This is a genomic window from Lacihabitans sp. CCS-44 (assembly GCF_024343735.1).
Lineage (GTDB): Bacteria > Bacteroidota > Bacteroidia > Cytophagales > Spirosomataceae > Leadbetterella.
The window spans coordinates 1-115,343 of the sequence record NZ_RJUE01000061.1; the positions used below are offsets into that span (position 1 = coordinate 1).

Annotated in this window: 97 protein-coding genes, 1 tRNA gene and 1 pseudogene (1 of these 99 running past the window's edge); 63 read left to right on the forward strand and 36 right to left on the reverse strand. The window is 36.9% G+C overall.

Translation table 11 applies throughout. The features are described from left to right. The 4 genes and pseudogenes from EGI26_RS16375 to EGI26_RS16390 form a co-directional block, all read left to right on the forward strand. Positions 1-288: pseudogene (locus EGI26_RS16375) on the forward strand (hypothetical protein); the annotation flags it as partial. Next, complete coding sequence (locus EGI26_RS16380; protein WP_255080121.1) at positions 264-3,965, forward strand: hypothetical protein; 3,702 nt, start codon at positions 264-266, stop codon at positions 3,963-3,965. The pseudogene EGI26_RS16375 and the gene EGI26_RS16380, both read left to right, overlap by 25 nt. Positions 3,966-3,969: 4 nt before the next feature. Continuing rightward, entirely contained in the window at positions 3,970-5,574 is a 1,605-nt protein-coding gene (locus tag EGI26_RS16385) for a hypothetical protein (RefSeq protein ID WP_255080122.1), read from the forward strand. Positions 5,575-5,602: 28 nt separating this feature from the next. Beyond that, complete coding sequence (locus EGI26_RS16390) at positions 5,603-6,355, forward strand: GW dipeptide domain-containing protein (RefSeq protein WP_255080123.1); 753 nt, start codon at positions 5,603-5,605, stop codon at positions 6,353-6,355. 99 nt (positions 6,356-6,454) lie between these two features. Here the strand turns inward: EGI26_RS16390 and EGI26_RS16395 are convergent, their stop codons facing one another. The 11 genes from EGI26_RS16395 to EGI26_RS16445 form a co-directional block, all read right to left on the reverse strand. Further along, positions 6,455-7,690 (reverse strand): hypothetical protein, encoded by a 1,236-nt coding sequence (locus EGI26_RS16395; protein WP_255080124.1) that lies wholly within the window; start codon positions 7,688-7,690, stop codon positions 6,455-6,457. 6 nt (positions 7,691-7,696) lie between these two features. Next, complete coding sequence (locus tag EGI26_RS16400; RefSeq protein WP_255080125.1) at positions 7,697-8,266, reverse strand: sigma-70 family RNA polymerase sigma factor; 570 nt, start codon at positions 8,264-8,266, stop codon at positions 7,697-7,699. Positions 8,267-8,557: 291 nt separating this feature from the next. Continuing rightward, positions 8,558-9,691 carry a Na+/H+ antiporter NhaA gene (nhaA, locus tag EGI26_RS16405; RefSeq protein WP_255080126.1) on the reverse strand — a complete coding sequence of 378 codons (1,134 nt, stop codon included), beginning with the start codon at positions 9,689-9,691 and terminating at the stop codon, positions 8,558-8,560. Between the two features lie 277 nt (positions 9,692-9,968). Further along, on the reverse strand, positions 9,969-10,478 hold the full coding sequence (locus EGI26_RS16410; RefSeq protein WP_255080127.1) for a YeeE/YedE family protein: 510 nt from the start codon (positions 10,476-10,478) through the stop codon (positions 9,969-9,971). A gap of 23 nt (positions 10,479-10,501) precedes the next feature. Beyond that, complete coding sequence (locus tag EGI26_RS16415) at positions 10,502-11,077, reverse strand: YeeE/YedE family protein (protein ID WP_255080128.1); 576 nt, start codon at positions 11,075-11,077, stop codon at positions 10,502-10,504. Between the two features lie 11 nt (positions 11,078-11,088). Continuing rightward, on the reverse strand, positions 11,089-12,486 hold the full coding sequence (locus EGI26_RS16420) for an OprD family outer membrane porin (protein WP_255080129.1): 1,398 nt from the start codon (positions 12,484-12,486) through the stop codon (positions 11,089-11,091). Between the two features lie 186 nt (positions 12,487-12,672). After that, the gene (locus tag EGI26_RS16425) at positions 12,673-14,349 is read right to left on the reverse strand and encodes a bifunctional UDP-sugar hydrolase/5'-nucleotidase (RefSeq protein ID WP_255080130.1); all 1,677 of its coding nucleotides are present in this window, start codon (positions 14,347-14,349) and stop codon (positions 12,673-12,675) included. Between the two features lie 77 nt (positions 14,350-14,426). Next, positions 14,427-15,494 (reverse strand): c-type cytochrome, encoded by a 1,068-nt coding sequence (locus EGI26_RS16430; RefSeq protein WP_255080131.1) that lies wholly within the window; start codon positions 15,492-15,494, stop codon positions 14,427-14,429. A 262-nt stretch (positions 15,495-15,756) separates the two neighbouring features. Next, on the reverse strand, positions 15,757-17,172 hold the full coding sequence (locus EGI26_RS16435) for a rhodanese-like domain-containing protein (protein ID WP_255080132.1): 1,416 nt from the start codon (positions 17,170-17,172) through the stop codon (positions 15,757-15,759). Positions 17,173-17,643: 471 nt separating this feature from the next. After that, a complete protein-coding gene (locus EGI26_RS16440) occupies positions 17,644-19,059 on the reverse strand; it encodes a rhodanese-like domain-containing protein (RefSeq protein WP_255080133.1) in 1,416 nt (471 codons plus the stop codon). Between the two features lie 59 nt (positions 19,060-19,118). After that, positions 19,119-19,931: a sulfite exporter TauE/SafE family protein gene (locus EGI26_RS16445; RefSeq protein ID WP_255080135.1), complete on the reverse strand. Its 813-nt coding sequence runs from the start codon at positions 19,929-19,931 to the stop codon at positions 19,119-19,121. A gap of 484 nt (positions 19,932-20,415) precedes the next feature. Between EGI26_RS16445 and EGI26_RS16450 the strand changes: the two genes are divergently transcribed. From EGI26_RS16450 to EGI26_RS16460, 3 genes are read left to right on the forward strand one after another with little or no spacing between them, the layout of a single operon-like run. Next, positions 20,416-21,195, forward strand: coding sequence for a YHYH protein (locus EGI26_RS16450; RefSeq protein ID WP_255080137.1), 780 nt, complete (start codon positions 20,416-20,418; stop codon positions 21,193-21,195). Beyond that, positions 21,195-21,791: a toxin-antitoxin system YwqK family antitoxin gene (locus EGI26_RS16455; protein WP_255080138.1), complete on the forward strand. Its 597-nt coding sequence runs from the start codon at positions 21,195-21,197 to the stop codon at positions 21,789-21,791. The genes EGI26_RS16450 and EGI26_RS16455 overlap by 1 nt, the downstream gene beginning before the upstream one ends. Next, positions 21,760-22,407, forward strand: coding sequence for an SCO family protein (locus EGI26_RS16460; protein ID WP_255080139.1), 648 nt, complete (start codon positions 21,760-21,762; stop codon positions 22,405-22,407). Before EGI26_RS16455 ends, EGI26_RS16460 begins: the two co-directional genes overlap by 32 nt. 126 nt (positions 22,408-22,533) lie before the next feature. On the opposite strand, the gene EGI26_RS16465 is transcribed toward EGI26_RS16460, so the two are convergent. Next, positions 22,534-22,607, reverse strand: a tRNA-Ile gene (locus EGI26_RS16465). Positions 22,608-22,797: 190 nt separating this feature from the next. Between EGI26_RS16465 and EGI26_RS16470 the strand changes: the two genes are divergently transcribed. From EGI26_RS16470 to EGI26_RS16485, 4 genes are all read left to right on the forward strand, one after another. Then, complete coding sequence (locus tag EGI26_RS16470) at positions 22,798-23,190, forward strand: hypothetical protein (protein ID WP_255080140.1); 393 nt, start codon at positions 22,798-22,800, stop codon at positions 23,188-23,190. Positions 23,191-23,348: 158 nt separating this feature from the next. Beyond that, on the forward strand, positions 23,349-26,462 hold the full coding sequence (locus EGI26_RS16475) for an efflux RND transporter permease subunit (RefSeq protein ID WP_255080141.1): 3,114 nt from the start codon (positions 23,349-23,351) through the stop codon (positions 26,460-26,462). Further along, on the forward strand, positions 26,459-27,628 hold the full coding sequence (locus EGI26_RS16480) for a TolC family protein (protein ID WP_255080142.1): 1,170 nt from the start codon (positions 26,459-26,461) through the stop codon (positions 27,626-27,628). Before EGI26_RS16475 ends, EGI26_RS16480 begins: the two co-directional genes overlap by 4 nt. Continuing rightward, positions 27,621-28,754: an efflux RND transporter periplasmic adaptor subunit gene (locus EGI26_RS16485; RefSeq protein WP_255080143.1), complete on the forward strand. Its 1,134-nt coding sequence runs from the start codon at positions 27,621-27,623 to the stop codon at positions 28,752-28,754. Before EGI26_RS16480 ends, EGI26_RS16485 begins: the two co-directional genes overlap by 8 nt. A gap of 15 nt (positions 28,755-28,769) precedes the next feature. Here EGI26_RS16485 and EGI26_RS16490 read toward each other — a convergent pair whose 3' ends face one another. Further along, on the reverse strand, positions 28,770-29,639 hold the full coding sequence (locus EGI26_RS16490; RefSeq protein ID WP_255080145.1) for a cation diffusion facilitator family transporter: 870 nt from the start codon (positions 29,637-29,639) through the stop codon (positions 28,770-28,772). Between the two features lie 171 nt (positions 29,640-29,810). After that, entirely contained in the window at positions 29,811-29,981 is a 171-nt protein-coding gene (locus tag EGI26_RS16495) for a hypothetical protein (RefSeq protein WP_255080146.1), read from the reverse strand. Between the two features lie 393 nt (positions 29,982-30,374). On the opposite strand from EGI26_RS16495, the gene EGI26_RS16500 reads away from it, so the two are divergent. Further along, the gene (locus EGI26_RS16500) at positions 30,375-30,866 is read left to right on the forward strand and encodes an energy transducer TonB (protein WP_255080147.1); all 492 of its coding nucleotides are present in this window, start codon (positions 30,375-30,377) and stop codon (positions 30,864-30,866) included. Between the two features lie 7 nt (positions 30,867-30,873). On the opposite strand, the gene EGI26_RS16505 is transcribed toward EGI26_RS16500, so the two are convergent. The 4 genes from EGI26_RS16505 to EGI26_RS16520 all read right to left on the reverse strand — a co-directional run bounded on the left by EGI26_RS16505 (position 30,874) and on the right by EGI26_RS16520 (position 34,999). Then, entirely contained in the window at positions 30,874-31,713 is an 840-nt protein-coding gene (locus tag EGI26_RS16505; RefSeq protein ID WP_255080148.1) for a maleylpyruvate isomerase N-terminal domain-containing protein, read from the reverse strand. 51 nt (positions 31,714-31,764) lie between these two features. Beyond that, positions 31,765-32,736: a nitronate monooxygenase family protein gene (locus EGI26_RS16510; RefSeq protein WP_255080149.1), complete on the reverse strand. Its 972-nt coding sequence runs from the start codon at positions 32,734-32,736 to the stop codon at positions 31,765-31,767. Between the two features lie 79 nt (positions 32,737-32,815). Further along, positions 32,816-33,673 (reverse strand): acyl-CoA thioesterase II, encoded by an 858-nt coding sequence (locus EGI26_RS16515; RefSeq protein ID WP_255080150.1) that lies wholly within the window; start codon positions 33,671-33,673, stop codon positions 32,816-32,818. Between the two features lie 87 nt (positions 33,674-33,760). After that, the gene (locus tag EGI26_RS16520; RefSeq protein ID WP_255080151.1) at positions 33,761-34,999 is read right to left on the reverse strand and encodes a DUF481 domain-containing protein; all 1,239 of its coding nucleotides are present in this window, start codon (positions 34,997-34,999) and stop codon (positions 33,761-33,763) included. Positions 35,000-35,305: 306 nt separating this feature from the next. Between EGI26_RS16520 and EGI26_RS16525 the strand changes: the two genes are divergently transcribed. After that, complete coding sequence (locus EGI26_RS16525; RefSeq protein WP_255080152.1) at positions 35,306-35,764, forward strand: hypothetical protein; 459 nt, start codon at positions 35,306-35,308, stop codon at positions 35,762-35,764. A 62-nt stretch (positions 35,765-35,826) separates the two neighbouring features. On the opposite strand, the gene EGI26_RS16530 is transcribed toward EGI26_RS16525, so the two are convergent. Beyond that, complete coding sequence (locus EGI26_RS16530) at positions 35,827-36,537, reverse strand: pseudouridine synthase (RefSeq protein ID WP_255080153.1); 711 nt, start codon at positions 36,535-36,537, stop codon at positions 35,827-35,829. Positions 36,538-36,681: 144 nt separating this feature from the next. Between EGI26_RS16530 and EGI26_RS16535 the strand changes: the two genes are divergently transcribed. Both EGI26_RS16535 and EGI26_RS16540 read left to right on the forward strand, forming a co-directional pair. Continuing rightward, positions 36,682-37,323 carry a SatD family protein gene (locus EGI26_RS16535; protein WP_255080154.1) on the forward strand — a complete coding sequence of 214 codons (642 nt, stop codon included), beginning with the start codon at positions 36,682-36,684 and terminating at the stop codon, positions 37,321-37,323. Between the two features lie 2 nt (positions 37,324-37,325). Then, entirely contained in the window at positions 37,326-37,637 is a 312-nt protein-coding gene (locus tag EGI26_RS16540) for a hypothetical protein (RefSeq protein WP_255080155.1), read from the forward strand. A 17-nt stretch (positions 37,638-37,654) separates the two neighbouring features. On the opposite strand, the gene EGI26_RS16545 is transcribed toward EGI26_RS16540, so the two are convergent. Together EGI26_RS16545 and EGI26_RS16550 are read right to left on the reverse strand one after the other, a co-directional pair. After that, on the reverse strand, positions 37,655-38,287 hold the full coding sequence (locus tag EGI26_RS16545) for a response regulator transcription factor (protein ID WP_255080156.1): 633 nt from the start codon (positions 38,285-38,287) through the stop codon (positions 37,655-37,657). Positions 38,288-38,341: 54 nt separating this feature from the next. Then, a complete protein-coding gene (locus EGI26_RS16550) occupies positions 38,342-42,028 on the reverse strand; it encodes a 7TM diverse intracellular signaling domain-containing protein (protein ID WP_255080157.1) in 3,687 nt (1,228 codons plus the stop codon). A gap of 97 nt (positions 42,029-42,125) precedes the next feature. On the opposite strand from EGI26_RS16550, the gene EGI26_RS16555 reads away from it, so the two are divergent. Together EGI26_RS16555 and dnaJ are read left to right on the forward strand one after the other, a co-directional pair. Continuing rightward, the gene (locus EGI26_RS16555) at positions 42,126-42,674 is read left to right on the forward strand and encodes a nucleotide exchange factor GrpE (RefSeq protein ID WP_255080158.1); all 549 of its coding nucleotides are present in this window, start codon (positions 42,126-42,128) and stop codon (positions 42,672-42,674) included. A gap of 201 nt (positions 42,675-42,875) precedes the next feature. Further along, complete coding sequence (dnaJ, locus tag EGI26_RS16560) at positions 42,876-44,033, forward strand: molecular chaperone DnaJ (RefSeq protein ID WP_255080159.1); 1,158 nt, start codon at positions 42,876-42,878, stop codon at positions 44,031-44,033. Between the two features lie 75 nt (positions 44,034-44,108). Here dnaJ and EGI26_RS16565 read toward each other — a convergent pair whose 3' ends face one another. The 5 genes from EGI26_RS16565 to EGI26_RS16585 all read right to left on the reverse strand — a co-directional run bounded on the left by EGI26_RS16565 (position 44,109) and on the right by EGI26_RS16585 (position 47,552). Then, positions 44,109-44,369, reverse strand: coding sequence for a hypothetical protein (locus tag EGI26_RS16565; protein ID WP_255080160.1), 261 nt, complete (start codon positions 44,367-44,369; stop codon positions 44,109-44,111). Beyond that, positions 44,366-45,109: a hypothetical protein gene (locus EGI26_RS16570; RefSeq protein WP_255080161.1), complete on the reverse strand. Its 744-nt coding sequence runs from the start codon at positions 45,107-45,109 to the stop codon at positions 44,366-44,368. The genes EGI26_RS16565 and EGI26_RS16570 overlap by 4 nt, the downstream gene beginning before the upstream one ends. Next, positions 45,109-45,834: a hypothetical protein gene (locus tag EGI26_RS16575; protein WP_255080163.1), complete on the reverse strand. Its 726-nt coding sequence runs from the start codon at positions 45,832-45,834 to the stop codon at positions 45,109-45,111. The genes EGI26_RS16570 and EGI26_RS16575 overlap by 1 nt, the downstream gene beginning before the upstream one ends. 1 nt (position 45,835) lies before the next feature. Continuing rightward, positions 45,836-46,423 (reverse strand): hypothetical protein, encoded by a 588-nt coding sequence (locus tag EGI26_RS16580; protein ID WP_255080164.1) that lies wholly within the window; start codon positions 46,421-46,423, stop codon positions 45,836-45,838. Between the two features lie 292 nt (positions 46,424-46,715). Beyond that, positions 46,716-47,552, reverse strand: a complete 837-nt coding sequence (locus tag EGI26_RS16585; RefSeq protein WP_255080165.1) for a M48 family metallopeptidase — start codon at positions 47,550-47,552, stop codon at positions 46,716-46,718. A gap of 98 nt (positions 47,553-47,650) precedes the next feature. On the opposite strand from EGI26_RS16585, the gene EGI26_RS16590 reads away from it, so the two are divergent. The 3 genes from EGI26_RS16590 to bcp all read left to right on the forward strand — a co-directional run bounded on the left by EGI26_RS16590 (position 47,651) and on the right by bcp (position 50,660). Continuing rightward, on the forward strand, positions 47,651-48,259 hold the full coding sequence (locus EGI26_RS16590) for a fumarylacetoacetate hydrolase family protein (protein ID WP_255080166.1): 609 nt from the start codon (positions 47,651-47,653) through the stop codon (positions 48,257-48,259). Then, on the forward strand, positions 48,260-50,128 hold the full coding sequence (locus tag EGI26_RS16595) for a M23 family metallopeptidase (RefSeq protein WP_255080167.1): 1,869 nt from the start codon (positions 48,260-48,262) through the stop codon (positions 50,126-50,128). A gap of 82 nt (positions 50,129-50,210) precedes the next feature. Next, positions 50,211-50,660 carry a thioredoxin-dependent thiol peroxidase gene (bcp, locus tag EGI26_RS16600; protein ID WP_255080168.1) on the forward strand — a complete coding sequence of 150 codons (450 nt, stop codon included), beginning with the start codon at positions 50,211-50,213 and terminating at the stop codon, positions 50,658-50,660. Here bcp and EGI26_RS16605 read toward each other — a convergent pair. Next, entirely contained in the window at positions 50,657-51,073 is a 417-nt protein-coding gene (locus tag EGI26_RS16605; protein WP_255080169.1) for a hypothetical protein, read from the reverse strand. The two genes, bcp and EGI26_RS16605, sit on opposite strands and share 4 nt — an antisense overlap. A 254-nt stretch (positions 51,074-51,327) precedes the next feature. On the opposite strand from EGI26_RS16605, the gene EGI26_RS16610 reads away from it, so the two are divergent. The 14 genes from EGI26_RS16610 (at position 51,328) to EGI26_RS16675 (ending at position 61,970) form a co-directional block, all read left to right on the forward strand. Further along, positions 51,328-52,194 (forward strand): transketolase, encoded by an 867-nt coding sequence (locus EGI26_RS16610; RefSeq protein WP_255080170.1) that lies wholly within the window; start codon positions 51,328-51,330, stop codon positions 52,192-52,194. Positions 52,195-52,313: 119 nt separating this feature from the next. Beyond that, the gene (locus EGI26_RS16615; RefSeq protein ID WP_255080171.1) at positions 52,314-53,297 is read left to right on the forward strand and encodes an AAA family ATPase; all 984 of its coding nucleotides are present in this window, start codon (positions 52,314-52,316) and stop codon (positions 53,295-53,297) included. After that, entirely contained in the window at positions 53,291-53,848 is a 558-nt protein-coding gene (locus EGI26_RS16620) for a DUF4276 family protein (protein WP_255080172.1), read from the forward strand. Before EGI26_RS16615 ends, EGI26_RS16620 begins: the two co-directional genes overlap by 7 nt. Positions 53,849-53,860: 12 nt before the next feature. Next, positions 53,861-54,814 carry a transketolase family protein gene (locus EGI26_RS16625; RefSeq protein WP_255080173.1) on the forward strand — a complete coding sequence of 318 codons (954 nt, stop codon included), beginning with the start codon at positions 53,861-53,863 and terminating at the stop codon, positions 54,812-54,814. 142 nt (positions 54,815-54,956) lie between these two features. Further along, positions 54,957-55,502, forward strand: a complete 546-nt coding sequence (locus EGI26_RS16630) for an RNA polymerase sigma factor (RefSeq protein WP_255080175.1) — start codon at positions 54,957-54,959, stop codon at positions 55,500-55,502. A gap of 44 nt (positions 55,503-55,546) precedes the next feature. After that, entirely contained in the window at positions 55,547-56,362 is an 816-nt protein-coding gene (locus EGI26_RS16635; RefSeq protein ID WP_255080176.1) for a hypothetical protein, read from the forward strand. A 1-nt stretch (position 56,363) separates the two neighbouring features. After that, entirely contained in the window at positions 56,364-56,804 is a 441-nt protein-coding gene (locus tag EGI26_RS16640; protein WP_255080177.1) for a Spy/CpxP family protein refolding chaperone, read from the forward strand. Between the two features lie 215 nt (positions 56,805-57,019). Beyond that, positions 57,020-58,132, forward strand: a complete 1,113-nt coding sequence (locus tag EGI26_RS21245; RefSeq protein ID WP_255080178.1) for a THUMP-like domain-containing protein — start codon at positions 57,020-57,022, stop codon at positions 58,130-58,132. A 1-nt stretch (position 58,133) separates the two neighbouring features. Beyond that, positions 58,134-58,976 carry a hypothetical protein gene (locus tag EGI26_RS16650; protein ID WP_255080180.1) on the forward strand — a complete coding sequence of 281 codons (843 nt, stop codon included), beginning with the start codon at positions 58,134-58,136 and terminating at the stop codon, positions 58,974-58,976. Between the two features lie 81 nt (positions 58,977-59,057). After that, positions 59,058-59,588 (forward strand): DinB family protein, encoded by a 531-nt coding sequence (locus EGI26_RS16655; protein ID WP_255080182.1) that lies wholly within the window; start codon positions 59,058-59,060, stop codon positions 59,586-59,588. After that, a complete protein-coding gene (locus EGI26_RS16660) occupies positions 59,585-60,178 on the forward strand; it encodes a Crp/Fnr family transcriptional regulator (RefSeq protein ID WP_255080183.1) in 594 nt (197 codons plus the stop codon). Before EGI26_RS16655 ends, EGI26_RS16660 begins: the two co-directional genes overlap by 4 nt. A 71-nt stretch (positions 60,179-60,249) precedes the next feature. Next, entirely contained in the window at positions 60,250-60,678 is a 429-nt protein-coding gene (locus EGI26_RS16665) for a DUF2141 domain-containing protein (protein ID WP_255080184.1), read from the forward strand. A 1-nt stretch (position 60,679) separates the two neighbouring features. Next, entirely contained in the window at positions 60,680-61,105 is a 426-nt protein-coding gene (locus EGI26_RS16670; protein WP_255080185.1) for an ABA4-like family protein, read from the forward strand. Positions 61,106-61,187: 82 nt separating this feature from the next. Then, on the forward strand, positions 61,188-61,970 hold the full coding sequence (locus EGI26_RS16675) for a hypothetical protein (RefSeq protein WP_255080186.1): 783 nt from the start codon (positions 61,188-61,190) through the stop codon (positions 61,968-61,970). 40 nt (positions 61,971-62,010) lie between these two features. Here EGI26_RS16675 and EGI26_RS16680 read toward each other — a convergent pair whose 3' ends face one another. After that, positions 62,011-62,436, reverse strand: a complete 426-nt coding sequence (locus EGI26_RS16680; RefSeq protein ID WP_255080187.1) for an SRPBCC family protein — start codon at positions 62,434-62,436, stop codon at positions 62,011-62,013. A 121-nt stretch (positions 62,437-62,557) separates the two neighbouring features. Here EGI26_RS16680 and EGI26_RS16685 point away from each other — a divergent pair, with 121 nt between their 5' ends. The 10 genes from EGI26_RS16685 (at position 62,558) to EGI26_RS16730 (ending at position 75,154) form a co-directional block, all read left to right on the forward strand. Continuing rightward, positions 62,558-63,529, forward strand: coding sequence for a GlxA family transcriptional regulator (locus EGI26_RS16685; protein WP_255080188.1), 972 nt, complete (start codon positions 62,558-62,560; stop codon positions 63,527-63,529). A gap of 74 nt (positions 63,530-63,603) precedes the next feature. Beyond that, positions 63,604-65,082, forward strand: coding sequence for a hypothetical protein (locus tag EGI26_RS16690; RefSeq protein WP_255080189.1), 1,479 nt, complete (start codon positions 63,604-63,606; stop codon positions 65,080-65,082). Positions 65,083-65,109: 27 nt separating this feature from the next. Further along, on the forward strand, positions 65,110-65,478 hold the full coding sequence (locus tag EGI26_RS16695) for a LytTR family DNA-binding domain-containing protein (RefSeq protein WP_255080190.1): 369 nt from the start codon (positions 65,110-65,112) through the stop codon (positions 65,476-65,478). Positions 65,479-65,483: 5 nt separating this feature from the next. Next, the gene (locus EGI26_RS16700) at positions 65,484-66,485 is read left to right on the forward strand and encodes a hypothetical protein (protein ID WP_255080191.1); all 1,002 of its coding nucleotides are present in this window, start codon (positions 65,484-65,486) and stop codon (positions 66,483-66,485) included. Between the two features lie 6 nt (positions 66,486-66,491). Continuing rightward, complete coding sequence (locus EGI26_RS16705; RefSeq protein ID WP_255080192.1) at positions 66,492-70,256, forward strand: hypothetical protein; 3,765 nt, start codon at positions 66,492-66,494, stop codon at positions 70,254-70,256. Positions 70,257-70,266: 10 nt separating this feature from the next. Next, complete coding sequence (locus tag EGI26_RS16710) at positions 70,267-71,772, forward strand: tail fiber domain-containing protein (RefSeq protein WP_255080193.1); 1,506 nt, start codon at positions 70,267-70,269, stop codon at positions 71,770-71,772. A gap of 69 nt (positions 71,773-71,841) precedes the next feature. Continuing rightward, entirely contained in the window at positions 71,842-72,390 is a 549-nt protein-coding gene (locus EGI26_RS16715; RefSeq protein ID WP_255080194.1) for a hypothetical protein, read from the forward strand. A gap of 207 nt (positions 72,391-72,597) precedes the next feature. Beyond that, on the forward strand, positions 72,598-73,185 hold the full coding sequence (locus EGI26_RS16720) for a hypothetical protein (protein ID WP_255080195.1): 588 nt from the start codon (positions 72,598-72,600) through the stop codon (positions 73,183-73,185). After that, entirely contained in the window at positions 73,182-74,234 is a 1,053-nt protein-coding gene (locus tag EGI26_RS16725; RefSeq protein ID WP_255080196.1) for a DGQHR domain-containing protein, read from the forward strand. Before EGI26_RS16720 ends, EGI26_RS16725 begins: the two co-directional genes overlap by 4 nt. A 209-nt stretch (positions 74,235-74,443) precedes the next feature. Continuing rightward, the gene (locus EGI26_RS16730) at positions 74,444-75,154 is read left to right on the forward strand and encodes a hypothetical protein (protein WP_255080197.1); all 711 of its coding nucleotides are present in this window, start codon (positions 74,444-74,446) and stop codon (positions 75,152-75,154) included. A 419-nt stretch (positions 75,155-75,573) separates the two neighbouring features. On the opposite strand, the gene EGI26_RS16735 is transcribed toward EGI26_RS16730, so the two are convergent. Further along, on the reverse strand, positions 75,574-75,777 hold the full coding sequence (locus EGI26_RS16735) for a hypothetical protein (protein ID WP_255080199.1): 204 nt from the start codon (positions 75,775-75,777) through the stop codon (positions 75,574-75,576). A gap of 24 nt (positions 75,778-75,801) precedes the next feature. On the opposite strand from EGI26_RS16735, the gene EGI26_RS16740 reads away from it, so the two are divergent. From EGI26_RS16740 to EGI26_RS16755, 4 genes are all read left to right on the forward strand, one after another. Then, a complete protein-coding gene (locus EGI26_RS16740) occupies positions 75,802-76,353 on the forward strand; it encodes a hypothetical protein (RefSeq protein WP_255080201.1) in 552 nt (183 codons plus the stop codon). Positions 76,354-76,673: 320 nt separating this feature from the next. Beyond that, the gene (locus tag EGI26_RS16745; protein WP_255080202.1) at positions 76,674-77,123 is read left to right on the forward strand and encodes an SRPBCC family protein; all 450 of its coding nucleotides are present in this window, start codon (positions 76,674-76,676) and stop codon (positions 77,121-77,123) included. Positions 77,124-77,157: 34 nt separating this feature from the next. Next, positions 77,158-77,565, forward strand: coding sequence for a VOC family protein (locus tag EGI26_RS16750; RefSeq protein WP_255080203.1), 408 nt, complete (start codon positions 77,158-77,160; stop codon positions 77,563-77,565). Between the two features lie 98 nt (positions 77,566-77,663). Continuing rightward, entirely contained in the window at positions 77,664-77,921 is a 258-nt protein-coding gene (locus EGI26_RS16755) for a hypothetical protein (protein WP_255080204.1), read from the forward strand. A 62-nt stretch (positions 77,922-77,983) separates the two neighbouring features. Here EGI26_RS16755 and EGI26_RS16760 read toward each other — a convergent pair whose 3' ends face one another. The 3 genes from EGI26_RS16760 to EGI26_RS16770 are packed head-to-tail and all read right to left on the reverse strand — an operon-like array spanning position 77,984 to position 80,973. Continuing rightward, positions 77,984-78,232 carry a hypothetical protein gene (locus tag EGI26_RS16760; RefSeq protein WP_255080205.1) on the reverse strand — a complete coding sequence of 83 codons (249 nt, stop codon included), beginning with the start codon at positions 78,230-78,232 and terminating at the stop codon, positions 77,984-77,986. Positions 78,233-78,248: 16 nt separating this feature from the next. Continuing rightward, positions 78,249-79,865 carry a hypothetical protein gene (locus tag EGI26_RS16765; protein WP_255080206.1) on the reverse strand — a complete coding sequence of 539 codons (1,617 nt, stop codon included), beginning with the start codon at positions 79,863-79,865 and terminating at the stop codon, positions 78,249-78,251. Between the two features lies 1 nt (position 79,866). After that, positions 79,867-80,973: a hypothetical protein gene (locus EGI26_RS16770; protein WP_255080207.1), complete on the reverse strand. Its 1,107-nt coding sequence runs from the start codon at positions 80,971-80,973 to the stop codon at positions 79,867-79,869. A gap of 735 nt (positions 80,974-81,708) precedes the next feature. Here EGI26_RS16770 and EGI26_RS16775 point away from each other — a divergent pair. The 10 genes from EGI26_RS16775 to EGI26_RS16820 all read left to right on the forward strand — a co-directional run bounded on the left by EGI26_RS16775 (position 81,709) and on the right by EGI26_RS16820 (position 100,564). After that, positions 81,709-88,416, forward strand: coding sequence for a 3-coathanger stack domain-containing protein (locus EGI26_RS16775; protein ID WP_255080208.1), 6,708 nt, complete (start codon positions 81,709-81,711; stop codon positions 88,414-88,416). 279 nt (positions 88,417-88,695) lie between these two features. Continuing rightward, complete coding sequence (locus tag EGI26_RS16780; RefSeq protein WP_255080209.1) at positions 88,696-90,846, forward strand: hypothetical protein; 2,151 nt, start codon at positions 88,696-88,698, stop codon at positions 90,844-90,846. Positions 90,847-91,069: 223 nt separating this feature from the next. After that, positions 91,070-94,573, forward strand: coding sequence for a hypothetical protein (locus EGI26_RS16785; RefSeq protein WP_255080211.1), 3,504 nt, complete (start codon positions 91,070-91,072; stop codon positions 94,571-94,573). After that, positions 94,570-95,016, forward strand: a complete 447-nt coding sequence (locus EGI26_RS16790; RefSeq protein WP_255080212.1) for a response regulator — start codon at positions 94,570-94,572, stop codon at positions 95,014-95,016. The genes EGI26_RS16785 and EGI26_RS16790 overlap by 4 nt, the downstream gene beginning before the upstream one ends. Before the next feature lies 1 nt (position 95,017). After that, the gene (locus EGI26_RS16795) at positions 95,018-96,250 is read left to right on the forward strand and encodes a hypothetical protein (RefSeq protein WP_255080214.1); all 1,233 of its coding nucleotides are present in this window, start codon (positions 95,018-95,020) and stop codon (positions 96,248-96,250) included. A 258-nt stretch (positions 96,251-96,508) separates the two neighbouring features. Beyond that, positions 96,509-97,114, forward strand: coding sequence for a hypothetical protein (locus EGI26_RS16800; RefSeq protein WP_255080216.1), 606 nt, complete (start codon positions 96,509-96,511; stop codon positions 97,112-97,114). A gap of 120 nt (positions 97,115-97,234) precedes the next feature. Further along, positions 97,235-97,696, forward strand: a complete 462-nt coding sequence (locus EGI26_RS16805) for a GNAT family N-acetyltransferase (RefSeq protein ID WP_255080218.1) — start codon at positions 97,235-97,237, stop codon at positions 97,694-97,696. A gap of 141 nt (positions 97,697-97,837) precedes the next feature. Further along, a complete protein-coding gene (locus EGI26_RS16810; RefSeq protein WP_255080219.1) occupies positions 97,838-98,149 on the forward strand; it encodes a helix-turn-helix transcriptional regulator in 312 nt (103 codons plus the stop codon). Beyond that, positions 98,142-99,326 carry an aminotransferase class V-fold PLP-dependent enzyme gene (locus tag EGI26_RS16815; protein WP_255080221.1) on the forward strand — a complete coding sequence of 395 codons (1,185 nt, stop codon included), beginning with the start codon at positions 98,142-98,144 and terminating at the stop codon, positions 99,324-99,326. The genes EGI26_RS16810 and EGI26_RS16815 overlap by 8 nt, the downstream gene beginning before the upstream one ends. Positions 99,327-99,523: 197 nt before the next feature. Further along, the gene (locus EGI26_RS16820; protein WP_255080222.1) at positions 99,524-100,564 is read left to right on the forward strand and encodes a winged helix DNA-binding domain-containing protein; all 1,041 of its coding nucleotides are present in this window, start codon (positions 99,524-99,526) and stop codon (positions 100,562-100,564) included. A 262-nt stretch (positions 100,565-100,826) separates the two neighbouring features. On the opposite strand, the gene EGI26_RS16825 is transcribed toward EGI26_RS16820, so the two are convergent. Next, positions 100,827-101,807, reverse strand: coding sequence for an exo-alpha-sialidase (locus tag EGI26_RS16825; RefSeq protein WP_255080223.1), 981 nt, complete (start codon positions 101,805-101,807; stop codon positions 100,827-100,829). Between the two features lie 519 nt (positions 101,808-102,326). Continuing rightward, a complete protein-coding gene (locus tag EGI26_RS16830) occupies positions 102,327-102,902 on the reverse strand; it encodes a hypothetical protein (protein ID WP_255080224.1) in 576 nt (191 codons plus the stop codon). Between the two features lie 161 nt (positions 102,903-103,063). Here EGI26_RS16830 and EGI26_RS16835 point away from each other — a divergent pair, with 161 nt between their 5' ends. From EGI26_RS16835 to EGI26_RS16845, 3 genes are all read left to right on the forward strand, one after another. Beyond that, on the forward strand, positions 103,064-104,143 hold the full coding sequence (locus tag EGI26_RS16835) for a serine hydrolase (protein WP_255080225.1): 1,080 nt from the start codon (positions 103,064-103,066) through the stop codon (positions 104,141-104,143). Between the two features lie 158 nt (positions 104,144-104,301). Further along, positions 104,302-104,826 (forward strand): hypothetical protein, encoded by a 525-nt coding sequence (locus EGI26_RS16840; RefSeq protein WP_255080226.1) that lies wholly within the window; start codon positions 104,302-104,304, stop codon positions 104,824-104,826. A gap of 62 nt (positions 104,827-104,888) precedes the next feature. Then, entirely contained in the window at positions 104,889-105,650 is a 762-nt protein-coding gene (locus EGI26_RS16845) for a hypothetical protein (RefSeq protein WP_255080227.1), read from the forward strand. A gap of 147 nt (positions 105,651-105,797) precedes the next feature. Here the strand turns inward: EGI26_RS16845 and EGI26_RS16850 are convergent, their stop codons facing one another. Both EGI26_RS16850 and polA read right to left on the reverse strand, forming a co-directional pair. Further along, the gene (locus EGI26_RS16850) at positions 105,798-108,890 is read right to left on the reverse strand and encodes an ELWxxDGT repeat protein (protein ID WP_255080228.1); all 3,093 of its coding nucleotides are present in this window, start codon (positions 108,888-108,890) and stop codon (positions 105,798-105,800) included. 223 nt (positions 108,891-109,113) lie between these two features. Then, positions 109,114-111,921 carry a DNA polymerase I gene (gene polA, locus EGI26_RS16855; protein WP_255080229.1) on the reverse strand — a complete coding sequence of 936 codons (2,808 nt, stop codon included), beginning with the start codon at positions 111,919-111,921 and terminating at the stop codon, positions 109,114-109,116. Between the two features lie 63 nt (positions 111,922-111,984). On the opposite strand from polA, the gene EGI26_RS16860 reads away from it, so the two are divergent. After that, the gene (locus EGI26_RS16860; protein WP_255080230.1) at positions 111,985-113,382 is read left to right on the forward strand and encodes a vanadium-dependent haloperoxidase; all 1,398 of its coding nucleotides are present in this window, start codon (positions 111,985-111,987) and stop codon (positions 113,380-113,382) included. A gap of 17 nt (positions 113,383-113,399) precedes the next feature. Next, positions 113,400-115,343: the 5' portion of a carboxypeptidase-like regulatory domain-containing protein gene (locus tag EGI26_RS16865; RefSeq protein ID WP_255080231.1), read on the forward strand. Its footprint extends 837 nt past the window's final position; the window shows 1,944 of its 2,781 coding nt (coding positions 1-1,944); the start codon lies at positions 113,400-113,402; the stop codon falls past the right edge of the window.

Here is a 115,343-nt window from a genome sequence, read left to right on the forward strand (position 1 = left end):
ATTCTAAAACAAACATTTAAAGGGTTAACTCAAAAGTGTGCAGACTGCCACAAAGACGTGCATGGAGGGCAATTTGCCAAAAATGGAGTTACGGACTGTGCTACTTGTCATGGAGTAGAGGCTTGGGATTCGAAAAGCTTCAACCACGATAACACCAAATACAAATTAGACGGTGAACACAAAAACGTAGCTTGTGCCAAGTGCCATAAAGCTACTATGAGAGATAATAAAAGTATTAAACTATTTAAAATTGAAAAGTACAAATGTATAGACTGTCATTTAAAATAGCTTTATTGGTGATGATTGCATTTGGCCTTCAGGCCCAATCGCCACATGGAAAGGGTTTCAAGATGGATTGTGCAAAATGTCACGATTCAGGTAGTTGGACTTTTAGTGAAAAAAGCAAGTTTGAGCATTCCTCAACTGGCTTTACATTAGAAGGACAACATAAAAATATAGATTGTAATGCCTGCCATACCAAATTAGATTTTAAAAGCACTTCTTCAAATTGTGTATCCTGCCACAGCGACATGCATAATCAAACGGTGGGTAACGATTGTGCCAGATGCCACTCTACGCAGTCTTGGATTGTAGAAAACATCAGTGCCATGCACGACCAGACTTCTTTTCCGTTGGTCGGGGTCCACAAAACCGTAGATTGTAAACAGTGCCATCAGTCTGAAACCAACGTGCGGTTTAATCCCACCGGTCAGACTTGTATAGATTGCCACACCAAAGATTTTGCATCTACTAAAAACCCGAGTCATACGAAACTCAATCTTTCTACCGATTGCTCCACCTGTCATTCTACTACCGTTACTGAGTGGAAAAGTACGACTTTTCCTGACCACGATAGTTTTTATCCGCTCACTGGAGCTCATGCGGCTATTGCCAAAGATTGTGAAAAATGTCATATCGGAGGAAATTATAACAACACACCGAAGGAATGCGTCGGTTGTCACAATACAGATTTTGCAAAAACTGCAAATCCCAATCATGCAAAGCTTAATTTATCAACTGATTGTGCATCTTGCCACACCACAGCCCCAGGTTGGGCACCGGCAACATTTCCGGTGCATGATGAGTTTTATCCATTAACAGGAGCACATAGAGTAGTAGCAAACAACTGTGCTGCATGCCACAAATCAGGAAATTATTCATCTACACCAAACGATTGTAATTCATGCCACAATGCCGATTATAAGGCTTCCATTAATCCCAATCACAATACTTTAAATCTTTCTACAGATTGTGCGTCTTGCCATACCACCAATACGGGTTGGGCTCCAGCACAGTTTACTGCCCATGATGAGTTTTATCCTTTGACTGGTGCACATAAGAACTTGAGTTGTAATGAATGCCACAAAGGTGGAAACTATAACAATACGCCTAAGGATTGTAATGCTTGTCACTCTGACGCCTTTACAAAATCAAAAGATCCCAACCATGTGGCCATGGGATTTTCAACAGACTGTTCGTCGTGTCATTCAACGGCTCCGGGGTGGGCACCTACAACGTTTAATCACAATACATTTTATCCTTTAACAGGGGCTCACGAAGCCATAAAGGGTGATTGTAATAAATGTCATACAGGTACAAACTATAAAAACCCATCTACAGATTGTAATTCTTGTCATAATGCGGCTTACGCCGGCACAAAGAATCCAAGTCATGTTACATTTGGATTATCAACTGATTGTGCATCTTGTCACACTACCAATCCGGGATGGAGGCCTTCTACTTTTGACCACTCAAAATATTATCCGCTTACTGGGGCTCATGCCTCTATAGCTTCGGAATGCGTAAAATGCCATGCAAATGGAGTCAGCAATACCTCCTCTGAGTGTGTATCTTGTCATGCGGAGGCTTACAATTCTGCTAAAGACCCAAATCATGCCCTGATGGGTATGTCTAAAGATTGTGCTTCTTGCCATACCACCAATCCTGGCTGGTCACCCTCCACTTTCGACCACAACAAGTTTTTCGCATTGACTGGAGGACATGCTGCTATAGCACGAGATTGTAATAAATGCCACAATGGTGCGAATTATAAAAATCCACCAACTGACTGCAATGCTTGTCACAATGGAGCGTATAAGTCGGCGGCAAATCCAAACCATGCTGCTCTAGGCTTGTCAACAGATTGTGCCTCCTGCCATACCACTAACCCAGGTTGGAAGCCTTCAAGCTTCAACCACAACAATTATTATGCTTTGACAGGTGCCCATGCCAACATAGCCAACGATTGTATAAAATGCCATGCCAATGGAGTTTCTAATACACCAACGGATTGTAATGCTTGTCATAATGCAGCCTACAAAGCTACCAATAGTCCAAACCACGCCGCATTAAGTATATCAACAGATTGTGCTTCATGTCATACGACTAACCCTGGCTGGCGACCATCGACTTTTAATCATGGTCAATATTATCAGCTTACAGGAGCTCATGCCAACATAGCCAATGACTGTATAAAATGCCATGCCAATGGAGTGGCTAACACACCGACGGATTGCAATGCCTGCCACAATGGTGCCTACAAAGCAACCAAAAATCCTGACCACGCTGCACTGAGTATATCAACAGATTGTGCTTCTTGTCATACCACCAACCCTGGTTGGCGACCATCTACTTTTAATCATGGTCAATATTATCAGCTTACGGGAGCTCATGCCAATATTGCCAATAATTGTACTCAATGTCATAAAAATGGAGTGAGCAATACACCGACCGATTGTAATGGTTGTCATAACAATGCTTACAAGTCTGCGGCAAATCCTAACCACGCAGTATTGGGGCTATCTACAGATTGTGCATCGTGCCATACTACCAACCCTGGCTGGAGGCCCACAAGTTTTAACCATAACAATTATTATCAGCTTACTGGAGCTCATGCCAACATTGCCAATAACTGCGTGCAATGCCATGCCAGTGGCGTAAACAATACCTCTACAGATTGTAATTCTTGTCATAATGGAGCATACCAAGCTGCCAAAAATCCTAACCACGCTGGCTCAGGGTTTTCTACAGATTGTGCCTCTTGTCATAGTACCAATCCAGGTTGGCGGCCGTCTACTTTTAACCACAATAACGTATATCCGCTAACAGGAGCACATGCCAATATAGCGAGTAATTGTACACAATGCCATGTGGGAGGAAACTTTAACAATACCCCAACAGATTGCAATTCTTGCCACAGTGGAGCGTACAATGGAGCTAGTAATCCAAACCACGCTGCTTCGGGCTTTTCGAGAGACTGTGCGTCTTGTCATACCACCAATCCGGGCTGGAGACCATCTACTTTTAATCACAATAATTTCTATCCACTAACGGGTGCTCATGCCAATATTGCAAGCAATTGTACGCAATGTCACGTAGGCGGAAACTTTAACAATACACCAACAGATTGTAATTCGTGCCACAGTGGTGCTTACAATTCTGCGAGTAATCCTAACCATGCGGCCTCAGGTTTCTCACGCGACTGTGCCTCGTGTCACACCACTAATCCGGGTTGGAGACCATCGACATTTAATCATAATAATTTTTATCCTTTGGTAGGTGCCCACGCCAATATTGCAAATAATTGTACCAAATGCCACGCTGGAGGTAATTTTAACAATACACCGAATCAATGTATAGGTTGCCACCAAGGCAATTATGACGGTGCCAGTCCAAATCACCGAAACTCAGGGTTTTCTACTAATTGTTTAGAATGCCACAGTCAGAACGCTTGGAAACCTTCCACCTTCAACCATGATGCTCAATATTTTCCTATTTATAGCGGAAAGCACAAAGGAAAGTGGGATAGTTGTACTGACTGTCATACCACTGCTGGTAACTACAGCATCTTTAGTTGTTTTAGTTGCCATGGAAAATCAGAGACAGACAAAGACCATAAAGAAGTAAAAGGTTATACCCACAATAGCAATGCTTGTTTGTCGTGTCATCCAGATGGAAAAGATTAAGCCTATGAAAAAAATATTGATTTCTTTGATTTTTATATTTTTGGGAAGCCTTAATCTGTTTTCTCAAGAAAAAAATATGGTGACTGGCGAAGTGACTTTTGCGAATTTCAAGAATGTTTATGTAAAGCTCGAGACCAACGGTAATTTGGCCTCTGGCGATACGCTTTTCGTTTTAGTAAAAACAGAATGGAAAAAAGCATTAGTAGTTATTACAGTTTCGTCCAAATCGATTTTAACGACCAATTTTTCTCAAGAAAAAGTTATAATAGGAACCAAAGTGGGCTATTATCCAAAGGATATCTTAGAAAAGCCAAAGCTAAAAGTTTTAGAAAAAATAGAACCTAAGAATGAAGTAGTGACCGAAAAAACCAAAGTACCCGCTCAGCCAGTAAGACAAATCTATAATGGCAGAATTACGGTTTCGACCAACGGCAGCTTTGAGGACTCGGAGAAGAATTATAATAGAATCAGAACCTCTATGAATTTTGATGTAAAAAACATCAATGGTGGTAAATTTTCTTTTGAGAATTATATCAATTATAACCGCCGTTTCGGAGTACCAGATTCACTTCAGAATTTCAAAGAAGACTTTAAAATATACTCTTTATCAGGAACTTATGACCATACAGCTAGAACCAGTTTTTCTTTTGGTCGAAAAATGAATTTTAGAATAGCAAACATGGGAGCTATTGATGGTTTACAGGTAGAACACCGCTACAAATCTATATTCATGGGAGGATTTGCGGGTTCGAGGCCAGATGTTTTGAATTATGGACTTAATTTATCTTTGATGCAATTTGGAGCCTTTTTGGCAAAAGACAAAGACAAAGGAAAAGGCATGATACAAACGAGTTTGGCATTTGCTGAGCAACAAAACCACGGAAGAACCGATAGACGGTTTGTGTACTTTCAACATTCCAATTCTGTCTTAGGCAATTTAAGTCTATTTTATTCCATTGAATTTGACCTTTTTCAGAATATTGACAGCGTAAAATCTAACGGTGTTAACCTAACAAGTACCTACTTATCTGTTCGGTATAAGCCAACTAAAAAACTGAGTATATCTTCCTCTTACGACAACCGACGCAATGTGATTTATTATGAAACATATCGGTCCTACCTCGATCAAATATTAAACCAAGAAACCAGGCAAGGTGTACGGTTACAGATGAATTATAATCCTTCTAAATACGTAAGTTTCAATCTGTCAGGATTTTATAGGTATCAAGAAAGTAAACCACAGCCTACCAAAAACTATGTGGCCAATGTCTTCTTTTCACAAATCCCTGGTGTGAAGTCTTCGTTGAATCTTAATTTTAACAATATGAAGACCTATTATTTCTCGGGAAACATAATAGGAGCGAGGCTAAACAAAGATTTGTTTTCGGGGAAACTTTATACCGAGTTTAGCTACCGAAAAGTGGACTACGACTTTTTTAATGCCGAACAACCCAATCTAAAACAAGATGTTTTGGGAGTTTCGCTTAATATTTATAGCAAAAAGCGTAGTTCTATTATGCTTAATTATGAAGGTACGTTTGAGCCAACAAGGAGCTATAACAGATATTATATTACACTTTCTCAAAGATTTAAAAGTAAAAAAGAATAAAGTATTGATTTCTAAATAATTATAAAATATGAAATATTTAAAAATAACGGCTTTGGCCTTGGCAATGGCCATGAGTGCTTGTAAATCAAAGCCCAAAGTAATAGTAGAAGAAACGGCAGAAAAAAAAGATATGTCAGCCACAGGCACTGCCAATCCAGCGGCCAGCACCTCGTCTGCAAGTAGTGACATGCACCAAGTTACGGCTGTTGAAATTCTGGAAGCAGAGCGTTATACCTATTTGAAGGTAAAAGAAGGCGTAAATACTTTTTGGATTGCCACCGCTAAATTTGACGCCAAAGTTGGGAATGAATATTTTTATATGGGAGGTTTGCTTAAGACTGATTTTGAGAGCTTAGAACACAAAAAAGTATTCGATAAAATCTACTTGGTTTCAGAGATAATAGATGCAGCAGCTCATCCGGGTAGCAATGGTGGCATGGTAAATACGCCACCCGCCGACATGAATTTTAAAGAATCTAAAAACGTGGCGGGAGCAATTAAACTAAGTGAGTTGATTGCTCAAAAAAACAAATATAGCGGTAAGCAAGTGACGGTTTCTGGAGAAGTTGTGAAGGCCAACTATGGCATAATGGGCAAAAACTGGTATCACATACAAGACGGCACAAAGTCGAGTGGAAAAAACTGTGATTTCACTATAACCTCTGCCGAGAATCTTCCCATGGGTGCCAAAGTAGGCTTTGTGGGCAAGTTGGTACTCAACAAAGACTTTGGCTCGGGTTATAAATATGATATATTAATGGAAGATGCCAAATTGAAATAAGAAACATTTCAAAATCAAAACACCCCGAATACTTTAAAATATTCGGGGTGTTTTTTGTATCTAGTGTCTTGAGGTCAGTTTGTTTTTAGAGCTCTTTTTTTACTTTAATTTCAGAAACAATCCGCCGTTTAAAGATAAAACACCTCCTGCTTTTTGAAATTCAATCTCACGGAAATTGTAAGTTAGTGTTGGGTTAAACTGGAATATATACCTATTTCTTCGATATTGCAGTCCTGTTCCTAAAGTCATATTGTGAAAAATCTCCTTGCTACTTTTGGATTGGAGCTTTTGATAAATTTCTTCATCTTGGGTGTCGTATTCCACATTGAGTGATTGGTATGTTTTTACATCCAAGTGTGTGCCAAAGTTAAAAAGCATATCCCAATTTTGTTTTATAGGTACATAGTAATTGACTTTTATGGGCAGTTCAAGTACTGTGTTTTTGATATAAATCTCATGAATTGGTTCGGTAGAATTTAGCTGTGTACCATACGTAAGAATAAAATCCTGACCGGTTTTTAGATTGAAATCTCGGGTATTGTTGTACTCCAACGACGAGTAATTGTTTACATGGATTCCCAGGCTCAAACTCAACGCTCTACTCAAAAAATACTCATAAGTAGGCCCAAAAATAAAGCTGTTTTCAGAACTATAACCTGCCAATAAACCCAACCTTGATTCGATTCTTGGAAGTTCAAAACCTTTCTTCTTGGGAGGGCTAGTCTCTTGGGTAGCAATTTTTCTCTCGGGTATCATCAATGTATCCAACTTTTCGTCCTGCCTTTCTACCAAAGCAGTATTCTCTTCAATAGACTTCAGTACTTTTTGATTGGTATTTTCTATATTTTTAACCAATTCCTCCAGCTTATCATTGTTGTTGGATATTTTTGAAGTTTCCTTCACTTCTTTATCATCTAGTTGTGATAAATAAACTTTCATGTTACTCAAAAGCTCCTCGACCTGGTTTTCAAGGGACGCTATTTTGTTTTCTTTTTTCCTATCTAGGTTTTGAGTTTTGTTGTAAATGGTCTTAACAACATAAACAGTGTCTTTGTGGTAGATTGTTTGAGTTCGGTTTATGGGTTCCTTTATTTCTCCAAACTTAGTGTTTAAATATTCCATATCTTTTCTGACGGTATTATTCTGAACCAAAGAATACCACAGCAATACCGTAGCTAAACTTGCATAAGTTGGCCATCCATATTTTTTTAGAAATATCGTCCACCACGATTTTTCTACATGAGGCTCTATCTTAGACCATAGATTTCCACTTACGGGTTTATCTATTTGGTCAAGCTTCTCTTTAATTTTTTTATTAAATAAATCTTGTTTCATAGGGTGTTATTTAAGCTCTTGTCGATTTATATATTCATTTATCCATCCTTGTAACCTGCTCTTTGCCTTGCTCAGATTGCCCCTAACCCCACTTTCAGTAAGCCCAAGTAAGGCTGCAATTTCTGTATTTTCATAACCCTCAATTACCGAAAGAGAGAAAACGGCTCGGTAAACTGGAGAAAGTTTCCGAACAAATTCTAATATCTCTTCTACGGAAAGTAGGTCCAATTGGTTGGGATTAAAATCTATATTCTCTATGTTTTCTATGTCCGCAAATTCTATTTTAGAGTGATTTTTTCTAAAGTAGTCAATAGCCGAATTGACCATTACCCGATGAAACCACCCTCCAAATTCATATTGGTCATTATATTTTTCAATGTTTTTGAATACTTTCAAAAAACCATCCATAACAATCTCTTCTGTTTCCATATCACTGGAAGCATATTTTGAGCAAATACGCATAGCTTTACTCGAGTAGGTATCAAAAAGTAGCTTTTGAGAAGAAGAGGAACCCTTCCTACAACCTTCTATCAATTCTTTTAAATTTAAAGCCTTGTTATTTTTTTTAAATAGCACAGGTTATTTCGGGATTAGGTTTTATGGTTGGTTAAAGTTAATAAATTCAACCAATATTTGTTGTCTCTCTCACTTCATTACTTCAATCTCAAATCTATCTACGAGTTTTTTATAGATCTGATTCCTGCGAAATTGGAAATTTGAATGTTTGCTTTGAATAAATGCATTGTATTATTAAAATGAGAATGATTATTCTCAAAACTTAACTTTGAGCTAAATCCATTAAGGAAATATCTGTGATTGAAATATGATTCTGCACTATATCAAAAACGCCAAACGGTTTGTTCTCAATTATTTCGCAGAAATTTTCAAGTACAAAAATCCCAATAAACCAGCGATTAAGGAAGACACTAAAATAACAAATTTGGCATTGTTGATAATGTTGGGGTCACTGAAAGCCAATAAGGTTATAAATATGGACATGGTAAAACCTATACCTCCTAAAAAACCTGCTCCTATGATGGATTTCCAGTTGAGGTCTTCTGGCAGTTTACATATTCCCAAAGAAACTGCGGTAAAACTTAATAGAAATATCCCCAATGGCTTGCCTACAATCAAGCCCAAAGCGATGCCAATACTGTAGTTTTGTAATAAAATCTCTCCAACATTGTCGCCGATGGTAAGTGCAGTGTTTGCTAAAGCAAATAGGGGCAAAATAAAAAAGGCTACTGGTTTATGAAGAAAGTGCTGTAGAATATAGGAAGTAGATTTTTCATTTCCGCTGCCAAAAGGTATTGCAAATGCCAATAAAACACCTGTGATGGTAGCATGAACGCCTGAATTTAGCATAAAATACCACATGGCCACACCGCCTAATAAGTATGGAATAAGATTTCTGACTTTTAATCGGTTGAGAATTAACAAAAAGCCAAAGATGCCAATTGCTGCGAAGAGGTTTGTCCAAAGAATGGTTTTGGTGTAGAAAATAGCGATGATAATTATGGCTCCCAAATCATCTATGACGGCCAATGCGGTTAAAAATATTTTTAAAGACAAGGGTACTTTGTTTCCTAAAAGTGATAAAATACCCAGAGCGAATGCAATATCAGTGGCCATTGGAATGCCAGCTCCTGATTGGCCAATTGTGCCGAATGTTAGCAATAGAAAAATACCGGCGGGAAAAATCATGCCACCAAATGCTCCAAATATGGGTAACAAAGCATCCTTTATATTTGAAAGTTCTCCCAAATATATCTCTCGTTCTAATTCTAGACCAATCAACAGGAAAAATATAGTCATCAGACCATCATTTATCCAATGCTCAAGGCTATGGTTGGCAAATTGCGTATGCCAAAATTCTTGATAGGAATTTCCAAAAGCTGAATTGGCAACAATTAATGAAACTATCGTACAAAATATGAGTATTAAACCTCCGGCTTTTTCACTCTCAAAAAAATCTTTAAATAGTTTAGTTGATACATTCATGTTTGTTTGGTTTTCTATCTTTAAATTTATTTCTGTGGAATAAAGTAGAATTAAAATTGGAAAAAGAGTTAGGAGATAATACACAAGAATTTGATTCCAAACCCTCAATTTAGGCTTTTTTTTTATAGGACTTCCAAGAATCAGATTTCTAATTTACCCCAAATTTAGGGGATTTTTTATATGAATACTCTATCGACATTGCTTTCATAAAACAAAAAAACTCTCACTTGATAATAATTATCAGGTAAGAGTTTCGGAATTGTCTTTTGGCTGTAAGTTAGTTCGGCAGTCGGCCTTTGAGCAATCCGTAAGTCCAGGTGCCAGCAATAGCACTCAGAAGGGTGGCTATTACCACCACATATCCACTACCGATTTGGGCAAAAATTGGTCCTGGACATGCTCCCGTGATGGCCCAACCCAATCCAAAAATCAATCCGCCATAAACCTGACCCTTTTGGAATTTTTTAGAGTGAAATTCTACTTTTTCACCAGAAATTGTTTTGATATTGAATCTTTTGATTAAAAAAACTGAAATCATGCCCACTACTACCGCACTTCCAATCACACCATACATGTGGAAACTTTGTAGACGAAACATCTCTTGGATTCGAAACCAAGAAATGATTTCTGCTTTTACGAAAACAATCCCAAACAATATACCCACTATCAGATATTTTATATTGTCGGTCCAGCTTTCTGGTTTTTTCATATCGTTTGGAGCTTCACATACAAATGGCTCTGATAGATTTATGTCATTTTTAGCCTCTATTTCTTTTACAGTATTCATCGCTTTGCTTTTTTTTGAGTTTTTTAAAATAATCTGAAAATGATGGGCATTAATAAGTGGGTCATCGCAAAACCACCCACCATAAAGCAACAAGTAGCTATGAGAGATGGAATTTGTAGGTTAGAAAGTCCCATGATGGCATGTCCAGAGGTACAACCGCCTGCATAACGTGTACCAAAACCTACCAAAAATCCGCCAAGAATAAAGAAAATGAAGCCTTTTGCCGTAAATAAGGTTTCAATAGAGAACAAATCAGCTGGCATTAGGCCGGAGAAGTCTTTAATTCCTAAAGCTTTAAGGTCGGCAATTGTTGCTTCTGAAAGCACAAAGGTGTTCGGATTTTCAAGGAAATTGGTCGCCAAAATTCCTCCAATGAATACCCCAAAAACGAAAACAAGATTCCATATTTCTTTTTTCCAGTCATATTTAAAAAAAGGAATATTGGCAGGAATACAAGCCGCACAAACATGCCGCAACGACGATGAAATGCCGAACGATTTGTTACCAATCAATAGGAGGGTAGGTACTGTAAGGCCGATGAGTGGTCCGGCCACATACCAAGGCCAAGGTTTAAGAATAGCTTCAAAAAAATGTTCCATTTGATTTTAATTTAGTAATGATAATTGATGATTAAGTTTAAATGCGTCATATTTACTTTGTTGAAAACAAACCTATCGTTTTGGTAAGTTTCTCCTATTTCATCCTTTCTAACCACCAACAATAAGGCATTGAGCCCTTTCAGGTATTTGTCAAATTGATAAGTGATTCCGAGGTTAAACTGAGAATAAGTAGGCATTCCATACTTATTTAAAGCGAAGTTTTTTACATCAGGAAGCTGAAAATAACCTCCACTTAGCTCAAGTTTAATATGTTTTTCGGGTTTGAAATAGGTGTTCACTGTAATGGCGGTTAAATCTCCGTAACCTTCGTTTCTTTCTCTGGGCATAAAAGTGTAAAAAGTCTCTCGGCCCCATTCTCTGGGCATCAGGTATCGACCTTTGGCGGTTATTCGGGTTCCATTTAAGAACCAGTCAAATCTGGTGGATTGTTGTCCAATACGACCTGAAAATACGTTTGAACCACTATTTTTTTGAGCATAGGCTTTGGTTGGGTCTTCATTTCCACCGTTTCCGATGGTGTTTTGCTGAATAATTTGCCCACCCAAAAACCAGTTTTTATTACCGCTTGTTTTTGATTTCCACTCTATTTTGGACATACGTGTATTCAGTATGTTTTCTACATAAGTGTTCCAAAATTGTACAGTCCAATTGTTTTTTTGAAAGTTTAAGCCAATAATTCCTATTCCCGCGGATTCTACTTGGCCTTTATAATTAGAAGGTTTTCCATCTACACCCACGCCGACAGGATAAATTCCGATACTTTCTCCTGTTTCAAACCATCTTACCGTAGATCTCGGGGATATTCTCCAAATGTATTCGGCGTGTAGGTTGAGGTGTTTCCACTCTTTTAATTCCAAAACTGCAGCCTCTACCAATGTAGGTCGCATTCTACCGTCTTGAGGATTAATAAAAGGCGTCAAGGGTATTTGTCTACCAAGGGTGAAGTTTGATTTTTTACCCAAATGTGTCTTTACATATAGCTCCTCCAGCCTATCTAAATCCTCATGATTGTTGGGCCTTTCAATATCAAATAATCCAACTTCATAGCGGTTTTGCAAATTCATTTTTTCATCTAATTTTTCTAAGTCGGACGATTTAAGGTTAAACATAAAGAACCCACTCAATCCAACCTGAAAGTGATTAAAAAACTTTGGAGTTTGGTAACCTATGCCCGCTCCAATACCCCATGCATGATAATCGCTCAGATTCCCTTCATTCACTGTGGCCGACATATAGGATCTTGCATGACCATAAAATCTGCCTTTTTTGAAAAAATGATTCAAAGTGTTGGTGTCTTTCTCTAATTCATGGTGTGCATGTATGCCTTGAGCTATAGTGCTTGAGTTAAAAAATGACCAAACAATATAAAAAAATATGATTCTTCTCATAATCTGATTCCACATGGATGCAAAAGTATATGTCAGAGCAGGCTATTTTCGTGATAAATGTTACATTGAGAAGTATTCCCTTACAATTAATTTCGAAGTTTGATCCAATAAAAAACAAAGCTGTATTTCAACCTTTTTTTAGGTCAAATACAGCCCTGAATGCTTGATGATTTTGTTTAATAATTGCTACACAAATTGATAGTCGATACCAGAAACTTGGCTTAAAAGCTCCTGTGGAGCGTCCAAAATCTTGGCGTCTTGTCTAAGAGCGGGCGTCACTGGCGAGAATTTTTGTAAATATTCTTTCATCATACTGTGAAGTGTGTAAGAAGTTATTTTGCTTTCTTTTACGCCTCTCATTCTACAGAGCATATCCTCTGGGTCACCGTCACGGTCACATGCACACAGTGCGTAGGTTTTGTTTAAATCCAAAGGTTGATTGGCAATCGTTACTTTTTGCACCCTTTGCCCAACTCTTTCAAAGGCTTTAAATTCTACTTGCATGCCTTTAAAGCGAATCAACCAACCTCCAAAACGCTTAGAGGCATCTTGGGCGAATACATTTTGAAGTTCTTTTTCTAACCAATCCATTATTTGCTGTCCAGTAGCTTTTGCCGTTTTGATGGTAGCGTCTACAGGTAGCATATCATATAAATATCCTTCGGTAATCACTACTTTGCCATCCGGCCCAAAAGTTCGGGGTGGACAAAACCGGAAGCCATTTGAAAGAACTATATCGGCATTTACTTTCCATTTGAGAGCATCCACAATCATGGTATCTATGGTATTCTCTACTACAAAGTTTCTGTAAAGAGGAACCGTGCTGTACCCGATTACCTTATTTATTTCAGCTTTGTAAGGCTTTTCTAATTCATTTACCAGCTCTAAAATCTCTTTTTTTGCTTGATATTTTTTAGGATCAACCTCTATGAGCTGGTAACTTTCATTTACAATTTTTCCATTTTCCACTTTAAGGTCTAATTTTCCGATAAAAGAGCCAAATGCACCAGGTTCTACTATTTTGGTGTATTCTGCCTGAATGGGTTTTCTTACTCGCTCGTGTGTGTCGGCTCCGAAAATATAATCTACGCCTTTGCAGTCTGGGTGATTTCCAAGTGCTATTTGTTGAGAAAGTCCCAAATGAGAAAGTATAATCACGAAATCACATTGTTCTTGCTCTTTGAGTATAGTTATATATTCTTTTAGATTATCCTCTGGTTTGGTATAAATAATGCCTTTGCTGTAAAGCGGCGACTGACGAAGTGGTACTAAAGGGTCTGTATATCCTAAAAAGCCGATTTTTACACCCAGTTTATGGAAGATTTGGTAAGGTTGAAATATCAATTCGCCACGCTTTCCTTCACCCAAATCGTGATACATGTTGGCACAAACTTTAGGAGCTAAAAGTCCGCCCAAAAGTTTTTGCATGTTTTTTTTGTTGTAGACCACCTCCCAGTTGCCTGGCAAATAGAGGTCATAGTTAAGTGCATTTAAAAGAGGAACAAATGCTTGGCCTGAGGTCTTTACTGAAAGCAAACTCCCCTGAAACATGTCGCCTGTATCAATAGTGATGGTGTTTTCAGGGTTTTCTTTTTTCAAAATATCCAAAGCAGTTGCCATGTGAGCGTATCCACCAGTTTTTCTAAAAGTCAGTTTGTTTTTCTCCCAAAATAATTCATCATGGCTGTGTAACTGGCAATGCACATCCGTGGTTTGTAGGAAAGTAATGGTACCGTTTTTTGCAGCTCCCACATTTTTATTTTCTAAAGATAAATCTTCCGTTTTGGCCATTAATGCTGTTGGTGAGCTTGCGGCAGCAGTAGCCAGTAATCCTGATTGTAAGAATTTTCTTCTTGATTGCATTTTTTAATGTTTATTATCCAGCTATGATATTCGACTTATTGAATAAATTTTGTTGAAATTTCCTCGTCAAACAAGAATCATTTTTTTGATTTCTTGTGAGCTTCTTTCCAATCTTTTATGGGTTTGTATGGCCCGTATTTGTGTTGTTTTTCAGGAAATGGATCTGCATAAGGCCCAAATGGATGGTCGAAAGGCTTGCCAGCTATATTTGGCCAATCTTTGCTCAAGTCTTTGCTGGGCCTAGGTTGCGAGTTTACAAACGCTCCCAAATCCCACACCTCTTCATCTGTTAATTGGGGTTTTTCATAATTTACACCCAATGGCATGTTGTATTTTACATATCCAGCGAAATTAGAAATTCTATACAATCCCGCACCCTGATTATAACTATTTTTTCCCCAAAGCGGTGGATAAGTATAACTTTTGCCATCTGCCGCCATTACGCCTTCGCCATTGGCTTGATGACATGATTGGCACTTGGCCTCGTAGACAATTTGACCTTTTTCTGGATCACTAGGTCTTTTAAGACTTTTTATTTTAAAAATACCAGACCCTTTAGGCGTCGTTTTTGGTGAGACATCTGATCCTAGCCATTTTATATAGGCCAAAATAGCCTTCATTTCACGGCTACTCGAATCAAGTGCTTTGCCGTTTAAACTTCTTTCAAAGCAGTCATTTACTCGTTTTACTTGATTTTCAATGGCTCCGGATCGTTCTCTAAATTTAGGATAATTGGCCTCAACTGCAAAATAATTGTTTCCCCATGGTTGAGTTCCAGCATTTATATGACAGTTTTGACAGTTCATTCCGTTGGAAATGCGGGCTATGCTACCTTTTGGCCCCAAATACTCTGAAGTATGAGCGATCAATTCTTTGCCATATTGGATTAATTTCTTCTCCTCTGGTTCTAATTTCATCATTCTCCATTCAGCTGGAGCAGTCCATAGACTTACAAAATTGGTATCTATTTTAGTTGCAACTTTTTCTGGAGAAGACGCTTTGCTGTTTTGTAAATTAGGAATTTCACTTAGTTTCAGAAAAGCCACTCCCGATAATAGGAAAGCCGTCATTATCAACAATCCGTTGATAATTTTCAGATTTCTGCTTAGTTTTTTGACTGATTTGTTTAATTGTACTTCGGACATTGGTTAGATAGAATCTAAGAATTTGAAATACAAAAATATGAGTCAAGTCATATTTTGTTTGTAACATTTGTTACTTACAAAGAATTAATTGTAGTTATCTAATAATTCTTGGAATTAGATTGAGTCATGGTATTATTAATGTGGATTAAAAATAGTTGAATTTAAATAGAGGAATGGTGAACTGGCATTCAAATAAGATTATGGATCAAACAAAAAGCCAACAAATTCAAATTTGCTGGCTTTTTGTCTAACTGATTATTTTTTATAAAAGCGTAGTCGGACAAACATATTCTGTCACGGGCACATCTGTCTTTGAAATAGCAGTAAATCCTCCTTTTACATCCACAAAATTGCTCCAACCTCTTTGTTTTAGAATGGAAGCTGCTATCATACTTCGGTATCCACCCGCACAATGCAAAATGAAAGGTTGATCTTTAGGTATTTCTGATAAATGCTCATTTATAACATTTAAAGGGATGTTTATAGCATTGATAACATGCTCAGAGCCATATTCAGATTTTTTCCGCACATCAACAACCAGTACGTTTTCTGATTTTAAACGCTCAGCAAAGGTCTCAGAAGAGATTCTATCTACCGTTTCGAAGTCCTTACCGCTTGCTTTCCAAGCTTCAAAACCCCCTTTTAAGAAACCAATGGCATAATCGTATCCAACTCTGGCAAGTCGGGTAATGGTTTCTTCCTCTTTACCTGCGTCGGTTACCAGCAATATTTCTTGTTTGATGTCAGGAATTAGCTCACCTACCCACATGGCAAAGCTGCTGTCTAAGCCAATATTAATACTGTTTGGAATAAATCCGGCTGAAAATGAATCTGTTTGACGACTGTCTAAAATCAAGGCACCAGTTTCGTTGGCCACCAATTCGAATGCTTCAACTGATAAAGCTTTTTCTGCTCTTTCCATAATATCGTCCATGCTTTCGTAGCCTTTGATGTTCATCAAAACGTTTTTAGGGAAATAAGCTGGAGGAGGCGTTAAGCCTGTTAAAACTGCTTTTATGAACTCCTCTTTCGACATATCTGGCCTAAGAGCATAGTTGAAACGCTTTTGGTTTCCGAGCGTGTCGGTGGTTTCTTTACTCATCATTTTGCCACAAGCACTGCCCGCTCCATGGTTGGGATATACTATCAAGTCGTCAGAAAGCGGCATAATCTTATTCCTCAAAGATTCGAAAAGATGCCCTGCGAGTTTTTCTTCGGTCAAATCAGCTATAACATGCTGGGCTAAATCTGGCCTACCCACGTCTCCAATAAACAAGGTGTCACCTGTAATTATGCCATGTTCTTTTCCAGATTCGTCTATGACCAAATAAGTTGTGGATTCCATCGTATGGCCAGGAGTATGAATGGCTTTTACCTGAATATCACCGATTTGGAATATTTGTCCATCCTCTGCAATTAGTGCTTCAAACGCAGGCTTTGCGGTGGGTCCATAAACTATAGTGGCTCCAGTTTTTTTGGCCATGTCGAGGTGTCCACTCACAAAATCGGCATGGAAGTGGGTTTCAAAGACATATTTAATTTTTGCATTATCTTTTTTTGCTCTGGAGATGTACGGATCAACTTCGCGAAGTGGATCAAAAATCGCGGCCTCACCCTTACTTTCAAGATAATAAGCGGCATGTGCCAAACAGCCAGTATATATTTGTTCGAGTTTCATTTTTATGTTCATTTAAGATTTCTATAAAATATTTTGAAGGCGAGATGAAGCTAATCTTCATGGGCATTTGTTGGAGCAGCTTTTTTTCATTTTGATTGAATCGTTTAATATTGATAAACCAAAATTGTAAATATCTATTTTCAAAAAATATGACGACCATCAAGATAGATGATTAGTGCCATAAATAATGTAAAAAATGCTAAGCTATTGAAAATGAATTTGATGAAGGATTTTTGTATGAAATTTACCTAATCCTAGATATAGAAAAGTGTGAAATTTTTCTTAAATAATATTTTAAAATTGATGCTTTTGCTGGAATAATTTGTCTATCAAAAAAAGCGATTCATAGCATAAAAATGAACAAACAGAAGGTTTTTTTTGCACAAAAAATGCGTACCTTATTATTGAAAATAAAGTACGCATTTTGAATTTCTCTCGACCTCAAATTTTAAAAGATGAGGCTGAATGTTTTTAACAAACGGCTTCTTCCATCATGCTGGTTACTACTGGATTACCTTGTTTTACCCAATCCATATAACTCCCAGAATAATTTTTCACGTTTTTGTAACCATGTTTTAACAACAACGAATAGGCTATGGCAGCACGGTCGCCACTTTGGCAATGGATTACGATTTGCATGTCTTTACTGATTTTATCAAGATTTTGCAGGATTGTCCCTACAAAAATATTCTCAACGCCTTCAATATGGCCACTGTTGTATTCTGCAACTCCTCTTATATCAATTACTTGCGAATCTTCTCTGTCGAGATAACTTTTGAATTCATCTATTTCTATGATGTCGCTTTTTTGTAAATCTATTCCCAAAGAATTTACATCAGAAACATATCCAATGACATTGTCTAGGCCAATTCTCATCAATTTTCGCGTCAAGTCCTCGATTTGAGCTTCGCTTGCCACCAACATAAACGATTCTTGATAATCAACAAACCAGCCCATCCAAGTTGCAAATGCGTTATTGCCTTGAATATTTATGCTATCAGGAACAAAACCTGCAGCAAAATCCACTTTATTTCTAGCATCAATTAACTTTATACCTTTTCTCATGGCTTCTTTTACTTCCGCACCTGTTAGTTTTTTCTGAGCCGGTACTTCTGTCAATAAAGGCCTGTCCACTTTGTTGAGGTGTTTCATCATGGCAAAATATTTTGGAGGCTCAGGCTGGTCTGCCAAGAGGTATTTCACAAATCCGTCTTGGTTATTCTCATAGTGGAACGCCCAGTTTCTTATTTTTTCATACCCAACAGTGGAGCTTGGAACCGCTCCAAGGGCTTTGCCACATGCTGAACCTGCACCATGTCCTGGCCAAACTTGTAGGTGGTCAGGAAGTGCTTCGAATTTCTGAATCGAGCCGTACATTTGAATGGCTCCGGCTTCTTTGGTACCGATAATACCAGCGGCTTTTTCCAATAAATCAGGTCGGCCAATATCTCCTACAAATACAAAATCTCCAGTAAATAACATTACTGGCTCCAAGCTGGCGGGTTTGTCAGTCAATAGAAAACTTATGCTTTCTGGCGTGTGACCTGGTGTATGAATCACTTGAAATGTCAAATTTCCTACAGTGATCACACTTCCATCTTTTAAGCCAGTGTGCTTAAATTCATATTGCCAGCCTTCTCCGCCTTCGTCCGAAAGAAACATTTCTGCACCGGTAACTGCGGCCAATTCTCTGGTTCCAGATAGAAAATCTGCATGAATGTGGGTTTCTGTCACATGCGTGATTTTCATATTGTTTGCTTTTGCAATTTCGAGATAAGTGTCAATATCTCTTTTTGGGTCGATTACCAAAGCAACTCCGGCTTTTTGACAACCAATAAAGTAACTCGCTTGAGCTAAACTTTTATCGTAAACGTGTTGAAAGAACATTTTTTATTTGATTTAAAGATTTGAAATTGATTTATTAAATTTTTGAACTAATTGAATTTTTATGCGGCATGAAAAAACACTTCCTTGGTTATGATATAGATTCCCATCACCAAGACAAACCAACCGAAGGCTTTTTTAAGTTTTTCTCCAAGAATAAATTTGGAAATGTAAGAACCTGCAAATATTCCTAGAATGGATAAACCCGTGAATGGAAGCAAAAAGGCCCAGTCAACCGATAAATTGGATAGGTCGCCCAAGAAGCCGATCAACGATTTGGCTGCTATGATTAAGAGCGAAGTGCCAACGGCCATTTTCATAGGTAAACGTGCAAATAAAACCAGGGCTGGAATGATTAAAAAACCGCCTCCGGCTCCAACAATTCCTGTTAGAACACCAACTAAGCCACCTTCAAGGGCTATCATCAGGTAATTGAACTTCAATTCGGTATTGGGGTCTTCTTTCTTTGCTTTATTAGATTTTATCATAGAATAAGAAGCCGCCAACATGATAAATGCAAAGAAAACCATGATTCCGACGTTCTTGGAAACTTCAAACCCAGATAAACTAAATAAAGGGTCTGGAATAGCAGGGACAAGAAATTTTCGTGTTAAAAAAACTGTCGTAAACGATGGAATGGCGAAAACCAAGGCGGCTTTGTAATTCACGAGTCTTTTACGCATAAAACTTACGGAACCAACCAATGAAGTAGTGCCAACCACAAAAAGAGAATATGCGGTGGAAATCACCGGGCTGATGTGCAACAAATAAACCATGACGGGTAAAGTGAGTATACTTCCACCTCCTCCGATTAAGCCCAAGCTGATGCCAATCATTATCGATGCCCCAAAACCTATTATTTCTACTGAATTCATTTGTATTGTTTTTGATTATTGACAGTGCAAAAGTATCCAGCCTGAAAAAGAGTTTTCGTGATAATTGTTACTTACCCTTCAAATTTTATGATTTTTGTCATGTTTGTTTTTTGTAGATTTTAGAAATTAAGAATTTAAACAATGAGATAGTTTAAAAGCACTGTTTTTGCCAATATATGATACTTACAATTATGAGTTTGACTTTTAGTCTTGAATTCGATGTGTTTCAACATCTAATCCGACATACTTTCTGACCCATTTTCAATTGAATTTAGCACAATTTAAATTGTAGAATCTTTATTCTAAAAACCGGAAATCTTTCTTTACGAGCTTAATATTGAAAAATTTCAATGGTTCAATTAAACTAAATGTTTACAAAAAAGTCTAAATAACTATAGTTGTATGAATAGTCAGAAAATACTCTTTAAAACCAGTTTTTGGAAGAGTTAAAAAGAATCAGAATAACAAATAATAAACTAAAATCATGACCAAATTAAAACTAACCATTAAAATAGCCGCAATATGCGTAATGGGCTTGTTCATTGGATGCCAAACGGAAGAAGCAGATGTGAATCCTACAACCAATGGCACTACATCGACAACAGTTCCAGATGTTTACAAAAAAATCTACGGAGCGAGCAGTATTACCACAGATGGTACTTTCCTAATCATAAAAACCAATGGAACACCAGACCATGAAAGTCAGTATTTCCCAACTAACAATGCATTGTATAAAACTTATGCTGGAACCACTTTTGGAGGAACAGAATTTAAGAAAAATCCAAATGTGATAGCTACTCAAACCTTAACTTTTAAAATTCCTTTGAACCCAACTGTTGCCAATAACCATGCAGCTACACCATTGGGAGCTATTGGAGTTGCATTAAACGGGGTAGCATTTTACAATCAATACGCGGGGCCAAACAATCAAGTTCTTACCTCAGAAATAGCCAGTTTTGATAAATATTATGGTCATCCAACCGGTACGAGTCAATATCATTATCACGTAGAACCTTTGTATTTGACCACTGTAAAATCAACTAAATCGGGTCTTATGGGCTTTTTGTTGGATGGTTTTCCAGTTTATGGGCCGACTGAAGAAAGTGGTAAGGCTGTGGCAAATAGCGACTTAGATGTTTATCATGGACATGCACACGTTACGGTGGATTTTCCAAAAGGAATTTATCATTATCATTTTACTTCAGATGCTCCGTATTTGAATGGAAATGGATATTATGGAACTGCTGGAACTGTATCGCAGTAATGAAAATCATTTTATACTTCACATTGATTTTAATGTACTCTTGTGATCCGTCACAAGAAAAGAATTTAGTGGACACAAAAACACGCAAAATTCCAAAGGTTTATGTTTCAATTAAATCAAAAGACCTCTCTTTTAAATCTGATACAGCTTTTTTGAATAATAAACCTTACGCTGGTTTTATTTATGAATTAGATGCTACCACCAATGATTTGATAGCATCTGGTGGTTATTTAAACGGTTTATTATCAGGTGTTAAGAAAAAGTGGTACAAAGGATATGCACTTATGGAGGAACGTTATTATTTGAATGGTGCAAAAAACGGGAAACAAATTGCCTATTGGGAAAATGGCAACAAAAAGTTTGAGTTTGTTGCAAAAAACGATACCTATGAGGGAGAATTAAAAGAATGGAATATAAGTGGAAATTTGATTCACTTGGCAACTTTTGTAAATGGTCAAGAAGAAGGAACGCAGAAAATGTGGTATGATAACGGAAAAATCCGAGCTAACTATGTGATGCGAAAAGGTAAAAGATATGGATTATTGGGAACTAAAAATTGTGTAAATGTATCGGATAGCATATTTGTTGTTAAGTAGTTTATGGTTGTTTTCATGTAATTCAAAATCGAATGATTCATTTGAATTGCCCTATTATAACGAGCCAGATTTTACACCACTTTTTCTTTCTGATGAAAATGAAGTAAACGCAAAAATTACACATCGAATTCAAAACTTTGCTTTTTTGAATCAAGATAGCACCGCCATAAACCAGCAAAACATTGAAGGCAAAGTTCATGTGGCCAATTTCATCTTTACCAAATGTGGCGTAGTTTGTCCAATCTTAACTAAAAATTTAAAAATCGTATCAGATAGTTTAAAATCAGAAAAAGACCTCATTTTTCTGTCCTATTCAGTTACTCCTTGGATGGACTCGCCAAGCATTTTGCGTAGCTACAAAACTAGAAATAATATTCAAAACATTAATTGGCATTTTCTAACTGGTTCAAAGTCAGAAATATATAATTTAGCTCGAAAGTCATATTTTGCAGAAGAAGACATTGGATTTGCCAAAGACAGTTCAGCGTTTTTGCATACAGAACATTTTATTTTAGTAGACAAAAACAAACGAATTAGAGGAGTTTATAACGGAACACTAAGCTTTGATATGCAACAACTGATTGAAGATATAAAGATTTTAAAAGCTGAAGATTAAAGGCTGAGTTACTAATCAGAGACTCCTGGCAAGCCCCAATATAAAACCGATTTAATGTTTTGGAGAAATTATGTATGTGCAAATATCCATAAATAAAAAAAGATTGCCAATGATGACAATCTTTTGTGGGCCCACCTGGGATCGAACCAGGCACCTACTGATTATGAGTCAGTTGCTCTAACCGAATGAGCTATAGGCCCGTTGTTTTCTTTGAAAAAGATTAACCGTTTCTCTGAAAAGCAGTGCAAAGGTACGGGTTTAATAGTAAAAGGCAAATGTTTTTTTGAAAAAATGTGTCAGTTTAAGCTTGCTATTTTGTATCTGTCTAAATATGAAACGCTTATTAGAAATATTTTTTTTCTTTCAATACGAAACCTTACATTTGCATCGATGATAAAACGAAGTTCCATATTTTTGATTGCTGCCGTGATTTTCTTTGAGAGTCTATTGCCGAATGGCTTGGGCATTTCTCAAGTGTCTCGTATTGGAGAGCTTTATCATCATTATTTAGAACACAGGCAAGAAGGTACTAGTCTTGGTACTTTTCTTTGGATGCACTATTCTTCAGATTCAGGTCATAAAACCAATAGGGAGCACAAAAATCTCCCTTCTTTCGAATCTCAAATATCTTTCTTAGCTTTTGTCCCTTTGGTTTCATTAAAAATGGATTCTAACTTCAAAGAAAATGTCGTTTTCAATGAAGTATTTAATTCTTTGGAATATTCAAATCTTTACAGGTTTCAATATTTAAAATCTCTCCTCAATCCTCCCCAGTTGGGCTAATCTACAGTTTTTGTAATTGTTTGAAATTTTTGTTTCAAACTAAATCCTATTTTGAATTATTAGATATGCTATCAATAGCTGATGCAGTCTTCAGTTTAAAAAAAATCAGATATTTCATTGTCGATTTTTAATATCGACCAAAAAAACATTTATACATCATGTTTGATAAACTCGTCAAATATAGTATCCATAACAAACTTGTGGTGGGTATTGCGGTGTCGCTCAGTATGTTGGCAGGCTTATTTTCGCTCAAAAGCCTACCCATAGATGCTGTGCCAGACATCACCAACAACCAAGTGGTTGTGCTTACTTTAGCTCCTACATTGGCAGCTCAAGAAGTTGAACAATACATTACTGCAACCCTAGAGATGCAGTTTGTAAACATTCAAAATTTAGAAGACATTAGATCTGTTTCAAGGCAGGGTTTGTCGGTTATTACTTTGGTATTTTCTGACGAAGTTAACATTCACTTAGCCAGACAGTTGACATCAGATCAAATCAAAATGGCGGCAGATAAAATCCCAAAACAATTCGGAACACCAGAGCTTGCCCCAATTACCACAGGTTTAGGTGAGATTTACCAGTATACTTTAGAAGTTAGCCCAGGCTTCGAGAAAAAGTTTGACCTGACCACACAAAGAACAATTCAGGATTGGATTGTAAAAAAACAATTGGCAGGAATTGACGGGGTAACCGAAATAAGCAGTTTCGGTGGATATGTAAAACAGTACGAAATTTCGATTATCCCCGAAAAATTGCTTCAAATGGGTGTTAGTCTCAAAGAAGTTTATGATGCGGTAAGTGCAAATAACACCAATACAGGAGGAAGTTACATCGAAAAATTTGACCAAACTTACTTTATTCGAGGAGAAGGAACCTCCAGTTCACTCGAGGATTTGGGTAAAATTGTGATAAAAACTTCGAATGGAGTACCCATTTTAGTTAATAACGTAGCAAAGATGCAGTTTGGACATGCCAAACGTTTTGGAGCAATGACAAAAAATGGCAATGGAGAGGCAGTAGGTGGAATTGTGCTGATGTTGAAGGGGGCCGATTCTGAAAAAACCATTAAGGAAGTTAAAGTAAGGATAGAAAAGATTAATAAGAGTCTGCCTCCCGGCTTAAAAGCGGTTCCTTTTATTGATAGAACCAAACTAATCGATAAATCAATAAAAACAGTTAGGAATAACCTTATTGAGGGTGGTCTTATAGTGGTTTTTGTATTGGTATTGTTGATGGGAAGTATTAAAGCGGGTCTCATAGTTGCGTCGGTGATTCCTATCACGATGATTATAACTTTCGGATTGATGCAGGTTTTTGGTATTTCTGCCAATTTGATGAGTCTTGGAGCCATAGATTTTGGACTCTTGGTCGATTGTTCGGTGATAGTAGTGGAGAGCGTGCTTTATAATATTCATTCTAATAAAAAATATCATGTCGATAAAATTGAGCACTCAGTTTTCAACGATTTGGTTTACAAATCTTCTACAAAAGTATTGTCGGCAGCACTTTTTGGTGGTATTATCATTTTAATAGTTTACCTACCGATTCTTTCATTGGGAGGTATAGAGGGCAAAATGTTCAATCCAATGGCCATGACCGTTAGTTTGGCTTTGGTGGTAGCCATTTTGTTGTCTTTGACCTATGTGCCAGCGGTTACATCGCTACTTTTGAGTAAAGAGGGAAACAAGGAGTTTAAACTCTCGCAGAAGATTATTGACAAAATGTTTAATTCCTATTCTCCAGTATTTCAGTATGCATTGAAGCACCACACCAAAGTATTGGCGGGAGCCATTGTTATGTTTCTGATAAGTTTGGTGATATTCATGAGAATGGGCGGTGAGTTTATTCCGACGCTCGATGAGGGAGATTTAGCTGTAGATTTTCAAACTCCACAGGGTTCTTCTCTCAACGCGACCATTGAAGCTACGACGAAAGCACAACAAGCTCTTATGGCGAAGTTTCCCGAAATACAGCAGATTGTGGGTAGGATAGGAGCATCGGAAGTTCCTACTGACCCTATGCCTCCTGAGGCTTCTGACCTTATGATTAATATGAAAGACCATTCAGAATGGACAAGTGCGAGCTCTACCCAAGAAATGGTAGAAAAAATGGCTGCGGTTTTGGAAGAAAAAGTTCCAGGAAATTCAGCAGAATTTACGCAACCCATAGAGATGCGATTCAATGAAATGATTGCCGGTTCGAAGTCTGAATTTGCCATAAAAATATTTGGTAATGATTTGGAAGTTTTAAACAAAAAAGCCAAATCTGTAGAGAAAATTCTTCAGAAAATAGAAGGAACAAGAACTGTGAAAGTAGAAAGGATAAGTGGCAGACCGCAAATAAACGTTAAATACAACAAACAGAAACTAGCTGAATTTGGACTAAATATAGATGACCTGAACTTTATTTTGAAGACCTCTTTTGCTGGCGAAACAGCGGGAGTTCTCTTTGAAAACGAAAAAAGGTTTGATGTAGTGGTAAGATTTGAAAAGCAAGCAGCCGATGATTTGGGACATATCAAAAGCCTTCAAATAAAGACGGGAACAGGTTCATTGATAAAGTTTGAAAATGTAGCAGATATAGGCTATCAAAATGCCCCTTCTCAGATTTCCAGAGAAAAATCTAATCGAAGAATCATCATTGGAGTGGATATAGCCGACCGTGACGTGGAAAGTTATGCGGAGGAAGTGGCTCAAAAGCTTGAATCAAAAGTAAGTCTTCCATCCGGATATTATTTTGAATATGGTGGCTCTTTTGAAAATCTAAAGAGAGCTAAAGAACGTTTGGTGCTGGCAGTTCCAGCTGCTATGGTACTCATTTTCTTTTTGCTTTATTTTTCTTTGGGCTCCTTCCTGCAAGCTGGTTTAGTATTTAGTGCTATTCCATTCTCAGCAATTGGAGGTGTGTTTGCTTTGTTAATAAGAGGTATGCCATTTAGTATTTCAGCTGGGGTTGGATTTATAGCATTGTTTGGTGTGGCGGTGTTAAATGGTTTGGTACTCATCAGTTATTTTAATCAATCCGAAGAAAAAGACTTGATGAAACGAATCATTGAAGGTGTTTCTGTTAGGTTTAGACCAGTAATTGTTACAGCATTTGTAGCTTCTTTAGGGTTTTTACCAATGGCTATTTCTACATCAGCAGGAGCAGAAGTACAAAAACCTTTGGCCACAGTAGTTATAGGTGGATTGATTACCTCGACCATTCTTACCTTGGTGGTTTTGCCTATTATTTATATGATTTTCATGAAAAAAGTAGAAAAGAAATGATAAAGAAAGTAATAATATTTTGTCTGTTTGTACCATCTTCTTTTGCTCAAAAGCTCGATTTGAGGCAGTTGACTAAGCTGGGGATAGAACAAAACAGAGACCTCAGTTTGGCTTTGAAACGGATAGATTTACAGAAATCTTTGGTAAATACGGCTTATGAGATGCCTAAAACAAAGGTGGATTTGCAAGTGGGAAACATTCAAACTCCATTTGTGACTGATTATACACTGGGTATTGTTCAGAACACTGAATTGCCCAAAGTATATAAAATGCGTAAAACATTTAACGAATCCCTTATGAAAATAGGAGAATCAGAATATGGGGTTCTTAAAAATGATTATCGTTTTAATGTGGCAAATTTGTATTACGAACTGTTTTATTTACAGCAGGTTACTGAAGTTTTGCAAGCAGAGAACGTAAAGCTAGCTGAAATAGAAAAAGTTTATAAAAAGCGACAAGAATTAGGCGAAACCGATGGTACCGATGCTTCTGGAATGCATTTGAGGATTTTAGAAAATGAAATGAAAATCAATCAAGTTTCTTTTAAAATAAACGAAATGCAGGGAAAACTAAAGTTACTCTTAAACTCCACAATTCTGCCAGATCTAAGTTTTAATCATGCCCAGTATAGCACAGAGGCCGATGTTTCTCAGAATGCTAGATTGGAAATGCAACGAAATGTGATTCGGAATACCGAGATTTCTACAAAAACCGAGATCAATAAATTACTTCCAAGTATCAATCTTGGGCTTATGAATCAAAGTATGCTGGGTAGTTGGCGGCAGTTTATTGGCGTAGCGGGTGTTGAAATTCCAATTTTTGTCAAGGCACAAAAGGCCAGGGTGGAATCATCCAAAATTTCCACCAAAATCCAAGAAGCCGAGCTAGAAAAGGTGAAATTTCAATTAGAAAATGAAGTGGTGGTTTTGCAAAAAAGCTTGCAATCTACCGATGCTTCTTTGTCTTTAATAAGAAACAGTCTTTTGGTAGAATCAGAAATGATGATGCAAACCACCATGAAGAAATATTTGGCAGGTCAAATAGAATATTTTGATTGGTACTTGATTTATAATCAGAATCTTAACTATAAAATGGAATTTTTGAGTTTAGAAAAATCAAAGAACTTAACCATCTCAAACATTAAATATCTTACAGGAAATGAATAAAATATTGATAAGTATAGCTTGCATGGCCTTATTGTTTTCATGCAAAACCGAAACCAAAACAGAGGAAATAACGCAGAAACCTGCTGACAATGCCATAGTTTTTAGTTCAGAGCAATTTAAAAACCTGAAAGTTGAAATTGGTGGTGTTGAAGAAAAAATAATGGATATAAATATCGAGGCCAACGGTTTGGTGGATGTGCCCCCAGATCAAATGTTCTCTGTCAATTACCCGTTGAATGGTGTGATATCTAATATTAATCACAACTTATTGCCAGGAAAGTTTATCAAAAAGGGCGAACTTTTGGCACAAATCACAAGTATGGAGTTGTTGCAAATTCAAGAAGATTTCCTGAATGAATCTACCAAAAGTGAGTTGCTTATTCAAGATTTTGAACGTCAGAAAAGCCTTATCTTAGACGACGCTACCTCTAAACGAAAACTTCAAGAAACCGAGAATGCGTTGAAGCTTAATAGGATAAAAATCAAAGGTTTAACGGAGAAATTGAAAGTGTTGGGCATTAATCCAGCAAACTTAACAAGCTCGAATATTTCGGCTAAACACGCTCTTTATGCCAGCCAAAGCGGTTATGTTAAAAGTGTCAACATAACCAACGGCAAAAGTTTTCTTAGTAACGAAACACTACTAGAGCTTATCAGCATGGAACACATGCATGTAGAACTCAAGGTTTTCGGAGATGATATGCAATTGGTAAAAGTGGGCCAAGAGGTTGATTTTAAGAGTTCTGATGGGAAAGATGTTTTGGGCAAAGTGTACTTGATAGACAAAACAGTAGATGTAGAGCAGAAATCGTTGAATCTGCATGTGCATATAGAGAATGAGACTTTTGAACAATCTCTTAGGCCGGGTCAATATATTTCTGGAAGAATAAACGTAAAAAATTCGAAAGTTATGGCTTTACCTGAATCGGCTATTTTGGCAAATTCTGACGGTTCATTTATTTTCAGAATGAAAGAAGAAAAAGCTCAGGTAAAATTTGAAAAAATAGAAGTAAAAACGGGAAGAATAGCCCATGGATTCATAGAAATTATTGAGACAGGCAATATTTCGGGCAAAATAGTAACACGTGGTGTGAATTTTGTAGAAAACGGTGCAAGTGAAGAGTGATTTTAGGAAACAAAATCACTCATTAGGCTCGATATGTATCAATACATGGCCGAGTTGAGGTATTTCTTTTCTTAATGTATCCTTAAGGTCATGAGCTATATCATGGCCTTTTTTTACGCTTATGTGTGCGTCCACCATAGCGTGGAGGTCTACGTGGTATTTCATTCCAGACTTTCTAATAAAGCATTTCTCGGTGTCAACTACTCCTTCAACAGTTTGTGAAACTTGCTTTATTTCCTCCAAAAGGTCATCATAAACATGCTCGTCCATTATTTCGCCGAGAGCAGGACGAAAAATTAGATAACAGTTGTAAAGTATGAAGCCCGAAGCAAAAAGTGCTGCCCAATCGTCGGCAGTTTCGTAGCCTTTTCCCATAAATAAGGCGATAGAAATTCCAATAAAGGCAGCTACTGAGGTTATTGCATCGCTTCTGTGGTGCCACGCATCGGCTTTAAGCGAGCTGCTATTAGTTTCTTTACTCTTTTTTAGCACCAATCGGAACGATATTTCTTTCCAAAGAATAATAGCACCAAGCACATACAGCGTCCATGACCTGGGCAATTCATGCGGAGTTTGGATGTTTATAATACTTTCATGAGCAATAATTGCGGCTGAAAAAATCAAAAAGCCAACCACCAAAAAAGTAATGAGGGGTTCTATTCTTCCGTGTCCATAGGGATGATTTTTATCCGCAGGCCTGCTTGCATATTTTAAGCCAAATAATACCAAAAGCGAACCAAAAATATCTGTTGTGGACTCTATAGCATCAGCAATTAAGGCGTAAGAATTTCCAAAAAAACCAGCCAATCCTTTAATTATAGCCAATGAGGCATTTCCGAAGATACTAAAATAGGTGGCTTTTATTGCCTTTTGTTCGTTGGTCATTGCTTACATGCAAACACTTGTACCGGCGTTTTTTTATGATTGCAAATTTAATAACATTAAGCCTGAAGAAGGGGAAATACCGAGGATTTATTTCTTTTTTAGATTGATTACAATAACGCCGTTGGCACCTCTAGAGTCATAAATGTCAGTGCTTGAAGCATCTTTTAGTACCTAAACGCTAGATATGTCATTGGGGTTTATCATTTGATATACACCCGAAAATCCACCGCTCATCACCGTATTGTCCACTACAAAAAGCAGCTCACTACCTAAAACGAGCGAAAAAGTGTTTACACTCCTTATCGAAATTTGGGTACCAAATCCGTCGCCCTTAAGAGACACCAAGCCACTCTCCTAAGCTAATTATCAAGGGTTATATTATTGTCCAAATCTTTGACTTGGTCTGCTGCTCCAGTCTACCATTTGGTGTTTTGACTACTATTTCCCATCGCTAATTACCTTTTTCTCTTTGTTTACATAAGTTTTACCAATTTATTGATCGAGAGTATTTACTCATCCTAAAAGTGAAGAAAGGAATAAGATTTGGACTGAAATCTTCATCATGGTTTTGTATTTTCGTCCAAGGCAATAAAATGTTTCAAAATTGGGTGACCTTGTATAGTAATATATCAATTGTCCCAACTTCTTGACTCAAATTGAAATCTTTCATTCCAATACATTAAATGCTAAAAAATAAATCATATTTTTACTTTTATTAAATAATATATCATTCTAATGGTTAGTAACAAAATTATTTCCTCATTAAAAAATACCGCCTTATTTGTTTTTACTATTTCAGTAATGTATTCGTGTGGCAGTGGAGGAGAGTCAAGCTATAGTTTAACAAAGAAAGACCCCGAAAAGAAAGAGGATTTTAGCGATAAAGATACATACAGTGCTGAAAGTGAGGCTGATGTAATGGCATGGGTAAAGGAGAAGCCAGCATATATCGGTGGTAAAAAAGAAATGTATAATTTTATAAAGAACAATTTGGTGATTCCCGAAGAAGCAAAGAAAGCGAAAGTATCAGGAATGGTTTTTGTTAGATTTATTGTTGAGAAAGACGGAAAAATCACCAATCCAAAAATTATAAAAGGGCTTGGGCATGGCTGTGAAGAGGCGGCAAAAAAAGTAATAATGGATATGCCTGATTGGAAACCGGGAATGCATGAAGGAAAACCAGCCAGGGTTTATCACAGCTTGCCTATCGCATTTTCAAACAAGTAATTTTAATTCACGCCATAACCGCCAACATATCTAAGATTTTTTCTCCTAGATGTGGCGACGACCCTTCAAATTTTATTAAGCCTTTTGCTGCATCGGGTTTTATGCCTTTTGTGAAGATTCTCCAGGCTAGGTCTTTCGGTATCAAAGTTTTACAGATGGGTTTTTGAGTTTCTTCTTTTGATAAAATCCATTCTTTATTTTGATAAACTAAGAACCAAGACCCGAAATGTTCTATATTAAACTCTAAAACATCGCCATTTTCTGCTTGAGTATTTCTGTAATGATGTGGTAAAGCCCGCATCGAAGTCTCCAAATAAGGTTGATAAAGTTCAAAGTTATACAATGACTCAGTGTCCCCAATTGCCAATCGGATTTGTTGTTGGTGATGCCATTTTTCTGTGTATTCTCTTGCTATATGAAACCAGTTTTTAGATTCATTTTCTCCTGCCCAAGCTACGGAGAACTTACTTGTATCTTCTGGGTTTAAACTTTTCAAAAAAGAGATATATTCTTTTCCACTACTTTCAAGCAGATCTATCAGCACTTTAGGACTCAGACGAATCATCGAGTCTACCCAAGTCTCATTTAATTTGTTTAAGTAGGCCAACAAATCTGCGTAAGAGTCAATATTTTCAGATTTTTCGCCAAAATATCCATCCCTTAGCATAGATAATGCCCTCAGATTTCCGTCCAATAAATGTGCAGCTATATCTTTAACTCGCCATTTTGGTGCAAGGGTGGGCAAATCCCAATCACTTTCTTTTAGTGATTTTAGAACATCAATAAGTAAGCCATCTAATCGAGCAAACAATTCTATGGTTTCTATTTTAGGAAGGTTTGAAGACATATTTTTCTAAAACAAATCATTCAAAATTACTTATTTCGACAATAAATTTACCTAAGAACCATAGGTTTCTAAAAGCTTTGTTTGCCTTTCAATGGCCGTTTTAAATTCACCCTTCATTTGGCTAATAAGCTCATTTATAGGCAGAACGTCATGGATTGTTGCCACACCCTGACCGGCTGACCAAAGCGTTTTCCAAGCCTTTGTTTCGGCTTGTGCTGCATCTAATTCTTTCCCAAAATCTATTTTGGCTTTATTATCCCACAGCTCTTTGGTTATTCCGTTGTTTTCAAGGCTTTTTTGCATAAAATTGGCACTTACACCAGAAATAGCCGCAGTGTAAACGATATCACTTGCTCCACTTTTTACAATCATTTCCTTATAGTCATCTGAGGCATTGGCTTCTGCGGTATTTATAAATCTTGTACCCATATATGCCAAGTCAGCACCCATTTGCATCGCCGAAGCCACATCTTGGCCATTGCTAAGACATCCAGACAACAGTATCGTTTTTTTATAAAAACTTCTAATTTCGGTAATAAAAGGAACAGGATTTAGCGTGCCAGCATGTCCGCCTGCACCAGCCGAAACCAAAATTAAACCATCCACACCAGCTTCTGCGGCTTTTTCTGCATGGCGTTTTTTTATGACATCATGAAATACCAACCCTCCATAAGAATGTACTGCATCTACCACTTGAGAAACAGCTCCAAGTGAGGTTATAATTAGTGGTATTTTGTGTTTTACAACTATTTGCATATCAGCCATCACTCTTGGATTGGTTTGATGAACGATAATGTTCACACCAAAAGGTGCAGCTTTTTTGCCAGTTTCTTTCTCGAATTTTTCAAGTTCAGTTTTTATTTCTATTACCCATTCTTCAAAACCCTCGGTTGTGCGTTGATTCAAAGCTGGGAATGTTCCGACGATTCCATTTTTGCAACATTCTATTACCAATTTGGGATTAGAAATCAAGAACATTGGAGCCACTACTACGGGCAAGGAAAGGTTTTTAAAAGGGTTCATTTTTTAGTTTTTATTTATGTTGATATTATTTTTTAGGCAAAAGGCAAAGGGCATTAAGTTTGATTTTTTTAATCACCAATTAACTTTTCGGTCTCATCAAGCCTTCTTGTACCACGCTGGCTACCAAAATACCTTCTTTATTGAAAATATTTCCCCTGGTAAAACCTCTGGCATTGGAAGCACTTGGACTATCCATGGCATATAGTAGCCAATCGTCAATTTTAAAATCTCTATGAAACCACATACCATGATCCAGACTAGCCATGAATAAGTCTTTGTTGGGTAATGGGCCTTTGGTATGCGGTAAGGTGGCCGTTGTAAGCAAGTTATAATCAGACACATAAGTGAGCAATCGCTGATGGATGTTCAAATCTCCTTCAAAACTTTCATTGGCCTTAAACCAAAAATTACGAAAGGGCAATTTTGTTTTGAAATCAAGCAAGTTAATTTGCTCGACCATCCTAAACTCAAAGGGACGCTCTTGTATAACCTGGAAAATATGATCTGGAACAAAAAGCTTGAATTTCTTTACCGTATCCATGTCTGAGGGAAGATTCTCAGGCCCTGCCACTTTGGGCATATCTATCTGATGATCGTACCCGTTTTGTTTTTTTTGAAAAGAAATGGACATAAAAAAAATAGCAATCCCATTTTGCTTGGCCACAACTCGGCGAGTGCTAAAACTCCCTCCATCTCGAATTTTTTCTACTTCAAAAACAATAGGAATGTTGATATCACCCGCTAAGAGAAAATAAGCATGCATGGAGTGTGCCACACGTTCAGGATCAACAGTTTGCTGAGTAGCACTTAGCGACTGAGCTAAAACCTGTCCGCCAAAAACTCTTTTCCAGGGTGCGAGATAGTTTTGACCTAAAAAAACTGATTCGCTCAACTTTTCAAGTTTCAACAAATCAATTAATTCATGTATATTATTCATTTATGGTTTCTTGTTTGAAGAATACAATTTTAGGCTTTTTTTAAGAAAAATGCTAAGATTGCCTCGAATATTTCAAACCATGACGGCTTAATTAACACCAGAAAATCTAGGGTTAACGATACTGTTGTTTACCGAGCCGAAAGTATAATTTAAGCCAAAAGAAGTCAGATAGGAGAATGTTGTGGCCAATTGACGACCTCCAAGAAGTACGTCAGCTGTATCGCCACTTTGTTTTGCAAGCGAAATCTGATTGTTTATCTGGGAGCCATTTCCATAAAACCTCAAGGATAATCCTTGTGCAACTCGCAGGGATAGGTCTATTTCAAGGCTGAGGCGATATCTTTCAAGGTTGTTAAGGTATTGATAACCACTTAATTCGGCACTAAAATTTCCCCAGTTTTCAGTGAAACCCAAAATGCCTGTCAATTGTTGATAAGGGAGAGTTTCTTCAATTTTGTCGAAAATGGTGAGTTCAATGTAATCGAAATCTCTTACCCCAGCCTGATAAATCCATCTAAGTTGTTTTCTGTTGAAGTCTTGAACAGGAAAAACCGAATATTCTAATGCAGGGGCGACGCTTTTTGAGAATTTAATGTTTTGATAGACGGAATGATAGCCTTTTACAAACCCCCCGAGTGACCAATGGTTGTTAAAAGCGGCCACAAATAGTGAATTGAATCCATAGTCGTCTACTTTAACAGAGGTCGTTATGGAGTCAACAGTTACGGTATTGGTCCTTTGATTATAATAAGAATAGAAACTGAATTTGGACTTATCAGTAGTTCTTCCACCTCTGAAGTTTCCATCAAAAGATACGTTAGATCTGTTACTTTCACCGCTAAAGCGGCCATTACCTCCAACTCCAAAAATCCAATTATTCCATTTGTCTTTCTTTGGCTCAGTTTTTTGTCCAGGAGTTTTGTTAAAACTCACCTTTACCATGTCTGCTGTTTCTATGTTTTTGAGATATCCAAGCAAACCCAAACTTACCGAGTTGAGAAGTTTTTTGCGGAGCATATCGTCTGTGGCATCCTGCCTTGAAGCAAATCTTACGGTATCAATCTGGGTTCTAAAAGTATTTTGGCCTTCAAAGAATATCTGGTAATTGGCTCCTCCAGATGCATTTGAATTGACAGTAATCATAACCAATACATCTGCTGCAGCTTGGTCTCTCACAAAATTGAACATTTGCAGCTCTGTTTTTAGGTAGTCTACATAACATTTAGCTTTTTGGCAGTTTAAAAAAACATTGAGAGTCGAGTTCTGTCCGAATGATAAAAACGGCAAAATTATCAACAGTATCAGTATGTTGATTTTCCTAAGCATGTTTATTGGGTTTTATAAATGAGTACAAATTTAATGGAAAATCATATACAATTATATAAGTAAATAAATAAGAAAAGCTCTCCGAAAATCAGAGAGCTTTAATCTAACCCCTAAAATAAACCACTATAATATATTCAAGAATATAAATTCTTTGAACCTATATGCACAACGCTTTTTGTGTCGATTTTGTTGCTATTTCAACAAAATAATTTCATTAACAATCATTAACAACGGCCTTATCTAAACCTTTGAAATGGTTTTTACTCTAATATACAAATTTAGGAAACTAACAAAATATTTGAGATTATGAAAAAGACAATGGCTTTAATCGGGGTTTTGAGCTTGGTAGCAGTAGGTGCTTTTGCTCAATATGGAAGAGGATATGATGATAATACCTACTCGTCACGTGGCCGGAACTATGAAGAAAGATTCGACAAAAAAGGTGGATTTGAAGACAAGTGGGGATATGATCGAGACTACAATGTGGTGCGTGGAAACAAAGCCATGATGATAGATTCATATCAAAGACAAGCCAAAATGCGAATAAATGATGGTATACGTAAGGGGTTGATTACAAGGTCAGAAGCCAGTAAATTGATGAGGTATTATGACAACATTGAAAGAAAAGAGAATCGTTTTATGAGAAATGGCCGTATATCAAGAATCGAAGCTAGAGAGCTGGATAATGACCTAGACAACCTTAACAGAATGATTAGCAGAGAGAAACGTGATTTTGAGAGAAATAGAAATAGCAGAAGATTTTAGTGGAGTAATAGTTTTTTCAAATAGAATGGGCGGCTTTTTTTAGTCGACCCATTTTTTTTGTTTTATTTTTCCATCAAAATAGAAGAACTTAGGTGCGTTAAAACATCTTTTATCTCGAAATGTCTCCATTCTCCAACGCCTAGGTCTTCGAGCCTCAAATTACCGATTCTGGTTCTTTTTAAACTGATTACTTCATAACCCAGCTTATAACACATTCTCCTAATTTGGCGATTTAAACCTTGAATCAAAGTTATCTTAAAGCAATTTTCATTTATTAATTCTAATTGGCAAGGAAGGGTAGTTTTGCCCATTATTTTTACACCGATGGCCATGTTATCTAAAAAAGAACGGTCAATTGTTTTGTCAACCTTTACGATATATTCTTTCTCAGTTTTGTGCTCATTTCGCAATATTTTATCATAAATCCGACCATCGTCAGTTAATATGAGCAAACCTTCAGAAGCCTTGTCTAACCTTCCAACTGGAAAGAGCCCTTCAAAAGGTAGAATGCTTATTAAATTGTCAGAAATTTCACTGTTTAATGTAGTTTCTATTCCTCTCGGCTTGTTAAAAGCCAAATACTTGAAGTTTTTTGAAAGTTGCAAAATTTCATTTTCATATCGTATTTCAAATTCAGGCTCTATTAAAATATTAGCAGATGTGGATTTGCCATTAACGGTTATTTTCCTTTCAAAAAGCAATTTTTGAGCCTCACTGTTTGATATTTGAAGCTTTTTTACAAGAAAATATTGAAGCTTATTCCTAAAACTCAAAGTTTTTTTTCTACAAATATACCATTTGAAATCAAAAAAATAGAAGATTTTTTGTTTCACTTTTTCTGAAACAAATGCAATTATTTCACTTTTTCTGAAATAACTACCATTATTTCATTATTTTTGAAACAAATAATATAGAAAATGGAGACAAAAGACGATAAGAACTATTGGATAATTATGGCTGATATAATACAAAGTAGTGATTATGAGGGATTTGTATTGCAAGATAAATTTAAGGAGGCCGTAAAATATGTAAATGAAAAATTTAAAAAAAAACTGAGTTCTCCACTTACAATTACACTAGGAGATGAGTTTCAAGGAGTATCTAATAGTTTGAAAAACAGTATATTAGTTATTTTGTGTTTCGAGGAATTTATCATTAAAAACAATGCAAATTTCGCATTAAGATATGTTATAAACTATGGCAAAATAGATACACCCATAAACGCAGAAATAGCTTACGGAATGCTCGGAGAAGGTCTTAGTAATGCTCGAAGAATGCTTGAAAGCCTAAAAAAGACTGATTATAGATTTGAAATAGAAACGAAAAGCAAATCAAAAAGTAAGGCTTTAAACGATGCATTTTGGGTTATGCAAAACATTCAAACAAAATGGAATTCTAAAGAGGATAAGGACTTGGCTGCCATGTTTATTCAATATCATGATTACAAGATAATTGCAACAAAAACTGGGGTTACGAGGTCACAAATATGGAAAAAAGAGAAAAGTCTAAATATTTCTTCTTATTTTGCCATAAAAAATGTAATCACATACCTTTCATAAAAATGATCTTCGCAGCACTTTTGGTCTCTGAAATTGTATTAGCGTTCTTGTTTTCAGTTATTTCACAATTGTTTTATAAAAAAGTCGGATTGGACTTCAAATCTATTGTCAAGGGAATGTTTGAACGCATCTTTTTAGTAGTTTCTTTATATTTCGATTATCCACATGCACTTACCTTTTTTAGTGCTGTAAAACTAGCCACAAGGCTAAAACACACCGAGAAGAAGGAAGATGACCAGAACAAATTCAACGATTTTTATCTTTTTGGAAACTTTATTTCTGTATCATGGCCATTGTTTATGTGGAGTTTTTGAAGAGATTTCTTTAAATATTACACCAAATTATTCACCAAAGCCTTTGAAATAGCCTCTGTTGCAGAATTTACGTGTAATTTTTTATAAATGTTCTTCAAATGGAAATTTACAGTTGGGAAGCTTACTCCTAAGTCGGCAGCAATCATTTTGTAGCTTAGTCCTTTCACCAAAAGTTCTAAGACGTTCTTTTCTCCCGTGGTTAACTCCACAAAATCAGTCACTTTGGTATTTTGATTTTGAAACATCGTAAGAACTTTTCTGGCGATGGAAGGTGTCATGGGTGACCCACCTTGATAGGTGTCAATAATGGCATTTATGTATTTTTCTGGAGTCGAGTCTTTTAAGATATAACCGCTTGCTCCTGAACATATTGCTGCAAAAATCTTTTCATTGTCTTCAAAAACAGTTTGCATACATATTTGTATATGTGGATATTGCCTTTTTACAAGCTGCACAGCTTCTATGCCTGATATTCCTGGCATTTGAATATCCATCAGAATTACCTCAGGTTTATCCTTTCTTGTATTTTCGATAATTTCCTTGGCATTCGGGTAAGCATTCACTAATAGTAAATCAGAGCTGCTTCTGACAGTTTCTATCAATAGCTCCCTTATTTCACTTTGGTCTTCATAAATATTTACTCTTATCATGGTTAGATTTTTTACAAAGTTCTATGATTCTTATTTGAGTTTATACTACTAATTTTAGTAGTTAGAGAGTTTTAAAATTATTTCAGTGCCTCCATTTGTTTTTATTTCTAAAGTACCATTTACTTTTTTTGCTCTAGCCTTCATGTTAGAAATACCATTACTCACATCCATCATGGAGGGCTCTATACCCTTGCCATTGTCTTTTAGACAGAGCACTTTGCCATCAATAGTTTTCTTAATTTCAAACGTAATTGTGTCGGCCTCGGAGTATTTAGCGGCGTTATTCATGGCTTCCTTAAAAATCAGGAATACATCCCGCCGATAGGCAGGAATTATGCTTTTTGAGCCAAAACCTTCGGCTATCAATGCCCTGAATTCAATGTTTTTTGTTTCAAAAATGTCTTTTCCAAAATTCACAATTCGTTCTAGCCATTCTTCTTCCGAATCGTTTTTAGGATTAAGTTCATATACCGCCTCTCTAACTTTTCCTAGGATTTCTCTTGACTTTTGAGAAATCCTTTCAAAGCGTTCCTGAAGCTCGGCATTTGGAGAATTTAGCTTTCTTTTGCTTAGCTCAGCATACATGGTGAGGCTACTTAATGATGCCGCTAGATCGTCATGTAAATTTCCTGAAATCTGATTTCTAAGCATTTGCTGCCTTTCTTTTTCTAACAGGTTTTGTCTGAATTTATATCCCAAAGCCACAGAAAATAAAATGATTTCAAGCATGGAGCCTGCCATTATAATTTTTTCTTGATAAAATGGCTCAATAAGGGCAAGGTTTTGAAGTCCTACTATAAGTGTGGCAATAACAAGAAAAAAAGTGGCCAGTCCGTAATAATAAATAATGACCCGTTTTTTAAGAATATAATCTACAGTAATCAACATAAATATGGCAGAAAACAAAACCCCTTGGCCGATGGCTAGGTAATTGAACCAATATTTAAAATAAAAGAAAGATATGGTTGTAATAATTAAACTTCCCAAAATGAGTAAGTTTTTAATGCTCTGCCAATGTGTTTTATAATTTTTTGAGAGATCCAAAAAGGAGTCTGTAAACTGGATTAAAAAAATATTTGAAGTAAACAAGAAAACGAAATAGGCGATTTCGTTGAACCAACTGTTGGACCAAACATATTGAAAGCCAAAACCATAAAGGCTCAGTTGAAAAGCCCCAAAGAGTAAAATATAAATGGAATAATAGATATAAACTACCTCTTTAATAGTAATCCACAAGAAAATATTGTAAAGTGAAATGAGGATAATAAAACCCAAATAAATGCCCCAAATAAGTTTGTTGGTACTGAGTTGTTCCAGTAATTCATTCTCTTCCCAAAACATAATTGGGAATTTCAAATCGCGTGTGCCGCTAGCTTTAATAAAAATTTCATAGTCTTGATTTTCAATCATATCTAGCTTGAAAATAGGATTTGGAGACCTAACCTCATACTTTTTTATTGGTATTTTATCGCCTGATTTTTTGTATAATATCAGTTGATTACGCTCGAAAAGCCAAACTTCCATTTTGGATAATCTCGAATTTTCAACTTCCAAAAACCAAGTTTTATTGGTCTTGTTTTTAAAAGTGAACCTTGTCCAGACTTGGTCAGGTGTATAGCTGAAATTGGGGATTTTGCCCTTAAAGTTTTCAAATTTTGAATCGAATGCGGAGTTGTTGGGTAGGGGTTTTGAAAATAGCTGTTCTTTATCCAAAAAATATGAAATTTGATTCGGCCTCAGTCGGCTCATTTCGTCAGTAAGTACATTGGTGTTTTTTTTGCCAACTATGCTAATTTCTTTCGGATTGAAATGATTGAGGCCGTTTACACCTCCAAAAAACATTTTTCCAGTTGTGGTATCCTTAAATGAGCAATACCCATTAAACTCAAACCCCTGAAGCCCGTCATTCATGCTAAAAGAATGGATTTCATTCGTCAGAGGGTCTAGCTTCACAATTCCTTTATTTGTACTTAACCAAAGCTGTTTTTCGTCGTCAATTTCTATACTGTATATAAATTCATTGGGCAAACCGTTATCTCTTTTTATCCATTTCGTTTTGCCAGTTTGAAGGTTATATTCCAAAAGCCCATTTGAAGTACCTATCCAAACTTTGTCCTCTAATCTTAACAATGAAGTTGGGATGCCCGCATTGATTAAGTTTTTTACGGTAAATGTTTTAAAGTTATCTTCTGATTGTGCTTCAAATAAGCCTTCATTATATACCCCAATCAATACTTTGGTGTTTGAGATAAATTTTATTAAAGAAATTCGACGGTCGGCTAATAAATTGCTGATGGTAGTTTTTTTTGTTTTTTTGTTTAGCCTAAAAATTCCATTTTCAGTACCTATCCATAGCTCGTCTTTGAATTCTTCTAATACGCGTACAAACTTATTGGCCATTTTGTTTTCTGGCCCAGCTACTTCTTTGAATCTTTTGTGGTCAAAATAAGCAAGACCCTCGGATGTTCCAAGCCAAATGGTACCTGATCGGTCTTTGTGAATATATCGAATGGTATTCGAGGGAATGGTTTTAGAATTTAAATTGTAAAAGCCATCAATTATACTGAAATTGTTGGCATTGACCCTCCACACGCCCGACTGTTGCGTACCAAGCCAAAGTGTATTTTTGTCTTTTAATACGCTCCTTATGGAGAAGTTTTGCATACTTTCTGGCAGTTTTCCCTCTAGATTTAGTTTGTATGTTCCGAAATTGCCTGGTAAAATCTGGATTTTGTCAACCCCATAAGGGTCTGTATTGACCCAAATAATCCCATCATTGTCTACATAAACGTGGCTGATTTCGTCATTGTGAAGTTTTGAGTTTGAAAAGCTTCCTTTATTTGATAATTGTTCAAAAGCCTCGTTTTGGGTATCGAAAAACAACAAGCCATTTTTTTCTGTTCCTACCCACAGATTTCCGTCTTTATCTGTGGAAAGGTCAAATACCACTCCCATAGGTTTTTTTTGATCGAAAAACGTCCATTTCTTTATGGCTAATGTCTTGGTATTGAATCTTATAAACCCATCGAAAGTGCCTATCCAAATGTTGTCTTTTTGGATATGAATTTTAACGATTTCTTCATTTTTTCCCGCTAGGTTGTTTTTGTTTTTTGAAAAGAAATAAGCTATTTTTTTCGATTTAAGGTTGTATTTCATCAAACCCTGTTCGCCATGAATCCAAATATTCTGGCCAGAATCGTTTTGAGTGGTGTTTATGTTACTAAAATAATTGGTTTTGAAACTTTTCTCTAAAACCAGTATTTGTTGTCTTTTGGTGGAGAAATTATAGTTTATTAATCCCACTCCGCCCAACCAAAGCTTTAGTTCATTACCTGCTACGGTTATCGGAAAGACCTCATTTTTAGTGATTTTTCCATTCTGATCTCTAAAATATACTTTTCTAAACCGTTCCGTTTCGCTATCAAATATATTTAAAGAGTTTTCGGTGCCTACCAATAAGACATTGGCTTTATAACCTATGATTTTTTTTATGTCAATGCCATCTATACTGAAAGGGTCTTTTTTTGAAGGCCTGTAAACTTTCATGCTTTTGCCATTCCAAAAATTCAATCCATCCATTGTACCAAACCACATGTTTCCATTGGAGTCTTTATACATAGAATAAACCGAGCCCTGAGACAAACCGTTTTCAGCTCCTAAATGCTCAATCCTATATTTAAGTTTTTGGCCAAAAGTGGGAAGTGAAAGAATTACTAAAATAAACAGACTTATAGTTTTCATTAGTTGGTTTATTTCGGAAAGGTTCTGCCACTTTGGCAGAAACAAGGCGAATGGTTTAATTATTGATAACAAATCTAAGAAATTTTAATGTAGAAGTATGAAAAAGGATAAGCAAGAAGTGGAAGAAATTAAATCAAACGACGAAGTAATAGAAAACAGCCAGGCAGAAGAACAAGTAGAAACAACTTCAGAGCCTATATCAGAAACTCAAAAACTAGAAGCCGAAGTAGCTGAAGCCAAAGATAAATACATTAGATTATACTCGGAGTTTGAAAATTTTAGAAGAAGAACTGCTAAAGAAAAGATAGATACCATCATGAATGCCACAGAAGGTCTCATGAAAGAGCTTATTCCGGTAATGGATGATTTTGAAAGGGCTCAAAAATCAATGGAAACCAGCGAGGATTTAAAGGCCATTAAAGAAGGTATAGACTTGATTTTCCATAAATTCCAGAAGACATTGGCCAGCAAAGGTCTAAAACCAATGGAATCTAAAGATCAAACTTTTGACGTGGAATTGCACGAATGCATAACACAGTTTGCAGCTGGAGATGACAAAAAGGGTACTGTAATTGATGAAATAGAAAAAGGCTATTATCTCAATGACAAGGTAATCAGATACGCTAAAGTAGTGGTTGGTAGCTGATTAACTAGTAATTGGTTATTGGGTAATTGGTTATTCGTTAATTAGGTTTGAGGAATCTTATTGCAAGCATTTGAAAATATTCATTAGCTAATTAAAAATACGCAAACTATAAATCTGTTCTCAAAAAAATATAGAAATTAAAAGTTAGCTGAAATTTCAGATTGAAAAAATCTTAAAAGCTAGCAGAATAGAGCTAAAAATATGGCAAAAAAAGATTATTATGATTTACTTGGTGTTGACAAAAACGTCAGTGCTGATGAACTAAAAAAGGCTTACAGAAAACTCGCTATAAAATATCACCCTGATAAAAATCCAGGTGATAAAGAGGCTGAGGAGAAGTTTAAGGAAATAGCTGAAGCTTATGGCGTTTTGTCAGATACTGACAAAAAGGCAAGATATGACAGGTTTGGTCATGAAGGTGTTGGCGGTGCCAGTGGCTTTGGTGGGCAAGGTGGAGTGAACATGGAAGATATTTTCAGCCAATTTGGAGACATTTTTGGTGACGGCAGTCCATTCGGAAGTTTCTTTGGAGGTGGTGGACGCTCTGGAGGCAGTAGAAAAGCTGTAAGGAAAGGTTCGGATTTGAGAATAAAACTTAAACTCAACGTTGAAGAAATAGCCAATGGCGTAGAGAAAAAAATTAAAGTTAAGCGTTACGTTTCTTGTAAAGTTTGTACTGGAAACGGCTCAAAGCACGGTACTTCACTACAAACTTGTGGTACTTGCCAAGGCTCGGGTCAGATAAGACGTGTTCAGCAAACCATGTTGGGTCAAATGGTAACTACCAACACTTGCCACACTTGTAATGGCGAAGGCAAAGTGGTCTTGGATAGATGTGAGGCTTGTTTTGGAGAAGGTAGAGTGCTGGAAGAGGACATGATTTCAATCAAAATTCCAGCAGGAGTAGCAGAAGGTATGCAGCTTTCAATGTCGGGCAAGGGCAATGTGCCAGCTAGGGGTGGAGTAGCTGGAGATTTGTTGATACAAATAGAAGAAGAAGAACATCCTCAACTCAAAAGAGATGGTAACAACATCATTTATGATCTTCCGTTGAATTTTGTTGATGCTGTTTTGGGCAAAGAAGTGGAGATTCCTGTTGTAGGCGGACGTGTGAAAATCCAAATAAAACCTGGAACTCAGGCCGGTGAAGTTTTGAGACTCAAAGGCAAGGGTTTTAAAGATATCAACGGCTATGGTACTGGTGATCAGCTGATTTACGTAAATATTTACACGCCAAAAGTTGTGAGTTCAGAGGAGAAAGTTCTTCTTGAAAAGCTTAGAGACTCACCGAATTTTCAACCAAAAGCGAGCGGAGAAGGCAAGAGTATTTTTGATAAAATGAAAGATTTCTTTAAATAAGATTTTTTTTTATTCATAAAAAAGGCTTTGATTATCAACAATCAAAGCCTTTTTATTTTTAGTATTTCAAAAAGCCTACCACCTTTCCCAAGGATATTTCTTCTTAGTTTTCTTTGAGCCTTTTGGGGTTAAAATCGCATCTGGTGCCGACTCTCCTTTCTTTTTGTCCCAAAAGAAATGAATCCTTGGGGGCACCAAATATCTTCCAGAATACACACCAGCCACCACATCGTCGTGTTGATGTTCCATTCTTACATGGCAAGTATTCATTGGACAACGAGGTGCCCAACATGAGCTCATTGCCAACAAAATAAATATTACTAATAAATTTTTCATAGAGGTACTACTATTCTAATTCCTGCTGTTTTACTAAAAAACAAGCCTTTTGTGCCTGGCTGCCGTAATGTTTTATTGCTTAAAAATCCAAAGTGTAAAGGAATGATTTCCAATTCATCTGGGTCGGTTGTCTCATCCATACTTGTATATTTTCCCATTCCTAAGCCCGCATAGGCATCCAAAAACAAATGCTTATGCAAATGAATATGCTTACCAAATTTGAAATGAATGGTTTGAGCTTTTTCGGTGTAAGGCACAAGATCAAATTTAGCATAGGATGGAAGTTGAACTCCACCTATGCCAGTGGCCATTTCTACCGTTCTATCATACTTGCCTTGAACATATTCTACAGAATAGTATCTTCCAAAGGGTTTTTTGTCTAATCCTGCAAATGGAAACCAGTCTGAAAAATACATTTTTAACTCACCACGGAATTCGGTATTGATGTTTTCTACCTGATTTTTCCTTACATATTTGTTTAAGTTCTGTGAGCCCTTCCCCTTGCCATAGTCAAAACTAAAACTGAACTTACCAAATGGAGGAGCCAATTCAGCACCATATTGTATCGTGTTGTTATAACCTAACAGAGAAGTGGGGTTAAAACGCAATAAAAGAAACGGGACATGGGTAAACTGTACAGGTTTTTTATTGAAAAGTGGCTTGGTCTCGATATTATATAGCTGAGCCATCGCATTGATAAACAATAGATTGAAAGCCAATATTTTTAAAAAAGTCTTCATCAAATCTCGTTTATTTTTTCCAATTTATTATTTGAGCCGTAGCTCAACTGAACCATACCTTTGAAGGTTTTTACCAATATTCTATTCAGACTTGGTACAACTCTAATGAATTCTCCAGTGGAAACCGAAAATTCAGTTATTTTTGATAATTCAGAGCCGTTTTTTATTTCATATACAGTCAAAAGCCCACCTGCATCCAGCATGAAAATCTTTCTATTCATCACTTTTAAGTCGATTATCGATTCGGAAAGATATTGGTTGAGATATACAAGTTCTGTAAATTTATTTATTTTAAAAAGAGAATATTTTGTTGCTAAACCAGGTTGGCACGCTGTTTTTCCTTGTGATACCACTACAAAGCTATCCAAAAGTGCGATTTGGTCACAAATGCTAAAAGCATAGTTTTTTAATTGAACAGTTTTATTCGTTTTTGTAAAATATGCTTTTAGTCCAGTTTTGTTAAGTAGTAAAAGAGAATCGGAACTTCCGGCAATTCGTTCAATATCTAAGGAATCTGCCGTGAATTTGCTCAAATTTAGATTGGAAACAAAGCTATTGTTTAGGAAGTGCATTTCATTTTTTTTCAAAAACACGTTCTGATTGTTGGTTGTCTCATTGAAAAAGTTCTGTTCAGTATTGCTTCCCAAAATACGTAAGGAGCCAATTTCTTCTACTTTGGAGCAAGATACTAAGGCGAAAAAAGCTAATATTATCAAATATCTCATTTTAACGGTAGCAATTTAGTTTTTTATCAATTACTTTTTTCTCCCATTCTACCACAAAATCTACTGAATCAGGACATTCGAAATAAATATTGCGTTCGGTTGGATAATTTGGAAATGTAAACAAACTAGCTTTTCTATTTACCAATCCAAAATTAGCTTTATTGGCTACAAAAGTGTCTGTTATTTGGGAAGAGTTTCCTATTAAGTTCAAGCCAGATATTTTAAATGAAATTAGGTCATTGCCGTTGTCGCAAATGATGAATCCATCTTTTACTGTGAACTTTCTCAATGCTGGAATATTTATAAACAGTAGCGGGTCCGGTTTGGCATCTTTAGGATTTTTAAAAATATGCAATCCTCTTGCATAATCTGCTACATATAAGTATTTTTCGTCAACATACATGTCTGAGATTTGTTCAATTGGAAGTGGTTTTTCAACTCTAAAGTTGCTCAAGTCCGATTCACTGAGTGAAGTCTTTATGAAATAGCCCTCGCTTGCGTAGCTCGGGTCGTTTTCTTGAAAGCTTTCAAACTTTTGGCAAGAAGTGAACCCGACAAAAAGAATGAAAAGCAAGAGTATTTTATGCATCAAGGCTTATGTTTGATTTATAGAATAATAATTCAATAAACGTTCCAAACTTGAAGCTTGGTATAAAAAAGAAAAAAATCCTATCAGAATTTAGTTCTAACAGGATTTTTCTAAATGTAGGCTCAATTTGACATCTATAATCAGCCAAGAATTTTTTAATGATTAAAATCCCTCAACAACGAAACTTTTAACTCTTTAATCTGAGACATTGAGCGGAGCCGAAATGTCCCAGCTCGGTTACTGAGCGAAGCCGAACTGAGCCGAATTTCTGTTACTGAGTGGAGTTGAAGTACTATTTTTTATTACCGTAAGCATAATAATACTTCATGGCTTTATCCATATTTTTTTCCAATTCAGCAATCCTCGTTTCATCTGCTGGGTGAGTTGAAAGCAATTTTGGTGGTTTTTGAGAATTTTTGCCTGCTTCAGCCATTCTTTGCCAAAAAGCCACAGCTTCTTTTGGTTGATACCCAGCCATGGCCATAAAAATCAAACCAATTTTGTCAGCCTCAGATTCTTGTTTTCTGCTGTTTGGAAGAACGCCTCCAAGGGTGGTCCCAACTCCTAAAACCTGACCCGCAATTTCCATAACTCTCTGGTCTCCAGTATAAATTCCTGCTGCAGCTGCCCCTACTTGAGTAAGACCTTGTGCTACCATTGCTCTGCTCATTCGTTCCCTACCGTGTTCGGCTATGGCGTGTGCTACTTCATGCCCCATTACTACCGCTATGCCGTCCTCTGATTTGCAAATGGGTAGTATTCCAGTATAGAAAACCACTTTTCCACCAGGCATACACCAAGCGTTTAATTCTTTACTTTCTACTGTTCTAAACTCCCAATTGTAGCCATCCAACATGTATCCAAGGTTTTGCTGAATAAGGTAGTCCTCGGCAGCTTTTTTTATTCTTTCTCCAACCCTTTCTACCATTTTAGCGTCGGATTTGTTAGACGGAACTTGTTTGACTGTATCCAAAAAACCTTTGTATTGTTGAAAACTCATGGCCATCATTTGATCGCCAGAGACTAAGCCCACCATTTGTTTTCTACCTGTCAACGGTACTCGTTGACAAGCCCAGACAAAGGATATCAGCACTACAAAACCAATAATTATTCTATACTTTTTGTTCATTTTTTAAGGATTTTACTGTTTGAAAGATAATAACGCTAAATTAATTGATACATTTAGTTGCTTAGACTTATTTTTGCAAAAAAAGTAATTCTAATTTTATGAAAATATTAGCTGTAGGACGCAATTATGCTGAACATATTGCCGAACTCAATAACGAAAGACCAGACCAACCTGTTATTTTTTCAAAACCAGAAACCGCTCTTTTAAAAAATAATGAACCGTTTTATTATCCAGATTTTTCTGAAGACATTCATCATGAGGTGGAAATAGTTCTGAAAGTGTCCAAAATGGGTAAAAATATTGAAGAGAAGTTTGCTCACAAATATTACGACGAAATAGGACTTGGTATAGATTTTACGGCACGTGATATTCAATCAAAACTCAAAGCAAAAGGTCTACCTTGGGATTTAGCAAAGGGTTTTAATGATTCTGCTCCTATCTCAAATTTTGTTTCAAAAGAAGGTTTTGATATGCAAAACATCAACTTTTCGTTAGACAATAATGGAGAAAGAAAACAAACTGGAAATACCAGCATGATGCTCTATTCATTTGATTATTTAATAAGTTTTATCTCACAATATTTTACACTTAAAACAGGGGATTTGATATTTACAGGTACACCAGCTGGTGTCTCAGCCGTAAAAATTGGAGATAGATTGGTGGGTAAAATAGAAGACAGTGTGATGTTTGATTTTGAAGTAAAATAAATGAAGTTTTTGAAGTTTAGCATTTTTCTTGTTTTAATAGCTTTTTCGGTTTCTGCACAGCAAAAGTTCCCTCATGGTTACTTTATAATGCCCATTGCTCCTGGACAAATCACCTCATTATCAGGTTGTTTTGGTGACATTCGCACCAATCACTTTCATGCCGGATTGGATGTAAGAACTGGAGGGATGGAAGGCAAAAACGTACATTCAGCTGCAGAAGGGTATGTTTCTCGTATAAAAATTCAGAATGGAGGCTATGGGAATGCCCTTTATGTTACCCATCCCAATGGCCTAACTACTTTATATGCCCATCTAAAAGTTTTCAATGATATGCTACAGAAATATTTGGTTAGCCAACAATACCAACAGAAAACTTGGGAGATAGATGTAATACTAAATCCGAATCAGTTTTTGGTAAAAAAAGGTGACATTATAGCTTTATCGGGTAATACAGGCGGTTCGGCAGGCCCACATTTACATTTCGAAATTCGAGATGCAGAAGAAAACGTTCTTGATCCTTCACAATTTGGTTTTGCTGAATTAAAAGACAATGTTTCGCCAATAATTCAGCAGATTTCACTCAAATGTATGTCAGCAGATGCTCGAATAAATGGCAAATTTGGGATTTTTAATTTCTCTGTAATTAAAGGAAAGGATGGTTTGTATAGAATTCCTCAAAAAATTACTGCAAAAGGGATGCTAGGTCTTGAGGTTCTAACTTATGATAGAGCAAACAATAGCCCATTTAGACAAGGAGTTAACCAAATAAACCTTGTTGTAAACGACAAACCAGTTTATAATTTCAGGCTTGACAAAATGGCTTTTCATAATAAATTGGACATGAATATTCATGCCAATTATGAGAAAATGAATAAAACTGGTCAGAAAATACATAAGTGTTATGTGGAAGAAGGCAACACTTTTGATTTTTACAAAACCAATGAATCATCTGGGAAATTTAAGATTGAAAACGATACAAATTTGGTAGAATTGAGGGTAAACGATGCCTTTGCCAATACTATTTTCGCTGAATTCAATATCATACAAGAGAAAGAGCGTAATTCGACGATTATTTCTTCTGCCAAAATCAAAACCGATATTCTGGACAATTTCTTGAAAATTGAAGTGTCTGATCCAACAAATGAATTCAATAGTCTGGGGCTACAAATAGGCAATTCAATAACTCAAGTACCTTTTGATGAGATTCTTGGACAAACCAAAATTAAAGTTTTAGATTTAAAACTCGGATTCCCTGAGTCTATAACCCTCAATGGAGCACAAATTATGCTGCCTGTAAACACTGCTTTAAAAAAATCCAATCCTTTTATAAATAAAGAAAACCTCAAAGCAGACTTTAAAGATGTACTTTATGACGAGGCATTTCTCAATATAATTGTGAATGACACCGAACTTAATCTTCATGAAGATATAGTGCCATTGAAAGGTTATGCCGACATTGTTTGGAAGAAAAACAGCCTTCCAGCATATCCCGACAAATACAAGGCTTATTTAAAAGCAGGTAAAATGAAGTTTTTGGGCGGAGACTGGCAGGGAACAAATTTGAGTTTCAAAACCAGAGAATTTGGAAAAATTCAAACCCTTTATGATTTGGACTCTCCAGCTATTTCTCCTAAATCATTAACCAAAGAAAGTCTAAAATTCAGAATATCAGACGCTTTATCAGGTATAAAGACTATTGAATGTTATGTAAATGAAGAATGGATATTAATGAACTTCGAATACAAAAACGGTATGATTTGGTCAGAAAAACTTGACTCTTCAAAACCTTTTTTAGGCAAAGTAGTTTTAAAAATAACCGATAATTGTGAAAACGTCGGAACTTTTGAAACAGAAATAACAGAGAAATAAAATTATCTTTAAAAGCTAATAGAGATTCGGTTAAGCAATATTAACTCTACATCTTTTCGACCTAGCGGTAAAATTAAAAACAATGAAATTAGAGATAGGGCAAAAAGCCCCAAACTTCGAAACTATAAACCAAGATGGAAAGACAGTGAAATTGAGCGATTTTGCTGGTAAAAAAGTAGTTTTATACTTTTATCCCAAAGACAATACACCCACCTGCACAACCCAAGCATGTAATCTCAGAGACAATTATGTAGCTCTTCAGGCCAAAGGCTATACAGTTTTGGGTGTTAGTACAGATACCGCCAAGTCGCATAAAAAATTCCAAACCAAATTCAATCTTCCATTCGACTTGCTCGATGACGTTTCTATGAAAATGGTGAATGCTTATGGTGTTTGGGCCGAAAAAACTACCTTCGGAAAAACCTATATGGGAGTTTTAAGAACCACTTTTATCATAGATGAAAAAGGTATAATTACCGACATCGTGGATAGAGTGGAGTCTAAGAGGCATTCAGAGCAAATTGTTTCCTAAAATCTGAAACCATAAGGGTTTTCAATTTCTCGCCCTCTTGATTTCATGAAATCTGAAACTGAAATCCTTTGCCCAAAACAACCATTTATTAGTGTAACTTTCTCATTGTCAATGCTATTCTTAAGTAGAATTTCTTCAGCTAATGTTCTGTTTTTGTTCAAAAGAGCCAAAAAAGCATAACACCTCACACAGGCGTTTTGATGCTGGCACAGAGCTATTAACTCCTCAGTTTTATAAATCTCTATCAGGCCTTTATAGGCTTGGTACTCCTCGGATATAATCCCATTGATACCTTTTGTATAACCAGAAACCACATTTGCATGCTCTATAATGGCAACCAAAGAATCAATTTTGGAAGATTGTGCGAATGAGTAATTGGTTACGAGAACCAAAACTAATAGGATTGCCTTCATTTTATATTTTTAATTAAAGAAGATATACAGATGTAAACGTTGCACAAACAGCATATTTATAGCTAGGAATAAATGCAAACTATTGCTTATCAGACATTTTACTATATTTAGTTCTTCCATATTTTGTTTTAATGATTTTTACGTGTACATTTGACACTTATTATAAAATATTTGCTAATCTTCAAACATTTATAGGCTTAGCAGCAATATTTTAATAAATTTGTGAAGATTATTAACAAAATTCTAATTCTTAAATGCAAACCCCAGAAATCAAGGACATTGCCACCCAAGTAAGACGCGACATCGTACGCATGGTACATGGTTGTAAGTCCGGCCACCCAGGTGGATCATTAGGCTGCACGGATATCGTCGTGGCACTATATTTCCAACAGATGAAAATCAACAACCGCAAAGGAAAGGGCGGCTACATTTCATTTAAAATGGACGGAATCGACGAAGACTTGTTCTTCCTCTCCAACGGCCACACTTCGCCTTTGTTTTATTCGGTTTTGGCAAGAAAAGGATATTTTGGAATAGAGGAATTGAGTACATTTCGTAAGTTGAACTCAAGGCTTCAAGGTCACCCAACAACACACGAAGGCTTACCGGGCATCAGAGTTGCTTCTGGCTCATTGGGTCAAGGTATGTCAGTAGGTATTGGAGCAGCAATGGCCAAAAAACTAAATGGCGACAAAAACTTAGTCTATGTTTTGATGGGCGACGGTGAGCAGCAAGAAGGCCAAGTATGGGAAGCAGCACAGTTTGCACCACACCACAAAGTGGATAATTTGGTAGGAATAATTGACTTGAATGGTCAGCAGATAGATGGTTCTACCGAGCAAGTAATGTCAAACCGTGACCTTAAAGCCAAATACAAAGCATTCGGCTGGAACGTAATGGAAATCAAAGAAGGCAATAACATAGAAGCTTGTATAGCAGGCCTAAGAAAAGCGAAAAGATTGACTGGCAAAGGCCAACCAGTGATGATATTGCTTTACACTGAAATGGGTGCTGGAGTAGATTTCATGATGGGAAGCCACAAATGGCACGGGATTGCTCCAAATGACGAACAATTGGCGGCAGCATTGGCTCAGTTACCTTCAACATTGGCTGATTATTGATTTTTTTGGAGGCAACAAGGCAGTGAGGCAAAAGGCATAAGTAGATTTGATGTGAAGTCAATAGTTTTAAAGAAAAGAACAACCTTAGCGTCTTTGCGACTTTGCGAGAAAATTACAGAATGAAAATAAAGAGCTTAAATATTAAAAATTTCAAATCCATCGTTGATATCACCATCAACGAACCCAACCCCTTTACGGTGTTCGTCGGGCCTAATGGAAGTGGAAAATCTAATATTTTTGAGGCTTTGGAAATTCTTAAGTTCTCACATTTTAATGAAACATTAGACCTTTTTGGAGGCATGACTTCAGTTATTAATAAAAACTCCATTCCAGATAACTTTGCAATTAATTTTGAATATCTTGATACAGATCAATCAGCTGAATTTGACGTATCAATACAAATTTATGAAGGTAAGATTGATTGCATTTCCTCTTACGTTGGTAGCATCGAATTTGATTCTAGTGAATTAAAACCTTTTGAGGTATTCAATAAAATTTCAAGGATTTTTGTTGGTAATGAAAGAATAAATAGAATTATCAATAATTCAAATAATAAGCTTTCAAATTCATGTCAAAACTTGGAAAAAGTACTTAAAAGACTTCTAGAGGATGAATTAATCAGAGAAGAAATCTCCGATTGGTTATCACTTTTCATTCCGGAATTTGATAGAATTGAAGTTCAGAAAAGTCAATTTAGTAGTAATGAAGATTTGTTGATTTATCAAAAACATTACGATAAACCTTTTAATAAAGAATTGATTTCTGATGGTACTTATAATATTATTGCCTTATTGACAGCTGTTTATCAATCTGATGAACCACAGTTTTTGTGTATTGAAGAGCCTGAGAATGGATTGCATCCAAAGGTCATTAAGCAATTGGTGAATTTCTTTAGAAATGCTTGTGAGGAAAAGGGTCATTATATCTGGCTAAATACGCATTCTCAAACTTTGGTGTCGCAACTCACTCCAGAAGAAATTATTTTAGTGGACAAAGAGGATGGCGAGACCAAAATTAGTCAAGTAAAAGGATTCAATACACACGGACTTGAAATGGATGAAGCTTGGCTCTCTAATGCTCTTGGAGGTGGGCTACCGTGGTAAAATTGGGGATTATTTGTGAGGATGAAAGTGGAAAAATCATATTGCAAAGTGCTGAGTTTCGAAAAATGCTTCAAACTTTAGATATCGATTTAATTGCCATTGAAGAAACCGGTTCAAAAAATCAGTTTTTCGCTGGAAGGTATCAAAAATGGAGAAATTTGATGGTAGACAAAGGTGCTGAGAAAATCATTGCTTTTTTCGATCTTGACAAAGATGAATGCTTAGTTGAGACGAAATCAAATAGTGACCTTGATAAATCAGACGATATTTGTGTAATTGCAAATACCGAATTAGAATCATGGTATCTAGCTGATAGTAAAGCACTTTCTAGTTTATTGAACAAAGATGCGGTATTCGAAAAACCTGAAATGTTTGAAAATCCAATTCGAGAAATTGTAAGCTTAAACAATGGGAAAGGATTTGGAAATAGTAAACCCTTTTTGGCAAAAAAGATGCTTAGAAACGGCTTCTCAATCGAAAATGCAGCCAAACACCCAAATTGTGACAGTGCAAAATATTTTATTAAAAAATTAAAATCATTATCTAATTAGTAATTTAATACGATGAAAAAATATACATATACAGAATCAAAAGATACTCGCTCGGGTTTTGGTGATGCCATGACTGAGCTGGGTGAGAGCCACCCAAATGTAGTGGCTTTGTGTGCTGACTTAGTAGGTTCACTCAAAATTGCTCCATTTATCAAAAATCACTCTGAGCGTTTTATCCAAACAGGTATCGCTGAGGCAAACATGATGGGCATAGCAGCTGGTTTGACCATTGGCGGAAAAATTCCTTATGCCACTACTTTTGCCAATTTCGGCTCAGGTAGAGTTTATGACCAAATCCGTCAGTCAATAGCTTATTCTGACAAAAACGTTAAAATTGCGGTTTCTCACGCCGGTCTTACACTAGGTGAAGACGGAGCGACACACCAAATATTGGAAGACCTCGCCATGATGCGTGCCATGCCAAATATGACAGTAATTAACCCATGTGACTATAACCAAACCAAAGCCGCTACAAAAGCCGTAGCTGACTTTGAAGGTCCAGTTTACTTGCGTTTTGGTCGCCCAGTTGTGCCAGTTTTCACTCCTGAAGATCAGAAATTCGAAATCGGTAAGGCTTGGATGGTGAATGAAGGAAAAGACGTAACTATCATAGCGACAGGCCATTTGGTATGGGAAGCTATAAAGGCTGGAGAAGTTTTGGCTGAGCAAGGAATTGATGCTGAAATCATCAACATTCATACTATCAAGCCGTTGGATACTGCTGCCATTTTGAAATCGGTAAAGAAAACCAAATGTGTAGTGACTTGTGAAGAACACCAGGCAAACGGTGGCTTGGGTGACGCAGTAGCTCAAACATTGGCCAAAGAATTCTTGGCCCCTCAAGAATATATTGCTGTTGATAATTCGTTTGGAGAGTCTGGTACGCCCGAGCAATTGATGGTGAAATACGGTTTGGATTCTAAAAATATCATAGAAGCGGTTAAAAAAGTTATTGCAAGAAAATAGTTTTTTTTTAACCTTTTTAGTCTTGGAGTGTCTAATCGTCGCTCCAAGACTTTTTTATTTAAAATAGCCTACAAAAGTCTTCGGAGAATTAGGAATAAATTCATTCCTTTGCGGTTGGCGAATTGCTCCGAAATAAAAAACTATGAAAGACGAAGAAATCATTCAGCTACTAGAAAATACTGAAAACCACGAGAAGGCTTTCAGGGGCATTTTGAAGGCTTACAAAGAAAAATTATACTATCACATTCGTAAAATCGTGATTGATCATGATGATGCAGATGATGTTACGCAAGAATCTTTCATAAAAATCTGGCGAAATTTGGATAAGTTCAGAGGAGACTCTAAACTTTATACTTGGCTTTACAGAATAGCTACAAACGAAGCTCTTACCTTCCTCCAAAAAAAGAAAAAAGACCAAGGAATATCCATTGACGACAACGAAGGCTTGGTGTCTCACTTAGAATCTTCAAAAAGCGATACCTATATGGATGGAGAAGAAATAGAAATCAAACTCCAGAAGGCATTGCTCCAATTAACTGACAAACAAAGAGTTGTGTTTAATTTAAAGTATTTTGAAGAACTCAAATACGAAGAAATATCAGAAATAACAGAAACCAGTGTAGGCGGATTGAAGGCTACTTATCACTTTGCAGTGAAAAAAATTGAGGAATTTCTGACCAAGAACTAAACCTTTTGACAGAATAAATGTCAAAGAGACAAGAAAAAGTTTTTATGAATATCGAAGAAAGCAATATAAAATCACCGTTTACTATTCCTGAAGGATATTTCGGGAAGTTGGAGGAGAATATTCTTGCTGAGGTAAGTATTCAAAGAATGAAATCTCTAAAAAAAGCAGCTACACCAGAAGGATATTTTGATAAACTCGAAAACGGAATTTTATCTCTTGCAAAAATAGATAAATTACAAAATATCAAGTCTTTGTCCGTTCCAAAAGATTATTTTGAAGATTTGGAGTCTCAAATAATTTCTCAAGTCAATATCGATAAGCTTAAGGATTCAGCTAAATCAGAAGTTCCAGAAGCTTATTTTGACGAAATGGAAGATTTGATTTTCTCTAAAATCAAAATAGAAAAACTCAAGGATATAAAAGAAAACAAAACTCCAGAAGGCTTTTTTGATGAGTTAGAAGAGCAAATTTCAGCTAAAGTTAGAATAGAAAGTCTCCTACAAAAAACAGAGCTTGATACTCCAATTGGTTATTTTGAAAGTCTTGAGGAAAATATATTAAGCAAAACTGTTGCGACTAAAAAGGCTAAGTTTACAGTTTTCAGAAACAAATGGGTGTATTTCAGAAACGCTGCGGCCATACTTTTGATTGGTACATTTTCAGTTTTGGTGTATAATCAAAGTCAGCCTAAAGATGAATTTGCAGAAATCAGTTCAGAGGATATGATTGCCTATTTGGCAGAAGAGAGTTTATCAGAGGAAGAATTGGGAACGATTGTTGAAGAAAATGCTGCGGTGCATGAAAATGTGGAATTGACGGAGCAAGAGATTGAAAAGTATTTGAAAGAAAATGATATTTAAAATGAAAAACATATTTTTATACACATTACTGATAATCAGCACAGTTACTTTTGGTCAAAGACCAGGAGGAAATCCCCCTGGTGGCGAAAGAATTAGGGCCATGAAGATAGGAATGATTACCAATGAACTGAAACTTACCGAAAGCCAAGCCGAGAAATTTTGGCCGATTTATAACAATTACTCTGAGGAGAAAAACGAAATACATCAGCAAATCAGAAGGTTGCACATTCGACCTGACGAGAATTTATCCAATAACGATGCGATGAAAAGGCAAGATAAAATCTTAGATTTGCAGCAAGAAGAGTTGAATGTAACTAAGAAATACAGAGACAACTTTATGAGAGTAATTACCGCCCAACAATATGCTAGTTTGATGGCTGCTGAACGTAAGTTTAATCAGATGTTGCTGGATAAACTGAAGGAAAGAAGAGGTATTGAATAGGATTTGTATTGCCCAAAACATTTTGAGAGCATCTAAAGAAATTTGGGTGCTCTTTTGCTTGAATTTCTTCGTATTTTGGGCTTAAAAGTCATGAATCCATTGCAATTGATTTAATTTGCACAAAAAAGCAAAAACTGGAAGATTTTAATCTTGAAATATTAACCGAAGCTGCCAAAATAGCCAGTCAATTAGATAAAATTGAGCCGAAAACCTTTGTGTTAAAAAATCCTCTTAAACTTGATTCTGAATTGCTGAAGCTAGTGGTAAATCAGGCTGTTTTTAACCAAACATTGGTTTCTAAAATACCAGAATGGCAAGATGCTCAGTATTTAATAGCACCACCGAAAATATCATTGGAACAGTGTTCATCACAAATTACGGCAGAATATAAAGCAAGTAAAGTAAATGGAAATATTGGATTAGACATGACTGGTGGCCTTGGCGTGGATAGTTATTTTTTCTCCAAAAAATTCAAGAATTTCTTCCACAATGAAATCAATCTCAATTTAAGCAAAATTGTAAAGTACAATTTTGAAAAGCTGGGAATTGAGAATGTGAAATTTGGGATTATCAAGGCCGAACAATATGATTTTTCAGGGCCAATAGATTTTATTTATTTAGATCCGGCCAGAAGGGACAATGCCAATCGCAAGATGGTAGGTCTCAAAGATTGTTTGCCTAACTTGTTGGATATCAAAGAAAAACTTTTGTTGAATGCAGAGATTGTTATGGTGAAATACTCTCCAATGTTGGATATTAAAGACAGTTTATCGTTACTAAGACACGTAAACGAAGTCATAGTATTAGCAGAAAAAAACGAAGTAAAAGAGTTGGTTTTTATTCTAAAGAAGGATTTAGAATCAGACCCGATTATTAATTGCATCAATTTGGGCAGCGGTCAATCGGAGTTTTGTTTCAGATATTCAGAGGAAAATGAATTAAACATAGCCTTTAAAGATCCGCAAGGCTTTCTTTATGAACCAAACGCGACAATTATGAAGGCGGGAGGTTTTAAGTCTGTATCAACAGGGTTTAATATAAATAAAATAGCTTCAAATAGCCATTTGTATTCATCTGAAGTGTGTATTTTGGATTTTCCGGGAAGAGTTTTTGAGATTGAAGTTATCTGTGATTTTGATAAAAAAAATATAAAGAAACTCTTAGAAACAGACAAAGCGAATGTAGCGGTCAGGAACTTCCCATACTCACCAGACGAAATAAAGAAGCAATTGGGACTAAAAGATGGGGGTGATAAATATATTTTCTTTACTGAGAATCAGAAAAAGAAGAAAATGGTGTTAATATGTAATAAAATTCAAAATACGTAAAATGAAAAATTTAAAGATAATAATCTTCAGTTTGATACTTTCCAATGTTTCGGCTCAGGTTTACAAAGGCCAAAACCTATATGGAGGCCGCAATGCTTTATCATTCTTTATGTTTTCAAATCAAGCCGACAAAGATTTGGAAATTGATTTGAACAAATATTTAGAAGGCTTTGGAAAGGTGTCGGCTCCTGAGAAAAATATTAAAAGGTTAGAAAGAATAAAAGATTCTGGGTTTTCTGACGACATTGTTGCCGTCGATGTTGTTTTTGAAAGCAATAAGAAGTTTCAGAAATTATGTTTCTTTTTCTTGGATAAAGATTTAAAGGTGCTGTCTCCTTTTCAAATTAGAGACAGAGAAGTAATTGAATTTGTGGAGGGTTTTCAAAGAATTACTTTGAAAAACTTAGAAGTGAAATTGGCTCAAGAGAATATTAAACTAGCCGAATCAAACCTAACGGATGCTCAAAAAAGCCAGTCTAAAATTGAAAAATCTCTTGAAAATAACCTGAAAGAGCAAGAGAAACTAGGCAAGAAACTAGATTCAACTCCTGAAATGCTAACGAAGGTGCTTTCTGAAAAAGAAGAAATAGTAGGAGAGCTGTACAGCGAAAAAGAAGCTGAAGTAGGTGCAAAAACCAAAGGAGATTTGGAGAAAGCTTCAACAAAAAAAGAAAAAGAGATTCAGAAGATTCAAAAAGATAAAGAAAAAGCCGAAACAAAACTCAGTAAAAAAGAAGTCGAATTTGATACATTAAAAGACAATTTGTTTAAGGCCAAGGCTTTGGTGAAATCCATAGAGTCTATCTTGAAAGACGCCACTGTGGTTTTAGAGGGTTTGAAATAGCCGTTTTTTGAGTTTGAATGCAATGATATGATGAATTATTCAAATTAAAATTATAATTTGAGTAAAAAATAAAACTTTAGTATGACGAAATCTGAGATTCTTGAAAAATTAGAAATCAATCATAATCAGTTTATTAGCTATTTAGATTCTCTGAATGAAGAGGAGTTTGAATTTGCTTTGACAGACAAATGGTCTGCTGGGCAACAACTCCAACACATTGTTTTATCCGTAAAACCCTTAGCTCAGGGCTTTATTTTGCCAAGATTTATTCTGAAAGTAATTTTTGGTAAAACCAACCGATCTTCGAGGTCATTCGATGCTTTGGTGGCTCGTTACAACGAGAAACTTGCTTTGGGTGGGAGGGCTTCGGGTCCGTTTGTGCCCAAAAAAGTTACTTTTGAAGAGAAGTCTAAGTTGTTTATTATCCTAAAAAAATATGTTTCTGCTATCATAAAACATATTTCGGCATATTCTGAGGCCGATATGGATTTGATGATTCTCCCTCACCCGCTTTTGGGCAAAATTACTGTTAGAGAAATGCTTTATTTTACTGCTCATCATGTTTTTCATCACCAAGAATTGATAAAACTATATTTGTCGGGCAAATCATGAATTCTTCAGAAATCGAAGCATATTTGAGTCATTACAGATCAGTTTGCCCCGAAATAAGTGAAGAAGAATTGGTATATATTTCTGAGTCTCTCTCTCTTTCTCGATACAAGAATAAACAATTTTACATGGCTGAAGGCCAAGTGCAACGAAGTATTGGGTTTCTTGTTGAAGGACTTTTGAGGGTATTTTATGTGGACGAAAGAGGAAACGAGATCACAACTTGGTTTGTCAAAGAAAATGAATACATCACAGACTATCCGTCGTTTATCAGGCAATGTCCGGCCAAATTTAATTTTCAGTGTATTGAGCCTTGTGTAGTGGTGAATCTGCCCTATACAGACATGCAGGAGGGTTATTCGAAATTCAAGAACATAGAGCGATATGGCAGACTTGTAGCCGAAGAGGTGGTAGTATTGCAACAGTCTCGAATAGAGAGTTTTTTGTTTCAAAACGCCGAGCAGCGGTATCTCGCCTTCATGAGCCGCAATCCAACTTTGTTTAATCGTATTTCGCTAACGGATTTATCGTCGTATCTGGGAATAGAAAGACAATCCTTGAGTAGAATTAGAAAATCTTTGACTCAAAAATAATTTTGTCACATTTGTGACATGTTTATTTTGTAAACGTCGTTCATTTTTGCACTATCAAACACATTAAATTTATGAAAAAGTATTTTAGTATCTTATTTCTTTTCGTGGCTTTGCGAACTTGGGGAGAAGATACGCCAAAAGTGTCTGTAAAAATTACCAACATAAAACAAGTGAAGGGTAGCATACGGGTGGCTTTTTATAAGAAAGGCTGCGATTTTCCGAACGAAGGCTCGATTACTTTCGCGAAAGAGGTAAAAATAACACAGATTGGTGAAATGACCATCCATTTCTCGGAAGTTCCTTTTGGCGAATACGCCATTGCAGTTTTTCAAGATAAAAACCAGAACCAAAAAATTGATAAAAACTTAGTAGGATACCCGCTTGAGCCCTTTGGATTTTCGAGAAATTTTAAGCCCAAGTTTTCAGGTCCCGATTTTAGCGATTGCAATGTCGTAATTTCACCTACAACCAATACCTTCACCATTAAAATGATAGATTAATATGGATGCTGCTTCAATTTTTTCTTTAGGAAATTCCTGCATACTCATCGGCTGGATATTGTTGATATTTCTACCGAACTGGAAATATACGCAGGCCAGTATTTTGAATGGCCTAATTGTATTGTATTCAGTGGTTTATTCCTATTTGATTCTGAAAGATATCGGAGATTTTCGTGCAGACAGTTTCAGTACATTGGCCAATGTAAAGGCTCTGTTTCAAAACGACAACGCCGTGGCGGCGGGTTGGTTTCATTACTTGGCTTTCGACTTGTTCGTTGGTGCCTACATTGTCCGTAAAAGCATCTCCTTGGGTATCTCTAGGTGGCTTTACACTTTGGCATTGCCTTTTACATTTATGTTTGGCCCTATGGGCTATTTGATATTTTTTATCATTAAATCGCTCAAAACAAAGTCTTTAAGCGAGTGAATCTTGTTTTTTTAATCTTTTCTTAAATCAAATTATAGAATTTGAGAGAAATCATATTATCAAATTTAACCTAATTATAACGATGAATTTTTATAAAGAAATAGTTCGAAGAAATGCCTTGATGGCAAAAATGGGTATGTTTTTCCTGATTTTGGCTGCAGTACTTGGACTATATGCCACGGTCAATGCCACCCAAGTTTTGGGAATTAATTCCATGATTAAACCCATAAAGTTTGCCTTGAGTACCTGGATTTATGCCTGGTCTATGGCGTATTTGTTGTTTTATGTTGAAAAACAACAAAAAGTAAGGCAATATACGTATCTGGCGGTTGCGACGATGTTATACGAAAATGGAGTGATAACAATTCAAGCATTTCGGGGCAAACTGTCGCATTTTAATCAATCCGAAATTGTTGGCGGTATCCTTTATGCTCTGATGGGTATTATGATTGTCTGGCTGACCACCGCTACCTTGGTTTTAACTATACGTTTTATAAGACAAAAGACCTACATTATCAGCGATTCCTTCGCCTTGTCTATTCAAATCGGACTCGTTATGTTTGTGATATTCAGCTTTTTTGGTGGCTACATGAGCGGAATAAACTCACACAATGTGGGTGGCGAAATAGGAGGAGAGGGTTTGTATTTGCTCAATTGGAGCACACTGTTTGGTGATTTGCGTGTGGCTCATTTTTTTGGAGTTCATTCTTTACAATTGATTCCGATTTTTGGTTATTTTATTTCACAAAATACTGAAAATCAATCAAAAGAAAAGCAGCAGGTTTGGGTATTTTCGGCTCTGTACTTTCTTTTTGTGGTATTTACTATGCTTCAAGGTTTGGCAGGTAAGCCGTTTATAGGCTAAAAACAGTTCTTGGTTTTTAGGCCAAGAACCTTTATTTTTTTTAAAGACTTTCTATATATTTTTTGAAACTGTCCAGAATAGCCTGCCACCCACCTTTTTGCAATTCCACCGAGTTTTCTGTTTCTGCCACGAATACTTCCTTTAGCTTAGTTCCTGATCCGTCTTTTTCAAAGAATATATCTGCGGTGCGGCCGTCTTCCATGGTATAGCTAATTTTTTGATGGGCTATAACCTCGCTGTAAACACCAATAAAATCAAATCCAAAACTGCCATCTTTGGCCTCCATGCGGTTGTTGAATTGACCACCCACCCTGAGGTCATTAGAAGCTCTTGGGGTATGCCAATCTTCTGAGGCAGCATTCCATTTTACAACGTGTTCGGGCGAATTAAAACATTCCCAAACAAGGTCAATCGAAGCATTTATATTTACTTCAACGGTGATTTTTGTTATTTCAGGCGACTCCATTTTTGTATAATTAAATTTATTTTTAATACAAAGTTAAAAGAAGAACTTGGATATTAAAGTGCATAAAAAAGACATTTGAAAGGCGTTTTGCGTCATTGTTTTTTTTCGATATATTTGAGTTATGAAAAAAGTAAGCATTTTAGTTCCTGAAAGCTCGGTTATGCAAGCCATAGCCGACCCTCAATATTGTTTTAGTGCAGTGAATCAGTTTTTGATAATTTCTGGGGCATCTCCGTTGTTTGATATACAATTGGTAGGTTTAAGAAAAGAAGTAAAACTGAATGGGGGTCAATTTTCAATTCATACGGATGCACTTATAGACGAAATAGAAACAACGGATTTAGTAATCATTCCAGCATTATTTGGCGATTTGAATGCAGCCATTGAGGCCAATGGAGACTTTTTACCTTGGATTAGAAAGCAAAGAGAAAATGGTGCAGAAGTAGCTTCACTTTGCTTAGGAGCATTTTTGTTGGCCTCTACAGGCCTTTTGGATGGAAAAAAATGCTCGACTCATTGGGGCTTTACGAATGAATTCAGAAGGATGTTTCCGTTTGTTGAAGTACAAGATGGGAGCATAGTGACTGAAGAAAATGGCATATATTCAAGCGGAGGAGCTACTTCTTATTGGAATTTGCTCCTACATTTGGTAGAAAAATATACCAGTAGAGAAACAGCAATCTTAACTTCGAAATACTTCGCAATAGATATAGACAGAAATAATCAATCGGCTTTTGCTATGTTTAAAGGCCAAAAAGAGCATAAAGATATTGAAATTCAGAAAGTGCAGGACTATATAGAACAGAACATTGAAGGTAAATTTTCGGTGGAAGAACTTGCAGATTTGGTGGCATTAGGTAGAAGGAGTTTTGAGCGGAGATTCAAATCAGCCACCAACAATTCGGTGCTGGAGTATATTCAAAGAGTCAAAATAGAAACTGCAAAGCGGAGTTTTGAAAACAGCCGCAAAAACATTAACGAGGTAATGATGGACGTTGGTTATTCTGATAATAAGGCCTTTAGGACAACTTTTAAAAAGATAACTGGTTTGACCCCGATAGAATATCGCAACAAATACCGCAAGATGGCTTAATGTTACCTACTAACATTAGTAGTACCGCCGCTAAATAATCAAAACTAGCTTTGTGTCGAACAAAAAACAAAGCTATGAAAAGATTATTTATGCTACTGTTCCTCCTAAATGCCTATTTGGTTCAAGCTCAAGTGGAAATGAGAGCGGATTCTGCAATTATCAAATCCAAGCTTAGAATCATAAATCATAGTGAAGGCTCGGGAAAAATTCTTACTTCTGATGCACTTGGAAATGCCACTTGGCAGACTCCTTCTTCGGGCGGAGGCCTTTGGACCCAGACTTTAGGGTTTATAGAGAATACCAATTCCAATGGATTTTGGTCAAGATATGCATCCCCATTGCCCATTGGGGCTAATAATACTACGTATCCCCCAGCTGCACCAACATCTGGCAATGGAACCCGAATGGCATGGATACCCTCACGAAGTGCATTTCAAGGTGGGACATTTAATACCTTAGACGGATCGGTAAGATTCGTTTCCGAGAACATAGGGCTGTTTAGTTTTTGTTATGGTCTTAATTCAGAGTCAAGGTCGAGAGGTGGCATAGCAATGGGTGAAGGAGCTATTGCGGATGGCAGCAGTAATACAATAGCCTTTGGGGAATCTGTTCAAGTTAGAGGACTGAGAAATCTTGGAGCAGGTTTCTCTAATATTATAGAAGATGGCTCTGACAATACCATTTTATTTGGCGTAAATTCAAATGCAGTCGCAGGCCAGTACAATCATGGTTTAGGTTGGGGACTAGAAATGAATGGTTTTGGGACTTCTACTTTAGGTACATTTAATCTTTTACCTTTTTTGGAAGCACCAACACAATCTAACACTTCTTGGGTAGCTGCTGATCCGCTACTTATAGTAGGAAATGGGCAGTCCAACCTTGCACGGTCAAACGCTATGGTTATTCAAAAAAATGGCATTGTAAATATCGGAATAACGCCAAATAGCTCAACAACTTACAAGCTTAGAGTGGGAGGTAGTATGAGTGCAAGTAGTACTGTACAAGCAGCCAACTTACGAGCCACAAATTTGCAGGGAACTGGAATTAGAGATGTATGCACAGATGCAAGCGGGAATTTGGTAGAATGTGCCAGTGCAAGTTTTGGAACACACAATGTTTCGGCTTTCGGCTTTCAGGTTTATACAACTTCAGCTGGTGCAGCGTCAAATTTTCAAAGAGATGTGGTCAATGGATTTGTTTCATTCGTGAGCAATACTAAACAAACAGAAGCTTTTTTGTATGCTCCAGTAGAGCTGCCAAATGGATTTACAGTTAATCAGATGGCTTTTCACTATAAGCAAAGTGCAGGAGGAACGATGTCGGTGTATTTTAAAAAAGTAGCAAAACAAAATGCAGGCCCCGCAACAAATATTATAACTGTAAGCTCAAGTGCTGGAGCTGGTGTACTGGAAACATTGGGAACACCAAGCACAACTGAGGTAATTGACAATGCCCAGTTTTATTATTTTCTATTTGTAGAAGCAGGAACTGTTTGGTTGGGCAATGCCATGGCCTTAAGAGGTGTAATGTTTTATCCAGAAAAAGTAAAATAAGTTTTGATTTTAAATATCAGAAACCCCATGAAAACATTAAGAAAGAAACTCATCAAAGATTCCACTGAAATTATTGCACCATTTACTTCGGTTCATGTGGGCTCTAGGCTGGAGTTTTGTCCGACTGAAATCATCATGATTCAGGCCGATATCAGCTATTCTTATCTGTATTTGAGAAATGGCCGTAAAATCATAGTCAGCACCAATATTCAAAAGTTGGAAGAGCGTTTTCTGCCTTTCAGAAACATGGTGAGGATTCACCGCTCTACTATGATTAATACGCAGTTTTTGAAATACGTCGAAGGCACTAACGCCTTTTTAATCAATGACATGCAGTGTATAATTTCCCGTAGAAAAAGAATCGATTTGTTTAAAGCTATTCAAATAAATAATTAATAATCATGAAACAAAAACTAACATTGCTCTTGGTATTTTTAAGTATTTCATCTTCATTTGCTACTCTTCGTCGGGTAAATAACAATGTGGGTATAGTACCTGTGGCTACTCTGGTGTATACTACCCTCGATGCCGCAATTGCTGATGCCGTAAATGGCGATACTATTTATGTGGAGCCGTCAACAACAAGCTATTCTATGGGTTCAGTACTTATCAAAAGACTTATTTTTATTGGCGATGGTTATCAGAAAGGAAGCAATGCCAATTTGATAAGTCCATTGTCATTCAGTTTGAACGAATCTATTATCACAGCTAACTTTGCAATAAACACTGGGGCAGAGAATAGTGCATTTATTGGTATGAGATTAAATGGAGATATCACTGTAAATGCCTCAAATATTCTTTTCAAGAGATGTTCTTTTACTCCATCAAACAGCGGCGGAAATTTGGTCTTAAATTCATCATCTAATATTGTGGAACAGTGTTTCTTCAGTTTAAATGGTGGTGGGCATGGCGATATTAATGGCAGTGGAAGCGGCAATATTTTTAGAAACTGTATCATACAAGACATCATGTTTAATCAAGTTAATCCGTTGGTTGACCAATGTTTTTTGGGTGGCGTACAGACTATCGTAAATGGAACCTTTACTAATTGTATCGTAGGTACAAATAACTACAGTGTAGGTACCAATTCTACATTTAGTTTTAGCATAAAAATTGGGGCCGTTTTTGGAACTCCAGGAAGTAATAATATAGAGAATGCAGTTTTGTCAGATGTTTTTGAATCAAGCAGTCCAACTTTCGACAAAAACTACCGTTTGAAAGTCGGTTCATCGGCTATAGGAACTGGCAATACTGGCCAAAATATTGGGCCATTCGGTGGTGCAGATCCCTATAGACTATCAGGGCAGGCTGGAATTCCTACAATAAGAAACTTCTTTCTAAGTACGACCGGTTCAACAGCTTCAGGGCTCTCTGGGAGTATCACAGTGCAGTCTAACAACTAATTTGCCATGAAAAAAATACTTACTATCATCCTATTTATGGGGTGGTCTTGCTTGAGCTTTGCACAGAACATCCAGAGGATTGAATATTTTATTGATAATGACCCAGGTTTTGGAAATGGTACAGATGTTCCTTTCACAGGAAGTAATATCGTAACCACCAATTTAAGCATACCTATGCCAGTGGACTTATCAAAAGGGTTTCATAAATTTTATGTAAGGGCTAAAAACACCAATGGTGTTTGGAGTATGGTTACTTCTCAAAATTTTTTCAAAACCGATGATTTGTCGTCCCTTCAAAATATTGTAAAATTAGAATATTTTATAAACAACGATTTAGGCATTGGACAAGGCGTAAATATTCCTATTACGGCAAATACAAATATAACCAGTAGTTTCAGTGTTCCTTTACCAGTGAACCTTCCTAACGGTTTTCACAAATTTTTAATCAGAGCCAAAGATATTTCGGGGAAATGGAGTATGATTTATTCTCAGTCATTCTTTAAAACGACTGATCTGCCGACTCTACAAAATATTACTAAGCTAGAATATTTTATAGATTCAGATACTGGCTTTGGGCAGGGAGTCAACATACCTTTTTCGGCAGGAAATCAAATAAGCCAGAGTTTTAATATCTCATTGGCATCAGATTTAGCTGTCGGCTTTCACAAGTTTTGTATAAGAGCCAAAGATGTATCAGGAAAATGGAGTACTGTGTTTTTTCAGAATTTCTACAAAACGAACGATTTGATAAACCTCCAAAATATTGTAAAACTTGAATACTTTGTAGATATAGACCCAGGTGTGGGGTTGGCAACAAATTTCCCCATCACCTCAAGTAATCTTTTAAATATAGACGAGCCAATTTTCGAAATATCACCCGCACTTTTAGGTGGAAACCATAGCCTTTTTATCAGGGCAAAAGACGCATCGGGCAAATGGAGCATGATAGCTCAAAAGCCGTTTATAAACTGCGAAGTTGGAGCCACCGTTTCTGCAAATCCATCACCGGCATCGTGTGGAACACCAATCAATGTAAATGTAACTTTGCAGAACAATAACAGCAGTTCATTGAGTTGGTCATGGTTTAAAAACGGAATCGAAATACCAAATTCAGCAAATCTTAGCTCAGTTGTTGCTACCGAAACTTCCCATTTTTTAGTGAAACTTACCACAACTGGCAATGGGGCATGCAATTCTACAAGCAGTAATTTATTACGCGTTTTTGTTAGAACAGCAGACTCTGTTCGCATAAAAACCAACGTCATAGGAACAAATTGTAACAATGCCGCCACGCTCGAAGTTGATAGTCAAAACTCACTGATAACCAATGGGTTTGGTGTATCTTATACTTGGTTTTTGAATAACTCAGCTTTACCTAACTCCAACTCGCCAGCACTTACTGTAACCCAAGGCGGTACATACAAAGTAAGGATAAATTATAGCGGAGGCTTGGCCGCTTGTGGTTTTATAGAATCAAATCTCGTGGAGATTCAAGAGAAAATACCTTTGGTAGCAATTTCGCCAATTAGTAGTTTACCCGATAAAATTGTGGTTTGTATAGGAACAACAATTCAACTCAATGCAATAACAGACTTAACAGGGAACCTGAGCTATCAATGGTTCAAAAACAACCAGCCCTTGAATGGTCAAACTGAAGCCAACCTTCTGGTGAGTAATGCTGAGGGAAGCTATAAAGTCAGTATTTCGGGTGGTAATTGTTCAAATTTAACATCTGCTAGTTATCTCTTAAGTTATTCTGGTAGTGCCACCGAAAGTCCAACGATGAACCTCGTAAGTGGCCTGCTAAACAGCTGCCCAGGTAGTTTGGCTACGCTTTCGGTTGCAGGATGCAGTGGATTGGTAGAATGGAATAATGGGTTTGAAGGCTCATCATTATCGGTGACCCAGCTTAACTCCGCTTTTACCTATCAGGCTATATGCCGGACTACTTGTATGCATCAGGTGGCCTCTCCTAAAACCTTTTCTCCCAATGGCACAACCTTAGCAGCTGCAAGTATTTCAGTAGATGATTTTCCCTTGACCACCAGATACAGCATATCACCTGTTTCGTCGAGTGGTCACGGAACTGCCTATCGCTATAATGAATTTAGTCCAGCAGTGGCTGTAGCATCGCTTGAAGGAGGCAGTAATTACTATATTACCTCGAAATTTGAATTTAATGCTTTTAAAAAAACAAATAGTCTACTCTTTCATCAAACAGAAATAAGCACAGGAATTCCAATCATAAATATAAATGGAGTCGATATCATTTCATTGCGAAACAATCATTTTTTAATGGCTGGATTTACCAATGCAGGCATCGTGGGAGATAAATCAATTTCTAGTTTTGGTGGAGATGACTTTTGGATACTTTCCAGAAATATTTCTGGGGCCAAGCTTTGGGACAAGGCTTTTGGCGGAAGTGGAGCGGAGTCTTTAAATAAGGTCTTACAACTACCCAATGGCGATTTAATTTTGGCAGGAAATTCCTCTTCCGGAATTAGTGGCAACAAGACCGCCACTCACCATGGCAACAATGATTTTTGGGTAGTAAAAACCGATTCGCTTGGAAATAAATTAGCTGATTTCTCCTATGGGGGTAGCGGAAATGACCGACTTAGTGATGTGCTTTTACTTTCCAATGGAAACATTCTTTTGGTGGGAAATAGTGATTCTGGCATTTCTGGCAATAAAACAACTGCCGCAATAGGCAGTGGTGATATTTGGGCAGTCGTGATTAATGCAAGTGGTGTCAAGGTTTGGGAAAAGACATTCGGGACATCACAAACTGAAGGGCCTTATGCAGTGGAAGAGAAAAATGAGCATCTTTATATTGCCGTCAATTCTTCGAATATTAATGGCAACGGTATTTATAAAATAAATCTGAATGGAGATTTTGTGCAAACTGCTGCTTACACATTTAATGATTATTTTCCTGCCATTAGTTCCAGTTTTACTATGAAGGATATACATAAAAGCCCTACAAACGACTTGGTGGTGGTGGGTAGAGTTAATGGACAGGCCACATTTGGCAACATCCAATATGCTTATGATTATTTACTTATGTTTGAAATTCAAGAAGACTTAACTATAATAAACACCACTAAAACAACTTTTGGTAGTACGCTTAGTGATGACTTAGGGACAACTTTTTTTGATAAAGAAGGCAATTTTCATCTTATCAAATCCAATGATATTTTTAATTGTCCAGAATCTGGAGATCCGCTTTATTCTTTATATTATTTAGATAATTCGGCTCAGAACACCACACTCTGCAACAGAGGAAACATCACCGATGGACATTGGTTTAAATGGACTGTAAGTAAATATAACTTTCAAAGTCGCTCATACACTGATTTTTGCAAAGGGAAGGAGTTTTTATTAAAGGCCAGTATACCAAACCAAGAGAACTTACGAAATCTCCAATTTAATTGGAGCGATGGACAAACGGGTCAAATCATCAAAATAACTCCTCAAACTCGCCTGCCACTGTATGCATCTTATGCTCAAAATGGCTCGGGTAGCGTTTGTGGCTCTACGGTGGCATCTGTAAATCTCTATCCTTATGGCGACAAATTGGTCTTGGCTGGAAATAACTTTACGGACGCCAATATCAAATTTGCCTACAAAGAGATTTCTTCTTCTGAAAATCTCGGTTTGTCGGCAAATTACAAGTCGGAGGGAGGTATAACACTCAGTCCTGGTTTTCAGATAAGTGGATTCAGTAACAAGGTCTTCAAAGCCGAAATAGGAGGCTGTACCAATCAATAAATTCTAAAAAATGAAACTAAAACTATTACTGTTGGCCTTTGTGCTAATAACCATGCGAGGGTTTTCTCAAAGTATTTTGTTAGAACCTACCGGAACTGGACAAGGCATTTTTAGCAAAAGAAGCTCGTTCTATAATTCCTCAGTTTCAACACCTTTGGTATTGCCCGATTCGGGTGTTGGAACAAGATTGATGTGGATTCCCGAACGTAGTGCTTTCAGGGCTGGGTCGGTGTCAGGAACACAGTGGAACAACGCCAACATTGGCCCATATAGTTTTGCCTTGGGCTTAGACCTGAAAGTCACCGGACTGGCTGCAGGAGCGGTGGGGTTTCAAAATCAAGCCTCAGGCTTACAAAGTTTCGCTGGTGGCTTTAGTAACATTGCGGCGGGCAACCAATCCATGGCATTTGGTGTTGGAAACAACACTTCGGGTGCTGCCTCTCTGGCTTTGGGCCATACCAACCTTATTCCAAATACAGGTACAAACTCGGTTGTTATTGGACAAGGAAATAGCGTTCAGGTGTCCAACAACTATCTGATTGGAAAGGACAACCTGGGCAAAAATATCTTGGAGTTTGCCTTCGGTTATGAAAATGATGTGAGTGCCGCACGGTCATTTTCTGTTGGATACTTTAATAAAAACTCCGGGGTTTCTTCATACAATTTTGGAGAAGCAAATACCACACACACGGAAAGAGCCATGAATCTCGGGTTTAACAATCAATCGTCGGGCATCAGAGCTGTGGCCATCGGATCTAGCAATACCCCTTCTGGCGACTTTCACTTGGCCATAGGTACAGGCAACAATGGCTCGGGGGTTCAGTCTTTGAGCATGGGTACCGTCAGCAATAGCAATTCAGACATGAGCATAAGTGGAGGCTTGGGCATAGTAAATAATAGCTATGCCAGCGTTATGCTGGGCATTTATAACGATTCTTTGCTGACAGACCTGGCTAGTGGAGGTATTTCAAAAACTGTTTATGATGCCAATGACCCATTGTTTATCATAGGTAATGGCACGGCCAATAATGCCCGAAGCAATGCCCTCACCATGTACAAAAACGGTAGAGTGGGCTTGGGTACAAACCTGCCTTCCCAATTACTCGATGTAAACGGCTCGGCGAGGTTTAGGAGTGTAACTACCGACAACGCTAACACCGTTTTTTTGAGCATAGAAACTGACGGCACCCTCAAAAAGACAACGCCAACGGCTTCAGATATGCGTTTGAAGCAGAATATTGTGGCTCTAGAGAATCCGCTAGAAAAAATTATGCAGATGCGTGGCGTAAGCTATGAATTTAAAGAAACACCCGACCAAAAACGGATGGGGTTTATAGCCCAAGAAGTAGAAAAAGTATATCCCGAGGCCGTGTTTGAGATAGAACAGGGTGGCCTAAAAGGTGTAAGATACGATGACTTGATACCCGTGTTGCTGGAAGCCCTGAAAACACAGCAAAGACAGATAGAAGCTTTGCAAAAGCAAATGACCGAAATAACTGGCAAAGCACAACCTTAAGCCTTATTTATAGCCATTTAAAAAGCAAATACGCACCTATCAGCCCAAAGGACTATCTTTTGGGCTGTTTTGCTTTACACTATCACCAATTTCAAATTTTACAGAGCCAATGTCAAACGCAACATCGGCGATGTCAACATTGACAGAGCCAATGTCAAACGCAACATCGCCGATGTCAACATTGACGGAGTCAATGTCAAACACAACATCGCCGATGTCAACATCGACGGAGCCAATGTCAAACACAACATCACCGATGTCAACATGGTCGGAGCCAATGTCAAACGCAACATCGCCAATGTCAACATTGACGGAGCCAATGTCAAACGCAACATCGCCAATGTCAACATCGCCGGAGCCAATGTCAAACACAACATCGGCGATGTCAACATCGACGCAGCCAATGTCAAGCACAACATTGCCGATGCCAACATCGCCGGAGCCAATGTCAAACACAAAATCGCCGATGTCAACATCGCCGGAGCCAATGTCAAGATGCGTTTTATAAGGGTTTGCCCGTTCGGAAACGCAGTAATAAATCATAGCCAAACCCACCGTATGATAAATACCCGAAACATTATTTTTTACAGTTTTGCCATTGTTGGGTTTATTGATTAGTTTCGTAAGATTTTAAAGACCACACGGTCTGCCTAATAATATTCTTAAACCGACAACAAATGCTTGTACATGGATATGTTTTTTTTAACCAATTATTTGAACACAAAATGTTAATTACGCCTAAATGAGATATTTACGCAATTGCGTAGATATGGATGTTGTGCGTAATTATTAATGAAAAGACTGCTAATAAAAATAAAGCTATATATGTCTCAAATATTAGAGCCCTTAAAAATTGTGAAGGACGAAACTAAACTATTTTTAGTTTGGTTTATTTTTACAATCCTTGCCGGTCAAATAGGGATATTTACCAATGTAATATTAAAATATAAGGTCAATAATATTGCGATTTCTCAATCAATGATAGAAGAAAGTATTATTGGTAGTTTCTTTACATTTGCTATAGTATTATTTGCTTCAACTTTGGGGTTACTTTTCGTAAATATTTTAGAAAGAAATCCAACTGTTTTTAAATCTTTTAAAGTTTTTTTATTAATAGTTACAGTATTTTCTCTTTTTTTTGCGGGAATCTACTATTCAGCGAGTACAATATCAATAAGAAATCCAATTGAAACCAAAATAGAAAATTACTCTATAGATTGGCCACAAGTAATTTTCTTTATTTTATCTATTATTTTTGCTGTTTATACTTATTGCATAACAAGACTAGATTTAAACTATGAAAAGTACCAGCATTTAGACGATAATTATGCAGAAAAAGATAATGAAAAAGTTGAAGAACTTCAGAGTGGTTTAGTTGAATTGGATAAAGATAAAAAAGGTAATAGATTATGATAGTACTTAAATATATAGATTTTACGCAACCGATAGGTACTTTCTATTTTTCAAAAATCAATGCACAATTACTTGGTTCAATTGTTGAAACTACTCCTCGTTCAGGTAGTTCATCTGCAATTCAACGAGATGAATCTATTACACGTATAAATGAAATTGCAAAATATTGTGATGACCCAGATGCTACATTTCCAACTCCGATAATAATCAGTGTTTATGATAATGTTGATTACGAAATAAATGATAGTACAATAGTCTTTTCTAAACAAACAATCATTGGAGAAGTTATTGATGGACAACACAGACTAAAAGGTATTATCAAATCAAACTTAGCAGAAAAATTTGATTTGCCAATTGTATTACTTTTCGATCTAACAGAGGAAGAAAAAGCATACATCTTTTCTATAATTAATAGTAAACAAACGAAGGTAAGTATGAGCTTAATTTATGATTTGTTTGCGTTATCTAGACATAGAAGTCCTCAAAAAACTTCGCACGAAATTGCTCGTGCTTTAAATAATGATGGAAAATCACCGTTTTTTAACAGATTGAAAATGCTAGGTAATAAAACAAGCGAGCAATTTCACGCTACACTATCACAAGGAACTTTTGTTAAACATTTCATTGAATTACTAAGTAAAAGTCCTGACGAAGATTTAAGAAATTCAAAAAACAATCTTGAGCTAAAACCAAATGAAAATTTACCTTTAAGACAATATTTCATCGATAATGAAGATAGTATTATATTAAAAATAACATTAAATTTGTTTAGAGGTTTAAGAAATGTTTTTTACAATTTGTGGGAGAACCCAGATGATAACATTTTATGGAAAACAACTGGATATTTTGCAATCATTAAAGCGTTTAATCATCTATATTTAAAAGGAGATTCTATGAATGACCTTTCAGAAGAGTTTTTTACTCATCAATTCAGAATCTTTAAAGAACATTTAGAACAGAATAATTTACGTTTAACAAGCGAAGATTTCCCTTCTAATGCACAACAACAAGCTAGATTAAGTAAAATTCTAATTGAATCAATAAAATAACTCACTGTACTAATCATACCTTCTTCGTGCACGCAAAATTAGGGTTCCTCTCGCAGAAAACAGCAAGTCTTATTTCCCTCGCTGTGCGAAGGCTATTGCCTTCTTAGGTGTGAAAAGCGGCTTATAGCCGTAGAAGTACCCAGACAAATAACAAAAAGACACATGAAAAAAACACTTATTATACTTTACTCTTTACGCAAACTATTTTTTTGTTTGGACAAGAGGTAAAAACGAAAAAAAAGAAAGATAATACACGTGAAGGGACGGCAACTTTTTATGTTTTAGCTACTAATGAGGCAGTTAAACACGGTGACTATCAGATAAAAGCCTACACAGGGAAGAGAGTGTTATTAAAGGGCACTTATAGCAATAATAAAAAAGTGGGCTTATGGACAGAGCAGTATTATGACAGGGATTATACCGGACCAAAAGCAACTGGGAATTATGAAAATGACATAAAAACTGGTGACTGGACTTACTTTAACTATGAGGGCGAGAAAGTTATTATTTATAATTGGACAGACAATAAGGTTGTTTTTTCAAAACTCTGTGGGACAGATACTAAAGAATATACAGTCATAGAAGACAGCAAAGAGAGTAAATCAAAGCTTGACTGCCCACCAACTTGTGCGACAGGACGTGAGTATTTTTTATATGAATTTATGAGAGACATTGGAGATCAAGCAAAACTCTTTAAGGAAATTGGCCCTAAGTTGTATCAATTGAAAACTAAAATTAGTATTACCATTGATAAAAATTCATCCGTTACAGACATATCATATTCAACAAACGAGAATTATGAACTGAAAGAAATTATCGAGAAGTTTGTTAAGTCTTACAAATGGATACCCGGTACGAAAGATGGACAAAAATTGACTACTAAATTTGAATTTTCTATTGGTTTATCAAGTCAATATTAATGCTAATACAGGCTAAAAAATCAGCTGTCAACTCAGCTGCTGCACGAAGGATACTTCCTTCGTGCAAGCGTAAAGCGGGTTTCACCTGCAAAAAACAGCAACTTCAATAGGCTTCTCATCACTTTTCAATAGTAAATTCCGAAGCGAGACGGTTTAGAATATATAAACCTTAGTTCTGAAGTATTCTTGAAATATATATTCACGGTCCTGAATAGTCATACCTCTGTCGGAATTAGAAACCCTTCTTATCGAGTGTCGAATTTAGGAACTTATTGAAGAGCTGGCAAAGCGAAATCTGTGTAAATCCGTGCTTCGCAGAATCCGTGTCATCCGTGTCCCAATCACGAGCCGCCAAATGGCACGCTGATGACGCAGATGCCTATCGGCAACGCTGATTTTCGCTGATTTTATTCTCTTTGTCAAAAAGGAAATCTGTGTAAATCCGTGCTTCGCAGAATCCGTGTCATCCGTGTCCCATTCAACGCAAAGAAAATCAACTTAAACTTACCTGGCAGAATAAATTCATCCTCTGCAATGACTGGAGCCCCTGGCGTTCCATATTTTTTACTACTTTTGGGCTTTGGGAGTAGGAGCGGAGGTGCTCTGATTATCAGGCTTCCCAAATGGTATGTTTTAATTATAATAGCATGTTTCTAGACACCCTCGAAAAATCTAAAAGTGAAAAAAAATTAGTTGGTCTTAATTGTTATGGTGTTGACGAGGGCTTTTATTGCGGGTATGTGTTGCAGTACAGTGAGGGTTTTGTAATTATTCAGCATTTTACCAAATTCGGTATTTATGACGGTATACTAACGCTCAGCCTTGACGACATCAAGTTTATTGAATCTGATACGGTTTATCTCAAAGGAATTGAACTGTTGATGAACAATCCAAATCTTGTACTCAAACAAACTTACCAACTGAAAGATAAAAATGACGAGAGTTTTACCCATTTGTTCGAGAGTTTTATTGGCAATAAAGACTATTTAATCAAGTTTGAACTGGCGGATGAGGATGTATATTTTGGTCTTGTAGAATGGTGTGAAGAGGACTATTTTTCGATTATCAATATCGATATGGACGGCTCTGTGATAGGCAAGGCCACTTTTAAGTTTGAAGATTTGAAAATGTATTGGGTGGATGACCTAGAATGCAGAAAAAGAAAAGTTCTTTATGACGCCCAAAAAACTGGTCGTTGAGTTACTATTTTTGCTATCCTTTCTGTGATTTCTTATCCTTATGCATGTTTAAAAAATCTCTTTTTAATGGACTTTAAGTCATATTGTTCTCGCCAATTTGACAACAGCAATTCATAGCCAGCAACCAAACCAAAAACAAAGCTCAAATCAAAGTAGCGTTAACCCAGAAATACAAATATTGAAAGTGTTTGTTTTTTGAAGTTTAAATACAGTTTTTCAAATGTTTTTTTTATTTATATTTGCAGATGTGGTCTTTTTTCAAAACAAAGTTATTAGTCTTGAATGTGCCACAAAAGGTAAATTCAAATAAATAGACACGGATGACAAAAAACAAAGTACAATTGCACAGGGTATTGGCGGCCAGCCCTGAGAAAGTTTACAGGGCATTTACTGATGCCGACGCTATGGCGGCTTGGCTGCCTCCTTATGGGTTTGTATGTAAAGTGCAGCACATGGATGTAAAAGTTGGAGGGACCTACAAAATGTCGTTTACTAATTTTACCACTGGCAGCAGTCATTCGTTTGGTGGTGAGTATTTAGAAGTAAAGCCAAACGAGTTATTGAAATATACCGACAAGTTTGATGACCCCAACATGCCCGATCAAATGATTACTACCATTGAATTGAAAGCGGTGCTTTGCGGAACAGAACTATTCGCCACCCAAGAAGGAATTCCTGATGTGATACCTACAGAAATGTGTTATTTGGGATGGCAAGAGTCGCTCGATAAACTAAAGCGATTGGTGGAGCCCAATATTCCTGATGCTTAAATGACTTAATGTTAATATCTAACCTTTAAAAAAAATGGCAAAACAAATATTTATCAACCTAGCGGTAAAGGACGTTCAGAAGTCTATGGATTTTTACACCGCTTTGGGTTTTACAAACAACCCGCAGTTTTCAGATGATGCAGGAAAATGCATGGTATGGTGCGAAAATATCTTTTTGATGATACTGAGCCATGAGAAATTCTCTTCTTTTGCTACTAAACCTATTGCAGATACAAAGTCTAGTCTTGCCGGTTTGTTTTCGTTGTCTATGGACAGCCTTGAAGAAGTAAACAGTGTAGTGGAAAATGGTTTAAAAGCGGGTGGCACTGAACCACACGAAATACGAGATTATGGTTTTATGCAGCAGCGATCCATTGAAGATTTTGATGGACACACTTGGGAGATTTTTTATATGGATCTATCAAAAATGCCAACAGAATAATAGAGATCTTGATAACAGCGGCTGAAAATACAGTAATCCACTCGGCGATAGAAAATCTATTTATAAACTTAGTTTTAAACCCCCAAAATTATACTTAAATGACAGATTACTCAAAACTAACCCTAGAGGAGTTGTTGATAGAACAAAAGAAAATAAAAAAGCAGCAAATGTACACTGCTGGGCTTGTTGGGTTGTTAATTGGTGTTATAGTTTATGGTCTGGTAATCAATGGTTTTGGCTGGCTTTATATTGGTATTTCTGTTTTTATGATTTATATTATAAGCAGCGGTTCAAAAAAACTAAAGCAGCATCTCGAACTTATTAAGACCGAGATAGAGAAAAAGAATCCAGCTTAAATAGCAGGATAAAGATTCCGCTTTTATAACCATTATTTCTGCCATTCAAGATATTGATGGAGCTAATTTGCTGCTAAAACTACGCTGGTAATTACGCCAGAATATATGGGATTGTAAGCCAATAGCAACATAATATTTAGAAGAAAACCATCCGAAAGGGTGGTTTTTTTGTTCTCTGTAGGTTTCTTGAAAAGAGTTTTAAAATCTAGCTGAATTTGTGTTATTGTAGCCTTTACAGCATTTAATCTCAAGTTTTTCAAATCTACGGTATTAATAACACCTATTTCAAAACGCCTTTTTTCGAATAGCAACGATTTGTTTAGCACCCTATTTCACAATAAAGCTGGTTTCTGAATAAATAGGGCCTAAATTGCTTATTCCTTGGACTATAACTTTGTATTTACCGCTTAAATCGGATGTGTAAAATTGTAAGGGTGTGTGTTTTTGTTTGGCATCTATTGTCAATTCGGGATTCCAATAGAGTGTCTGTCGATTGTCTTGTTCATTTAAATTTTTGACTTCATGGGAGGGCATGTAAAAGGTTTTATTTTGCTGATAACCTTTTAAATTAACTATTTGAGATGTCTCTTGGATGTTTTTATCTGACTTTTTTTCAACACCATGGGTGTACACGACGTAGACGCAGGTGGACCTGTAAATCATTGCATTTGCTCCTCGTAAAAGTTCTATTCGTTTTATTTGGCGAGTATCGATGAGTTCTTCCGGTCTATCCACTGCAACTCCATCAAGTAAATATTTTGGAGGATCGGAGCCGATTCTACATGCTGGTAAAAAATATTTCAACATTTTATAAAAATTATGCTCGTTGCCATCATGTCCATTTGGTAACTGATTATTGTCGAAGTCGACACTAAACGAAACATCAGATTCTTTATGAAGAGTTGGTAATCCTATTAATGGCGGAGGATTCCTTTTGCCTCTTACAGTTAATTCCTCTAATAATTGAGCATTTAAACTTAAGGAATCACCATCGGAGATATAGACTGAGGTCTGAGATACCTGTGAAGTAGTTTCTTTTATCAAAGGCAAAGAATCTATTTTATTTGGAATTTTAGGGAATTTTATCCAGTGGATTCTCGCATCTGAAACTGCTTTACCTTTCGCATTGTTTATTTGCCAATAGGCTGTTTGCTCGCCTTCAAAGTTTAAATCGGTGAAAATAAAAAAGCCTGTAGAATCGGTTTTTGCCATGAAGGTTTGCTGACCAAGCAGTAATACTACTTGCCCATTTTTTATGAATGATCCCTTTGATTTTATGGCTCGTCCCATAAAAAGCAGCTGCTCAGGTTGTTCAGTGTTCATTATTGCTGACAGATTAGTAGAAAACCTTAAACTGTCAACAAGATTAGCTTGTTCGGCGTTATGGACTGAAATAGAAAGGCTGGCTTCCAATGTGTCGTCGCTTTGAAAAAATAGTTTTATAGCACTACGTCTAGCGTACAGAGTTGAATCAACACTCACTTTTAAGAAATTCGAAGAGCTGGGTTTTTCAATATTTGTTAAATTTAATAGAGGTTGAATTCCAACATATATTTGTTTCTCGTATGGGTCTTGTTTCGCTATAACCATGTTTTGGGTAAATGCTCTTAATCTATAAACACCAGGTGCAGTAGATGGCAAAAGGGCTAATGTCCCACTTCCACGGCCGCCATTGGTAAACATGGTTTGACTTAAAACTAATTTGCCATCAGGAGCATAAAGTTGTAAATATAAAGGATGGGTATGTTCTAATAATCTATTGTTGGAGGTATTAAAAAGATAGGCACTCAACCAGATTTTTTCGCCAGATAAATAACTGGGTTTTGAGGTGTGAATAAAAATGTTAGTCAAAAATGACTTGGAAAATTTCAAGTTTTCCTGAGCAAAGGCAGATTTGCAAAGGATAAGAGAAAATACTAAAATGTAGGAGCATAATTTTTTCATATTACAATCTGGTTATTGTAATAAACTCAAAATCGTATTTATTTAGGCCAAAATAAAGATTCATAGAAATAGGGCTAGCAGCAGTTCCTGCCACTATATCGGTCTGGAATATTAGATGGCCATTAAGCCAAATTATAATAAAATTGTCTTTACATCGTAAAACCAAATCGTTTTTGTCCTGGATATCCTGTAGTTTCTTATAATTCACAAAGAATCCCCCACGGTTATCACTTATCCCTAAATAGTTGTTGTCACCGTTGCAATTGTTGGAGATTAGGGCATAGCTATTTTCAGGAATATTGTTTGGTCGCCACCCTAACTCAAAGCCTCGTCCATATAGTTTGTATCGCAGATGCACTTCGTAATTTTGTAATGGAGTTTCAGCTAATTTTGGAAAAAGTGTGGTCAAAGGAAGTTTAAATTCGCTATTTACTGTTTCGGTTTTGCCAATCTCCAGGTTCATTCCTGAGGGTAGTATTTTATAGGAAACTGCATTGGAACTACCTTTAACCAATGATTCCAAGGTGGCATTTGAATTCCAGGCATTGACTCCTATTACCACCGATTGTTCAGATTGATTGGGTTCCTTCCATTCTATTTTTTCTGAGGACCAGGAAGGAGTGGATGTATTTATATCAAAAAGTTCGTCGAGGTAATATTTTTTTCGCAGGTTTCCTATATTTATTGGGACAGAACATTTGTCCACATTATTATCAGTAGTGGCCATCAATGAGCTGTATTCTCCATTGGGTAGCCTATGGAAACTATGAACCCTTTTTAGCATAAGATGACCCAATTCGTGGAATAGTAATTTTTCCTTTTGTGAATCACTGAAATGTAGCCAAACCGAATCAATATCAATAGTGCGGGTTTCTTGAGTGGCATAGCCTGCATAATTGCCCAAAGTTCTGGGGTAATTTGATAATTTAATAGAAATCGCCTTTTCCTCTTCTGAAAAAGTTTTGCCTCTTTTTTGGCCTTCTTCAAGAAATTTGTTGAAATAAGAGCTAAAAAGGGGGTCGATAACGGGTTTGATGTTGTCAGCTTCCTTACAAGCAAGTAATCCCAAAAGACAGAAAACTGTAAGTACTAGTTGTGGTTTTATCATAGAATTTTATTTTCAAAGTCTGTTTATTGGATAAGTTTCTGAATTGTTCTATTTTTTGCGGTATTCAAATTTAAGGATTTTAAAATTACTATTTGAGGATTTTTAGAATATTTTATTCAATTAGGTTCCCTTTTTAAGCTCTTAACACACGTTTGAAAGCTCTTAGCAAACCCTAAAAAGCTCTTAATATATGTTTGCAAGCTTCTAACAAACGTTCAAAAGCTCTTAATATATGTTTGCAAGCTTCTAACAAACATTCAAAAGCTCTTAATATATGTTTGCAAGCTCTTAGCAAACGTTCAAAAGCTCTTAATAGATGTTTGCAAGCTCTTAGCAAACGTTCAAAAGCTCTTAATATATGTTTGCAAGCTCTTAACAAACGTTCAAAAGCTCTTAATACATGTTTGCAAGCTTCTAACAAACGTTCAAAAGCTCTTAATACATGTCTGTAAGCTCTTAGCTAACTCTGAAAAGCTCTTGGTTACGCACTCTTTTGCTATAAAGTATAGGTGAGTTTTTTAGCTGCCTTTGTTTTTGTAAATAAACTTTTGATGTTTTTCAGAGTGAAATCAAGGACTTAAGAGATCTAAATGCTTATTGGATAGGGGTATTTTCTATATCGAAGCTCGATTGGGCGGCTTTTAATGGGCATATAGATTTTGAGTTTGCACCTACTAACATTAGTAGTATGGCCTCAATGTATGCATGAGTATTTTTGAGCAAACATTATTTGCTATGAAAAAACTTATCCTATTGCTGCTAATTGGTACTTTAAAGGTGGCTTATATTTTTGCACAAGCCCCTGCCAACGATAACTGCTCTGGAGCAACCGTGCTAACCGTAAACAGCGACAATCTTTGCACAACTACGCTCACAAGTACCACAGTAGGAGCCACAGAAAGTCAGCCGGGTTGTAACTTTACCTTCGCTGACGACGACGTATGGTTTAAATTCACGGCTACTGCTACCTCGCATAAAATTCAGGTGGCTTCCAACTCTGGAACACTTCAAAATCCTGTATTTGAAGTGTTTTCGGGCAGCTGCGGTAGCCTAAGTTCCTTGGCTTGTGTAAATAACCAAAATACCTTTTACGATACTGAGCGGACGATTCTGACCAGCCTAACGATAGGAAATGAATACTTTATCAGGGTTAATAGCGGCGGAAATTCGGCATTTTCGAGAGGCACTTTTACCATTTGTGTGGCTTTGACCGTACCACCAACCAACGACGATTGTGCAGGAGCGATAAGCCTGCTCGTTAACCAAAATCAAACTTGTACTTTAACCAATACCGGAACTTCCGAAGAAGCTACATTGAGCATGGCCAGCTGTTATTCTGGAAGTCAGGCCGACGACGATGTTTGGTATGAATTTACTGCCACCAGTACGGTTCATAAAATTACTTTGACGCCGGGTACTATCAAATTTCCAATTTTAGAGATGTTTTCAGGTAACTGCGGAGGCCTGACTTCTCTGTATTGTAAACCCGATTTTATCAATAATTTCACCATTGGAGATCTAACAGTTGGCCAAAAATATTACCTCAGAGTGTATTCCTATCTTGCTGGCTTCGGTCAATCAGGCACTTTTACAATATGTATAAATGAAGGCTCAGGTATGCCCGCCAACGATGGATGTTCAGGAGCGATTGCATTAACCGCCAACAGTGCCAGCTGCGGAGTGCTTACTGCCGGTACCTTAGTCAACGCCACCGGACCTCTGAGTAGCTCATGCGTTACTGAGCCCATCAGAAACGATGTTTGGTATAAGTTTACTGCTCCCAATGCCGAAATGATTTTGAAACTTTTGAATACCACATTTTCAAGTGCTAACATGGAGCTTTTTAGTGGCATTTGTGGAAATTTGACGTCTTTGGCTTGTTCAGTAACGAGCGAAAACTTTCTGAGCTATTCCAACTTTACCATTGGTCAGGAATATTATCTGAGAGTTTGGGACAGATATGGCAGTACAGGTACTTTTGATTTATGCCTATCAAGTACCTTGGCGAATGATAAATCTGATGCTGCAGTTACTCTGTCAGTAAATAGTGACTTTACATGTACTCTAAAAGCATCTGGAGATAATACGCTAGCCTTGAGCAATGAAACATCCAACAGCACTTGTCCTCTTATAAAAGATGGCGTTTGGTATAAATTTGCGGCCAATAATGATAGCCTGACCATCCAACTTACGGCTTTGGGTATGGGTTCAAACTCAAGGTTTGAGCTTTTTCATAAAGAAGGCACAAGTTTGGTATTTTTGGAATCGCAACCGAGGAAACTCTTCAAAACCAACTTTGTAATCGGAGACGAATATTATGTTTTGGTGTACACTTGTAACGGTTATCCACCCAACAGAGGTACATTTGAGCTTTGTGTTAGTAATTTTCCGCCACCACCGGCCAACGATCGCTGCCAAAATGCTCTTGCAATGAGTGTAAATCCCAATCAAAGTTGTAGCCTAACTACGTCAGGAACTACCGTTAATGCCTTGGCAGGGGAATCTGCCAACTGCTCTGGAGAGGTAGACGACGACGTTTGGTACAGTTTTGTTGCTACGCAAGCCAAGCATTCTATTTCTGTTACACCCGGAACTTTACAAGATCCGGTCTTTCAAGTGTATGAGGGTACATGTGAGACTTTGAATGAGTTAGACTGTATAAACAACAGCTCTGGTCAGAATACTGAAATGGGTAAAGTGGCAGGTTTGGTGATAGGCAATACATATTTTGTTCGGGTGTTTTCATCAAATGTAGGTGCTGGGCAGGGTACATTTAATATATGTGTCAATTTGCCCGTTCCCAACGAAGACTGTGAAGACGCCATAATCCTTACACCAGGAGCTACTTGTACGCCTGTAAGTGGAACTTCGGCTGGGGTAACCACAGATACATACGATAATTGTGACTTCTATAAATATGGTGTTTATTATAAGTTTACGGCCGCCGGTAGTTCTCAAATCATCAGGCTAACGAAAGGGACTATTCAAAATGTGTACATTGATGTACTTCAAAACAACTGTGGTAATATCAACAGAGTTACGCCTTGTGGCAGCCCAAGTAATGCGGAAGTTGTAGAAAAGGTTGTATCTGGTCTCACAGTCGGTACCGAATATTTGATATGGGTAAATACGGAAGATATTGCTGAAGAAGGTACCTTCGATATTTGTGTTTTGAATACTGTGCCGCCCACCAACGACAACTGTGCAACAGCTGCCGTCCTGGCAGTGAATACGGGCAATGTACCCGTAAATAAAACCTCAGGAACCACTTTATTTGCATCGCAAAGCCAAGTGGGATGTAGCGGAAATGCCGACGACGACGTGTGGTATAGTTTTACTGCAAGCCAGACGAGCCACCGTGTTTTTTTACAAAAAATAGGTACATTTGAAAACATTATTTTAGAATTATTCAGTGGCTCATGCGGCAGTTTGGTTTCTAAACAATGTATCTCTTCTGGTTTTGATAATACCAAAAACTCCTCGGCTCTATTGACAAATCTCACAGCGGGAGAAACTTATTTTGTCAGGGTATATTATCAAGGTACTGTCCCTGGTTCATTCTCTATAGCCATCACTTCGGCTCCACTAAACGATAACTGTGTTTCGGCCGTCACATTGAATCCATCTACAGCAGACGATTTTGCTGGTGCCGTGGCTGGAAGTAGCTTTGACGCCACTTTGTCGTCGAATAGCTATTTTAACAATGCCCTCACCGATGATGACGTTTGGTATAAGTTTACAGCAACACAAAAAGTACACAGAATAAAACTGAAAGGATGGAAGTCCGATTTGGGTGCCATAGAAGTATTTAAAGGTACTTGCGGAAGTTTGCTGTATGAAAACTGCTCGCCCACTTTTTCTCCCCAGTGCAACTCTGGCTCTATGTCTTCAGATACATTAATCCTTACGCTTGAAACTTTTGTACCAGGTCAGACTTACTTTTTTAGGGTTTATAGTATCCATCTTACTGCCAACCAATCGCTTTTTGATGTAGCGGTTACTTCACCTTACATATTGCCTTTTGATGATTGCAGCGGAGCTTCGAGTATTCCCGTGGCCGCCACCTCTATTTGTACTACACCTACAATTGTAAACACCAAAGGCTTCAGTACAATCTCTGGCCAGTCTGGAGGCTGCAACTATGGGGAGGTGAGCGGTCAACCCGAAAAAGACATTTACCTTAAGTTTACGGCTACTGCCAATCAGCATAAAATTAACCTTAAAACGGGGCAGGGTGGGACTTTGGTTTACCAGCTTTTTTCTGGCACTTGCGGTTCATTGGTATCTATGGGCTGTTCACCAGATTTTGATTCGGTGTCGTATGTGGGCAATCTCACCATCGGCCAAACCTATTTCATTAGGGTCTTGATGTATTATAACAACATTGAAACCCTGAAAGTATGTATTTCTACACCCGTATTTGTCTCCAACGACGAATGTGCCGCTGCCATTTCGGTAGTTCCATCTGGCGATGTGGCTGGTTGCAGTATTACTTCAGGAAATTTAGCGGGCAGTTCACAGACACAATTCAACGAGTGTGGTGTAATTGGTAACAGCGACAAAAAAATCATGCGGGATGTTTGGTATAAATTCGTGGCCAATTCCACGATTCATAGGCTGTGGTTTTCTAATGTTTCCATTTTAAAATCCGGCTCCAGCGGGCCAATTCCAAAGTATCTCAAATTTGAAGTGTTCAGTGGTACTTGCAATGCTAAAACGTTTTTGGGCTGTTCTGGAGCTATTAGTTCTCAGGAAGAAAAGGTCTTTAATAATCTGACGGTTGGCGAAACCTACTTCATCCGAGTTTCGACTTATGATCCTGAATCTATTGATTTTCAGTTTTGTATAAAAAATATCTCACCACCCGCCAATGATGTTTGTGCCACTGCTATCAATTTGACGGTTTTTAATAGCTGGTCTAGCCTAAATTATACAAAAGGAACTACACTTGATGCCAATCAAACTACTGGCACCAATACCTGTGGCCAAGCTAACAGTTTTGACGTTTGGTACAAATTCACGGCTACCAACATTACGCATAGAATAGCTTTCAGGAGCAACAGTGTTCAAAAGGCCATCACGGGCCTAACGCTGGCGGTTTACAGTGGCTCTTGCTCTGCACCAGTGCACATTGCCTGCAAAACTGGCGATTTCACAAGTCTTTCTGAAGAATTGTTAAATGTGACTGGCTTAACCATCGGCCAAGAGTATTTTGTGAAAGTATATGCATCCCAAGCCTTGGTTACCCACCAGGGAGGTTTCGAACTTCAGGTACTTAACCCCACCGCACCCACCAATGACCAATGCAGTTCACCTATTGGCCTCAGCATACAGAGTTCGTCTCAGAGTTTTACCAGTGTCACTTCCGAAACCATCTTAAGTACACTAAGTGCCGAACCAGTGGCTTGTACAGTAACCGGTACTGCCGACGACGACGTCTGGTATAGCTTCACCCCAACACAAACTTCAGTGCGATTAATCCTTTCTGCTAATTTTATGAACCCGGTATATGTTTTATATACAGGTACATGTGGAGGGCTAACAAGTGTGGTTTGCGGTTCTGCCGGTGCTACGGCTACTTCATTAAACAAAATATTGACCAATCTAACCGCCAATACACCTTATTTGCTGAGGGTGTATAGTTCTTCAAATACACTCAGAGGAAGGGTTTTTGTTGCCCTCACAAGCGATACCTCGCCTCCTGCAAACGACCTTTGTGCCGGTGCCGTCACCCTCATGCCATCAGCCAATAGCGTACCGAGCTTTACTGAGGGAACCACCGTAAACGCTAAAAACGACAATACTATCTGTTTTGCGGGCAACGAAGTGTGGTTTAAGTTTGTGGCCACCGCCACTACGCACAGAGTTGTGTATGATGGATACCTTAAAGACCCTGCAATTATAATGTTTTCGGGCACATGCGGAAGCTTGGCCTTTGTTCCTTCTACTTGTTTTGGAGACATTCATAATATTTCCTTTACGAAATCGGGTTTAACCATTGGCACCACTTATTTTCTGAAAATAGCCGCTCAGGCTGATGTACTCGCAAACCAAGGCACATTCAAAATCGCCATCATTACGCCTTCTGTGCCTGTAAACGACAATTGTGCAAATGCATTGAGCCTAAGTGTAAACAGCCCTGCCCAACACTTATCTGCAGACTTGGCTACCAACGAGTTTGCCACTTCCGGCTGTGGTTCTTTCAGCGAAAAAGACGTGTGGTTTAAATTCACGGCTACCAGTGCCAAAATGGGCGTGGAGGTAGAAAACCTCAATGCCAACGCCATTATTGGACTTTACAAAGGTGTTTGCCCTTCCCCAAGCTTGATAAAATGCTCTTTCAATAGCAACCAAAGTTCATTTAATCAAAATACTTTGATACTCGATAATTTGGTGGTAGGAGATGAATACTTGATAGCGGTGGCTGCCCGAAGCGGTTTCATGCTTGAATATAAAATCAAATTATACGAGTTTGCAGAAATAAGCCAAAACACACTTTATGGTAATACTTGTTTTACCGCCAATTTAGTGACAAATCCTTCATTTGAAGACCCTCAAACCTGCCCGACCTCATTTGTGCCTACACCATCAGCTCCCGGCCAATGGTTGAGTCCCAATCTGGGTTGGACCATACCAACCACCGGGTCGTCAGATTATTTTAACAGCTGTGCCGATTACATAGCGGCCATCGAAACGCCAAGAAATACTACTTTTGGTATTCAAACACCGCGAAACGGCCAAGGTTTTGCGGGTTTGTTTTCAGGTGGCACAGAATATCGGGAGTACTTGCATACCCGTTTGGCATTGCCAATGGAAATCGGTAAAAGGTATCTGTTGAGCATGTATGTCAGCAGATCCGATTATTATGGCGTAGCTGCCAACAATCTAGGTTTTGGTTTAAATGTTACCCAAAAAGTAGAGTTTACCAACGACACCATTCAGGTGGATAAAATAATACTCCCAAGCAGCAACCTGGTAGTTCACGAAAAAGACAATTGGGTGAACATAGTGGCTGAAATAACGGCCGACCAAGCGTATCAACATTTGTATTTGGGGAATTTCCGAAGTCAGGCAAATACCATTAGTCAGCTCGCAACGGATATTAGCGGCGGAGCCAGTGGTGGCTATGGGGGGCAGTCGGCCTCCAGCAATGCCTACTATTTTATAGACGATGTTTTTGTGGGTGAAATAGCCAATACCATTGCCTGCGGAGCTAGCAATTGCAATAACGCCATCACCTTGCTCAGTCCCACCGACGATATTTTGGGCGGAAGCACCACCAAGCAAACCAACCTAGAGCTTAAAGCCAATATCACCATTCAAGGCAATGCCAATGTACTATTTCAATCCAACAAATCCATCTTGATGGATGCCACCCAAGGCGTTTTTGAGGTGAAAAACGGGGTAGTATTTGAGGCCAAGATTGGGGGCTGTGTGAATTGATTTAGGTTTTTTACTCAATTTGACCACCAGAGACTTTTGTTTTTGGTGGTTTTTTGTGTGGGAAGAGTTTCTGGTATTTTTGATTTTTGTAATCTCGGATTGAAAATCCTTCTTATTTAGCTTCGACATCGGGAAGATGTCGAATAGCTGAGCTGAAGAGCGATATATAGATTTAATTTTTTCTCGGATGACAGTAATTTTCAAATAGACCACTAACTTTGGATAAATTCGTTCGAGACCTCGATATTCAACCATTAAAGCTGTTTAAATTAAAAGTTTATGAAAAAACTTTGTTTGCTACTCCTGTTTTTAGCGTTTCAAGGCATAGGTTTCTCTCAATCTGTTAAATTCATTTCTTCGTTAGACCCATCCAAGACGGCTTATGCTATGCGGATGGTCGAAAAAACGCTGAGTAAGAAAGGAAATGCCTTGCAAAATTCTTCTTCAAAGTTTACGATTGAGTTTAAAATAGATGCTGCCAAATATGAACCTGAATCCTTTGGTATTTTAACTGATAAAACCACCATTAGCATTATTGGCGGCGATACCCGAGGCTTAATTTACGGGTCACTTGCCATCTGCGAAAATATCAAAAATGGTGCTGGATTAGATAAAATTAAGGCTTTTGAGGAAAAAGCAAAATACCCCTATCGTACTATAAAATTTGATTTGCCCTATGATACCTATCGCCATAGTTATGCCCTAGACTTACATCAGGAGACCTGCAAAGACATCAAATATTGGGAAGCTTTCTTGGATATGATGGCTGAAAATCGCTTCAATATCCTAAGCCTTTGGAACTTGCACCCCTATGTCTATATGATTCGGGCCAAAAACTTTCCAGAAGCTTCACCTTTTTCTGATGCCGAAATGAAAGAATGGCAAACACTTTTTCACGGCATTTTGCGAATGGCCAAGGAACGAGAAATAGAAACATATTTAGTGCCTTTTAATATTTTTGTGAGTCCAGAATTTTCCAAAGCCCACAATGTGGCCATGGATAACCTCGATCACCACTTCTTTGTGAGAGGCGATACTTCGAGCATCATTAAAAAATACACCCGCGAAAGCGTAGCCCAAGTATTACAAGAATATCCCGAACTTACAGGATTTGGCCTTACTTTGGGCGAGGGTATGGCTGGCATGACTCCCCAGCAACGTGAAGATTGGATGAAGGAAACCATCATTGAAGGCATGAAAATGTCGGGTAGAAAGTCTAAGTTGATTCACCGCATACCGTTTTCTAGTAATGTAGGCTCATTGGGACCCACTAGCATCGAAACCGAAAGGCTAACCCGCAGAGCCATCGACGAAGAAGGCACAATGGATTTTATCGAAAAACCAATTTGGGCCGATTTTAAATACAATTGGTCGCATGCCCACTCTACGCCTACACTTGTAAAAGTGCATGGAGGTAAACTTTTCGACACCTATTTTGTGCCTAAGCCGCAGACCTACAAAGTAACTTGGACAGCTCGAAACGAAGATTTTTTCTGTCTCAGATGGGGTGTGCCCGATTTTATCAGAAGCCACATCAAAGAAAATAGTCAGGAATATGTGGGTGGCTATACCATTGGTTCTGAAACTTATATTCCTGCCAAAGATTACTTCACAAAATCTGATATAAAAGTGGATTGGAAATACGCTTTCGAGCGTCAATGGCTGTTTTATAAATTATGGGGTAGATTGCTCTATAACCCAGAAACGCCTGATGTGATATTTCAAGCTGAATTTACTCATAGATATGGAAAGGATGGCGAAAACTTACTTGCTGCCAGTTCGTTAGCTGGTAAAACACCACTCAGACTGGCTTCGTCTTTTGATTTTACTTGGGATTTTAGCTTGTACAGCGAAGGTTTTTTGTCCTTAAAAGACAAAACAGTCAGCTATATTGATATTATCCGACAAATTGAACAAGCTGTTACGGAACCAACTTATGTTTCTATTGCCGATTATGTCAAAATAAAAACCAAAGGCGGAAGTTTTGAAACAGGAAAAACAACCCCACCGATGTTGGCCGAAATGCTTGAAAATGATTGTAAAAAAGCACTGGACCTAGTAAAAAACATCAACACCAAAAATAATAACGCCCTGATGTACGAAGTGGCGGATGTACGCACATGGGCGTATTTGGGCTTATATTATGCTGCAAAAATTAAAGGTGGAATAGACTTACAAACATACCGAACCACGGGAAATTTGCAAAACAAACAACAGGCAATCAAGCATTTGGAAACAGCACTCAAATTTTGGGATGAAGTAATCGCCATCACCAAACCTATCTATAACGATATGCCGCTGGTGCATTTTACCGAGCAAGCAGGCAACACCAAAGAACAAAACGAAGCACTTCGTTTCCATTGGCACATTTTACGGCCTGCCGTGGCAAACGACGTCGAAATTGCAAGAAAAACTGTTTTTGAAAACTAAATCGGGATAATCTTATTTCTTAGAGCTTTTTAAGGCAGGTAAGGAACTTGAGCTTTGGGAGGTTTTTTGTGTGGGAAAAATTAATTAAATTAGGCGTTTTATAATGTCAGATTTAAAAATGCTTCATAACCATCTTCAAAATCGGGAAGCTTGTGTAGGACAAATAAAAAATATGAAGAATAAAGAATCAATTTGGAATAACAGATTAAAGTTAATTATTTAAATGGGTAAGTCCAACGACAACAGAAGACATTTTATTTCAAAAGTTAATAAAGGAAAGGTTAGTAGACACGATTTTAAAGGAAACATAAGATATTCTTGTGATATTGATCAGAGAATTTATATACTTAATAAACTGAGTGAAAATTATTGGAATCTTGCTTACAATAATCCACTACCAAAAACTGAGAGTTTAATAGCGAGTGAAGAAACCTTTTTTTCCCAAAGCACAAGTTTAATTGAGGAAATAAAATGGTTTTTTGAGGTATTTAAGCATTATAATTATCATTTGAACCTCTTTACAGAAGTTAACAGAACTATTGAAACTGGTATACTTCTTGGAAATACATCAAATGTGGACTTATGCACAGAGAAAATTGAAAAGGAGATAAGTAGCTCATTATACTTATTGATAATTGAAATGTACTTAAATGAACAAGAGAATAATAGAAAGGCTAATGAAGAAATAATAAATGAATTATCCATAAATGGAAAGTCTACAAAACTACCATTAATCGCGGAATTTGCTAAACTTCGGATGGAGAAAGACTTACCTCCATGGCAGTACGATTCAACCGTCGAACACCATATGTCAATGTATCCAAATGATGCCAAATATCTTTCTGAGTATATTGTTTTAAAATTTGAGCCATTTAATTTTGATTTTGCTTTTGAGAATAAAGAATTTATCGTCAATTTCGAGTCGGATTTTTCTGTTATTGATAGACTAAATTCAATACAAACAATATTACCTTTAATACTGCATACACTAAATATTGATGAAGTAAACGAATTGGAGCTAGAAATAAAACAAATGTCCTTAACTAGCAAAGATTTGTATTGGGATAGATTATTATGTTTGCTTAACCCAAAGCACCTTAATAACTTAATGCTTAGTCCATACCAAAAAAATCATGATAAAGTGGCCGACCTCTTTTTTGAAGGGGAGTATTTAAGAGTAGCAGAACTCGCTGCCACTGCTTTACATATTAATCCTGAAATTCAGGAGCTACATTCTTATTTTGTAAAATCAATAATATTTATAGGAAAAGAAGTCTCGGAATATTTTAATGAAGATAATGTTCTAACTCAAATCCTAAAGTTAATGAGATCCATGCTCTTAAAAGATGAAAAATATACTGCTAACAGGGAAAAATTGATTGCAGAGTATTATAATAATAGTTTTTTTAATTTTTCAAGTTGCTTACTTCAAGATTTATATACAGATCTTCAGTTTGAAATGCCGGGAACTATTATTACAAAAGTTTTTCTAACTAGTAATGTAATTTCACATCGTTCAATACAAGCCTTTGAAGAAAATAGTTATTTAGAGCTTCCAATTGTCAATCAATCTAATTGGGATAAATTTGTAAGACGATCATTAAGAAATGAAAGTTTAATATTGGATTATGCTAAATTCTACCAAATTGAACTTTTTGCTATTTCAAAAATCAAAAATAGAAATTTTGAATCTGCTTTAAAATGTTTAAATGAATTCCAATTACATAATAAATATTCAGAAATGCCTGAATTTGTTAAAACATGGTTTACTAAAAGTAAAATCAAATGTTTGTACGAATTAAAACTAATTGGTGAAACTGTTAATTTAATAATAGAAGAATACTTCCGATCTAATATTTTATACGACCATTATTATTTTCAGGATTTAATGGATGAGTTAATTGAAAACGATGAATCTCCAATATATGGAGAGATATCAATTCCTATATTCTTTCAAATTACAAAGCAGTCTAGATCTTTGTGTTATGATTCTATTGCAAACTTTCTTATTCAAAATGAGCTGCGTCGTCCATCAGAATTAAATGAAAAAAAGTTGGATTTCGATATTAAGGCGGTAACTTTCTTTTTGGAGAAATGTTGTATCAAGAGCCATATTGAAGATTCTCCCTATATAAACTCGATTGACGCCCTTTCTTCTGAAAGGATTTCTATATTAAATTGCTTGAAAAAGACGAACCCTGAAAAACTAAAAAAATATAATGAAGAAATTTTAAATATTACAAAAGAAGATACTATACGTAAAGGGGTAAAACACATTCATGAAAGTAGAATTTATGTTGATACAGATAGCTTGTTCAAAATTCTTAATGCTGACATAACCGAAGTGTTTGATCGCTACCTTTCACTTGATAACAAGAGATATTCAGCCCTTTCTGCTTTGACCTTAGATGAAGTTTTTAATCCAAATAGAGTTAATTCAATGTTCTATTGTCTAGAACCAGTTGAACCAAACCTTTTACAATTTTATTCATTAGGCGAGCCGTTTAATGATCCTAATATTGTACGGGTTCCAATAATTAGATACACCCATTTCGTTTTGTTGTTTGAAGAAATTAAAAATGAATTCATTTTTAATGAAGATTTCGGATTCAAAAGCTTTCTAAGTATGAGAATTAGGCACGGTACCTTTCAAAATGTTTTAAGAAATGTTTTTGATAAATATAATTTAATTGGTTCCAAAGAGTTAAGCGGTGATGAATATAAGGAAATTAATTATTGGAAAGAAGGTAATAGAATTCCAAAAATGTTCGAAAATCGATTACAAGAGTTATTGAAAATTAGTTCTAGATCCATTGACGACTTAATTGACTTAGCTAGAAGTTGGATTAAAATATATGAACAAGAAGAGGATAAGAATGCAATGTTTGATTTCTCATTCTCGGATTTTGAAATGAGAGCTATTTTTATAAATAGAGTTGGACGTATTAACAACTCACAGGATTTTATTCAAGAAGTGTTTAGTATTCTTTTCGATAGAATGGATAAGCAGTTAAATGCTATTAGACAGAGAATTGACTCTGAATTATCATCCAAATTCGTTGATATTATTGAACAAATGGAAACTGATGTAGCATCCATTTATGGCAATAATAATAAAACTTCTCAAGTAGAAGAACAAATTTTAGCCTGTAAAACTGAAATCCAAAAGGTTACTAATCAAGTCCAACAATGGTTTAAAATGTCACAAAATCAATATGTTGATGAATTTCCTATTGAGATGATTTTGGAAGCAAGTATAGATTATACAAACAGTATTAATGGTAATATTTTAAATATAGCGAAAGTAGAGAGAAATATCAAATGCAATTCTAAATACAAGGGTAAATATTTTGAAGGATTTGGAGATATGCTTATCAATATTTTTGATAATATCATAAAAAACAATAAGGATTTATATGAAAAATTGGATATTAAAATAATGGTAAATTCCGAAAACGGGTTAACAAAAATTATTGTTTCTAATAATATATCTCCAAATATTGATGTTGAAGAATTGAAAATTAAAATTCAAGATATAAAAAGAAAAGTTAGTAATTATAGAGATGGAAATATGGCAAATAGCTTTGAAGGAGACTCGGGGTATCTTAAAATTTGTAGGTGTATATCAGCAGATTTAGAGCAAGGGAATTATGAAGTTAATGTTGAATATTCAAATAATAAATACGAAGTTCAAATAACAATCGAAAATAAAAATCTAATAATATGAAAGGTTTATTAATTGAAGATGATCCCAACAAGGCAAAGAAAGTATTGAATTTTCTTAGTGAGAATTTTAAGGATATTGAAATGAATCACAAGATTTCTTATCAGAGTGGTTTGCAAGAAATTTTCGAAAATGAATTCGACTTTATCCTACTTGATATGAGTTTACCAACTTATGACCAAAACTCAAGTAGCTCTTCTGGCAAGCCCAGAAACTTTGGTGGAAGAGATATTCTAAAAGAAATGAAGAGGTATAAAAAGCATTCTAAGGTAATTGTTGTGACTCAGTATAACGAATTTGATGGTGGATCTATTTCAATAAATGAGCTTGATTCACAACTTAAAACCAAATTTGATGACATTTATAAAGGATATGTAATTTATAAATCTCAAAGAACTGAGGAGTGGCAAAATGAGTTGAGTATATTTTTAAAATCATTTATTTAGGATGTTAAATATTTTTATTGTAGATGATTCAGAGGAAAAGGTAATTAGAATTGAGAAAGTTATTAAGGAATCTTTCTTACCTCAGTCTATACAAATAACCATTGCAAGAAGTACATCGCAAGCAATGGGTGTTTTACTAAGTCGTAATATAATTGACCTTATGATCCTTGATCTGAATTTACCAGTTAGGCCAGGAGAAGGCATAAAAGATAAATCGGGATTAAATCTCTTAAAAGAAATTACAAGAAGAAATGATATTTCACAACCTGACTCTATTATAGGGTTAACTTCATTCGATGATATAAAATCCCAAGTAAATGAAAGATTCAATATTGAAGGTTGGGTTGTGGCAAAATTTAATTTGAAAGAATCAGATTGGGAAGAATTAATCAAGAACAAGATAGCTTATTTAATGACAAAAAAAATGGATAAAAAACTAAGTAGAACTACCCCACTAGTTGTCATTTTAACAGCAATTAAGGAAGAATATAGAGCTGTTAAAGCACACCTTATAAACCTAAAGGACAATGATTTAGATGACACAAGTTATGAAATAGGTGATTTTTACTGGAATGATGGACTTGTAGCTAATGTTGTTATAAGAGAGTGCGGTGCAAAAAATTCGATTGCAGCTATGGAAACTGAAAGAGCGATTCAAAATTATTCACCTGATTTAATAATTTTTGTTGGCATTGCAGGCTCGAGAAAAGGAAATGATTTCAAAATTGGTGATGTTGTTATACCCGAGAAAATTTATTCATATGAAGCTGGGAAATCAGATAAGGAAATGTTTTCTGCTAGGCCTGATAGCGGTTTTTTAACTTATGCATTTATTGAAAAAGCCAAAAAGGAAAGACTTAAAGATGAATGGAAATCAATGATTAAAGGTACATATAAAGATTATTGCCCGAATGCTGATTTGGGAATTATAGCTTCAGGGGATCAGTTGGTTGAGCATTACGACTCAAGTGTTGGTACAATACTTACTAAATATTATAATGACACATCTGCTATTGAAATGGAAGGTTTCGGTTTTAGTAAAACCTTATCTAAGCAAGGTCGAAATCAAAGTTCTTTGATTTCTGGTTTAGTACGTGGTATTTCGGATATAATCGAAAGGGATGATAGTCAATCGATTAACCAAGATAAAAGACCTTACGATGCAAAGGAGTTGGCTTCAGATGCTGCTTCTGCATTTGCATATTGGATGATTTATAAATTTTATGGAGTTTAGTAATAATTTAGGGATTACAGCTATACCATGGATATTTCCTCGGTTCGGGCGAAAAAGTGGGTTTTCCCAATAGAAAACAACTGCTGGATAAAGAATATTTTCTTTATCTCGTCCCTTATGGACAATAGTCTTCATTTAGAGGACTTTTGACTTTATGTTGTACATGTCGAACATCTAAGTTTTTTCGGAGTTTCGTGTTAAAGAGATTTTAGGATAACAGTTTTTTATTCACATAGTTTATAATTTATTATTAATAAAATGAAACATTTATTTTTTGGTTTAATTTTTTTTGGCTTTCAGTCATTTGGGCAAGATACTCTTACTTACGATGATATTTTAAGCAATAAATATAAAAAGTTGAAAAATTATTCAGAATTTACTTTTTATAGAGGCGAGGGCGGCTTTGTCTTTAAAAAGGGAGATAAATTAAAAGTTCTGACTCCTGAGAACCCGAATAATATTACCCAGGATTTATTTGGGAGTAAACTTTATGGAAATTTTACCTATTTAATTAAACAAAAGGGTCTTGTATTGACAGTACCAAAGACCTTTTCTGGTGAAGAAATAACAATTGATAATATTTATATTTTCAATTTACCAATTTTAAAGAAAATCCCTGTTGAGGTATACTTTGAATGCAAGTTAAATAGAACTATAGATGGGCTTAAAACTATTCACGTTTCTAACATAGATAAGGCCATAAGCCAAAAAGAGGTAGAGATTGTTGGTGTTATGACCCGAGAGAAGGCACTTGAAATATTGAAAAAACAAAAAGAATTACTTGACTTACAACTTATTTCTCAGGAAGAATTTGATAAAAAAAAGGTAGAATTGGGTAAATTTATTTTAGGCACGAATGATTGATTAATATAATTTTCGGCCAGTACAGTAGATACTACTTTTTCCTTGTCGAAATTTTCACTCTATCAATTGTACCCCAATTTAAGAATTTGCAACAAATGATAAAGTATTATTTTTAATTTAATGAGCAAGGAACTAACATTTAGAAGAGCTAGCCAAGACGACTTAATAGATATTGTAAGGATGTTGTCTGACGATACTTTGGGTGCTGAGAGGGAGAATTTTTCAGAGATTCTTTCTGATAATTATTTGAAGGCCTTTGAGATTATCAATTCAGACCAAAACCAAGAATTAACCATTGTAGAAATGAATGGTGAAAAAGTGGCAACTTTCCACTTGACTTTTATACAGTATCTAACCCACCACGGTGGACTTAGGGCTCAGATTGAGGCTGTCAGAACAAATTCAAAGTATCGAGGACAGGGCATCGGAAGAAAAGTATTTGAGTATGCCATCAAGAGAGCGAAAGAGAAGGGTTGTATCTTATTGCAGCTTACAAGCGACAAAAAAAGACCTGATGCTTTGCGGTTTTACGAAACTATTGGTTTTGTAGCAACACACGAAGGAATGAAACTAAAGTTTTAAACTTATTTTAGGACTAGACAACCATTTAGACCTGAAACCAGATTCTATTTACCCCGAACTTGTAAAAGGAAATCCTTATAAGGTGATCAAATTTTCGTTTCTACATATCGGTAATTATCGAAATGTTGGTATATTTACGGCATGGATATTCAAAAAATCACTGCGGCATTAGCCAATAAGACCCGATATCAAATATTACAGTGGTTGTTGCAACCAGAGGAACATTTCAGTCCTCACGTAGAAGTAGAAGGTTTTGGAATGGGCGTCTGTGTTGGAAAAATCCATGATAAAACGGGTCTTTCTCAATCAACCACCTCACATTATTTATCTATACTTCAAAATGTCGACTTGGTAATTCCAACCAGAATCGGGAAATGGACCTATTATAAATCAAATACGCTACTTCTAAAAGAATATTTGGAAACATTAAAATCTCAATTGGCCGATGTTTAACCTTGAACAAATTAGAAAGGATACACTACACTGTGAAGACAAGATATTTCTGTCGAGTGCGGGCTGTTCGCTACCACCAAAGTCTATGTTTGAAAAAATGCATGCCTACAATAAGCTCGAAGAAGAGTTTGGGGGATATCCAATTGAAGCATTAAAATCGGAGGACAGAAATAGGTTTTATAAGGAGGCAGCGAGGTTGATCAATTGTAGACCCGACAATATTTCGTTTCAATATTCAGCCACAGAGGGGTTTAGCCGTGCTTTATCTGCAATTCCTTTTTGCCCAGGAGATGTAATTTTGACTACAGACGACGATTATATCTCGAATTTTATAGCTTTTATTTCACTGAAAAAACGCTTTGGAATTGAAATAATTCGAACCGAAAATACTGAATTTGGTGAACTTGATATTTTAGATTTTGAACAGAAAATTATTGCGTATAAACCAAAATTAGTAGCCATTACGCAAGTACCAACAAATTCAGGATTGGTTCAGCCGGTGACGGAAGTCGGAAAACTTTGTAAAAAATACGATATTTTGTATTTATTAGACGCTTGTCAAGCCGTAGGGCAAATGGTGGTTGATGTTCAAGAAATTGCATGTGATTTTTTAAATGCCACTGGCCGTAAGTTTTTGCGAGGTCCAAGAACCTCTGGTTTTTTGTACGTTTCTGATAAAGCACTGAATTTAGGCCTTGAGCCTTTGTTTATTGATCGAAGAGGTGCCGATTGGGTTGAAGCCGAAAACTATGTATCGATTAATTCAGCCCTGCGTTTCGAACCCAAAGAAGTGGGTGTTGAAATCATTGGTCTTGCGGAATCATTGGCATATACCAATCGTATTGGGATTGATAATATTGAAGAATATAATAAAACCTTGGGAGAGAGGCTGAGGTCAAACTTATCTCAAATAAACGACTTGGTTTTGCTAGATAGGGGTTTGGTTCAATCAAATATCATAACATTTTATATTAAGAATAAAACTTTAGAGCAGGTTGAGGCACATCTGAAAGCCAATAAGGTATATTATTCGCCAAGCTTAAAAAGCTACGCTATTATTGACTTTACTAAAAAAGGAGTAGACTGGGCGATTCGCTTTTCTCCGAACTATTTCAACACCATCGAAGAGATGGACGCAGTTTCGGAAATAGTAAACCAATTAGTTTTGATGTCTTGAAATGCCTTAGGTCAATCGATTAATTCTTCCCAGATTTCGAGCTATCGTAAGGTATTTCATTTGCTAATCTAATATACTTATTATACGCTCGGAAAACATCCGAAGTATTAAGAGAAATTCCTTTATATTGTACTTTTAAACTGTGTTGCAGCTGAGTCTAAAATTGACATTTAGGGGATATTTTTCCAAAATTTAATATGAACAGAGAGCATATTTTGAGTTTGCGTTTGTTTAATCAAGGTCTGGCAGGCGGTGGTTTTGTGGAGGTCGCTGATGTGGTCGCTCATTTTGGTGCCATGCAAGCCCAAGACTACGGTATGGCACTTTGGGCCGTGGGTTTACGAACCCACAACGCCATCAGAAGCCAAATAGAAGCCCTTGTAAATGCCGGCACAATCATCAGGACGCATATTTTGCGACCTACATGGCATTTTGTGCATCAGAAAGACATCCGCTGGATGATGGAACTTTCGGCCCCAAGCGTAAAGAAAGCCACCCAATATATCGACAAAAAAGAAGGTCTTACCAACGAGGTGTTTCTTAAAACCTGGACAATCCTAGAGCAAGAATACATAGAACACCCCGAACTCACCAAGGAAGAAATAATGTTTTGCCTCCTGAAGCGTGGGATGGAAGTGAGCAATTTGTTGGCGACGCAAATCATCATCAGAGCTGAATTGGAAATGCTTTTGTGCAACGGAACAAAAAAAGGAAGCTACGCACTTTTTGAGAAAAGGGTGCCACCAAGCCCTAAAGTATCTAAATCAGAGGCTATCGTCAATTTGGCCCAACTATATTTTCAATCCAGAGGCCCGGCCACCGCTAAAGACTTTGCATGGTGGAGCGGCCTGAGCATGAGCGAAGCAAACCTTGGTATTGCCGAGTTAGGGGATAAACTACGGGCTACCACCAATGAGAACCTAAAATATTATTTTTTTGAAACCGATATTTCTATACCAAACTACAAGATATCGGCATTACTTCCATGTTATGATGAATACACGGTAGGTTATTCAGAAGGTAGAAGTCTGGCTTTGCCAAAAGGTGTAGACAGTTCGGAAACTGGAAATGGTATTTTTAAACCAATCGTAGTATCTGAAAATGAGATAGTTGGTACATGGCGAAAGACCAAGAAGTACCCTTTTGTAGAAATGCAGGGTTTTAGCAATTCTCCAAACCTCCAATTAAACCACCTCGAAGTCTGGAAGAGGAGGTTTGGGGTGTTTGGTGCTTTATGAATTACTTTTAATTGAATTTAACAGTGTAAAATTAAATACTTGTGAGCAACGAGCTCCACGAAGAATATTTCCTTCGTTCGGGCGAAAAGCGGGTTTTACATGCCGAAAACACCAGCTGTATAAAGAATATTTTTCGTTTTTCCTGTCTATAGAGAGCCTACCTTTAGCGGATCTTTGATTTTATGGGCGAGTCCGAACGCCTAAGGAGAGCCTCTACGGAGACTCTGCTTAGTCGTAAAAACAAATTTTCAAATCAATAATTTCAACATCCTCCAGCCCTAGGAAGAGCATAAATGGTTTTTCCTGATACATAAAGATTAAATACTTTGTCGTCTATGGCAGGGGAGATGAGTGTCCAGCTTTTTCCCTTGTCAGCAGAACGATAAATGCCCTTCGGGTGACCGCAAAAGAGGTAATTGTCCAGCTGCAAAACATTGGCGACTAAATCATGAGGTGGAAGTCCAGCATCTATGGCTTGCCACGTTTTCCCTGCATCGTAGCTCGTTCTTACTCTCCGAGTTTTAGAGGTTGTGTTATAGCTAATGGCCGCAAATCCTCCGTTTATAATTGCCACGTCAATGCCCACACCACCTTCGCTGATAACGGTTTTCCATGTTTGGCCATCATCTGTAGAGCGTATAATGCCTTTTTGACTTGTAGCTACCAACACACCCTGAGCCTCCACCATCTTAATTGACCAGCCTTCAAGTACATGTTTCCACGTTTTTCCACTATCTGTTGATCGGAACAAGCCGCTGTCAGAGCCTATGAGAAAAGTATTATTTTGTGTCTCGAAAATGGTTCTCAGCGTGCTTCGATCAAAATTGGTAAATATAGGTGACCAAGTATTTGTTTTAGAATCAAATTTTGAAATTTTTCCGCCATAAGTAACGGCATACATACCGGACTTACAAACAGACACATTGCCCAATTTGTCTATTGCATACTCTTTTTTCCAGCCGGGAGCCATCACATTTGTATTTCGATGATACATCTCTTTTTCGGAATAGTAAAAAAGCCCATTCTGGTTTACAAAAAGTTCAGTGTTCTCCAGATTTCTGGGCAGGCCATTACTGATGTCTTGCCAGGACTTTCCATAATCTATCGACTGAAATACAACGTTTTTTACTTCAGCGGCATTGATTTTTAGGAACACTGGATCTTCTCTAGAGAAATCCATTCCCCAAAACAGAAAAACGAAGCTTTGAAAAATGACTAAAACAGATACTTTGTAAACATTCATTGCAAAATTGTTTTGTGAAATACTGTCGTAAAAGTATGTCTATTAAATTTGCGGTATGGGTTTTTTGTGTAAAAATATGTAAAGCGATTGTAAAAATGTATTTATATCTTCATCTACAATTATTCCATACATATCAACATTTGAATGCCGAACTTTTAATCAACCTTATTTAAAAGGTATTTGTCTTATAATCAGGAATTAAATACATAAACTCTACACTTTTAGAGCTTTCTGAGTTCAAGCTCTGAATTTTTTGTGCCTATTGAGGAATAGTTTTACACAATTTGCAAAAGAAAACACCAAATTGAAGGGCTTAGCTATGATGACCTTTCCTGGAGATTCTTTTCGCATGATGAATACCTCTATTTGACAATCAAGAATTGGCTAAACCTTTAATAACTGATTTGGCATTGATTAAGGTATCAACACCTCAAATTTGGGTTTATTCGGATTCGTAATACTTTATTGGAAGTTTGCCGCATTTCCTTTCAAGACATAAATAATTGATGTCTAAACTTCTTACTTCACTGGCAGCGGAGCACCTACTGCTACAGCACAATCGTGTCCTGGTTGGCCATGAGCAGGGTTTATTTTTGCATTTGCATTAAAATTTGGTGCTGAGGCTACAACTGGAGCAGCGGTAGGTGTTGTTTCCACGGGTACACTCGCTGGGGTTGCTTTAGCCGGTGCTGGCACAGATGCGGCAGTTTTTTTCAACGGTGCACCTACGGCCACAGAGCAGTCATGCCCAGGCTGACCGTGAGCTGGATTTAGGCGAGCTGTGCTTGCTGCAGTATTAACTGGGGCTTTGGCGGCAGTGCTGATAGGTGTACTTGCAGAGGCTAATGGAGCACTCGAAGTAGCCAATGGTCCTGAAAGATTGAGTGATGTTGGAGCTGGTATGGTAGCAGAAATCGGAGGAGTAGACTCTGGAATGGAGGACAATGGAGGTAAATCAGAAGCTTCATTTGCAACTGGAACAGGAGCAGGGCTTTCTATTAAAGCGGTTTGCTCCGTTGTATTGGCAGAATCACAGGCTATCAATCCCAAAAACATAAAACCCAATGCCACGATCGTACTTTTTTGATTTTTCATAAATTTTAATTTGTTATCCTAAACTCTCCCATACAATAATATGGCCAAATTTTGTAATTGGCAAAAAATGAACGCACTAAATGTGCTTGAACTCAAAATTCTGATGACAATCTAAACCTTTAGGCACTTTATTTGTCCAAGATATTTATAAATACCAAAGCATGAAAATTGTGAAGCACCAAATCCTTACATTGCTGAGCCTAATGCTCATTTTGGCCTGTGATCCACCTGCAGATTCGCCCCAAGCTACTGATCCTACTTCGATGTATTTTCCATCCAATAATAATTCTGCATGGGAAACAATACCGATGACGTCACTGGGGTGGAATGAAGAAGCCGTGAAACCTCTGAAAGACTTTTTGATTCAGAAAAACTCAAAGTCTTTTATGATTTTGGTCAATGGTCGCGTTGTGTTGGAAGAGTATTTTGACGGACATACTTCAACTACTACTTGGGCGTGGAACAGTGCTGGCAAAACTTTGGTATCGGCCACCACAGGTATTGCTCAACAAGAGGGTTTGCTCAATATCAATGATAAGGTATCGCAGTATATTGGAACTGGCTGGACCAGCGAAATTTTAGAAAAAGAGAACCTCATCAGCAGCCGAAACCTGCTGACCATGACTTCTGGGCTGGATGATGAAAAGCAACTCGTTACAAAATCGAACCTGACCCATGTGGCCGATGCAGGCAAACGTTGGGCTTACGGGAATGTTTTTCAAAAACTGATGGATGTAGTGGCTGCTGCCAGCAACAAAAGCTTTGAGAATTACTTCAATGGCAAAATCAAAGATAAGATTGGAATGGACGGCTCTTGGAATATGGGGCTTATATTTAAGCTTTATCATAGTAATACCCGCAGTATGGCGAGATTTGGTCTGCTGGCACTCAACAAAGGAAAATGGAAAGAAGAACAAATACTGAATAGGACGTTTTTTGAAGAAAGTATAAATTCTTCACAAAGTATCAATCCATCGTATGGCTATTTGTGGTGGTTAAATGGTAAATCCAGTTTCATGGTGCCCAGTTCTCAAACGGTGTTTCCAGGTATGTTAGTTCCTAATGCCCCTGCAGATATGTATGCGGCTATGGGTGCCGAAGACCAGCGTATTTATGTAATTCCGAGCAAAAACATGGTGGTAGTTAGAATGGGCGACGCCTCAGATAAAGCAAATCCAAATTTTGCAGTTTCAGGCTTCGATAAAGCCCTTTGGGAGAAAATCAATGCAGTAATAAAGTGAGGCTTCGAGTTGGTTTTTGAAATAATATGGTGCTGTACAAGAAAACCTATTTTAACCCACATAAATTTTAGAGCTATTTGACTCTGAACTTTGTTTTGCCAAAAGAATTCTATTATTTTTAATTCAGATATCTAACACAAAGCAAAATTAATATACCAATGACACACTTAATTTGGGGTTTACTTAATTTTAGTCTCCTTATATATTTTCTAATAATCTGTTTCAAATTAGTCAAAGTTGCAAGAAACCATATTGGAGGTTTTGCTACAATTGTTTTTGTATTTGGACTTTTGTCTTTTGTAGGTGGCCCTAAATCTGATAGTAATGCCGTCAAAGTTAATCAAACTAAAACGTTTAAGTTTGCTTTAAAAGATAGTATAGAGTTGAATTCAGGCAAGTTTTCTCATGTTATTTTAGAAAATAACTGGGTAACAAAATACGATTTATTCCTTAATTCAGGCAAGGGAAGTACTTCACAAAAAAACACTCCCATAAGTGCATATTCTGGAACGACGGGTTTGGTGATGGGTACAATTTGGAAGCCAATAAATATCAACGTTTTAAAGACCAACGACAATAACAAATTTAAATATGTTGTTTATGGAGTCGTAGATTGGAAATTACTTGGAGCTACACTTTATACGCAAGCTAAAGTTTATGAGGGAACTGTAGCATTGAAATAAGTTCTCTACCAAATTTCAATTTTCAAGGAATTAGACTTAGATTGTTTTTTTTTAACCAATTCATGAAAATCAAATCTCTTTTAATTGTTGCTTTTACAGCTATTTTCTTCTCTTCATTTGCCCAAGACCCAAAAGAGGGATATGCGATCGGCAAGAAAATCCTTAATTTAATAAATCAAAATAAAGCCACTGAGTTGGCTGAAATGGTCAATTATCCGCTTCAAAGGCTGAGCCCAGTACCAGATATTAAAAACGAAAAGGAATTTGTGGCTTATTTTCCCATACTTTTTGATGCGAAGTTTAAAAAACTGATTCCAAAGTTTTCTCAAAAAGAGGTAATGGCCAGAAATGGTATGTTCGGTATGGTGGGTGAGGTATTTAATGGAGAAATATGGTATGATGAATCAGGGATTTATACTGTAAATTACAATTCTGACAAAGAAATGGCTCTTGAAAAAGCATTGAACGATAAAACAAAAACTATTATTCATCCTTCTTTAAGAGACTTTGAAACTAATATTTTAATGCTTAAATCGAAGAATTTGGAGCTTAGGATAGATTATACCAAAGATGGAAAATGTCGTTATGCTTCTTGGAGTAAAGGGAAAGCCATAAGCCAAAAGCCAGATTTGATCCTGGTTGGTGCCCAAGAAATTAGCGATGGGCATCCTCCATATCCTTTCTACGTTTTTAAGAATAAAAACTGGAAATATACCGTCACAGAAGAATTTGAATGCGAAGACTGCGACATGTTGGACAGAATGCTGATTTTAGAAGAAAATGGTGTGCAGAAAAGTAGAATTTTGATGAGAATATCTAAGTGAAACAAGGGTTATGAATTTCTTTATAAGCACTAATGGTATCAGACGTATTTATTAAGATTTACATTCCCAAAAACATTGAAAAATTCATTAGTTCTCCATTGATTTTAATTTATAACCCAAAACAGAATAAATATTATAGCTCTGTCTTTATGGTACGTTTCCATAAATGTTAGCCTTGCAGCCCCCAATTTTGGCACTGAAAACAGTATTTGTGCCGGTACTAAAGCCCGGAAGCAGTTCAATGTTTTTTCCCGCAAAAAGTTTTTGATTAATTCCTGTTGCAATTCCTGATGACATTTTTATCAAATCTAAAGCTTCGTAGGTATTATTGGTTGCTTGAGGGCTATCCAATATAAACTGATTGGGGCAAATTTTGAACACATGGATTTCATATTTAAATTGTATACTGGAGGTTCTCAAAAAAAGATTTTCGCCGTGTTGCAAAATAACAGAATAATTAGAGCCTGCAGTACCAAATATAATATCAGAGACCAATCTCATTGAAGCACTGTCTGACTCTATTTTATAAGGTTCGCCACCAAGATTCTGCTCATAGCGATTGAAGTACACTCCTTTATTGGTTCCAAGTATATTAGGACTACTGGCTTTAACAATTTTTTCTGTCCCTGCCGAAGTTAAATCTGATTTATATAAAAAGCTACCTACACCATCGTAGGCTAAAAAGTATAGAAAATCATTGTAAAAGGCAAACTTAGAATTTTGGGCGAAATTCATTGGATTTGAAGAATCCGTTGGATTTATATCCTTGACGATTTCTGTTCCCGCAACCGTTCCATTGCTTTTCCATAGTTCAGAACCATGTGTTTCATCGTAAGCTTGAAAGGCCAGTAACTGATTTTTATAATTGGTAAAATAACTTGGGCACCCTCCGTTTATATCAAAAACTTTTAATTTGGTGGTATTTGCAGCAGCACCATTGGTTTTGTAAAGTGTACAGCCTTCAGAGGAATTATAATGTATAAAATACAAGTCGCTTCCAACAATATTGAATTCTGCACTAAGGTAACTAAAGGCATTATTGCCTGGTATTAAGTCATCTAGGAGGGTTACATTTCCTGCTGTACCATCGCTAGAGAATATTTCCTCTCCTTGCGTTGGATGATAGCCTTTAAAATAGATTTTGTTATTGAACGCAATAAGGTCGCTGATATACCTGTTGTCGTAAGCGTTGCTTCCATCAGGAGAAGTGACAAAAGCCGTTCCCGCTTCTGTTCCATCTGTTTTGTAAATTCTATTTCCGTTTGAAAAATAGATTAATCCGTTCATTACAACAAATTTGGTCAAATAATCAAACCTTGTATTGGTGACATTATATACCTTAGTAGGGGCATTTAGCCCATCATAAACCCACAGATAGTAAGACTCCGCTATATAAAGTTTTGTTCCATCAGAAAATAGTTTGGCGATTTCGGTTGATGTGTTATAAAAATCGTAGTTGGTATTGTAACCCGAATTGTTTTCAAGTGTTGGGTATTTATTTATTTCAAAAGCCAGTTTGGTATTGGTGGTGTCGCCATTGGTTTTCCATACTTCAAGGCCATTTTTTCCATTATCTGCGGCAAAATATAAGGTTGAGCCAACTTGAGCAGTAATGTTAAAGCTTTGCGAGTTATCAGCATTATTAGCCGTTGCTATATCTTTAACCAAACTCATGCTGGTACCATTGGTTTTGTATAACTCATAACCTATGGTTTTGTCATAAGCCGAAAAGAATAATTGTCCTGATGAGGTGGCTATTGGGTAAAAATTAGTGAGATTCAAACCAGGGTTAATTGTTGACATTTTAGAATTTGTCGATACAAACGAAAAAGCATTGACAGAAGACATCCAAGCATCGTATTTTCCATCAGCATCATTTACGACATAGAAAATCAAATCTCCGAGGATTTTTATGTAAGAATAATCACCAGACGTGGTTCCTAATGCGTGGTCTTTTATTAGTACGGTACCATTTATACTACCATCAGAAAACCAAAGTTCAGTTCCATTGTTTTGGTTAGTGGCTAAAAAAACAACATTTCCGTTGCCCACTGGGTAGAATTTTCTTTTATTGGGATCAGTCGGAAATGGGTCACCATTAGCCAACGGATTTATGTCCTTACAACTGTAGGCAAGGTTTGGGTTATCAGATATTTGATAAAGTCTGCATTCATTGTCGGGAGTGGTGGAGGTAAAAAAAAGTTTACCACCCGAAACAGTAAAATCTTTTGCATTTAAAACATTAAAACCTCCTGTATAATAATATACAAAGGTCGGCGGAAGTGCAGGATTATCAATATAAAGCAAGTTTGTAAATGTTTGATTCATAGTGAAATATACCCTGTTCTGGAAAACTGTTAGGTTTTTAGGATATTGATATGAGCCACCCTGCACCGCTACAGTACCAAGTTCAGTTCCATCAGTTGTCCATAAGGAGGGTATATTAGAGGTGTTATAAGCTTCAAAATATCCATTCGATGCTACCGAAACAGGCTTTGGTCCAAAAGAATAAAAAGACGAATTAGCACCAGTATTGATGTCTTTTAGGATAAAAGTACCTGCCGAAGTACCATCAGTTACCCATGGTTCTGTACCATTAATGCCGTCGTTTGCAAAAAACAAAACTTTGTTGGTTAGCTGAGTAAATCCTGTCGGACTTGAGCTGTTAAGTCCACTATTAATGTTTTTTACCATTTGTGTTCCCAATGAAGTACCATCAGTTTTCCATAATTCTGAACCATTTGTGCCATCGTTGGCAGAAAAAAAAGCAACTGATTGGCCTCCGATGTTGGTTACAGTAAGACTGCTGATACTGGGGTCTCCTGAGCCCGGATTTATATCAGCTAAGCGAAAAGTTCCAACTGGCGTTCCATCAGAGACCCAAAGTTCATGGTCGAAGTTTTGTTGAGAAATGGACGCTATAATTAGAACTTTATTTCCGAACGGTGTGACAGCATTTATTCTATTAAAATGAGGTATAGGGCCTGAGGGAACTGTCGCATTTGGTGTGAAAATCTGACTAGTTCCAGCGTTTGTTCCATCCGTTTTCCAGACTCTTACGTTGGATTGAGCCGCCGTACCAGCGGTAAAATATAGGGTTCCGTTCAGGTCCACGCCATATCTAGGGTGCGAGCTTTGATTTGACTCATTTATAGTTAGAAGTTTTGATTGAGCTAAAACAAAATGGCCAGTAAGAATGAGAAAAACGAACTTGAGAAAGGTAGAGTAAATAGTATTCATTTTGCTACTTGATATTTTTCAGTAATCAAAATTATGTCTTGAATCTCTATTTTGTTTTCAAATGTGGAGTGTTTTATTTTACGGTTTGTTTATTAATAGTTCTGTTTTTTTACTGGTGAAGAACTCAAGTTTCAATTTGCGAACATAATAGTTAAAATGCTAAGGAATCAAAACAAAAAAGAGGAATAATTATTCCTCTTCCAGTTCTATTTTATCAAAAAAATCAATGTGCTTCTAACCAATTTTTACCCACACCAATTCCGGTTTCTATTTTCACTTTCATCGGTATGGCGTTGACCATATAGTAATCCACTTTTTCTTTTAAATAATCAATTTCTGAAATATGGGCATCAAAAACCAATTCGTCATGTACCTGTAGAATCATCTTTGATTTCAGCTTTTCAGACTTCATAAAATCATGAATATTGATCATGGCCACTTTTATCATATCTGCTGCTGAACCTTGTATGGGAGCATTTATGGCATTTCTTTCTGCAAAACCTCTATTGGTTTGGTTTCTTGAGTTGATATCTCTCAAATAACGCCTTCTACCTAAAATTGTCTCTACATATTCGGTTTCACGGGCTTTGTTCACGCATTCGTCCATAAATGTTTTCACATTTGGAAACTGTGTAAAATAAGCATCGATGATGTCTTTTGCTTCTCCTCTTGGAATGCCCAATCTTTGAGCCAAACCAAAGGCTGAAATACCGTAAATGATACCAAAGTTTACCATTTTGGCTTTTCTTCGCATGTCAGAACTTACAGCGTCTAGCCCAACTCCAAATACTTTCGCAGCCGTAGTAGAGTGAATGTCAATGCCTTGATTGAAGGCTTCTACCATACTGGTGTCCTCACTAAAGGCCGCCATTATACGCAATTCTATTTGAGAGTAATCGGCAGAAAGTATCAAATGCTCACTGTCTCGAGGAATAAATGCCTTACGGATTTCACGTCCTCGCTCGGTTCTTATTGGAATATTTTGCAAATTCGGATTTGTAGAACTCAAACGACCCGTAGCCGTAACTGCCTGGTTATATGAAGTATGTATTCTGCCAGTTTTTTTCGAAATCAACTGTGGAAGTGCCTCAACATACGTACTTTTGAGTTTGCTCAATTCCCTGAAATCCAGTATTTTCTTTACGATTTGGTGTTCGGCTTCGTAGTTGCTCAACACATCTTCGCCAGTGGCATATTGGCCAGTTGGGGTTTTCTTTGGTTTATCGTCAATTTTCATTTGCTCAAAGAGAATCTCTCCCAATTGCTTGGGCGAACCCACATTGAACTCCATACCCGCAATCTCAAAAATCTCAGATTGAGTAATTACCAAATCTTTGTGAAGCGTATCAGAAAGGTCTTGAAGAGCTTGAACGTCTAGCTTTACACCTTCACGCTCCATGCTACTCAAAACACTCACCAAGGGTACTTCTACTTCATAAAGCAGTTTTTCTTGAGAGGTTTTTTTGAGTTCCTTGTCCAAAATAGTTTTGAGCTGCAACGTAATATCAGCATCTTCTGCGGCATATTCTTTAATTACCTCCAAAGGAACATCTCGCATATTTCCTTGTTTTTTGCCCTTACCGCCAATGAGCGTTTCTATGCTCACTGGCTCATAATTGAGGTAATTCATGGCCAAATAATCCATACCATGCCTTTGTTCGGGTTCAACGATATAGTGAGCCAACATCGTATCGTACAGTTCTCCTTTGAGTTCCATACCATAATTGCTCAATATCGTCAAGTCGTATTTCAAGTTTTGAGCAATTTTCATGATTTTCTCATTCTCAAAAACAGGCCTGAATTCTTCCAAAACGGCTTTGGCTTCTTCAAATCGAGGTGGACAAGGTACATAATAGGCCTCTTTGGCTCTGTAAGCAAACGAAAGTCCTACGATTTCGGCATCTACTGCATCAACGTCAGTGGTTTCTGTGTCAAAACAAATTTCGTCTTGGGCCATCAAATATTCAATCAGTTCGGCTCTTTGCTCTTTGCCTTCTATCAGATAATAATCATGTACTACTGAATTGATGGTGTCTTTTTCTTTGGCCTCTTTTACTTCTTCTTCCTCTTCTGTTGCACCAAAAAGTGAGATTTGATTGGTTTCCACCTTTGCCTTTACTTTTGGCTCAGGTTTGTTAATGTCCTGATTCGTTCCATCTGATTTTATCAATCTGGTCTTTAAGGTTCTAAATTCCAGTTCGTCCAATAAAGCCGAAAGTTCTTCAGTGTTTGGCTCACACATTTTGAGGTCATCTTCGTCAAATTCAACGGGCACGTTAATATCTATCCGAGCCAAATGTTTCGACATTAAAGCACTTTCTTTTCCAGCCCTAATTTTCTCACCTATTTTGTTTGGAATCTTTTCTGCATTTTCTAAAATTCCTTCAATCGTATCGTATTCTTGGAGCAATTTCACCGCAGTTTTTTCGCCCACTCCCGGAATTCCGGGAATGTTGTCCACTTTATCGCCCATCAAACCAAGCATGTCTATCACTTGGTCAATTCGGCTGATATCCCATTTGGCAAGAATTTCAGGAACTCCCATCACTTCTATACCATTGCCTAAAAATGCGGGTTTGTATAAGAAAATATGCTCATCTACCAACTGCCCGTAATCTTTGTCGGGCGTGTACATAAACACGTCAAATTCGTCTTTTGGGGCTTTTTTTGCCAAAGTGCCAATAATGTCATCCGCCTCAAAGCCGTCCAACTCTATCATCGGGATGTTCATTGCTCTTACCAATCTTTTCACCAAAGGAATGGCCACCGAAATATCTTCTGGCTGAGCTTCTCTATTGGCCTTATATTCAGGAAAATCCACATGGCGAAAGGTGGGAGCTTTGGTGTCAAAACATACGGCAAAGTGTGTTGGTTTCTCTTTTTTTATAACCTCAAGCATGGTGTTGGTAAATCCAAAAACAGCACTGGTATTGAGACCAGTAGAGGCAATTCTTGGATTTTTGATAAAAGCGAAATGAGCCCTGTAAATCAAGGCCATGGCATCGAGCAAAAACAATTTTTTAGAACGCATAAGAACTTATTATGATATAATGATTAAATTCGGCTTTAAATAAAAAATCAAAATACGGAAATTTTGAACAAGGATAAAATCTATTTTGCAATATTACTATTTTTTGTTGCAAATTTAAGCTTCGGACAAGCACCTGCTCGTCGAGAATTTCAGACGGGAAATACTACACAATTGATTTTGAGTGAAACTGCTTTGCCAACCAAAAATTATGATTTCACCACTTCAGATTTGCAAGTAAAATGGCATTTATTGATATTGGACTTGATAGAGCAAACCACGGGTTACACACCTTTGGTAGCCGCACGATCGCTGGCTTATATAGATTTGGCTGCTTATGAATCTATTTTGCCTGCTTATTCAAAACGAGCATCACTATCAGGACAACTGCAAGGTTTCGAAAAGCCCAAAGAATTTGATATAGACACCACAGATTTTATCAAAGAAATAGCCTTAAACAATGCTCTTTTTGCCACTGTAGATAAGTTTTTTGTGGCAGCTCCATTTATTTGGATGGAGAGAATCACGGCATTAAAAGACTCTGTCGATGCGAAATTTTCTATAAATCAATCGAAATTGGCTATTATTAAGTCTAAAAATTATGGCGTTTCGGTTGCCGAAATGGTGATAAAATATGCAGACAAAGATGGGGGCAAAGACGCTCAATTCAGAAGTTATGATTTAAACTACCGACTTCCTTCTTGTGAGTCTTGTTTTGAAATAAACCGAGTGGCAGATTTGGAAAACACTGGGCCTTTGCACCCCAAATGGGGAAAAAACAGGACTTTTTTAGAGGACAATCAAACAGATTTTGACATAAAACCAGATTTTGAATACTCCAAATACAAGGATTCTCGATTTTATAAAGATGCTTTGGAGGTTTACAATGCCTCAAAAGAGGTAACAGCTGGTTCTGATAAAATGAATATTGCCAACTTTTGGGATGATGCAGCCACCTTTACTTATACAGCGGTTGGCCATTCGGTGTCAATTTTAACCCAATTGTTAAGAGCCAATCCAGTTTCGATAGATTCCGCTGCAAAGTTGTATGTTTCGCTTACTTTGGGTCTCAACGACGCCATGATAGCAGCTTGGAAGTCGAAATACAAACACAATCTGATTCGACCAGGAGCTTATATCAAAAAATACATAGATTCTAAGTGGGAACCAGCCATTCTTACCCCACCATTTCCTGAGTTTCCATCGGGGCATTCTGTTCAATCTGCTACTATGGCTACGATTTTAACCAAATTATTGGGCAATAGTGTCAGTTTTACGGATTATTCCAAATACTGGGTAGGAGAACCTAAGAAATTCAACAGTTTTTGGGAATCTGCCAACGAAACCAGTATTTCTAGGTTATATGGCGGTATACATTTCAGAGAAGCCCTCACCAAAGGCCAAGAAATGGGCAAAAAAGTAGGAGAGAATGTGTTGAAATTGAAGTTTGAGAAGGAATTATGAAAATTTAAATTTAGGTAATGATGAAAGATTTTTCTGCATTTTTCAATTTTCGGAAGACTTTCTTACCTTGTCTTAGGCTTTTGCCACTTTTCTTTATCTTAATTTTTTCGCATTCGACTTTTGCCCAAAACATCGTCAGAGGTAAAATACTGGATGCAAGAACTTCAGAAGGAATGCCTTTTGCCAATGTCTACATTGCTAACTCTACAAAAGGAACACAAACTGATCAAAATGGTAATTTTCAACTAAGTAACGTCCCTTTAGGAAATATTCAATTGTTGGTTTCTTATGTGGGTTACCAAAACTATGGACAGACCATAAAAGTTGACGAAAACTCACAATTGGAGTTAACCATCAGAATAAAGGCCAACGAAAATACATTTACGGAAATCGAAGTAAAATCTAAACGTGATAAATCTTGGGAGAGAAAGCTGAAAGATTTCAAAAGGATATTTCTTGGACAAAATTATGATGCCAATAAATGTAAAATCATCAATGAATGGGTTTTTGACTTTAAAGATATCGAAGGAGGATTTTCGGCTTCGGCTTTAGCTCCAATTGAGTTCGAAAATCGCAGCTTGGGTTATCGCGTTTATTATGATCTGAGAGAATTTGTTCAACAAAGAGGTAGCACGTTTTATTTTGGGTTTCCACGTTTTGAGGAATTAACTCCAGCAGACAAAAAGGAGTATAATCGTTGGATGCAAAACAGAAATGAAGCCTATTTGCGATCTCCAGAGCGATTTTACCGCAGTGTATATAGACAAAGTTTGGAGCAGGATGGTTATATAGTTTTTGAGATGGATAGTCAGACAGAATGGTATTCGAGTGCCAAAAAATTTCATAAGGCGTTGAATATTATTGATGATAAAAATGTTTCGAAAAGGTTAATTATTCAAGACCAAAGGAATAAGATTTTGAAACTCAGCAAGCCTTTGGAAATTATCAATGGAAAGATAAGTACAACTTCAGATGCCCGCATAAGAAGCATGGATGGCCGCATAACAGAGATTTTGGAAGATGGCTGGGTAAATAATCCAAGAGCTATAGAAATGGGCGGCTTTTGGGCTCTTCAGGGTGTTTCTGAGCTATTACCCAGAGAATTTGCAACTGAAATAGAGAAAGGGAGTGTTTTGTCAGAAACCCGAAAGAGTGATTTTAATAAAGTCTATTTGCATATAAACAAGCCTGGTTATGTGACGGGTGAGAATATCTGGTTTAGTGCTTATGTTTTTGACTCGGATAAAAAAATAAGTAGAAAACATATGCCATTGTATGTTCAGCTACATGATGATGCTGGAAATTGGGTAGCAGAGCAGATTATTTTTAGTTCAAATGGAAGAGGTGTTGGGTATTTACATTTGCCAGATTCTCTCAAAAGTGGCGTTTACAGACTCAGAGCCTACAACCGAGAAATGCTCAATTATCCAACTACTATATTTGATAAACAGTTGGTTATTCAAAATCCAAAAGATGATTTTAGAGTTTTGAGCAATTTGAGGAAGCTCAATGAAAGTGAAATTGGCAAGTTGACACTGGAGGTAGAAACCAATAAGGAGACTTACCAGCCCAACGAAACTGTTACCCTAAAACTAAAGCTAAAAAATAATTTTGGAGAACCAGTAATGGCCTCAATGTCTGCCAGTGTAATCAATCCAAAGTTCTTAGTATCTGATTTGGAGGAATTTAATATAGATTCTTATGTGGCAAACACACTTCAAAAGCCCGAGACGATTGGTAGTTTTTTTGCTTATGAACCCAACATTTCTGTTACGGGCAAAACTTTTGATTTAAATACCCAAAAAAGTATTCCAAACGCCAAGATAATCTTTATGTTCACTGGGGCCGATGCTACAACATCTAGATTTATTGAGGCGGACAAGGACGGTAAATTTCGAATTACGGACCTGGATTTTATTGGTAAAAACATGTTGGTTTATCAGGTGAACTCAAAGAAAAAT

Bases quoted from the DNA above. Each gene is read 5' to 3' on its own strand.
- EGI26_RS16380 (WP_255080121.1), top strand. From the start codon at position 264: ATGTATAGACTGTCATTTAAAATAGCTTTATTGGTGATGATTGCATTT.
- EGI26_RS16385 (WP_255080122.1), top strand. From the start codon at position 3,970: ATGAAAAAAATATTGATTTCTTTGATTTTTATATTTTTGGGAAGCCTT.
- EGI26_RS16390 (WP_255080123.1), top strand. From the start codon at position 5,603: ATGAAATATTTAAAAATAACGGCTTTGGCCTTGGCAATGGCCATGAGT.
- EGI26_RS16395 (WP_255080124.1), bottom strand. From the start codon at position 7,690: ATGAAACAAGATTTATTTAATAAAAAAATTAAAGAGAAGCTTGACCAA.
- nhaA (WP_255080126.1), bottom strand. From the start codon at position 9,691: ATGAATGTATCAACTAAACTATTTAAAGATTTTTTTGAGAGTGAAAAA.
- EGI26_RS16410 (WP_255080127.1), bottom strand. From the start codon at position 10,478: ATGAATACTGTAAAAGAAATAGAGGCTAAAAATGACATAAATCTATCA.
- EGI26_RS16415 (WP_255080128.1), bottom strand. From the start codon at position 11,077: ATGGAACATTTTTTTGAAGCTATTCTTAAACCTTGGCCTTGGTATGTG.
- EGI26_RS16420 (WP_255080129.1), bottom strand. From the start codon at position 12,486: ATGAGAAGAATCATATTTTTTTATATTGTTTGGTCATTTTTTAACTCA.
- EGI26_RS16425 (WP_255080130.1), bottom strand. From the start codon at position 14,349: ATGCAATCAAGAAGAAAATTCTTACAATCAGGATTACTGGCTACTGCT.
- EGI26_RS16430 (WP_255080131.1), bottom strand. From the start codon at position 15,494: ATGTCCGAAGTACAATTAAACAAATCAGTCAAAAAACTAAGCAGAAAT.
- EGI26_RS16435 (WP_255080132.1), bottom strand. From the start codon at position 17,172: ATGAAACTCGAACAAATATATACTGGCTGTTTGGCACATGCCGCTTAT.
- EGI26_RS16440 (WP_255080133.1), bottom strand. From the start codon at position 19,059: ATGTTCTTTCAACACGTTTACGATAAAAGTTTAGCTCAAGCGAGTTAC.
- EGI26_RS16445 (WP_255080135.1), bottom strand. From the start codon at position 19,931: ATGAATTCAGTAGAAATAATAGGTTTTGGGGCATCGATAATGATTGGC.
- EGI26_RS16450 (WP_255080137.1), top strand. From the start codon at position 20,416: ATGACCAAATTAAAACTAACCATTAAAATAGCCGCAATATGCGTAATG.
- EGI26_RS16455 (WP_255080138.1), top strand. From the start codon at position 21,195: ATGAAAATCATTTTATACTTCACATTGATTTTAATGTACTCTTGTGAT.
- EGI26_RS16460 (WP_255080139.1), top strand. From the start codon at position 21,760: ATGTATCGGATAGCATATTTGTTGTTAAGTAGTTTATGGTTGTTTTCA.
- EGI26_RS16470 (WP_255080140.1), top strand. From the start codon at position 22,798: ATGATAAAACGAAGTTCCATATTTTTGATTGCTGCCGTGATTTTCTTT.
- EGI26_RS16475 (WP_255080141.1), top strand. From the start codon at position 23,349: ATGTTTGATAAACTCGTCAAATATAGTATCCATAACAAACTTGTGGTG.
- EGI26_RS16480 (WP_255080142.1), top strand. From the start codon at position 26,459: ATGATAAAGAAAGTAATAATATTTTGTCTGTTTGTACCATCTTCTTTT.
- EGI26_RS16485 (WP_255080143.1), top strand. From the start codon at position 27,621: ATGAATAAAATATTGATAAGTATAGCTTGCATGGCCTTATTGTTTTCA.
- EGI26_RS16490 (WP_255080145.1), bottom strand. From the start codon at position 29,639: ATGACCAACGAACAAAAGGCAATAAAAGCCACCTATTTTAGTATCTTC.
- EGI26_RS16500 (WP_255080147.1), top strand. From the start codon at position 30,375: ATGGTTAGTAACAAAATTATTTCCTCATTAAAAAATACCGCCTTATTT.
- EGI26_RS16505 (WP_255080148.1), bottom strand. From the start codon at position 31,713: ATGTCTTCAAACCTTCCTAAAATAGAAACCATAGAATTGTTTGCTCGA.
- EGI26_RS16510 (WP_255080149.1), bottom strand. From the start codon at position 32,736: ATGAACCCTTTTAAAAACCTTTCCTTGCCCGTAGTAGTGGCTCCAATG.
- EGI26_RS16515 (WP_255080150.1), bottom strand. From the start codon at position 33,673: ATGAATAATATACATGAATTAATTGATTTGTTGAAACTTGAAAAGTTG.
- EGI26_RS16520 (WP_255080151.1), bottom strand. From the start codon at position 34,999: ATGCTTAGGAAAATCAACATACTGATACTGTTGATAATTTTGCCGTTT.
- EGI26_RS16525 (WP_255080152.1), top strand. From the start codon at position 35,306: ATGAAAAAGACAATGGCTTTAATCGGGGTTTTGAGCTTGGTAGCAGTA.
- EGI26_RS16535 (WP_255080154.1), top strand. From the start codon at position 36,682: ATGGAGACAAAAGACGATAAGAACTATTGGATAATTATGGCTGATATA.
- EGI26_RS16540 (WP_255080155.1), top strand. From the start codon at position 37,326: ATGATCTTCGCAGCACTTTTGGTCTCTGAAATTGTATTAGCGTTCTTG.
- EGI26_RS16545 (WP_255080156.1), bottom strand. From the start codon at position 38,287: ATGATAAGAGTAAATATTTATGAAGACCAAAGTGAAATAAGGGAGCTA.
- EGI26_RS16550 (WP_255080157.1), bottom strand. From the start codon at position 42,028: ATGAAAACTATAAGTCTGTTTATTTTAGTAATTCTTTCACTTCCCACT.
- EGI26_RS16555 (WP_255080158.1), top strand. From the start codon at position 42,126: ATGAAAAAGGATAAGCAAGAAGTGGAAGAAATTAAATCAAACGACGAA.
- dnaJ (WP_255080159.1), top strand. From the start codon at position 42,876: ATGGCAAAAAAAGATTATTATGATTTACTTGGTGTTGACAAAAACGTC.
- EGI26_RS16565 (WP_255080160.1), bottom strand. From the start codon at position 44,369: ATGAAAAATTTATTAGTAATATTTATTTTGTTGGCAATGAGCTCATGT.
- EGI26_RS16570 (WP_255080161.1), bottom strand. From the start codon at position 45,109: ATGAAGACTTTTTTAAAAATATTGGCTTTCAATCTATTGTTTATCAAT.
- EGI26_RS16575 (WP_255080163.1), bottom strand. From the start codon at position 45,834: ATGAGATATTTGATAATATTAGCTTTTTTCGCCTTAGTATCTTGCTCC.
- EGI26_RS16580 (WP_255080164.1), bottom strand. From the start codon at position 46,423: ATGCATAAAATACTCTTGCTTTTCATTCTTTTTGTCGGGTTCACTTCT.
- EGI26_RS16585 (WP_255080165.1), bottom strand. From the start codon at position 47,552: ATGAACAAAAAGTATAGAATAATTATTGGTTTTGTAGTGCTGATATCC.
- EGI26_RS16590 (WP_255080166.1), top strand. From the start codon at position 47,651: ATGAAAATATTAGCTGTAGGACGCAATTATGCTGAACATATTGCCGAA.
- EGI26_RS16595 (WP_255080167.1), top strand. From the start codon at position 48,260: ATGAAGTTTTTGAAGTTTAGCATTTTTCTTGTTTTAATAGCTTTTTCG.
- bcp (WP_255080168.1), top strand. From the start codon at position 50,211: ATGAAATTAGAGATAGGGCAAAAAGCCCCAAACTTCGAAACTATAAAC.
- EGI26_RS16605 (WP_255080169.1), bottom strand. From the start codon at position 51,073: ATGAAGGCAATCCTATTAGTTTTGGTTCTCGTAACCAATTACTCATTC.
- EGI26_RS16610 (WP_255080170.1), top strand. From the start codon at position 51,328: ATGCAAACCCCAGAAATCAAGGACATTGCCACCCAAGTAAGACGCGAC.
- EGI26_RS16615 (WP_255080171.1), top strand. From the start codon at position 52,314: ATGAAAATAAAGAGCTTAAATATTAAAAATTTCAAATCCATCGTTGAT.
- EGI26_RS16625 (WP_255080173.1), top strand. From the start codon at position 53,861: ATGAAAAAATATACATATACAGAATCAAAAGATACTCGCTCGGGTTTT.
- EGI26_RS16630 (WP_255080175.1), top strand. From the start codon at position 54,957: ATGAAAGACGAAGAAATCATTCAGCTACTAGAAAATACTGAAAACCAC.
- EGI26_RS16635 (WP_255080176.1), top strand. From the start codon at position 55,547: ATGAATATCGAAGAAAGCAATATAAAATCACCGTTTACTATTCCTGAA.
- EGI26_RS16640 (WP_255080177.1), top strand. From the start codon at position 56,364: ATGAAAAACATATTTTTATACACATTACTGATAATCAGCACAGTTACT.
- EGI26_RS16650 (WP_255080180.1), top strand. From the start codon at position 58,134: ATGAAAAATTTAAAGATAATAATCTTCAGTTTGATACTTTCCAATGTT.
- EGI26_RS16655 (WP_255080182.1), top strand. From the start codon at position 59,058: ATGACGAAATCTGAGATTCTTGAAAAATTAGAAATCAATCATAATCAG.
- EGI26_RS16660 (WP_255080183.1), top strand. From the start codon at position 59,585: ATGAATTCTTCAGAAATCGAAGCATATTTGAGTCATTACAGATCAGTT.
- EGI26_RS16665 (WP_255080184.1), top strand. From the start codon at position 60,250: ATGAAAAAGTATTTTAGTATCTTATTTCTTTTCGTGGCTTTGCGAACT.
- EGI26_RS16670 (WP_255080185.1), top strand. From the start codon at position 60,680: ATGGATGCTGCTTCAATTTTTTCTTTAGGAAATTCCTGCATACTCATC.
- EGI26_RS16675 (WP_255080186.1), top strand. From the start codon at position 61,188: ATGAATTTTTATAAAGAAATAGTTCGAAGAAATGCCTTGATGGCAAAA.
- EGI26_RS16680 (WP_255080187.1), bottom strand. From the start codon at position 62,436: ATGGAGTCGCCTGAAATAACAAAAATCACCGTTGAAGTAAATATAAAT.
- EGI26_RS16685 (WP_255080188.1), top strand. From the start codon at position 62,558: ATGAAAAAAGTAAGCATTTTAGTTCCTGAAAGCTCGGTTATGCAAGCC.
- EGI26_RS16690 (WP_255080189.1), top strand. From the start codon at position 63,604: ATGAAAAGATTATTTATGCTACTGTTCCTCCTAAATGCCTATTTGGTT.
- EGI26_RS16695 (WP_255080190.1), top strand. From the start codon at position 65,110: ATGAAAACATTAAGAAAGAAACTCATCAAAGATTCCACTGAAATTATT.
- EGI26_RS16700 (WP_255080191.1), top strand. From the start codon at position 65,484: ATGAAACAAAAACTAACATTGCTCTTGGTATTTTTAAGTATTTCATCT.
- EGI26_RS16705 (WP_255080192.1), top strand. From the start codon at position 66,492: ATGAAAAAAATACTTACTATCATCCTATTTATGGGGTGGTCTTGCTTG.
- EGI26_RS16710 (WP_255080193.1), top strand. From the start codon at position 70,267: ATGAAACTAAAACTATTACTGTTGGCCTTTGTGCTAATAACCATGCGA.
- EGI26_RS16720 (WP_255080195.1), top strand. From the start codon at position 72,598: ATGTCTCAAATATTAGAGCCCTTAAAAATTGTGAAGGACGAAACTAAA.
- EGI26_RS16725 (WP_255080196.1), top strand. From the start codon at position 73,182: ATGATAGTACTTAAATATATAGATTTTACGCAACCGATAGGTACTTTC.
- EGI26_RS16740 (WP_255080201.1), top strand. From the start codon at position 75,802: ATGTTTCTAGACACCCTCGAAAAATCTAAAAGTGAAAAAAAATTAGTT.
- EGI26_RS16745 (WP_255080202.1), top strand. From the start codon at position 76,674: ATGACAAAAAACAAAGTACAATTGCACAGGGTATTGGCGGCCAGCCCT.
- EGI26_RS16750 (WP_255080203.1), top strand. From the start codon at position 77,158: ATGGCAAAACAAATATTTATCAACCTAGCGGTAAAGGACGTTCAGAAG.
- EGI26_RS16755 (WP_255080204.1), top strand. From the start codon at position 77,664: ATGACAGATTACTCAAAACTAACCCTAGAGGAGTTGTTGATAGAACAA.
- EGI26_RS16765 (WP_255080206.1), bottom strand. From the start codon at position 79,865: ATGAAAAAATTATGCTCCTACATTTTAGTATTTTCTCTTATCCTTTGC.
- EGI26_RS16770 (WP_255080207.1), bottom strand. From the start codon at position 80,973: ATGATAAAACCACAACTAGTACTTACAGTTTTCTGTCTTTTGGGATTA.
- EGI26_RS16775 (WP_255080208.1), top strand. From the start codon at position 81,709: ATGAAAAAACTTATCCTATTGCTGCTAATTGGTACTTTAAAGGTGGCT.
- EGI26_RS16780 (WP_255080209.1), top strand. From the start codon at position 88,696: ATGAAAAAACTTTGTTTGCTACTCCTGTTTTTAGCGTTTCAAGGCATA.
- EGI26_RS16785 (WP_255080211.1), top strand. From the start codon at position 91,070: ATGGGTAAGTCCAACGACAACAGAAGACATTTTATTTCAAAAGTTAAT.
- EGI26_RS16790 (WP_255080212.1), top strand. From the start codon at position 94,570: ATGAAAGGTTTATTAATTGAAGATGATCCCAACAAGGCAAAGAAAGTA.
- EGI26_RS16795 (WP_255080214.1), top strand. From the start codon at position 95,018: ATGTTAAATATTTTTATTGTAGATGATTCAGAGGAAAAGGTAATTAGA.
- EGI26_RS16800 (WP_255080216.1), top strand. From the start codon at position 96,509: ATGAAACATTTATTTTTTGGTTTAATTTTTTTTGGCTTTCAGTCATTT.
- EGI26_RS16805 (WP_255080218.1), top strand. From the start codon at position 97,235: ATGAGCAAGGAACTAACATTTAGAAGAGCTAGCCAAGACGACTTAATA.
- EGI26_RS16810 (WP_255080219.1), top strand. From the start codon at position 97,838: ATGGATATTCAAAAAATCACTGCGGCATTAGCCAATAAGACCCGATAT.
- EGI26_RS16815 (WP_255080221.1), top strand. From the start codon at position 98,142: ATGTTTAACCTTGAACAAATTAGAAAGGATACACTACACTGTGAAGAC.
- EGI26_RS16820 (WP_255080222.1), top strand. From the start codon at position 99,524: ATGAACAGAGAGCATATTTTGAGTTTGCGTTTGTTTAATCAAGGTCTG.
- EGI26_RS16825 (WP_255080223.1), bottom strand. From the start codon at position 101,807: ATGAATGTTTACAAAGTATCTGTTTTAGTCATTTTTCAAAGCTTCGTT.
- EGI26_RS16830 (WP_255080224.1), bottom strand. From the start codon at position 102,902: ATGAAAAATCAAAAAAGTACGATCGTGGCATTGGGTTTTATGTTTTTG.
- EGI26_RS16835 (WP_255080225.1), top strand. From the start codon at position 103,064: ATGAAAATTGTGAAGCACCAAATCCTTACATTGCTGAGCCTAATGCTC.
- EGI26_RS16840 (WP_255080226.1), top strand. From the start codon at position 104,302: ATGACACACTTAATTTGGGGTTTACTTAATTTTAGTCTCCTTATATAT.
- EGI26_RS16845 (WP_255080227.1), top strand. From the start codon at position 104,889: ATGAAAATCAAATCTCTTTTAATTGTTGCTTTTACAGCTATTTTCTTC.
- EGI26_RS16850 (WP_255080228.1), bottom strand. From the start codon at position 108,890: ATGAATACTATTTACTCTACCTTTCTCAAGTTCGTTTTTCTCATTCTT.
- polA (WP_255080229.1), bottom strand. From the start codon at position 111,921: ATGCGTTCTAAAAAATTGTTTTTGCTCGATGCCATGGCCTTGATTTAC.